The organism is Cupriavidus phytohabitans (genome assembly GCF_000426345.1).
In the GTDB taxonomy this organism is placed as follows: domain Bacteria; phylum Pseudomonadota; class Gammaproteobacteria; order Burkholderiales; family Burkholderiaceae; genus Cupriavidus.
Window position 1 is genome coordinate 1 of the sequence record NZ_AUFE01000009.1, and the last position, 115343, is coordinate 115343.

94 protein-coding genes, 3 tRNA genes, 1 other RNA gene and 1 pseudogene (1 of these 99 running past the window's edge) are annotated in these 115343 nt (G+C 66.5%); 79 read left to right on the top strand and 20 right to left on the bottom strand.

What is annotated here, in order from left to right:
* Window positions 1-10: 10 nt before the first annotated feature.
* Both K309_RS0108970 and K309_RS0108975 read left to right on the top strand, forming a co-directional pair.
* A tRNA-Glu gene (locus K309_RS0108970) sits at window positions 11-86 on the top strand.
* A 68-nt stretch (window positions 87-154) separates the two neighbouring features.
* Window positions 155-231: transfer RNA gene (locus K309_RS0108975), tRNA-Asp, on the top strand.
* A gap of 116 nt (window positions 232-347) precedes the next feature.
* Here the strand turns inward: K309_RS0108975 and K309_RS0108980 are convergent.
* From K309_RS0108980 to trxA, 6 genes are all read right to left on the bottom strand, one after another.
* Complete coding sequence (locus K309_RS0108980; RefSeq protein ID WP_029046114.1) at window positions 348-1700, bottom strand: MATE family efflux transporter; 1353 nt, start codon at window positions 1698-1700, stop codon at window positions 348-350.
* Between the two features lie 116 nt (window positions 1701-1816).
* Complete coding sequence (locus K309_RS0108985; protein ID WP_029046115.1) at window positions 1817-3604, bottom strand: ArnT family glycosyltransferase; 1788 nt, start codon at window positions 3602-3604, stop codon at window positions 1817-1819.
* 270 nt (window positions 3605-3874) lie between these two features.
* Window positions 3875-4135, bottom strand: coding sequence for a type B 50S ribosomal protein L31 (locus K309_RS0108990; protein ID WP_012353195.1), 261 nt, complete (start codon window positions 4133-4135; stop codon window positions 3875-3877).
* Window positions 4136-4340: 205 nt separating this feature from the next.
* Window positions 4341-5192 carry a M90 family metallopeptidase gene (locus tag K309_RS0108995; RefSeq protein WP_029046116.1) on the bottom strand — a complete coding sequence of 284 codons (852 nt, stop codon included), beginning with the start codon at window positions 5190-5192 and terminating at the stop codon, window positions 4341-4343.
* A gap of 91 nt (window positions 5193-5283) precedes the next feature.
* On the bottom strand, window positions 5284-6546 hold the full coding sequence (gene rho / locus K309_RS0109000) for a transcription termination factor Rho (protein WP_029046117.1): 1263 nt from the start codon (window positions 6544-6546) through the stop codon (window positions 5284-5286).
* A 180-nt stretch (window positions 6547-6726) separates the two neighbouring features.
* Entirely contained in the window at window positions 6727-7053 is a 327-nt protein-coding gene (trxA, locus tag K309_RS0109005; RefSeq protein ID WP_029046118.1) for a thioredoxin TrxA, read from the bottom strand.
* Window positions 7054-7504: 451 nt separating this feature from the next.
* On the opposite strand from trxA, the gene K309_RS0109010 reads away from it, so the two are divergent.
* The 3 genes from K309_RS0109010 to K309_RS0109020 all read left to right on the top strand — a co-directional run bounded on the left by K309_RS0109010 (window position 7505) and on the right by K309_RS0109020 (window position 14511).
* A complete protein-coding gene (locus K309_RS0109010) occupies window positions 7505-7777 on the top strand; it encodes a hypothetical protein (RefSeq protein ID WP_029046119.1) in 273 nt (90 codons plus the stop codon).
* Between the two features lie 198 nt (window positions 7778-7975).
* Window positions 7976-10867: a PD-(D/E)XK nuclease family protein gene (locus K309_RS0109015; RefSeq protein ID WP_029046120.1), complete on the top strand. Its 2892-nt coding sequence runs from the start codon at window positions 7976-7978 to the stop codon at window positions 10865-10867.
* Window positions 10864-14511, top strand: a complete 3648-nt coding sequence (locus K309_RS0109020) for a UvrD-helicase domain-containing protein (protein WP_029046121.1) — start codon at window positions 10864-10866, stop codon at window positions 14509-14511. The genes K309_RS0109015 and K309_RS0109020 overlap by 4 nt, the downstream gene beginning before the upstream one ends.
* A gap of 203 nt (window positions 14512-14714) precedes the next feature.
* Here the strand turns inward: K309_RS0109020 and ffs are convergent.
* An RNA gene (gene ffs, locus K309_RS39535) (signal recognition particle sRNA small type) lies at window positions 14715-14813 on the bottom strand.
* Window positions 14814-15032: 219 nt separating this feature from the next.
* On the opposite strand from ffs, the gene K309_RS0109025 reads away from it, so the two are divergent.
* The 11 genes from K309_RS0109025 (at window position 15033) to K309_RS0109075 (ending at window position 28325) form a co-directional block, all read left to right on the top strand.
* Window positions 15033-17516, top strand: a complete 2484-nt coding sequence (locus K309_RS0109025) for an adenosylcobalamin-dependent ribonucleoside-diphosphate reductase (protein WP_029046122.1) — start codon at window positions 15033-15035, stop codon at window positions 17514-17516.
* 119 nt (window positions 17517-17635) lie between these two features.
* Complete coding sequence (locus K309_RS0109030; RefSeq protein ID WP_029046123.1) at window positions 17636-19900, top strand: DNA polymerase III subunit gamma/tau; 2265 nt, start codon at window positions 17636-17638, stop codon at window positions 19898-19900.
* A gap of 72 nt (window positions 19901-19972) precedes the next feature.
* Window positions 19973-20305: a YbaB/EbfC family nucleoid-associated protein gene (locus K309_RS0109035; protein WP_012353187.1), complete on the top strand. Its 333-nt coding sequence runs from the start codon at window positions 19973-19975 to the stop codon at window positions 20303-20305.
* Window positions 20306-20325: 20 nt separating this feature from the next.
* Complete coding sequence (gene recR, locus K309_RS0109040; RefSeq protein WP_029046124.1) at window positions 20326-20940, top strand: recombination mediator RecR; 615 nt, start codon at window positions 20326-20328, stop codon at window positions 20938-20940.
* 56 nt (window positions 20941-20996) lie between these two features.
* Window positions 20997-21902 carry a LysR family transcriptional regulator gene (locus K309_RS0109045; protein WP_029046125.1) on the top strand — a complete coding sequence of 302 codons (906 nt, stop codon included), beginning with the start codon at window positions 20997-20999 and terminating at the stop codon, window positions 21900-21902.
* Window positions 21903-22087: 185 nt separating this feature from the next.
* Window positions 22088-23284 (top strand): CaiB/BaiF CoA transferase family protein, encoded by a 1197-nt coding sequence (locus tag K309_RS0109050; protein WP_029046126.1) that lies wholly within the window; start codon window positions 22088-22090, stop codon window positions 23282-23284.
* On the top strand, window positions 23281-24249 hold the full coding sequence (locus K309_RS0109055) for a hydroxymethylglutaryl-CoA lyase (protein ID WP_029046127.1): 969 nt from the start codon (window positions 23281-23283) through the stop codon (window positions 24247-24249). The genes K309_RS0109050 and K309_RS0109055 overlap by 4 nt, the downstream gene beginning before the upstream one ends.
* Window positions 24250-24299: 50 nt before the next feature.
* Window positions 24300-25328, top strand: a complete 1029-nt coding sequence (locus tag K309_RS0109060; RefSeq protein WP_029046128.1) for a Bug family tripartite tricarboxylate transporter substrate binding protein — start codon at window positions 24300-24302, stop codon at window positions 25326-25328.
* A gap of 191 nt (window positions 25329-25519) precedes the next feature.
* Window positions 25520-26563, top strand: a complete 1044-nt coding sequence (locus K309_RS0109065; protein WP_029046129.1) for an ABC transporter substrate-binding protein — start codon at window positions 25520-25522, stop codon at window positions 26561-26563.
* A gap of 116 nt (window positions 26564-26679) precedes the next feature.
* On the top strand, window positions 26680-27492 hold the full coding sequence (locus K309_RS0109070) for an ABC transporter ATP-binding protein (RefSeq protein WP_029046130.1): 813 nt from the start codon (window positions 26680-26682) through the stop codon (window positions 27490-27492).
* Window positions 27493-27533: 41 nt separating this feature from the next.
* Window positions 27534-28325 (top strand): ABC transporter permease, encoded by a 792-nt coding sequence (locus K309_RS0109075; protein ID WP_029046131.1) that lies wholly within the window; start codon window positions 27534-27536, stop codon window positions 28323-28325.
* Here K309_RS0109075 and K309_RS36205 read toward each other — a convergent pair.
* Together K309_RS36205 and K309_RS0109085 are read right to left on the bottom strand one after the other, a co-directional pair.
* Window positions 28297-29751, bottom strand: coding sequence for a sensor histidine kinase (locus K309_RS36205; RefSeq protein WP_051320392.1), 1455 nt, complete (start codon window positions 29749-29751; stop codon window positions 28297-28299). The two genes, K309_RS0109075 and K309_RS36205, sit on opposite strands and share 29 nt — an antisense overlap.
* Entirely contained in the window at window positions 29748-30440 is a 693-nt protein-coding gene (locus tag K309_RS0109085) for a response regulator (protein WP_029046132.1), read from the bottom strand. The genes K309_RS36205 and K309_RS0109085 overlap by 4 nt, the downstream gene beginning before the upstream one ends.
* A gap of 249 nt (window positions 30441-30689) precedes the next feature.
* Between K309_RS0109085 and K309_RS0109090 the strand changes: the two genes are divergently transcribed.
* Window positions 30690-31748, top strand: coding sequence for a porin (locus tag K309_RS0109090; protein WP_029046133.1), 1059 nt, complete (start codon window positions 30690-30692; stop codon window positions 31746-31748).
* A gap of 197 nt (window positions 31749-31945) precedes the next feature.
* Here the strand turns inward: K309_RS0109090 and K309_RS0109095 are convergent, their stop codons facing one another.
* The gene (locus tag K309_RS0109095; protein WP_029046134.1) at window positions 31946-32926 is read right to left on the bottom strand and encodes an NADPH:quinone oxidoreductase family protein; all 981 of its coding nucleotides are present in this window, start codon (window positions 32924-32926) and stop codon (window positions 31946-31948) included.
* Between the two features lie 231 nt (window positions 32927-33157).
* Between K309_RS0109095 and surE the strand changes: the two genes are divergently transcribed.
* The 5 genes from surE to K309_RS0109120 are packed head-to-tail and all read left to right on the top strand — an operon-like array spanning window position 33158 to window position 37749.
* Complete coding sequence (surE, locus tag K309_RS0109100; protein WP_029046135.1) at window positions 33158-33910, top strand: 5'/3'-nucleotidase SurE; 753 nt, start codon at window positions 33158-33160, stop codon at window positions 33908-33910.
* Between the two features lie 28 nt (window positions 33911-33938).
* Window positions 33939-34856, top strand: a complete 918-nt coding sequence (locus K309_RS0109105) for a protein-L-isoaspartate(D-aspartate) O-methyltransferase (RefSeq protein ID WP_029046136.1) — start codon at window positions 33939-33941, stop codon at window positions 34854-34856.
* An 8-nt stretch (window positions 34857-34864) separates the two neighbouring features.
* Complete coding sequence (locus tag K309_RS0109110) at window positions 34865-35725, top strand: peptidoglycan DD-metalloendopeptidase family protein (protein ID WP_029046137.1); 861 nt, start codon at window positions 34865-34867, stop codon at window positions 35723-35725.
* Between the two features lie 6 nt (window positions 35726-35731).
* Window positions 35732-36913, top strand: a complete 1182-nt coding sequence (rpoS, locus tag K309_RS0109115; protein WP_029046138.1) for an RNA polymerase sigma factor RpoS — start codon at window positions 35732-35734, stop codon at window positions 36911-36913.
* Window positions 36910-37749 carry a 3'-5' exonuclease gene (locus K309_RS0109120; RefSeq protein ID WP_029046139.1) on the top strand — a complete coding sequence of 280 codons (840 nt, stop codon included), beginning with the start codon at window positions 36910-36912 and terminating at the stop codon, window positions 37747-37749. Before rpoS ends, K309_RS0109120 begins: the two co-directional genes overlap by 4 nt.
* A 33-nt stretch (window positions 37750-37782) precedes the next feature.
* Here K309_RS0109120 and K309_RS0109125 read toward each other — a convergent pair whose 3' ends face one another.
* Window positions 37783-38637 carry an endonuclease/exonuclease/phosphatase family protein gene (locus K309_RS0109125; RefSeq protein WP_029046140.1) on the bottom strand — a complete coding sequence of 285 codons (855 nt, stop codon included), beginning with the start codon at window positions 38635-38637 and terminating at the stop codon, window positions 37783-37785.
* 236 nt (window positions 38638-38873) lie between these two features.
* Here K309_RS0109125 and rlmD point away from each other — a divergent pair, with 236 nt between their 5' ends.
* Window positions 38874-40178: a 23S rRNA (uracil(1939)-C(5))-methyltransferase RlmD gene (gene rlmD / locus K309_RS0109130; RefSeq protein WP_232232349.1), complete on the top strand. Its 1305-nt coding sequence runs from the start codon at window positions 38874-38876 to the stop codon at window positions 40176-40178.
* A gap of 67 nt (window positions 40179-40245) precedes the next feature.
* Here the strand turns inward: rlmD and K309_RS0109135 are convergent, their stop codons facing one another.
* Complete coding sequence (locus K309_RS0109135; RefSeq protein WP_029046142.1) at window positions 40246-40950, bottom strand: Bax inhibitor-1/YccA family protein; 705 nt, start codon at window positions 40948-40950, stop codon at window positions 40246-40248.
* 374 nt (window positions 40951-41324) lie between these two features.
* Here K309_RS0109135 and ndk point away from each other — a divergent pair, with 374 nt between their 5' ends.
* The 16 genes from ndk to K309_RS0109215 all read left to right on the top strand — a co-directional run bounded on the left by ndk (window position 41325) and on the right by K309_RS0109215 (window position 58902).
* Window positions 41325-41750, top strand: coding sequence for a nucleoside-diphosphate kinase (gene ndk / locus K309_RS0109140; RefSeq protein WP_012353167.1), 426 nt, complete (start codon window positions 41325-41327; stop codon window positions 41748-41750).
* A 37-nt stretch (window positions 41751-41787) separates the two neighbouring features.
* Entirely contained in the window at window positions 41788-42942 is a 1155-nt protein-coding gene (gene rlmN / locus K309_RS0109145) for a dual-specificity RNA methyltransferase RlmN (protein WP_029046143.1), read from the top strand.
* On the top strand, window positions 42939-43718 hold the full coding sequence (pilW, locus tag K309_RS0109150) for a type IV pilus biogenesis/stability protein PilW (protein WP_029046144.1): 780 nt from the start codon (window positions 42939-42941) through the stop codon (window positions 43716-43718). Before rlmN ends, pilW begins: the two co-directional genes overlap by 4 nt.
* Complete coding sequence (locus tag K309_RS0109155) at window positions 43711-44715, top strand: RodZ domain-containing protein (RefSeq protein WP_029046145.1); 1005 nt, start codon at window positions 43711-43713, stop codon at window positions 44713-44715. Before pilW ends, K309_RS0109155 begins: the two co-directional genes overlap by 8 nt.
* Before the next feature lie 52 nt (window positions 44716-44767).
* Window positions 44768-46060, top strand: a complete 1293-nt coding sequence (gene ispG, locus K309_RS0109160; protein WP_029046146.1) for a flavodoxin-dependent (E)-4-hydroxy-3-methylbut-2-enyl-diphosphate synthase — start codon at window positions 44768-44770, stop codon at window positions 46058-46060.
* A gap of 38 nt (window positions 46061-46098) precedes the next feature.
* Window positions 46099-47493 (top strand): histidine--tRNA ligase, encoded by a 1395-nt coding sequence (gene hisS / locus K309_RS0109165; RefSeq protein ID WP_029046147.1) that lies wholly within the window; start codon window positions 46099-46101, stop codon window positions 47491-47493.
* 86 nt (window positions 47494-47579) lie between these two features.
* Window positions 47580-48212, top strand: a complete 633-nt coding sequence (locus tag K309_RS0109170) for a YfgM family protein (protein WP_029046148.1) — start codon at window positions 47580-47582, stop codon at window positions 48210-48212.
* Window positions 48213-48262: 50 nt separating this feature from the next.
* Window positions 48263-49438, top strand: coding sequence for an outer membrane protein assembly factor BamB (gene bamB / locus K309_RS0109175; protein ID WP_029046149.1), 1176 nt, complete (start codon window positions 48263-48265; stop codon window positions 49436-49438).
* A 225-nt stretch (window positions 49439-49663) separates the two neighbouring features.
* Window positions 49664-51007 carry a ribosome biogenesis GTPase Der gene (gene der / locus K309_RS0109180; protein WP_029046150.1) on the top strand — a complete coding sequence of 448 codons (1344 nt, stop codon included), beginning with the start codon at window positions 49664-49666 and terminating at the stop codon, window positions 51005-51007.
* Window positions 51008-51218: 211 nt separating this feature from the next.
* A complete protein-coding gene (gene hfq / locus K309_RS0109185) occupies window positions 51219-51458 on the top strand; it encodes an RNA chaperone Hfq (protein ID WP_029046151.1) in 240 nt (79 codons plus the stop codon).
* Between the two features lie 277 nt (window positions 51459-51735).
* A complete protein-coding gene (hflX, locus tag K309_RS36210) occupies window positions 51736-52980 on the top strand; it encodes a GTPase HflX (protein WP_035877109.1) in 1245 nt (414 codons plus the stop codon).
* A gap of 161 nt (window positions 52981-53141) precedes the next feature.
* Entirely contained in the window at window positions 53142-54500 is a 1359-nt protein-coding gene (gene hflK, locus K309_RS0109195) for an FtsH protease activity modulator HflK (protein WP_029046152.1), read from the top strand.
* Window positions 54501-54511: 11 nt separating this feature from the next.
* Window positions 54512-55420: a protease modulator HflC gene (hflC, locus tag K309_RS0109200; protein ID WP_029046153.1), complete on the top strand. Its 909-nt coding sequence runs from the start codon at window positions 54512-54514 to the stop codon at window positions 55418-55420.
* 193 nt (window positions 55421-55613) lie between these two features.
* Window positions 55614-56765 (top strand): ATP phosphoribosyltransferase regulatory subunit, encoded by a 1152-nt coding sequence (locus tag K309_RS0109205; protein WP_029046154.1) that lies wholly within the window; start codon window positions 55614-55616, stop codon window positions 56763-56765.
* An 85-nt stretch (window positions 56766-56850) separates the two neighbouring features.
* Window positions 56851-58191 (top strand): adenylosuccinate synthase, encoded by a 1341-nt coding sequence (locus tag K309_RS0109210; RefSeq protein WP_029046155.1) that lies wholly within the window; start codon window positions 56851-56853, stop codon window positions 58189-58191.
* A gap of 141 nt (window positions 58192-58332) precedes the next feature.
* Window positions 58333-58902, top strand: a complete 570-nt coding sequence (locus tag K309_RS0109215) for a phosphoribosyltransferase (protein WP_029046156.1) — start codon at window positions 58333-58335, stop codon at window positions 58900-58902.
* A 59-nt stretch (window positions 58903-58961) separates the two neighbouring features.
* Here the strand turns inward: K309_RS0109215 and K309_RS36215 are convergent.
* Together K309_RS36215 and K309_RS0109230 are read right to left on the bottom strand one after the other, a co-directional pair.
* Window positions 58962-59380 (bottom strand): annotated as a pseudogene (locus K309_RS36215) (NAD(P)-dependent oxidoreductase); the annotation flags it as partial.
* Between the two features lie 281 nt (window positions 59381-59661).
* A tRNA-Leu gene (locus tag K309_RS0109230) sits at window positions 59662-59748 on the bottom strand.
* Window positions 59749-59818: 70 nt separating this feature from the next.
* On the opposite strand from K309_RS0109230, the gene rnr reads away from it, so the two are divergent.
* The 3 genes from rnr to K309_RS0109245 all read left to right on the top strand — a co-directional run bounded on the left by rnr (window position 59819) and on the right by K309_RS0109245 (window position 64018).
* Window positions 59819-62416 (top strand): ribonuclease R, encoded by a 2598-nt coding sequence (gene rnr / locus K309_RS0109235; RefSeq protein ID WP_029046158.1) that lies wholly within the window; start codon window positions 59819-59821, stop codon window positions 62414-62416.
* A gap of 77 nt (window positions 62417-62493) precedes the next feature.
* A complete protein-coding gene (gene rlmB / locus K309_RS0109240) occupies window positions 62494-63237 on the top strand; it encodes a 23S rRNA (guanosine(2251)-2'-O)-methyltransferase RlmB (RefSeq protein ID WP_029046159.1) in 744 nt (247 codons plus the stop codon).
* A 49-nt stretch (window positions 63238-63286) separates the two neighbouring features.
* Entirely contained in the window at window positions 63287-64018 is a 732-nt protein-coding gene (locus K309_RS0109245; protein ID WP_035877139.1) for an SIR2 family NAD-dependent protein deacylase, read from the top strand.
* A 48-nt stretch (window positions 64019-64066) separates the two neighbouring features.
* Here the strand turns inward: K309_RS0109245 and tal are convergent, their stop codons facing one another.
* On the bottom strand, window positions 64067-65023 hold the full coding sequence (gene tal, locus K309_RS0109250) for a transaldolase (RefSeq protein WP_029046161.1): 957 nt from the start codon (window positions 65021-65023) through the stop codon (window positions 64067-64069).
* A 166-nt stretch (window positions 65024-65189) separates the two neighbouring features.
* Here tal and rpiA point away from each other — a divergent pair, with 166 nt between their 5' ends.
* The gene (gene rpiA / locus K309_RS0109255; RefSeq protein WP_029046162.1) at window positions 65190-65876 is read left to right on the top strand and encodes a ribose-5-phosphate isomerase RpiA; all 687 of its coding nucleotides are present in this window, start codon (window positions 65190-65192) and stop codon (window positions 65874-65876) included.
* 112 nt (window positions 65877-65988) lie between these two features.
* Here the strand turns inward: rpiA and K309_RS0109260 are convergent, their stop codons facing one another.
* Complete coding sequence (locus K309_RS0109260; protein ID WP_029046163.1) at window positions 65989-66261, bottom strand: oxidative damage protection protein; 273 nt, start codon at window positions 66259-66261, stop codon at window positions 65989-65991.
* A 104-nt stretch (window positions 66262-66365) separates the two neighbouring features.
* Window positions 66366-67841, bottom strand: a complete 1476-nt coding sequence (gene argA, locus K309_RS0109265; protein WP_029046164.1) for an amino-acid N-acetyltransferase — start codon at window positions 67839-67841, stop codon at window positions 66366-66368.
* Window positions 67842-67864: 23 nt separating this feature from the next.
* On the opposite strand from argA, the gene hrpA reads away from it, so the two are divergent.
* From hrpA to K309_RS0109295, 6 genes are all read left to right on the top strand, one after another.
* Window positions 67865-71965, top strand: a complete 4101-nt coding sequence (hrpA, locus tag K309_RS0109270; RefSeq protein ID WP_029046165.1) for an ATP-dependent RNA helicase HrpA — start codon at window positions 67865-67867, stop codon at window positions 71963-71965.
* 142 nt (window positions 71966-72107) lie between these two features.
* Complete coding sequence (locus K309_RS0109275; RefSeq protein ID WP_029046166.1) at window positions 72108-73094, top strand: YVTN family beta-propeller repeat protein; 987 nt, start codon at window positions 72108-72110, stop codon at window positions 73092-73094.
* A gap of 19 nt (window positions 73095-73113) precedes the next feature.
* Window positions 73114-73980, top strand: a complete 867-nt coding sequence (locus tag K309_RS0109280) for a polysaccharide deacetylase family protein (protein WP_029046167.1) — start codon at window positions 73114-73116, stop codon at window positions 73978-73980.
* Window positions 73980-74954, top strand: coding sequence for a sterol desaturase family protein (locus K309_RS0109285; protein WP_029046168.1), 975 nt, complete (start codon window positions 73980-73982; stop codon window positions 74952-74954). The genes K309_RS0109280 and K309_RS0109285 overlap by 1 nt, the downstream gene beginning before the upstream one ends.
* 156 nt (window positions 74955-75110) lie before the next feature.
* The gene (locus tag K309_RS0109290; RefSeq protein WP_029046169.1) at window positions 75111-76001 is read left to right on the top strand and encodes an EI24 domain-containing protein; all 891 of its coding nucleotides are present in this window, start codon (window positions 75111-75113) and stop codon (window positions 75999-76001) included.
* 12 nt (window positions 76002-76013) lie between these two features.
* A complete protein-coding gene (locus K309_RS0109295) occupies window positions 76014-76838 on the top strand; it encodes a competence/damage-inducible protein A (protein ID WP_029046170.1) in 825 nt (274 codons plus the stop codon).
* Window positions 76839-76917: 79 nt separating this feature from the next.
* Here the strand turns inward: K309_RS0109295 and K309_RS0109300 are convergent, their stop codons facing one another.
* Window positions 76918-77382, bottom strand: coding sequence for a rhodanese-like domain-containing protein (locus K309_RS0109300; RefSeq protein WP_029046171.1), 465 nt, complete (start codon window positions 77380-77382; stop codon window positions 76918-76920).
* 500 nt (window positions 77383-77882) lie between these two features.
* On the opposite strand from K309_RS0109300, the gene K309_RS0109305 reads away from it, so the two are divergent.
* The 4 genes from K309_RS0109305 (at window position 77883) to ntrC (ending at window position 82811) form a co-directional block, all read left to right on the top strand.
* Window positions 77883-79298: a 3-hydroxylaminophenol mutase gene (locus tag K309_RS0109305; RefSeq protein WP_029046172.1), complete on the top strand. Its 1416-nt coding sequence runs from the start codon at window positions 77883-77885 to the stop codon at window positions 79296-79298.
* Window positions 79299-79450: 152 nt separating this feature from the next.
* Window positions 79451-80008 carry a hypothetical protein gene (locus K309_RS0109310; protein WP_029046173.1) on the top strand — a complete coding sequence of 186 codons (558 nt, stop codon included), beginning with the start codon at window positions 79451-79453 and terminating at the stop codon, window positions 80006-80008.
* A 5-nt stretch (window positions 80009-80013) separates the two neighbouring features.
* Window positions 80014-81192 (top strand): nitrogen regulation protein NR(II), encoded by a 1179-nt coding sequence (gene glnL, locus K309_RS0109315; RefSeq protein ID WP_029046174.1) that lies wholly within the window; start codon window positions 80014-80016, stop codon window positions 81190-81192.
* Between the two features lie 74 nt (window positions 81193-81266).
* Entirely contained in the window at window positions 81267-82811 is a 1545-nt protein-coding gene (gene ntrC, locus K309_RS0109320; protein ID WP_029046175.1) for a nitrogen regulation protein NR(I), read from the top strand.
* An 86-nt stretch (window positions 82812-82897) separates the two neighbouring features.
* Here the strand turns inward: ntrC and K309_RS0109325 are convergent, their stop codons facing one another.
* The gene (locus K309_RS0109325; RefSeq protein WP_029046176.1) at window positions 82898-83689 is read right to left on the bottom strand and encodes an HAD-IIB family hydrolase; all 792 of its coding nucleotides are present in this window, start codon (window positions 83687-83689) and stop codon (window positions 82898-82900) included.
* A 196-nt stretch (window positions 83690-83885) separates the two neighbouring features.
* On the opposite strand from K309_RS0109325, the gene ugpB reads away from it, so the two are divergent.
* From ugpB to K309_RS0109415, 18 genes are all read left to right on the top strand, one after another.
* On the top strand, window positions 83886-85202 hold the full coding sequence (ugpB, locus tag K309_RS0109330) for a sn-glycerol-3-phosphate ABC transporter substrate-binding protein UgpB (protein WP_029046177.1): 1317 nt from the start codon (window positions 83886-83888) through the stop codon (window positions 85200-85202).
* Window positions 85203-85346: 144 nt separating this feature from the next.
* Entirely contained in the window at window positions 85347-86228 is an 882-nt protein-coding gene (gene ugpA / locus K309_RS0109335; RefSeq protein WP_029046178.1) for a sn-glycerol-3-phosphate ABC transporter permease UgpA, read from the top strand.
* 11 nt (window positions 86229-86239) lie between these two features.
* Window positions 86240-87088, top strand: a complete 849-nt coding sequence (gene ugpE / locus K309_RS0109340; protein WP_029046179.1) for a sn-glycerol-3-phosphate ABC transporter permease UgpE — start codon at window positions 86240-86242, stop codon at window positions 87086-87088.
* A gap of 50 nt (window positions 87089-87138) precedes the next feature.
* Window positions 87139-88242, top strand: coding sequence for a sn-glycerol-3-phosphate import ATP-binding protein UgpC (locus K309_RS0109345; protein ID WP_029046180.1), 1104 nt, complete (start codon window positions 87139-87141; stop codon window positions 88240-88242).
* 1 nt (window position 88243) lies between these two features.
* Window positions 88244-88999 carry a glycerophosphodiester phosphodiesterase gene (ugpQ, locus tag K309_RS0109350; RefSeq protein WP_029046181.1) on the top strand — a complete coding sequence of 252 codons (756 nt, stop codon included), beginning with the start codon at window positions 88244-88246 and terminating at the stop codon, window positions 88997-88999.
* 321 nt (window positions 89000-89320) lie between these two features.
* Window positions 89321-92173, top strand: a complete 2853-nt coding sequence (locus K309_RS0109355) for a 2-oxoglutarate dehydrogenase E1 component (protein ID WP_029046182.1) — start codon at window positions 89321-89323, stop codon at window positions 92171-92173.
* Window positions 92174-92258: 85 nt separating this feature from the next.
* Complete coding sequence (gene odhB / locus K309_RS0109360; protein WP_029046183.1) at window positions 92259-93506, top strand: 2-oxoglutarate dehydrogenase complex dihydrolipoyllysine-residue succinyltransferase; 1248 nt, start codon at window positions 92259-92261, stop codon at window positions 93504-93506.
* A gap of 104 nt (window positions 93507-93610) precedes the next feature.
* A complete protein-coding gene (gene lpdA / locus K309_RS0109365; protein WP_029046184.1) occupies window positions 93611-95035 on the top strand; it encodes a dihydrolipoyl dehydrogenase in 1425 nt (474 codons plus the stop codon).
* 90 nt (window positions 95036-95125) lie between these two features.
* Window positions 95126-96223 (top strand): cell division protein ZapE, encoded by a 1098-nt coding sequence (zapE, locus tag K309_RS0109370; RefSeq protein ID WP_029046185.1) that lies wholly within the window; start codon window positions 95126-95128, stop codon window positions 96221-96223.
* 115 nt (window positions 96224-96338) lie between these two features.
* Window positions 96339-98894 carry a heavy metal translocating P-type ATPase gene (locus K309_RS0109375; protein WP_029046186.1) on the top strand — a complete coding sequence of 852 codons (2556 nt, stop codon included), beginning with the start codon at window positions 96339-96341 and terminating at the stop codon, window positions 98892-98894.
* 7 nt (window positions 98895-98901) lie between these two features.
* A complete protein-coding gene (gene ccoS, locus K309_RS0109380) occupies window positions 98902-99048 on the top strand; it encodes a cbb3-type cytochrome oxidase assembly protein CcoS (protein WP_029046187.1) in 147 nt (48 codons plus the stop codon).
* 164 nt (window positions 99049-99212) lie between these two features.
* Window positions 99213-100661: a cytochrome-c oxidase, cbb3-type subunit I gene (gene ccoN, locus K309_RS0109385; RefSeq protein ID WP_029046188.1), complete on the top strand. Its 1449-nt coding sequence runs from the start codon at window positions 99213-99215 to the stop codon at window positions 100659-100661.
* 18 nt (window positions 100662-100679) lie between these two features.
* On the top strand, window positions 100680-101375 hold the full coding sequence (gene ccoO / locus K309_RS0109390; RefSeq protein ID WP_029046189.1) for a cytochrome-c oxidase, cbb3-type subunit II: 696 nt from the start codon (window positions 100680-100682) through the stop codon (window positions 101373-101375).
* A 3-nt stretch (window positions 101376-101378) separates the two neighbouring features.
* On the top strand, window positions 101379-101543 hold the full coding sequence (locus tag K309_RS0109395) for a cbb3-type cytochrome oxidase subunit 3 (protein ID WP_010809472.1): 165 nt from the start codon (window positions 101379-101381) through the stop codon (window positions 101541-101543).
* 2 nt (window positions 101544-101545) lie between these two features.
* A complete protein-coding gene (ccoP, locus tag K309_RS0109400; protein ID WP_029046190.1) occupies window positions 101546-102463 on the top strand; it encodes a cytochrome-c oxidase, cbb3-type subunit III in 918 nt (305 codons plus the stop codon).
* 49 nt (window positions 102464-102512) lie between these two features.
* A complete protein-coding gene (ccoG, locus tag K309_RS0109405; RefSeq protein ID WP_029046191.1) occupies window positions 102513-103985 on the top strand; it encodes a cytochrome c oxidase accessory protein CcoG in 1473 nt (490 codons plus the stop codon).
* Between the two features lie 35 nt (window positions 103986-104020).
* Window positions 104021-104230: a FixH family protein gene (locus tag K309_RS0109410; protein WP_029046192.1), complete on the top strand. Its 210-nt coding sequence runs from the start codon at window positions 104021-104023 to the stop codon at window positions 104228-104230.
* The gene (locus tag K309_RS0109415) at window positions 104227-104472 is read left to right on the top strand and encodes a hypothetical protein (RefSeq protein ID WP_029046193.1); all 246 of its coding nucleotides are present in this window, start codon (window positions 104227-104229) and stop codon (window positions 104470-104472) included. The genes K309_RS0109410 and K309_RS0109415 overlap by 4 nt, the downstream gene beginning before the upstream one ends.
* 61 nt (window positions 104473-104533) lie before the next feature.
* On the opposite strand, the gene fnr is transcribed toward K309_RS0109415, so the two are convergent.
* Window positions 104534-105259 carry a fumarate/nitrate reduction transcriptional regulator Fnr gene (gene fnr, locus K309_RS0109420; RefSeq protein WP_029046194.1) on the bottom strand — a complete coding sequence of 242 codons (726 nt, stop codon included), beginning with the start codon at window positions 105257-105259 and terminating at the stop codon, window positions 104534-104536.
* 76 nt (window positions 105260-105335) lie between these two features.
* On the opposite strand from fnr, the gene K309_RS0109425 reads away from it, so the two are divergent.
* The 8 genes from K309_RS0109425 to truB all read left to right on the top strand — a co-directional run.
* A complete protein-coding gene (locus K309_RS0109425; RefSeq protein ID WP_029046195.1) occupies window positions 105336-106094 on the top strand; it encodes a sulfite exporter TauE/SafE family protein in 759 nt (252 codons plus the stop codon).
* Window positions 106095-106651: 557 nt separating this feature from the next.
* Window positions 106652-107518: an SMC-Scp complex subunit ScpB gene (gene scpB, locus K309_RS0109430; protein ID WP_029046196.1), complete on the top strand. Its 867-nt coding sequence runs from the start codon at window positions 106652-106654 to the stop codon at window positions 107516-107518.
* 5 nt (window positions 107519-107523) lie between these two features.
* The gene (rluB, locus tag K309_RS0109435) at window positions 107524-109407 is read left to right on the top strand and encodes a 23S rRNA pseudouridine(2605) synthase RluB (RefSeq protein WP_029046197.1); all 1884 of its coding nucleotides are present in this window, start codon (window positions 107524-107526) and stop codon (window positions 109405-109407) included.
* A gap of 301 nt (window positions 109408-109708) precedes the next feature.
* Window positions 109709-110197 (top strand): ribosome maturation factor RimP, encoded by a 489-nt coding sequence (gene rimP, locus K309_RS0109440; RefSeq protein ID WP_029046198.1) that lies wholly within the window; start codon window positions 109709-109711, stop codon window positions 110195-110197.
* Entirely contained in the window at window positions 110194-111669 is a 1476-nt protein-coding gene (gene nusA / locus K309_RS0109445; protein ID WP_029046199.1) for a transcription termination factor NusA, read from the top strand. The genes rimP and nusA overlap by 4 nt, the downstream gene beginning before the upstream one ends.
* A gap of 90 nt (window positions 111670-111759) precedes the next feature.
* A complete protein-coding gene (gene infB, locus K309_RS0109450) occupies window positions 111760-114651 on the top strand; it encodes a translation initiation factor IF-2 (protein WP_029046200.1) in 2892 nt (963 codons plus the stop codon).
* A 59-nt stretch (window positions 114652-114710) separates the two neighbouring features.
* Complete coding sequence (gene rbfA / locus K309_RS0109455) at window positions 114711-115079, top strand: 30S ribosome-binding factor RbfA (RefSeq protein ID WP_029046201.1); 369 nt, start codon at window positions 114711-114713, stop codon at window positions 115077-115079.
* 85 nt (window positions 115080-115164) lie between these two features.
* Window positions 115165-115343 carry the 5' end (the start) of a tRNA pseudouridine(55) synthase TruB gene (truB, locus tag K309_RS0109460; protein ID WP_029046202.1) on the top strand. 778 nt of this gene lie beyond the right edge of the window, so only the first 179 of its 957 coding nucleotides appear in the window; its start codon is at window positions 115165-115167; the stop codon falls past the right edge of the window.

The window sequence follows — 115343 nt, forward strand, 5'->3', positions numbered from 1 at the left end:
ACAAGTTTCTGTCCCCTTCGTCTAGAGGCCTAGGACATCACCCTTTCACGGTGAGTACAGGGGTTCGAATCCCCTAGGGGACGCCAAAACAGCCGGGCGTAATCAGACGTCCAGCAGTCGTCTCAAGCCAAATGCTTGAAACGACGCCGACTAAGGAGTGGTAGTTCAGTCGGTTAGAATACCGGCCTGTCACGCCGGGGGTCGCGGGTTCGAGTCCCGTCCACTCCGCCAAAATTAAACGCCCGCGCAAGCGGGCGTTTTTCTTTTCTGCTCCGGCTATTTCTTACGCATCGGTATAGAGGCACGCCCGCGGCAAGCGCAGGCGCGTGATCGAAGCTGCGATCGGCTCAGTCCTCCACCTCGGCGCTTACCCGCGCGAAATACCGCACCAGCAATCCGCCGGCAATGGCAAGGCTTACGCTGTTGGCCAGCCAGAACCCACTGGCCCCCTGGGTGAACGCCGGCAGGCCTTCGATCAGGCCGAACCCCAGCACATAGCCGCCGCCCAGCCCGATGCCCCACAACGACCCGGCGTAGATCAGCGTCGGAATCACCGCGATCTTGTAGGCGCGCAGGATAAACGCCGTCATCACCTGCACGGCATCGAACGCCTGGTAGAAGGCCACGAACAGCACCAGCGGCAGCGCGGCCGCCACCACGGCGGGATCGCTCGCATAGGCGTGCAGGATGGGTTCGCGCAGCAGCCACAGCAGCAACCCGGTCAGCATGGCCAGTGCCACGGCCGCACGGATGCCGCGCCAGGCAATGCGGCTTGCACCGGCGAGATCGCGTGCGCCGACATGCTGCGCGACCAGCGTCGAGGTGGCGATGCCCAGCGACAGCGGCAGCATGTAGGCAACGGCGCCCAGATTGGCGATGATCTGGTGCCCCGCCAGGGTGACCGTGCCCAGCCGCGTGATAAAGATCGACATCAGCGTGAACGAGGTGATCTCGATCAGGTACGTCAGCCCCATTGGCACGCCCAGGCGCAGCAGCGCGCGCAGCGGCGCGGCTGCCGGCCAGCTCCAGGTGGCGAAGATCCGCAGCGGCCGGTAGGCGGCGCTGTGGCGCAGGATCAGCAGCCCGGCGATGCACCACGTCCAGCTGATCAGCGTCGAGGCCAGCCCGCAGCCGGGACCGCCCATGGCGGGCACACCCAGGCCGCCGTGGATAAACCAGGCATTGAGCGGAATCTTCAGCGCCAGCCCGCCGACCTGCAGCACCGTGACCATGATCGGGCGCGACATCGCATTGTTGAGCGCCGAATAGATGCGGAAGGCGAGCGCCGCGGGCAACCCGAAGGCGCCGAAATGCAGGTAGGCGGTGGCCTTGTCGACCAGCTCGGGCGGCGCCTTGGCGAAGGTCAGCAATGGTGCCGGGAAGGCCAGCAGCAGCACCCCGGGGATCGCCAGCGCGGCGCCAAGCCACGCGGCCTGCCGCACCTCGGCGCCGATCGCCTCGACGCGGCCGGCGCCATAGAGCTGGCCGGCGACAGGCGCCAGCGCCTGCAGCACGCCCATCAGGCTGATATAGATCGTGACGTAGATCGAACCGCCAAGGCCGACGGCCGCAAGATCGGTGGCGGAGGCGCGGCCTGCCATCACGGTGTCGATGACGCCGAAGGCGATCACGGCCAGCTGGCCGGCCAGTACCGGCGCGGCCAGGCTGAAGATGCGGCGAAGGTCTTGGAACAGGGTCATTCAGGCCTCAGGGGCGATGTCAGGGGCGTAGACCGGGCACGATGCCCGCAGCCGCCTGCGGCCGGAATGGTTCGATGGCCCTGCGGGAGCTTAGCGGGGCTCGTACCGGTGCTGGATCAGGGCTGCCGCGGCAGGCGGCGGCGCGGCAGGTCGGGACGCGGGTGCACGGCGCGCGCGGTATCGACCAGCCGGTACATGCGGAAGCGCTCGTCGCGGTCCGCGGGGCGGCGGCCTTCCCAGATCAGCCGCCATTCGAAATGCGAGATATTGCCGGGCTCGCCATAGTCCACCGCATCGTGGCGCAGCAGTACGTCGCAGCCGTCGCCGGGTCCGCCAAAGCGGATATGGCCGAAGTAGGCGAACGACGCCAGCTGCGCATCGCCCATGCGGATCGGCTGCACGCACTGGTATGCGGGCGGCAGCGCCATCGCCGCGGCCTGGGCCACGTCACGGTAGGTCTTGCCGTAGTTGATCGATGGCAACCACAGCGTCATCGCCATCACCCACATCAGCGTGGTGCCGGCGGCCGAGATTACCACCGGCCGCCAGATCTGCTTGGGCGCGCGCGACAGGCGCCAGCGCACGATCAGCACCCAGGCAATGGTCGCCGCCAGCGCGATCAGCACCGCGGTGATCGTGAACTCATGCTGGTAGCCCGGCAACTGGCGAAACACGTTGCGCGCGACGCGCGGCGGCCAGCCGGTGGTCTTGGCGATCCACATGAACCAGACCGTGCCGCCGAAGATGGTGAAGAACAGCAGCGCGAACCAGTCGATCGCGTTGATCACGCCGCGCGCCAGCGTCGGCAGCGCGAAGGCTGCCAGCACCGCCATCGGCGGCAGCAGCAGGATGAACTGCACGTCGCCGCCGCTGCGTTGCAGGAACAGCAGCACCACGACAGGCAGCAGCACCGCCAGCGGCATGGCCACGTGGGCGGCACGGCGCATGCCGGCCCAGGCAACCCATGCCCACGCCGCGATCGGCCACACCGGCCACGTGTACAGGAACAGGTTGCGCATGTTGAAGCCGAACGTCTGCATGTTCGGCGAACCATAGTTGCGCCGGTCATAGCGCGCCCATTCGCGGATAAAGGTCACGGCTTCGGTACGGTCCATCGCGCCGAAATACGCCGCGGCCAGCCAGGCCGCGACGATTAGCAGCGCCAGCGGGATGCCGATGGCGGCAAGCCGACGCCACGGCAGCGGCTTGCACGCCAGCGCGCAGACCGCGGTGCCGAACAGCAGCGCCAGCGGCAGGATGGGGCCGCTGGCCAGCGCCAGGCCGCCGAGCGCGGCGCCATAGACCAGGCTGCCCATCAGCGGCTTGTCGAGGCTACGCACCAGCGCATACAGCGCCAGCGCGATGAAGGCTACCTGGCCAACCTGCGGCGTGGTCTCGTGCCCGCGCATGGCCAGGCCGACGCAGGCGAGGAAGATCAGCAGCGCGCCGTCGGCCAGCGTGCGGCCATAGTCGCGCGCATTGGGCTGGCCGCCGAACGCATAGGCGAACGGCTGGACCTCGTCGCGCCGGCCCAGCAGGTAGGTGCTGTACCAGATGCAGGCGCAGGTCGAGAAGAAGAACAGGGCTGTGGCCAGGCGCGCGGCGTCGGTGGGTCCCAGCCAGCTGCCGAAGCCGCGGATCATCAGGGCGCCGATCCAGAACACCAGCGGGCCGTCTTCCGTGAAGGGCCGGCCGACGATGTTCGGCATCAGCCAGTCATGCAGGCCGCCGGTAGCCAGTTGCCACATCACTCCGAAGCCGGCGGCGTCCTCGTTCTTCCACGGATCGCGGCCGAACAGGCCAACCAGGCCGTAGATGATGCAGATCGCCAGCAGCAGCGCGCGCGGCAGGGCGCCGGTCGCGGCAGCGGTCAACTGGACGGGTGAAGTATTGGCTTGACGCATCGATGCTCGGGTCGGGCCGTGGCGCAATGGCGCGAAGGCCACAGTATCGCGCATGCGGCGGCCGCGAGGGCCGTGACATGCCGTAGAAGCCTCACGCGGGTGAGGGATTCCGGTGGATACAACAGTGAACAGTGCCGGCGCCGGTCGGCCGGTGGCACGCAACTGGCGGGCACAAAAGAAAAGAGGCAGCCGATGCTGCCTCTTTGCTGGTTCGCGCCGGCCCGGAGCATCTGTCCGCGGGCCGCGCGAAGCGGGGTTCGCCGAAAGCGATTACTTCGCAGCCTTGCCCAGCTTGTTGCCGAACTTCTGGCGGAACTTCTCGACGCGGCCAGCCGTGTCCATGATCTTCTGGGTGCCGGTGTAGAACGGGTGCGATTCCGACGAGACTTCGATCTTGGCCAGCGGGTATTCCTTGCCGTCCTTCACGATCGTGTCCTTGGTCTGGATGGTCGAGCGGGTGATGAAGCTGAAGTCGCTGGACATGTCCTGGAACACGACTTCGCGGTAATTCGGGTGAATGCCTTCTTTCATGATGAGTCCTTTCTGGTTGGGTAGCCAGTCCGTTGCGATCCGCGCTTTACTGCTGAATTCACCGCTGAAAACACGACGCGTCGACGAACGAACCACTTGCCGGTAACGGGCAAACCGGAATTATGGCAGAAAAACAATGACTTGGGGAAGAGTAAGAGGCATATCACGCGCTGGCCGGGCTGGAAGGCTGGATATGACTTTTTACTCACATCGCTGCGGGATCCTGGCGATAAAAAGAGGCTAGCGACTCGTAGACAACCGGCCAATGCCGGGACAGGCCGCCCGGCTCGACAAAAAATGCTTCCGACGTCACCGCAAAGAATTCGCCGGGTGTCTCGCTACCGTATGGGTCGATGATGCGCAGCGCCGGCGGCAGCCGTTCGGGATGCTCCCAATCCGACTCCTTGCGCGCCTCCCACGCCTCGGCAAAGCGGTCGTACTCGGTGAGGAAGGTTTCCGCCCACGCTTCAGCATCGATATCCGGATGCAGCACGCGCGAGAAGGGCGGTACGCCGTCCGGCTCGCCGTCGAGCATGTCCAGCTTGTGGGCAAACTCATGGATGACCACGTTGTAGGTGTCGGCCGGCAACTCGTGTTCGCTGTCGATGCCGGCGCCCGGCGTGTGCACGTCCGGCCAGGACAGGATCACGGGGCCATGTTCCCAGGCTTCGCCGCTGGCTTCCTCCACCACGCCGTGCACGAGGCCGATCTCGTCCTGCACGGTACGGCGGATAATGAATTCGCCGGGGTACAGCACGATGCCGTGCCAGCCACGGTACCACGCCAGCCCAAGCTTCAGGATCGGCACGCACGCCTGCACGGCGACGCTGACGACCATGTCGTCGGCCAGCGGCAGTTCGTGCGCGGTGGAGTATTCCTTCTCCGCAATGAACAGCGTGGCCAGCTCGCGCAGGGCGGCCAGGTCTTCGCTGCCATAGCGCTGCACGAACGGCAGCGTGGCGATGGTGCTCTCCCACAGGTCGTCGGGGATCGCATAGTGCTCCAGCTTGCGGGCCCTGGAGCGGGTGCGCAGGAAGGCAGTCAGTTTGCCGAGCATAGGAAACCCATCGGACAACAAAAAAGCGTGCCGTGGCACGCCTTTTTGTTCGTCTTACGGCGCGTCTCTGAGCGGTATGCCGCAGCGAGGCTTAGCCGCCTCTGCGCATCATATCGAAAAACTCCGCGTTGTTCTTCGTGGCCTTCATCTTGTCCATGATGAACTCCATGGCCTGCACTTCGTCCATGTCGGAGATGAACTTGCGCAGCACCCAGATCTTCTGCAGGATGTCCGGCTTGATCAGCAGTTCTTCGCGGCGCGTGCCCGACTTGTTCAGGTTGATCGACGGGTAGACGCGCTTCTCGGCCAGGCGGCGTTCCAGGTGCACTTCCATGTTGCCGGTGCCCTTGAACTCTTCATAGATCACGTCGTCCATGCGGCTGCCGGTTTCGATCAGCGCAGTGGCGATGATGGTCAGCGAACCACCTTCTTCCAGGTTGCGCGCGGCGCCGAAGAAGCGCTTCGGACGCTGCAGCGCGTTGGCGTCGACACCGCCGGTCAGCACCTTGCCCGAGGCCGGCACCACCGTGTTGTAGGCACGCGCCAGGCGCGTGATCGAGTCCAGCAGGATCACCACGTCGCGCTTCAGCTCGACCAGGCGCTTGGCCTTCTCGATCACCATTTCGGCAACCTGCACGTGGCGGATGGCCGGTTCGTCGAAGGTGGACGCCACCACTTCGCCGCGCACCGAACGCTGCATCTCGGTCACTTCTTCCGGACGCTCATCGATCAGCAGCACGAACAGGTCGGCTTCCGGATGATTGTTCGCGATCGCGTGTGCAATGTGCTGCAGCATCACGGTCTTGCCGGACTTGGGCGAGGCCACCAGCAGGGCGCGCTGGCCGCGGCCGATCGGCGCGATCATGTCGATGATGCGGCCGGTGATGTTCTCTTCAGCCTTGATGTCGCGTTCGAGCGTGAGCGGCCGGTTCGGGTGCAGCGGCGTCAGGTTCTCGAACATGATGCGGTTCTTGACCGCTTCGGGAGGCTGCCCGTTGACCTTGTCCACCTTCACCAGCGCAAAGTAGCGCTCGCCATCCTTGGGCGTGCGCACCTCGCCTTCGATCGAGTCGCCGGTATGCAGGTTGAAGCGGCGGATCTGCGACGGGCTGATGTAGATATCGTCCGTGCTGGCCAGGTACGAAGTCTCCGGCGAGCGCAGGAAGCCGAAGCCGTCCGGCAGAACTTCCAGCGTGCCGTCTCCGAAGATGGTTTCGCCCATCTTGGCGCGCTTCTTCAGGATCGCAAACATCAGTTCCTGTTTGCGCATCCGCTGTGCGTTGTCGATCTCGAGCGTTGCCGCCATTTCGAGAAGCGCAGACACGTGAAGCGATTTGAGTTCTGTCAGGTGCATAGACGAGGGGTACAGATTTGCCCGGACGGGCGAGACTGAAAGAGAAGGGGGAAAAATGAGCGAACGCTCGGGGAGTTGTTGGTGGCATCTTAGCACAATCCAACCGGTGCGCCAGGGTGTGGCGCACGCACGTCGGATCGTGACAAAACCGGAGCGGTTGGTTTCGCTCCGGCGCGCAGCTTACAGGTTGCCGTCGAGGAACGCGGTCAGTTGCGACTTGGACAGCGCGCCGACCTTCTGGGCCGCGACCGCGCCGTTCTTGAACAGGATCAGCGTCGGGATGCCGCGGATGCCGAACTTGGCCGGGACCTGCTGGTTTTCATCGACGTTGATCTTGGCGACCTGCAGCTTGTCGCCATAGTCCTTGGCGACTTCGTCCAGGATCGGGGCGATCATCTTGCAGGGGCCGCACCATTCCGCCCAGAAGTCGAGCAGGACGGGCTTGTCGGACTGGAGGACGTCGGCGTCGAAGGAGGCGTCGCTCACATACTTGATTTGTTCGCTCATGGCGGAAAACCTCTGGTTTCGCTCTGTTTATGTTGAAGGCCGGGAAGCTGGATAGGGCAGAACCGTAACCTTACACGAGATTGCTCGGACCCGCCGAAGACGCCTTTGCCGCCTGCCGGCTGGCTCTGGCGGCCGCAGCCGCGCCCGTTGCTGGCAATATGTTACCAGTTTGCCGATTTTCAAGACTGGCACTGGTACGGGGCTGAAAAACGTCGCCGGCAACGCTAATGATTCTGCTGCAATCGGGTGATTAGTAGAAATGCTTATTTTCAATGGCGCCAAGAGATTCAGGCAATCGGCGTGGGTGCCATGGCGTGCACATGCGGGCTCGGCGCGGTGCCGGATCCGCGTTGCGTGCGCGTAGAATAGAAAGCGGTCCGCGGGCCGCGCACCGGCCGGCTGACCTCACGAACCCTGCTCTCCCGAGAAGGCCATCGACAAGGTCATCGATATGAACACCGATCCCCGCAAGCCTACCCAGCCCGAATCCGGCCAGACGCCGGACGTGGACCATCTGAGCGATGCGCTGGACCATATCAGCAGCGCGGTCGAGACCAACAGCATTGCCAGCGGCGCCGCCAAGGGCCTGGTCTACAGCATCATCGAAACGCTGGGTACCCTGGTGGGCGACCCGGACCTCCCCGAGCATGCGCGCTCCGGCTACGAGGGCCTGCTCGAAACCGCGCGCGAGATCCGTGCCCGGCTGGAGGGCGGCACGCACTGAGCGGCCCGCCCGAGCGCAAACGGCTCCGCGCACCGCGCACCGGGGCCCTTCCATGAATCGCCGCCCGCCGTGCTGGCCGGCGGCGTCCGGTATTCCCTTTGCCTTGTTCCCTGACGCCTCTGACGCCCCTGACGCCCTTGACGTCTTCCCCGACCGACGCAGTTACCGCAGCCATGCCGCGCTGCGGCCCACGAGCCCATGACGTCGCTAAGTTTTCGCCCTGGCCCTGATTTCCTCGGGCAGGCGGCCACCGCTGCCTGGTTTTTCCTGGACCGCTGCGGCGCGCCCGAAGCCGGCGCGCACGTGGTGGTGCCGACCGCGGCGCAGATCCCGGGCGTGCGCGAGGCGCTCGACGCCGCCGCGCGCGCGGCCGGGCGGCCGCGCCTGTTGCCGCGCGTGCTGACGCTGGGCCACTGGCTGCTCGACCTGCCGCCTGACGGCACGCCGGTGCGCAGCCACGCGGCGCGACTGCTGGCGGTGCAGCAGGCCGTGCGCGGGCAAGAGTGGCTGCGCCGCGCCTTCGGCGCGCAGAACGAGACCGCGGCGTGGGGCCTGTCGCAGACGCTGCTTGCGATTTGCGACGAGCTGAATGGGCGTTGGCTCGAGGACGCCGCCATCCGCGATGACGACGACATCGACGGCGACGACCGTGCCGCGCTGCTGCAGGGCGCGCTGGAACGCACCTATTCGCGCTTGTCCGAACGTTTCCTCGGCGAAGAGGCGCGCATCGTGCTGGCATTCTGGCAAGCGCTGTCCGGGCCGGACGATCCGCTGCCGGCGCGGCGCCGCGTGCTGCGCGAACTGTCGCAGCAACTGCGCGGCCCGGTGGTGTGGATCGCGCCGACACCCCCTACGCCGCTCGAAGCCGCGTTCCTGCGCGATGCCGCCGAACTGGTGCCGGTGCTGCAAGTTGGCTATGACTGGGCGGGGCAGGGCGAAGCGGACGCCGATACCAATACCGACTGGTACCGGACGCTGCTGTCGCTATGGCCCGAAGCACGGATAGCCGGGGATGGGGAGGTCATCGCGCCGCCGCCTGCCACGCCGGCACTGCCCGGGCAACGCCCGGCCCTCCGCGTGATTGGCAGCGCGCGCTTCGAGGACGAAGCCGCGGCCGCAGCGGCGCAGCTTGTGCAATGGCTCAACGAAGGACGCCGCCAGGTCGCGCTGGTGGCCCACGACCGCGTGGTGGCGCGGCGCGCGCGCGCGCTGCTGGCACGTGCCGGCGCCCCGGTGCGCGACGAGACCGGCTGGAAGCTGTCGACCACGCGCGCGGCCGCTGCGCTGATGCGCTGGTTCGACCTGCTGGTGCGCGACGGCGATACCGCGGCACTGCTCGACCTGTTGAAAAGCCCGTTCTGCCTGCCCGATTTCGCCGAGCGTGGCGCGGCCATCGCGCTGCTGGAGCGCCAGGTGCGGCGCGAGGGCATTACCGGCGGCTGGCCGCGCCTGCGGCAATTGTTCGGCAGCGCACCGACGAGGGGGCCCGAGCCTGGCAGCGACGAGGGTGAGGCAGCCGAGGCGCCGCGTCGCGCCGCACGGGCGCTGGTCGTGCTGCTGGCCGACGAGGCGGCACGCTGGCCGCGCGGCCTGGCGCAGCATCCGCTGGCGACGTGGCTGGAGCGGCTCGACGGCATGCTCGATGGCCTCGGCATGCGCGCCGCGCTGGCGGCCGACGACGCGGGCAGCCAGTTGCTCGATGCACTGGCGCGGCTGCAAGAGTTGCCGCAGGACGAAACCGGTGGCCATGCCACGCTGTCGCAGGGCGAATTCCGCGCCATGCTGTCGGCGCTGCTCGAATCGGTCGCATACAAGGAGCCTTCGGCAAGCGGCCCGGCACGCATCACCATCCTGCCGCTGAACGGCGCGCGCATGCGCCGTTTCGAGGGCGTGGTGATCGTGGGTTGCGACGATGCGCAGTTGCCTTCGAGCGCGGCCGAGCTGATGTTCTTCTCCAACCAGATGCGGCGCGAGCTCGACCTGGAGGACCGCGAGGCGCGCTTCGCCCAGCAGGCGCGCGACCTGGCAGAAGTGCTGCTGAACAACGACGAGGTGGTAATGACCTGGCAGCGGTTCGGCGGCCGCGGCGAACCGCATCACGTGTCGGGCTGGATCGAGCGGCTGGCGGCATGCTGCGCGCGCAGCGGCGTCGTCATCGACGGCAACGCGGTGCCGCAGGCCTATCAAACCTTCGCCGAACCGCAAGGCATGCCCGCGCCGTGTGCGTTGCCGGAGCTGGTGCCGCAGCGCTGGAGCGCGCAGGCCTACAACATGCTGCGCCGCTGCCCATACCAGTTCTTCGCCGGCCGCATGCTCGGCCTGGCCGGGCTGGAGATAGTCAGCGACGAACTGGAAAAGCGCGAGATCGGCGAGCACCTGCACCGCGTGCTGCTGCGCTACCACAAGGATCTGCACGCACGGCGCGAGCGCGGCGAGCCGCTGCCGCAAGACCAGCGCCCGGCGCGGCTGCGCGAGATCTCCGACGATGTGTTCGGCGCGCTGATGGCCGAAGACGGCAATGCCATCGCCTATTACCGGCGCTGGTGCGAGGTGCTGCCCTCGTATGTCGCGTGGCAGGCGGCGCGCGAGGCCGAGGGCTGGTTCTGGCGTGGCGGCGAGCTCGATGCCGGCATCGACCTGCCCATGCCCGACGGCCAGCCGCTGCGGCTGACCGGACGCATCGACCGCCTCGACCAGGGGCCGGACGGCGCGCATGCGGTGCTCGACTACAAGACGCAGAGCGCCACGCGGCTCAAGCGCAAGCTGGCCGAGGTCGAGGAAGATTGCCAGTTGCCGTTCTACGGGCTGTTGCGCGCCGACGCGGTGGACGGCAGCTGGGTGTCGCTCGAAGGCGCTAAGGAAAGCGCGCGCGACACCTCGGCAGCGGCGCAGCGCGAGGTCGGGCTGCCCGACTTCCAGGCCGCCGTCACCTGGCTCGAGCGGCAGATGCGCCATGATGTGATGCGGCTGCGCCAGGGAGCCAGGCTGCCGGCATTTGGCGATGCCTCGGCCTGTGTGTATTGCACCGCCCGCGGCCTGTGCCGCAAGGGCTTCTGGGAATCCACCGCCGTGCCGGTGCTGAAGACATGATGGTCCACGATCCGCTCAATACCCAGGTCCAGCCCTACCAGCGCGATGGCCATCCCGTGGCTGAGGCCGAGTTCACCCGCGCCGCCTGCGATCCCGTGCGCTCGGTCGTGGTCGAGGCCTGCGCCGGCAGCGGCAAGACCTGGCTGCTGGTGGCCCGCCTGGTGCGCCTGCTGCTGGCCGGGGCCGCGCCGCACGAGATCCTCGCGATCACCTTCACGCGCAAGGCCGCCGAAGAAATGCGCGACCGCCTGCTGGAAGTGCTGGCGCAACTGTCGCGCGATCCCGACGACGTCGTTGTCGCCGCGCTGGTGCAGCGCGGCCTGAGCCCGGAAGCCGCGCGCGAGGCGCTGCCGCGCGCGCGCCGCCTGCATGCGCAGGTGCTGGCCGCGCCCGGGCGCATGGCGATCGATACCTTCCACGGCTGGTTCGGCACGCTGCTGCGCGGCGCGCCGCTGGCATCGGGCATCGTGCCCGGCGCGTCGCTGCGCGAGGATGCCTTGCGCATGAAGCGTGAAGCGTGGGCGCCGGTCTGGCGCGCGCTGGCCACGCCGCAATACGCCGACCTGCGTGCCGCATGGGAAACGCTGGTCGACACCGTGGGCGACTTCCAGGCGCGCGCGCTGCTTGACGCCATGTTCCATGCCCGCAGCGAATGGTGGGCGATGCAGGAAGGCGGCGATCCGCGGCAGGCATTGTGCGACTGCCTTGGCGAAGACGCGCAGGGCGATGTCCTGCTGCAGGCGCTGGCCGACGAAGGCTGGCGCGATGCCTGCGAGGCGCTGGCGCTGCGCCTGGGCGCCGGTGGCAAGACCGAGCAGACCCATGCCACGCGCATCACCGACGCGCTGATGGCCATCACCGCCTGGCGCGAAGCCGGCGCACCACCGGGCAAGGCAGCGGGCAAGGCCGCGGAACGCGTGTTCGCGCAACTGCGCGCGGCGTTCTTCACTACCACGGGCGAGCCACGCTCGCTGCGCCGGACCAACGCGCTCATCAAGGCAGCGGGGGGCGAGGGCATGGTCGACACGCTGCTCGACCAGCACGCGTCCATCTGCGCGATGCTCGACGAGATCAGCGCCCGCTGCTGCGAGGCCGCGGTGCTCGCCATCAACCAGGCGCTGTTCTGCATCGGCGACGCATTGCTGACGCGCTACCAGGAGCACAAGCAGGAACAGCGCGCGATGGATTTTGCCGACCTGGAATGGCAGGCCGCGCAATTGATGTCCGACGAAGAGGCCGCGACTTACCTGCAGGTGCGCCTGGACGCGCGCTACCGCCACCTTCTGCTCGACGAGTTCCAGGATACCAACCCGCTGCAGTGGCGCATCCTGCAGGGCTGGCTGGCCGGATACGCGGGCCTGGGCGAGCGGCCGACCGTATTCCTGGTGGGCGATCCCAAGCAGTCGATCTACCGCTTCCGCCGCGCCGACGCGCGCCTGTTCGGCGCTGCCGGCGAGATGCTGCGCGACGCATTCGGGGCGACGGTGCTGCGCACCAACCGCACGCGGCGCAACCGTGCCGAGGTGCTGGACTGGGTCAATGCCGTGTTCGACGCGGCGCGCGCCGAAGGGCGCTACCCGCTGTACGAGACGCAGACCTCGGCGCTGGCCGAAGGCGGCGGTCCGGTGTGGCTGCTGCCGCTGGTAGAGGCCGAAGAGAGGTCCGAAGACAAGTCCGAAGGCAAGGCAGGCGACAGCGAAGCGAACGAGCCAGGAGCACAGGCTGGCGACGACGCCATGCACCGCGATACGCTGCTGCAGCCGCGCCGGCAGTCCGGCGATTCGCTGCGCCTGGAGGAGGGGCGGCGCGTGGCCGCGTGGCTGCGCCATGTGCGCGACACCGTGCCGGTGCACGAGAACGGCGCCACGCGCCCCGCGCGCTGGAGCGACATGCACCTGCTAGTGCGCCGCAAGACCCACCTCGCCGACTACGAGCGTGCCCTGCGCGAGGCCGGCATTCCATGCCTGAGCCCGCGTCGCGGCGGCCTGCTGGCCACGCTGGAGGCGTTGGACCTGTCGGCATTGCTGGCCTTCCTGATGACGCCGGAGTCCGACCTCGATCTCGCCCATGTGCTGAAGAGCCCGCTGGTCGGAGCGACCGACGATGACCTGCTGGCCCTGGCGCAGCTGGAAGGCGAGGGCGGCTGGTGGGCGCGCATCGAAGCCAACGACCTGCCCGGGCACGTCTCGGACGCGCTGCGCGAAGGCGTGCCGCGGCTGCGCCAGTGGCTGCGGATCGCGCCGCACATGCCGGTGCACGACCTGATCGACCAGATCTTCCACGGCGGCGAAGTCCGGCGCCGCTATGCCGAGGCCGCGCCGCCGGATATCCGCGAGCAGGTGCTGGCCAATCTCGATGCCTTCCTGAAGCTGTCGCTCGACCTCGACGGTGGCCGCTATCCGAGCCTGCCAAAGTTCATCGACGAGCTGCAGGAAATCCGCCGTGGCGACGAGGGCGAGAGCCCTGACGAAGGCGGCATGGGCGACAACGCAGAAGACATCGAGCCGGCCGAGGACGATGCCGCCTTCGCCGGCCTCGATGCGGTTCACATCCTGACCGTGCATGCGGCCAAGGGCCTGGAGGCGCCGTTCGTGGTGCTGCTCGATGCCAACCACAGCGATCCCGCCGCGGACAAGGGCGGGATCCTGGTCGACTGGCCGCCGTCGTCGCCGGTGCCGCTGCATTTCTCGGCGTACGGCAAGCGCAGCGAACGCGGACTGGCGCGCGCGCCGATGTTCGAGGCCGAGTTGGCGCTGGGCGAGCGGGAGAACTGGAACCTGCTGTATGTCGCCATGACGCGGGCGCAACAAGGCCTGCTGGTCAGCGGCGTGAAGGGCCGCACCAGCCGCGCCGGCGCCGGCGAGAACAACGCGGAGATCGCCGGCAGCTGGTACGTGCGGCTGCAGGGTGCCGGCGTGGGCGAGATGTTGCCCGCATACCCAGAACACCTGGCGCAAGCGGCCGACAGCGAGGCGGCCATACCGGCGCGCCTGAGCGAGCCGGTGCGCTTCACCGACTTCCGCATGCGCTACCGGGACGCCGGCGCGCTGCCATCGTTCGAGGACGACGCGCAGGCCGATGAAGAACCGTCGGAAGGCGACGGCATCGTCTTCAACGCCGCGGCGGCCCGCCATGGCGAACTGGTGCATGCCCTGCTGGAGCGGCTCACGCGCTATCCGGAAGCCTTTGCCGGCATTCCGGACATCGCCACGGTGCTGCGCTGGTTCCCGCTGACCGGCGCGCATTCGCCCGAGGCGCGGCAGGTGTGGCGCGATCAGGTCGATGAAGCGCTCGCGGCGGTGCGCGCGATGCTGGGCGCGCCGGCGCTGGCGCCGCTGCTGTCGGCGGACGAGGCCGGCAGCGCGCGCAATGAAGTCGAGCTGTATGACGCGCGTGGCCGGCTGCTGCGTATCGACCGGTTGGTGGAATTCGACGACCGCGTCGTCATCGTCGACTACAAGCTGCGATTGCTGCCGCAGGAGCACGCGGCCTATCGCGCGCAGCTGGGGCGCTACGTGGCGGCGGTCGCGCCGCTGTTCCCGGGCAAGCGCATCGAGGCCGGCGTGGCAACCGCGGACGGAGAGTGGATTCCCGCCGAGCGGCTGGCACCGCCGATGCTGACACAGCAGGGTTCGCTGTTCTGAGCGGAGCGCCGGACAGCGTCGGTAAATCGGCGCAGAATGGGCCCTGGGTGCGCCGTGTCCGGCGCACGCCGGCCGGCATGCTGTACTAAAGTGACAAGGACGGCGCCGCAAGCGGCGTGGGCATGCCGATGCGAAAAGCTGTTCGCGGGAGCGTGGTGAAGCGTTGGAAGGGTGAAGCTGGAGGGGCGAGGTGGGGCGTAGAGGTGGACGAGCCTGACCCTCGGCACTGGTGGAAAACGGCTGTGGCTGCTTCGTTCCCGACCTGACCAGGTTGACCGCGCCACCATGCGAGGAGGCCCGTCCGAGCGGCATTGTAACCTAGTCCGGGGCGTTGCGTCGAATTGCCTTGTCCGCCGCGGGTCATTGCATGCGGCAAAGCGCCGGCTTGATCTGGCGCAGGCAGTGCAGGCCGCGCTGGCCCGACCATGACAGGCCGCCGCACTATCAGCGGCGCGGCGCGCCGGCGATGCGCGTCCCGGATCCACTGATTCACCCAACCACGGAGCGTGGTGAGCCCAGACATGAACGCAAACGACCAGATCATTCACGGTGCCATGGCGCCGCAGGAAATCTCCACCGAAGTCCTGATCGAAAAATACGCCAAGGGCGAAGAAGGCAGCATTGCCGAGGTCAGGCAGCGCGTGGCGCGCGCGCTGGCACAGGCCGAGCCCGAAGGCGAACGCGAGGCGTGGAGCGCGCGCTTCCTGTGGGCACAGGAACACGGCTTCGTGCCGGCCGGGCGCATCAATTCGGCCGCCGGCACCGGCATCCAGGCTACGCTGATCAACTGCTTCGTGCAGCCGGTGGGCGACTCGGTGTCGGAAGCGCGTGATGGGCGACCCAGCATCTACACCGCGGTGGCGCAGGCGGCAGAGACCATGCGTCGTGGCGGTGGCGTCGGCTATGACTTCTCGGCGATCCGGCCGGCGGGCGCGCTGGTGCGCGCGACGCATTCGCGCGCGTCGGGGCCGGTGTCCTTCATGAAGGTATTCGATGCCTCGTGCGCGACGGTGGAATCCGCCGGCGCGCGCCGCGGCGCGCAGATGGGCGTGCTGCGCTGCGACCATCCGGATATCGAGAGCTTTATCCACGCCAAGGACAAGGGCGACCTGACCAACTTCAATATCTCGATCGGCGTCACCGACGAATTCATGCGCGCGGTGCAGGACGATGGCGAGGTCGAGCTGATCCATGAAGCCGAGCCCGGCGCCGACATGATCGCCGCCGGCGCCTACCGCCGCGACGACGGCCAATGGGTGTACCGCCGCCTGCCGGCGCGGCAACTGTGGGACCAGGTCATGCAGGCCACCTACGACCACGCCGAGCCCGGCATCCTGTTCCTGTCGCGCATCAATGCCGACAACAATCTCTATTACTGCGAGCGCATCGAGGCCACCAATCCCTGCGCCGAGCAGCCGCTGCCGCCGTATGGCTGCTGCTGCCTGGGCTCGATCAACCTGACGCGTTTCGTTCGCCAGCCGTTCTCGCCGCAGGCTGAATTCGACTTCGATGCCTTTGCCGAAGTGGTGCGCGTGGCCACGCGCATGCTCGACAACGTGCTCGACGTGACCTTCTGGCCGTTGCCCGAGCAGCAGGCCCAGGCCCACGCCAAGCGCCGCGTCGGCCTGGGTTTCCTGGGGCTGGGCAGCGCGCTGGTGATGCTGGGCCTGCGCTACGACACCGAGCCGGCGCGGCAACTGGCGGCGCGCATTGCCGAACGCATGCGCGACGAGGCCTATCTGGCCTCGACAGAACTGGCGGCGCAGAAGGGCGCCTTTCCGCTGCTGGACGTCGACGCCTACCTGCAGAGCGGCTTCGCCAGCCGGCTGCCGCAGGCCGTGCGCGATGCCATTGCGCGCAATGGCCTGCGCAATTCGCACCTGTTGTCGATCGCGCCGACCGGCACGATCACGCTGGCCTTTGCCGACAATGCCTCCAACGGCATCGAGCCGGCCTTCTCCTGGACTTACAACCGCCGCAAGCGGATGCCTGACAACAGCTACCGCTCGTTCGAGGTGGCGGACCACGCCTGGCGCCTCTACCGTCACATGGGCGCCGACATGGCGCAGTTGCCGGACAGCTTTGTCACGGCGCTGCAGATGTCGGCGCTGGACCATATGCGCATGCTGGAAGCGGTGCAGCCATATATCGACACCAGCATCAGCAAGACCGTCAACGTGCCGGAGGACTATCCTTACGAGGCCTTCCGCCACCTGTACCTGGAGGCCTGGCAGGCGGGACTGAAGGGTCTGGCGACCTATCGCCCCAATTCGGTGCTTGGCGCGGTGCTGTCCGTCCACGCGCCAGCGGCAGCGCCTGCGGCGGTGGCCGATGACAACCCGCTGGTGCGCCCGTTCAACAGCCGGCCTGTCGGCGACCTGGAGGGCGTGACCTCCAAGGTCGAATACCTGACCTACGAAGGCCACAAGACTGTCTACCTGACCGTCAACTTCATGCGCGTGGCGGGTGTCGTCGACGGCAAGCCAGTGGCGATCGAGCGGCCGGTGGAGTTCTTCATGCCGGCGGGGCAGCGCAGCGAGGGCCAGCAGTGGATCACCTCGACCATGCGGCTGCTGTCGATGGTGGCGCGCTCGGGCGGCTCGGTCGCCAAGGCGCTGGCCGACATGCGTAACGTGGTGTGGGACAAAGGCACCGTGCGCTACGGCTCGCTGGTGCGGCAGGACGGCACCGAGGTGCCGCGCTTCCATGATTCGGAGGTGGCGGCGCTCGGCTACGCGCTGCAGCGCATCCTGATCAAGCGCGGCTTCCTCGATGCGGAAGGCGCTCAGGTGCCGGTGACGGCGCTGGCGGCCCGGCTGGCGCAGCGCGACGGCGGCGGAGCGGCTGCCGCCGAGGCCGGGATCACGGTCCAGGCCAGCGCAGGCGTGGTCACCCCCGGCGTGGGCACCGGCAAGCCTTGCCCGGAGTGTGGCGCGCACGCCCTGCACAAGGTCGACGGCTGTGCGAAATGCGCCAATTGCGGCTACGTGGGCGAATGCGGCTGACCCCGTCCCGCGCCTGAAACCCGCCAGCGGCGCGGCGCCGCTGGCAGGCCTGGGCTCCAGGCCGCAAACTCCGGCCGCACGGCGGGCTGGGGCGGTCGCCATTTGCTACAATCGCCGCCATGAGTTATCAAGTTCTAGCGCGCAAATGGCGCCCCAGGGATTTCACCACGCTGGTCGGCCAGGAGCACGTGGTCCGCGCGCTCACGCACGCGCTGGAACAGCAGCGGCTGCACCACGCCTACCTGTTCACCGGTACGCGCGGGGTCGGCAAGACCACGCTGTCGCGGATCCTGGCCAAGGCCCTGAACTGCACCGGCGCTGACGGCAATGGCGGCATCACCGCCCAGCCATGCGGAGTGTGCAAGGCCTGCACCGAGATCGACAGCGGCCGTTTCGTCGACTACATCGAGATGGACGCCGCCTCCAACCGCGGCGTCGACGAGATGGCGCAACTGCTCGACAAGGCGGTGTACGCCCCCGGCACCGGGCGCTTCAAGGTCTACATGATCGACGAAGTGCACATGCTCACCAACCACGCCTTCAACGCCATGCTGAAGACGCTGGAAGAACCGCCCGGGCACGTCAAGTTCATCCTCGCCACCACCGACCCGCAGAAGATCCCGGTCACGGTGCTGTCGCGCTGCCTGCAGTTCAACCTCAAGCAGATGCCGCCGGGGCATATCGTCTCGCACCTGGACCATATCCTGGCGCAGGAAGGCATCGGCCACGACGGCAATGCGCTGCGGCTGCTGGCGCAGGCCGCGCACGGCTCGATGCGCGACGCGCTGTCGCTGACCGACCAGGCCATCGCCTACAGCGCGGGACAGGTCTCCGAGGAAGCGGTGCGCGGCATGCTGGGCGCGATCGACCAGGGCTACCTGGTGCAGTTGCTCGATGCGCTCGCCGCCGAGGAAGGCGCCGCCATGCTGGCCATCGCCGATGCCATGGCCGACCGCAGCCTGTCGTTCGCCGGCGCGCTGCAGGACCTGGGTTCGCTTCTGCACAAGGTGGCGCTGGCGCAGGCCGTGCCGGCTTCGGTGCAGGACGAATGGCCGGAGGCGGACGATGTGCGCCGCCTCGCCGGCGTGTTCGACGCGCAGGAAGTGCAGCTGTTCTACCAGATCGCCAACCTCGGACGCAATGAACTGGCGCTGGCACCGGATGAGTACGCCGGCTTCACCATGACGCTGCTGCGCATGCTGGCGTTCCGGCCGTCGGCGTCGCCTGAGCCGGCGCCTCCGACCGTGGCGCAAGGGCAGGGCGGCGGCGCCGCGCCGTCGCGCCCGCGCAGTGCGGCGCTGGCGGCCGATCCGGCCACGCCCCGGCATGCCGCCGTGGCGGCTGGGCCCGCACCGGCTGCTGTCACGGCGCCGGTGCCGACGGCGGCAAAGCCCGCCGCCCCGGCACCCGTCTTCGATCCAGTGGCCGAGCCCGCAGCACCAGTTGCGCCAGCCGCACCGGCCCGGCCCGCGCACGACGCCGCCATGTCGCCAGCCCGTGCCGCGCTGGCGGCCGCACGTGCCGCCTCCGCGCGCGGTGGCGCGCGCAATGCCCCGCCGCCGCCTGCCGCGCCCGCCGCTGCAGCGGCTCCCGCGCAGCGCCCGCCGGCACAGCCTTTGCGCGCGCCGGGTGCCGCAGCCGTGAGCCGTCCCGCCGCGCCCCCGGCCGCGCGCCGGCCTGAACCGGAATCGGTGCCGCCGTGGGAAATTGCCGGCGGCAGCGATGTGCCGCCATGGGAAGACCTGCCGCCGGACCTGCCTGTCATCGGTCCCTATGACAGCGACCCGGGCTACCGCGCCGACGAGCGTGACAATGGCTTCGGCGACAACGGTTTCAGCGAGCCGCCGGTCCGTGCCAATCCACGCAACGGCGCGACCAGGCCCGCCAGCGCGCCCGTGCGCGAAGCCGAAGCTGTGCGTGAGGCCGCCGCGCCGGCTGCACCCGCTGAGGGCGCCAAGCTAGTCGCCCCACGCCCGCCCGCAGCCGGCGAAGACGGCTCGCCGCCGGTCTTCACCGGCGACTGGCCGGCGCTGGCTGCCGGCCTGCCGCTCAAGGGCCTGGCGCAACAGCTGGCATACCAGAGCGAACTGACTCAGGTGGTCGGCAATACTTTCAACCTGCGCATCCCGGTGGCCGCCCTCGGCGAGAACGGCGTCGCCGAACGCCTGCAGCAGGTGCTGCGCGACCACTTCGGCCAGCCGGTGCGCGTGCTGTGCGAAGTCGGCGCGGTCGCGGTCACCGCCGCGGCGGCCGACGCCCAGGCACGTGCCGAGCGCCAGCGCGAAGCCGAGGCCGCGATCGAGGCCGACCCCTTTGTGCAAGGACTGCTGCGCGACTTCGGCGGCCAGATCGTGCCGGGCTCGATCCAGCCGCGCGCGGCCTGACGGCCCGGATCTGCCACCATCCGCCACGAATTTCCACCACAGATTTCCTACCGAATCCAGGAGCGTTCCATCATGATGAAAGGTCAACTCGCCGGGCTGATGAAGCAAGCCCAGCAGATGCAGGAAAACATGAAGAAGATGCAGGAGCAGCTGGCCCAGATCGAGGTCGAGGGCCAGTCCGGCGCCGGTCTCGTCAAGGTGGTCATGACCTGCAAGAACGACGTCAAGCGCGTCACCATCGACCCCAGCCTGCTGGCCGAAGGCGAGGACAAGGACCTGCTGGAAGACCTGGTTGCCGCCGCCTTCAACGACGCTGTGCGCAAGGCCGAGGCCACCACGCAGGAAAAGATGGGCTCGATGACCTCGGGCCTGCCGCTGCCCCCTGGCTTCAAGCTGCCGTTCTGAAGGCAGGGGTGAAAGCGGGTGTGAAGGGTTCCGCGCCGACTTCGCTGCAGGCGCTGGTCGAGGCGCTGCGGGTGCTGCCGGGCGTCGGGCCCAAGTCCGCCCAGCGCATGGCCTACCACCTGCTGCAGCACGACCGCGAGGGCGCGCGCAAGCTGGGCGACGCGCTGCGCGGCGCGGCGGACCATATCCGCCACTGCCAGCGCTGCAATACCTTCACCGAGCAGGAGATCTGCGAAACCTGCCTGGACGACCGCCGCGACGCCGCGCTGCTGTGCGTGGTGGAAACCCCGGCCGACCAGGTCATGATCGAGCAGACGCTGACTTACCGCGGCAAGTACTTCGTGCTGATGGGCCGGCTCTCGCCGCTGGACGGCATCGGCCCGCGCGAGATCCACCTGGACCGGCTGCTGGCGCGCGCCACCGAGCCTGAGCTGGGCGGCCCGGTCGGCGAAGTCATCGTCGCCACCAACTTCACCAGCGAAGGCGAGGCCACCGCCCACTACATCGGCGAAATGCTCAAGGCGCGCGGCCTCAAGGTGTCGCGCCTGGCGCGCGGCGTGCCGGTCGGCGGCGAGCTGGAATACGTCGACGCCGGCACCATTGCGCGCGCGGTGATGGACCGCCGCACTCTCTGATCCCAGCGGCGCGGGGCGGCATGCCCGCGCCGGACTTTTCCGCGTCTGCCTGCCCCATGAACCTGGCCCGCTTCGATCTCGTCACGCTTGGCTTGTTCGTCGCCGTGGCGCGCCAAGGCAGCATCTCGGCCGGCGCGCGCCAGTCGCACCTGGCCGTGGCCGCCGCCAGCAAGCGCATTTCGGACCTGGAGAACGCGGTGGGCGCGCCGCTGTTTTTCCGCCATGCCGCCGGCGTCCAACTGACTGAAGCCGGGCAGGCCTGCTTCCACCATGCGCTGACCATCCTGCAGGATGTCGAGCGCATGGCCGGCGTGATGTCCGACTATGCGTCCGGCGTGCGCGGACAGGTGCGCGTCTGCGCCAACACATCGGCGATCACGCAGTTCCTGCCGGACGACCTGGCGTCGTTCATGCAGCGCCATCCCACCATCCGCATCGAACTGGAAGAGCAGAACAGCCGCGACATCGTTGCCGCGCTGGTGGAGAACCGCGCCGATGTCGGCATCTTTGCCGACCGCACCCCGGCGGCGGGGCTGATGACGGTTGAGTACCGCCAGGATGAGCTGGTCATCATCACGCCGCCCAACCATCCGCTGGCTGCGCGCGGCCCGGTGCGCTACGCCGATACGCTCGAATTCGACTTCGTCAGCCTGCCGCAGGAAACCTCGCTGGCGGCGCGGCTGCTCGAGGAAAGCAGCCGGCTCGACCGACCCTTCCGGCTGCGCATCCAGGTGCGCAGCTTCGACGCCATGTGCCGCATGGTGATGGCCGGACTCGGCGTGGGTGTGCTGCCGCGCATCGCCGCCGAGCCGCACGTCAAGTCGATGGGTTTGTCGCTGGTGTCGTTGCAGGATGCCTGGGCGCGCCGCTCGCTGCTGATCGGCCTGCGCGACCCGGCCGGGCTGACGGTGTCGGCGCGGCTGCTGATCACCCATCTGTGCGGGGATAAGGCGCCGTTCTGACGCCCTGGGCGCCAGGCGCCCCCGGAGCCTTTCGCGTTCCGAGAAAACCCGCTTCTCCGATTGCCGATTCCTGGCTCGCCCCTGGCTGGGGCACACTCCGTGCCAATGACAGACGCGGCGGTATCGATCCCACGGATCGAATTTTCGCGGCGCAACAAATCCCCCGCATTGCACGGAGACACGCCATGGCGCAACAGATCCTCGAGGGCATCCGCGTCCTCGAACTCGGACAACTTATCGCCGGCCCCTTTGCCGCGAAGACCCTGGCCGATTTCGGCGCTCACATCATCAAGGTAGAGCCGCCCGGGCAGGGCGATCCGCTGCGCAAATGGCGCATGCTGCACGAAGGCACGTCGGTGTGGTGGGAAGCCCAATCGCGCAACAAGGAATCGATCTGCATCGACCTGCGCCAGCCGGAAGGGCAGGCACTGGTGCGCAAGCTGGCCGCCGAGGCCGACGTGCTGATCGAGAACTTCCGCCCTGGCACCATGGAGAAGTGGGGCCTGGGCTGGGACGTGCTGCATGCCGACAACCCGCGCCTGATCATGCTGCGCGTGTCGGGCTACGGCCAGACCGGCCCGAAGAAGGACGAGCCGGGTTTTGCCGCTGTGGCCGAGGCCATGGCGGGACTGCGCCACCTGACCGGAGAGCCGGGCCGCGCGCCGGTGCGCGCCGGGTTGTCGCTGGGCGACACCATCGCCGGGCTGCACGGCGCCATGGGCGTTCTGCTGGCGCTGTACCAGCGCGATGCGCGTGGCGGCGAAGGCCAGGTGATCGACGTGGCCCTCTATGAATCGCTGTTCAACCTGAGCGAAAGCCTGCTGCCGGAATACTCCGCCTTCGGCGCGGTGCGCCAGCCCGCCGGCGGGGCGCTGCCCGGCATCGCCCCGTCCAACGCCTACCCCTGCAGCAGCGGCGAATACGTGCTGGTGGCGGCCAATGGCGATGCCATCTTCAAGCGCATGATGCAGGCCATCGGCCGGCCTGACCTGGCCGATGACCCGGCGCTGGCCCAGAACGACGGCCGCGTGAAACGCGTCGACGAGATCGATGCCGCCATTGCCGACTGGACCCGCACGCAGACGGTGGAATCGGTGCTGGCCGTGCTGCGCGAGGCGCAGGTGCCGTCGGGCCGCATCTATACCGTCAAGGACATTGCCGAAGACCCGCACTACCGCGCCCGCGGCGTGATCGAGTCGGTGACCTCGGCCGGCGGCCTGACCGTGGAAGTGCCGGGCGTGGTGCCCAGGCTGTCGGCGAGCCCGGGCGGCATCCATGACCGCGCGCCCACGCTGGGCGAGCATACCGATGCAGTGCTGAAGCAGGCGGGCTTCGATGACGCCGCCATTGCCGACCTGCGCGCCCGCAAGGTGATCGCATGAGCGCCGCCGCCCAGCTGCGCGGCCCGGCCCGCGTCGAGATCAATGAAGTCGCGCCGCGCGACGGCCTGCAGATCGAGCCGGTGGTGGTGCCTACCGACGGCAAGGTCGCCTTCGTCGACGCGCTGTCGGCGTGCGGCTTCGCCCGCATCGAAGCCACCTCGTTCACGTCGGCACGGGCCATCCCCGCGCTGGCAGATGCCGAAGCGGTGATGCACCAGATCCAGCGCTTCACCGGCGTGCGCTACACGGTGCTGGTGCCCAACCTGCGCGGCCTGGAACGCGCGCTGTCGTGCCGGCCGGACGAGGTCAACCTGGTGATGTCGGCCAGCGAGATGCACAACCGCGCCAACCTGCGCATGACGCGCGAGCAATCGCAGGCGCAGTTGCTGGCGATGATCGAAGCCGCCAGCACGGCCGGCGTGCCGGTCAATATCTCGCTGTCGACGGTGTTCGGCTGCCCCTTCGAGGGCGAGGTCGAGGCCGGCGCAGTGATGGCGCTGGCCACGCGCTTCGCCGAAGCCGGCGCGGCGGGCATCACGCTGTGCGACACCACCGGCATGGCCTATCCCACGCAAGTGGCCGCGCTGTGCGAGCGGTTCCAGGGGGCGCTGCCCGGCACCGGCCTCACCATCCACCTGCACAACACGCGCGGCATGGGCCTGGCCAATGCGCTGGCGGCATGGGAGACCGGCGTGGCCCGCTTCGACGCGGCCGCTGGCGGCCTCGGCGGCTGCCCGTACGCGCCCGGTGCCAGCGGCAACGTCAGCACCGAGGACCTGGTCCACATGTTCGACTGCATGGGCGTGCAGACCGGCGTCAACCTCGGTGCGCTGCTCGATGCGGTAGCCGGCCTGCCCGCGCTGGTCGGCCGCGACATCCACAGCCAGTTGCTCATCGCCGGCCCGCGCCTGCGCACGCACCAGCCGCCGGCATGGATGGCGGAGCATTTCGCGGCGCAAGCCTAGTGCCGCACCCGGACAACAACAAGACATTGGCAATACAAATGGAGACCCTCATGAAGCAAGCCCTTCAACGCATCGCCGCCAAGCCCACCACCACCTTCGCCAACCGGCGCAAGGCCGTCGCCGCCACGCTGGCGGCTCTCGGTGCCGCGTGGCTGGCGCCTTCCGCGCTGGCGCAGGACGCCTATCCCAGCCGCCCGGTCACGCTGGTGGTATCCGCCGCGGCAGGCGGCACCACCGACATCGCGGCACGGATGATTTCGGAGCCGCTGTCCAAGGCGCTGGGCCAGCCGGTCGTGGTCGACAACAAGCCCGGCGGCAACGGCGGCATCGCCGCGCAGCTGGTGGCGCGCGCCAAGCCGGACGGCTACACGCTGATGCTGCAGTACTCGGGCTTCCACGTGATCACGCCGCTGCTGATGAAGAACCTGTCGTGGGATCCGGTCAAGGACTTCGCGCCGGTGGCCAATATCCTGTCGGCGCCGCAGGTGCTGGTGGTGCGCCAGAACCTGCCGGTCAAGTCGCTGAAGGAACTGGTGGCATATGCCAAGGCCAACCCGGACAAGCTCAACTACGCGTCGTCGGGTAACGGTTCGCTGCAGCACGTCTCGACCGAGTTGCTGAACCAGATGGCCGGCACCAGGATCGCCCACGTCCCGTACAAGGGCACCGGTCCGGCCATCACCGACCTGCTGGGCGGCACGGTCGACCTGACCATGACCACGCCGCCCCCGCTGATGGGCCATATCGCCGCGGGCAAGCTGCGCCCGCTGGTGGTGACCAGCAAGACGCGCCTGCCCAGCCTGAAGGACGTGCCGTCGGCACCCGAGGCCGGCTCTCCCGACCTCGACGTGTCGTCGTGGTTCGCGATGTACGCGCCGGCCGGCACGCCCAAGGCCGTGGTCGACAAGCTCGCCGGCGAGATCGAGAAGATCATGCGCACCGAAGCCTTCCGCAAGAAGGCCGAGGAACTGGGCGCCGAGGCGAAGTACATGAACCCGCAGCAGCTGGCGCAGTACCAGAAGGCGGAACTGGCGCGCTGGGGCAAGGTGATCAAGTCCGCCGATATCCACGCCGAGTAAGGAGGACGAATCTTGTCTCCCCTCTCCCGCACGCGGGAGAGGGGAGCACACCGGCAGCTCGCCTAGGTATAGATACCGATGCGGGCGTGCTACCCACCCAGTAGCATCGCAACTTGCCGCACGGCGGCACGCCGTGTTTTCGTGCACCGCCGTCCGGATCCAAACGGACAGGAAACGGGTAGGAGACAAGCATGTATAACAAGAAATTCTGGAAGCAGTTCCTGATCGCGCTGGCGCTGTTCCTGGCCGGCTGGTTCACCTTCGGCCATGCGCAGGCGCAGGGCAAGCCGGAGAAAACCAAGGTCACCATCGCGGTCGGCGGCAAGAACCTGTTCTACTACCTGCCGCTGACCATCGCCGAACGCCAGGGCTACTTCAAGGACGAAGGCCTGGATGTCGAGATCGTCGACTTCGCCGGCGGCGCCAAGGCGCTGCAGGCCGTGGTGGGCGGCAGCGCCGACGTGGTCTCGGGCGCCTACGAGCACACCATCAACCTGCAGGCCAAGGGCCAGCGCTACCAGGAATTCGTGCTGCAGGGCCGGGCGCCGCAGATCGTGCTGGTGGTGTCGAACAAGACCATGCCCGACTTCAAGTCGATCGCCGACCTGAAGGGCAAGAAGATCGGCGTGACCGCGCCCGGGTCGTCGACCAACATGATGGCCAATTTCGTGCTGGCCAAGCATGGCCTGAAGCCGTCTGACGTGTCCTTCATCGGCGTGGGCGCCAGCGCCGGCGCCGTGGCTGCCATGCGTTCGGGCCAGATCGATGCGATGGCCAACCTCGACCCGGTGATCTCGATGCTGACGCAGAAGAACGAGGTGCGCGTCGCTTCGGACACGCGTACGCTCAAGGACACGCAGGCAGTGTTCGGCGGCAGCATGCCGTCGGGCTGCCTGTACGCCTCGCAGGCCTTTATCCAGCAGAACCCCAACACCACGCAGGCGCTGACCAATGCCATGGTGCGCGCGCTCAAATGGCTGCAGAAGGCGGGTCCGTCCGACATCGTCAAGACCGTGCCGGAAAGCTACCTGCTGGGCGACCGCGCGCTGTACCTGGCCGCCTGGGACAAGGTCAGGGAAGCGATTTCGCCGGACGGCACCATGCCGGCCGATGGCCCGCGCACCGCGCTGAATACGCTGCAGCAGTTCGACGCCCAACTGAAGGGCAAGCCGATCAAGCTGGAAGAGACCTACACCAACGCCTTTGTGCAGAAGGCCAACGCCAAGTACAAGTAAGACCGTATCGCGCACGGCACCGGCCCGCTGTTCACAGCGGGCCTTTGCTTTGCGGCAGCGGCGGCCACTCCATCATCACTCGCCAGCGGCACGGCCGGCGAAAAACACGGTGCACCATGAGCATTCCCGCACTCTCCCTCGACAAGGTCACCTGCACCTTTGTTTCGCGCGATGACCGCAGCCAGCGCTATACCGCGGTCAAGGACGTCACGCTGTCGATCCAGCCGGGCGAGTTCGTCTCGGTGGTCGGCCCGACCGGCTGCGGCAAGTCCACGCTGCTGAACGTCGGCGCCGGCCTGCTTGAGCCTTCCACCGGCGAGGTACGCGTGTTCGGCGAGCCGCTGCGCGGCATCAACCGGCGCGCCGGCTATATGTTCCAGACCGAGGCGCTGATGCCATGGCGCAGCGCGCTCGACAACGTCGTTGCCGGCCTCGAGTTCCGCGGCGTGGCGCGCGCCGAGGCCGTGCGGCAGGGCGAGGACTGGCTGCGCCGCGTGGGCCTGGGCGGCTTCGGCGACCGCTATCCGCACCAGCTTTCCGGCGGCATGCGCAAGCGCGTGGCGCTGGCGCAGACGCTGGTGCTGGACCCGGACATCATCCTGATGGACGAACCGTTCTCCGCGCTCGATATCCAGACGCGGCAGCTGATGGAGAACGAAGTGCTGGACCTGTGGGCCGCAAAACGCAAGGCCGTGCTGTTCATCACCCACGACCTCGACGAGGCCATTGCCATGAGCGACCGCGTGGTGGTGCTGTCGGCAGGGCCGGCCACGCATCCCATCGGCGAGTTCGCCATCGACCTGCCGCGCCCCCGTGACGTGGCCGAGATCCGCAACCATCCGCGCTTTGTCGAACTGCACGCCGCGATCTGGGACGTGCTGCGCGAGGAAGTGCTCAAGGGTTACGCGCAGCAGCGCAAGGTGGCCTGAGCCCGCCCATTGCAACGTCATCACAACGACAACCAATCCCGATGGCATTCCGTAACGACTCCAAAGGCATGCTGCGCGTCTGGCAGCTGCTGGTGCTGGTGGTGATCCTGGGCGTCTGGCACATCGCCACGCGCTCGCAGCAGGTCGCCTTCTTCTTCGGCGAACCGCTGATGGTCGCGCAGCGGATCTGGAGCTGGTTCTTTATCGAGCGCGATATCTACCTGCACCTGGGCGTGACGCTGCTCGAGACCGTGCTGGCCTTCGGCATCGGCACGCTGGCGGGCCTCGGCGTGGGCTTGTGGCTGGCGCTGAGCCCGATGACCTCGGCGATCCTGGATCCCTATGTCAAGGCGATGAACTCGATGCCGCGCGTGATCCTGGCGCCGATCTTTGCGGTGTGGTTCGGCCTGGGAATCTGGTCGAAGGTGGCGCTGGCGGTGACGCTGGTGTTCTTCATCGTCTTCTTCAACGTCTACCAGGGCGTCAAGGAAGTGAGTCCGGTGGTGCTCGCCAATGCGCGCATGCTGGGCGCCAGCCAGCAGCAGCTGCTGCGCCATGTGTACCTGCCGAGTGCCACCAGCTGGGTGTTTTCGTCGCTGCATACTTCGGTGGGCCTGGCCTTTGTCGGTGCGGTGGTGGGCGAGTACCTGGGCTCGGCGCGCGGCGTGGGCTACCTGATCCTGCAGGCCGAGGGCACCTTCGACATCAACACCGTGTTCGCCGGCATCGTGGTGCTGACCGCGTTTGCGCTGATGCTGGACTGGATGGTCGGCGTCGGCGAGAAGCGGCTGATGAAGTGGCAGCCTAGGAGCGGGGAGACGGAGAAGCTGTAGGCTCGGCCGCATCCTCGGCCGCATCCTCGGCTTCCGCCATGCCGAAACGGACCGAGGCGGTCAGTCCGCCACCGGGCGTCCCTGACAGCACCACGCTGGCGCCGTGCAGCCGCGCGATCTCGCGCACGATCGACAGGCCCAGCCCGGTGCCTTCCGCGCACTGTCCGCTCTCGCCGCGATAGAAGCGGCGGAACACCGCCTCGCGTTCGGCAGGCGCAATGCCTGGCCCGTTGTCCACCACCTGCAGCACCGGCATGCCGCCCGACAGTGCAACCCGGACGGTGACCACCGCGCCTCGGCCCGCATAGCGGATCGCATTGTCGATCAGGTTGCCCGTCATCTCCTGCAGCAGCTCTGGCTGTCCGTCGAGCGGCACCGGACCCTCCTGCTCGAATCCCAGGTCGACCTGGCTGCCCCGCGCCACCGGTGCCCATTCCAGCGCCACGCCCTGCGCCAGCGTATCGAGCCGCAGTGGCCGCAGCGTCGGCGCGTAGCCCGCGTCCGGCTCCAGTCGCGACAGCGACAACAGCTGCTGCACGCCCTTGGACGCATGCCGCACGGTGCCGTGCAGCAGCCGCATATGCTCGCGCACGCGTTCGCCATCGCGTTCTCTCAATGCCAGTTCGGACTGCGCCTGGATGATCGCCAGCGGTGTCTTGAGCTGGTGCGCGGCATCGGCAAAGAAGCGCTTGCGCGCCTGCACCATGCGATACAGCCGCGCCATGTACTGGTTCAGCGCCTGCACCAGCGGCTTCATCTCCGCAGGCAGGTCCTTCTGCTCGATCGGGTCCAGCTGGGTGCCGCGGTGCGCGACGATGTCGGAAAGCCGGTGCAGCGGCCGCAGTCCGCGGCGCACGCCGAACCAGACGATGCCCAGCGCCAGCGTCACCAGCACCAGCTCCTGCAGCAGCGATCCGACCAGGATGTCGCGCGCCAGCAGCTGGCGCGGCTCGATGGACTCGCCGACCAGCACCCACACCAGCCGCGTGCGGGCCGAGCCGACGTCGTGGACCGGCAGCGGCTGCGCCGCCATGCGCAGCGGCTGTTCGCGGAACTCGGTGTCGTAGAACACGGTACGGTAGAGCTGCAGCGGTGCTTCGGCGGGCATCGGCAGGTCGTCGTAGCCGGTCACGGTGGCGCCAGCTTCGTCGCGGATGCGGTAGTAGATGTGCGGACCGGCCTGGTCGTCGAACAGCTCCAGTGCAAGATTGGGCAGGTCCACGTCAAGTCGCCCCTCGCGCAGCCGGATGCCTTCGCGCATGGCGCGCAGCGACGCTTCCAGGGTGCGGTCGAACGCGGTATGCGCGGCCGACATGGCGCGCTGGTATGTGAGCCAGGCATCGAAGGCGAGCAGGCCCATCAGCGGCACCAGCAACCACAGCGACAGCTGCAGCCGCAGGCTGGGCGGCCGGCGCGCAATCTTCATTGCGGACGCGCACAGGCCGACGCCGGCCGCGACTCGAGCAGGTACCCGAGGCCACGCAGCGTGACGATGGCCACGCCGCTGCCATCGAGCTTCTTGCGCAGGCGGTGCACGTAGATCTCGATTGCGTCCGGGTTCACCGATTCATCGATGCCGAAGATCTTCTCCGACAGGGCTGCCTTGTTGACCGCGCGGCCGTCGCGCAACAGCAGGACTTCCAGCACGGCGCGCTCGCGGCCGGTCAGCGCCAGCAACTCGCCGTGCAGCATGAACGCGCGGCTGATGCTGTCGTAGTGGAGCGGGCCGAACGCCAGTTGCGTGTTGTCATGGCCGTGGCTGCGGCGGATCAGCGCGCGGGCGCGCGCCTCCAGTTCGGACAGGTCGAACGGCTTGGCCAGGTAGTCGTCGGCGCCAAGGTCGAGGCCGCGCACGCGGTCTTCCACCGAGCCGTGCGCGGTCAGGATCAGCACCGGCAGCGGATTGCGCCGCTGGCGCAGGCGGCGCAGCACCTCCAGCCCGTCGAGTCCCGGCAGGCCGAGGTCCAGGATCAGCAGGGCGTAGTCCTGGGTGCACAGCAGGCTGTCGGCGCTGCGGCCGTCGTGCATGCAATCGACCGTGAAGCCGGCCTGGCCCAAGGCCTGGCTCAGGGAGTTGGCAAGCATCACATTGTCTTCGGCAAGCAGGATACGCATGGAACAGGGGCAGGGCAGGAAGATCGGCAAAACGGCATGGCATCCCGCAGGCGTGCTGCAGGAACGGCTGAGGCCAGACTGATACAGCGATCTGCTGCGCCTTAGAAGCTAGGGAAACCCCCAACCCCGGGTTGCGCCGGCATGCGTGAATTGACCCGATTCCGAAAGCGAACTGAAAGTGCGCGTCGCCTACCATCCGCCCCGTTCCAGCATCAACACCACAACAACCACACAAACCAAGGAGACATCATGAAGCGCATGGCCATGGCAATCGCGACGTTGGGGCTGGCTGCAGCCGGTTCGGCATCCGCCCAGTCGAGCGTGACCCTGTACGGGCTGGTGGACGCCGGTATCGAATACGTCAGCCATGCCGGCCCGGACGGGTCGGCGGTGAAGCTGACCTCGGGAGGCAAGAACACGTCGCGCTGGGGCATCCGCGGCAGCGAAGACCTGGGCGGCGGGCTCAAGGCCATCTTCAACCTCGAAAGCGGCATCGCCATCGATACCGGCCGGCTGGACACCGACAACACGCTGTTCGATCGCCGCGCCACCGTGGGGCTGTCGAGCCGGTATGGCCAGGTGGTGCTTGGCCGCACCTTCACCACCACCTACGACTTCATGCTGCCGTTCGACCCGATGGGCTATGCGCCGGCCTATTCATGGGCCACGTCGTCAACCGCCACCGGCGGCCGCAAGGACGGGCTGTTCTCGCGTGCGTCCAACGCGATCCGCTATGACGGCAGCTTCGGCGGCCTGAAGCTGGGCGCGACCATGGCGCTGGGCGAAGTGGCGGGTGATTTCAAGAGCTCGTCCAAGTACGCGCTCGGCGTCGGCTACAACGCCGGCAAGTTCGCCGCGGCGGCGACGTGGGACCGCCAGAACGGTGCCGGCGCCAGCACCACGCCGGCCGACAGCACCGACTACATCCAGGGCATCCACGCCGGCGCCAGCTACGACTTCGGCGGCCTGAAGCTGTTCGCCGGCTACCGCAACTACAAGCGCACCTTTACCACCGGCGCGCCGGACGACCGCAGCGACATGTACTGGGGCGGCGCCAGCTACGGCTTCACCCCGGCATTCACGCTGTACGGCGCGGTCTACAAGCAGAACATCAAGGGCGGCAACAATGCCGACCCGATCCTGTTCTCGCTGCGCGGCCAGTACGCGCTGTCCAAGCGCACGCTGGCCTACCTGTCGGTCGGTTATGCGGAGGCGCGCAACGGGCAGAACGTCAGCGTGTCGCGCGACCTGGTCGGCTATGCCAGCAACCAGACCGGCGTGATGGCCGGCCTGCAGCACCGCTTCTGACGGGAGCCGACTGGCGATTGACGATTGGGAACTGCCTGCCGCCCTGGCGTAGGGGTGTACGCCGACAAGGACGGCAGGCAGCTTGAGGCGCGTTGCCTCAGCGGGCGCAGGGCGTTGCCGCACGTCCTGCGCCCTTCTTTTATCGGCGGCGGGGCAGGGTGCCCGCCGCCCGGCGCGTGCCCAGGATCACGCTCAGGTCACGCTCCCGGCACGATCACGATCTTGCCGGTCACCTTGCGCGCCTCCATGTCCTTGAGCGCTTGCGGTGCCTGTTCCAGCGGATAGCGCGCCGAGATATGCGGGCGGATCTTGCCTTCCTTCATCCAGCCCAGCATCTGCGCCATGTTGGCCTGGTTGGCCTTGGGCTCGCGGCGCACGAAGTCGCCCCAGAACACGCCCACCAGCGACGCCCCTTTCAGCAGCGCCAGGTTCAGCGGCAGCTTCGGGATCTCGCCGTTGGCAAATCCCACCACCAGGTAGCGGCCGCGCCAGCCGATCGAGCGGAACGCCGGCTCGGCATAGATGCCGCCCACCGGGTCGTAGACGACATCCGGGCCCTTGCCGTCGGTCAGCGCCTTGACGCGCTCGCGCAGGTCTTCGGTGCTGTAGTTGATCAACGCATCGGCACCGTGCTCCTTGCACACCGCCAGCTTCTCGTCGGTCGAGGCGGCGGCGATCACGCGCGCGCCGATGGCCTTGCCGATCTCGATTGCCGCGATGCCCACGCCGCCGGCCGCGCCCAGCACCAGCATGGTCTGGCCCGCCTTCAGCTCGCCGCGGTCGATCACCGCATGGTGCGAGGTGCCGTAGGTCAGCGTGAAGGCCGCGGCGGTCTCGAAGTCGATCCCCGGCGGCATCGGCACCACCGAGGCGGCGGGCGCCTTGGCCTGCGTGGCAAACGCGCCGTTGCCCAGGTAGGCGATGACCTTGTCGCCCGGCTTGACGTGGGTGACGCCTTCGCCCACCGCCTTGACCACGCCGGCCAGTTCGGAGCCGGGGCTGAACGGCAGGGCAGGCTTGGCCTGGTATTTGTTCTGGATGATGAGCACATCCGGGAAGTTGACCGCTGCCGCCTTCACGTCGATGACCACTTCGCCCGCGCCCGGCACCAGATCGGGCAGGGTTTCCACGGTCAGCGAATCAGGGGGGCCCCAGGCTTTGCACAGTACGGCTTTCATCTTGTCTCCGGTCGATGTTTATGGCATTCGTGTGGCATTCCGCGCCAGTCAAGCTTATGCGGGCGGGCAGGGCAAGTGTAGCGTACAAATAGCACGGTCGTTCTGTTCCATGCCGAAGCCGCTGGAGCGGTTATTTGCGCCCTGCATAGCGTTTCGCGGAGTGCCCCGGAACATGGTGCCGGCGCGGCTCAGGGGGCGCTTGTACGGCGCGCGCTCAGGTACAATCGCGCCATGCATATCCTCCTTGCCAACGATGACGGTTATCTCGCGCCGGGACTGGCCGTTCTGCATGCTGCGCTCGCCCCGCTGGGCCGGATCACGGTCATCGCGCCCGAGCAGAACCACAGCGGCGCTTCCAACTCCCTGACGCTGCAGCGCCCGCTGTCGATCTACGAAGCGCGCGAAGGCGTGCAGAAGGGATTCCGCTTCGTCAACGGTACGCCGACCGACTGCGTGCACATCGCGCTGACCGGGCTGCTGGACGAGAAGCCAGACCTGGTGGTGTCCGGCATCAACCAGGGACAGAACATGGGCGAAGACGTGCTGTATTCCGGCACCGTCGCCGCCGCCATCGAAGGCTACCTGCTCGGCATCCCGTCGGTCGCCTTCTCGCAGGTCGACAAGGGCTGGGAGCATCTCGACGCAGCCGCGCGCGTCGCGCGCACCGTGGTCGAGCGCATCATCGGCCAGCCGCCCGCCGAACCCTTCCTGCTCAACGTCAATATCCCCAGCCTGCCGTTCGAGCACATCAAGGGCTATCGCGCCACGCGCCTGGGCAAGCGCCATCCTTCGCAGCCGGTGATCACGCAGGTGAATCCGCGCGGCGACACCAACTACTGGATCGGCCCGGCCGGCGATGCGCGCGATGCCAGTGAAGGCACGGACTTCCATGCCACCGCCGCCGGTTACGTCTCGCTGACGCCGTTGCAGCTCGACCTGACCCATCGCGGGCAGCTCGATGCGCTCGACCAGTGGCTGAAATAGGCAGCCGCTTCGCAGTGTCGCGCCCCCGATGAGTTCCACGCCCCGACGCAACAAGTTCCCCTTGCCGCTGGACGCGGTCGTCGAACGCAAGCCCGCACCGGCACGCACCGCCGGCATGCCTGCCGTCGACGCGCGGCGCACGGGCACGTCCGCACCGCCACCGAAACCGGCCAAGCCAAGGCTGCCGCGCACCGCGGCACCGGCGCCGGCGCCCGCACCCGCGAGCGCGGTGGAGCAGCGCGCCTCGGCGGCCACGGCCGGCGGCGGCGGCATGGCGTCCGCGCGCGCGCGCGCCGCGCTGGCGGCGCGGCTGCGCGCCGGCGGCATCCGCGACGAGCGCGTGTTGTCGGCCATCGCTGCGGTGCCGCGTCACCTGTTCGTCGAGCCGGGGCTGGCGTCGCAGGCGTATGAAGACGCCGCGCTGCCGATCGGCCACCAGCAGACCATTTCCAAGCCATCGGTGGTGGCGCGCATGATCGAGCTGCTGCGCGACGGCCTGGCCGCCGACACGCCGCTGGAGCGCGTGCTGGAGATCGGCACCGGCTGCGGCTACCAGGCCGCGGTGCTGAGCCAGGTGGCGCGCGAAGTCTTCTCGATCGAGCGCATCCGGCCGCTGCACGAGCAGGCCAAGGCGAACCTGCGCCCGCTGCGCGTGCCCAACCTGCGCCTGCACTATGGCGACGGCATGCTCGGCCTGCCGCAGGCGGCACCGTTCTCGGCCATCATCCTGGCCGCCGCCGGCATGGAAGTGCCACAGGCGCTGCTGGAACAACTGGAGGTAGGCGGGCGGCTGATCGCCCCGGTGGCCGTGGTGCCGCCGGCGGGCGTGCCCGGCCAGACCGTGACGCAGCAGTTGCTGCTGATCGAGCGGCGCAACCGACATCGCTTTCACAGAACCGCGCTTGAAGCCGTTTTCTTTGTGCCCTTAAAATCGGGCACCATCTGAGTCGAACTATGCACAACATCGTGAAATCGCAATATTTCGCACGCGCCGGTCAACTTTTTACGGCTTCTGCGCTGACGGCCCTGCTGGCCGCCTGCGCTAATTCGCCGATGCCGGCCCCTGTCGTTGACCGCACCTCCACCTCGGGCGCTGCCGCCGCCTCGATGGAGCCGGCCCCACCGGGATACTATCGGGTCAAGCGAGGCGATACGCTTTATCGAATCGCCCTGGAAAACGGCCAGTCGTACCGTGATGTCGCGACCTGGAACAACCTGTCCAATGTGAACCAGATCGAAGTTGGCCAGTTGTTGCGCATCGTGCCTCCGGGTGCCGACGTCAACGCTGCGCCCGGGGTTTCCACCACGCCGATCGCCCCGGCCACGGTGCAGGCCCAGCCGATCGACCAGGCGCGCCCGGTGGGCACGCCGGCAGTGGCAACCCCGGCCCCGTCAGCGCCCGCGGCGCCTGCCGCGGCGGCCGCCACGCCGTCCGCGCCGGTCGCCGATGGCGCGATGAAGCTGGCCTGGCCGGCAACCGGCCAGATGGTCGGTAAATTCGATGACAAGGGTAATAAGGGCATCGATATTGCGGGCAAGAAGGGCGATGCGGTGCTGGCTGCCGACGATGGCCGAGTGATTCACGTTGGCCCCTTGCGCGGCTACGGGAATCTTGTCATCATCAAACACAACGAGACATTTCTTACTGCGTACGGGCATAACGAGAAGGTGCTCGTGGCAGAGCAATCCGCGGTCCGCAAGGGCCAGAAGATTGCGGAGATGGGCAACAGTGATACCGACCGGGTGAAGCTTCACTTCGAAGTTCGCAAGAACGGAAAACCGGTTGATCCGATGCGGTACCTGCCGCCACAGTGAGGGTTCATGCCACGCCAGAAAACCGTCTCCTCCGGAACAACTGTCAGTAGGGCTCGCCGTCCAAAGCAGCCGGAAGTGAAGGCTGGTGTGGCACATCCCGACGAGCACGCCGACGCGCAAGCGTTCGAGCCAGATCTTGCTGCCGACCTGATTCCCGTGACCGACGAGCCGATCGCCACCTCCACTTCGGTGGGCCTGCGCGAATCGGACCTGCTCGCCGACGACAATGACCGCCATCTGCGCGATGACGACGATGACGAGTCTGAAGACGAGGAAGAAAGCGAAGGCGAGAATGGCAGCGATGGCGCAGCGGCCGAGCACGATGATTTCCGCACGGTGCTGCATACCGAGCTGGCCGCCGACACCGTCCAGCATTACCTGAACCGCATCAGCATCAAGCCGCTGCTGTCCGCGCCGGAGGAATTGCATTTCTCCACGCTGGCCAAGGACGGCGACTTTGCGGCGCGCCAGGTCATGATCGAGCGCAACCTGCGGCTGGTGGTCAGCATCGCCAAGGGATACCTCAATCGGGGGGTGCCGCTGCTGGACCTGATCGAGGAAGGTAATCTCGGCCTGATGCATGCGATCGAGAAATTCGATCCGTCGCGCGGGTTCCGCTTCTCGACCTATGCGACCTGGTGGATCCGCCAGAGCATCGAGCGCGCCATCATGAACCAGGCCCGCACCGTTCGCCTGCCGGTGCACGTGATCCGCGAACTGAACCAGGTGCTGCGCGCCAAGCGCCATCTGGAGAAGGGCGGTACCGACGGGCGCGACGCCAGCCTGGAAGACATCGCCCACCTGCTGGGCAAGACGCCGGACGAAGTGCAGGACGTCCTGGCACTCAACGAACACACCACCTCGCTCGATACGCCGTTCGACCTCGATCCCGGCTCGAGCCTCCTGGATTTCCTCTCTGACGAGCACAACGCCGCCCCCGATCAGGAGGTGGCGCACCGCGAACTGGAAGGGCTGATGAAGCTCTGGCTCGCGCGCCTGTCGGAAAAGCATCGCTATGTGGTGGAGCGCCGCTTCGGCCTCAACCATATCGAACCAGCCACGCTGGAAGAGCTCGCCGAGGAGATGGGCCTGACGCGCGAGCGCGTACGCCAGATCCAGCAGGAGGCGCTGGTCAAGCTCAAGCGGCATTTCGCTTCGCAAGGTGTCAGGAAGGACGCCGTTTTATGACCCCTGTGCTGGTATTCGACATCGAGACCATTCCCGATGTCGCCGGCCTGCGCCGTTTGCATGACCACCCCGACGCGATGAGCGACGGCGAAGTCGCCGAACACGCCTTTGCCGCCCGCCGCGAGAAGACCGGCAGCGATTTCCTGCCGCACTACCTGCAGCGCGTCGCCGCGATTTCCTGCGTGCTGCGGCGCACGCACCGCGATGGTTCGGCCGTGTTCCATGTGGGCTCGCTCGGCACCACCGAGGACAACGAGGCCACGCTGATCCAGAAGTTCTACGAACTGATCGCCCGCTACAGCCCGCAACTGGTTTCATGGAACGGCGGCGGATTCGATCTCCCCGTGCTGCATTACCGCGGCCTCGTCAACGGCGTCACGGCGCCGCGCTACTGGGAGATGGGCGAGGGCCGCGACGAAGACAGCCGCGACTTCAAGTGGAACAACTACATCAGCCGCTATCACATGCGGCACCTGGATCTCATGGACCTGCTGGCGATGTACCAGCCGCGCGCCAGCGCACCACTGGATGACCTGGCCAAGCTGTGCGGTTTCCCGGGCAAGATGGGGATGGATGGCAGCAAGGTCTGGCACGCATACCAGGCTGGCCAGCTCGACGAGATCCGCGCCTATTGCGAGACCGACGTTGTCAACACCTACCTGATGTACTGCCGTTTCCAGCTGATGCGCGGCGGCATGTCGCCGCGCGAGTTCGACACGGAGATGGACCTTGTCCAGGAATCGCTGGCGGAGCTGCCCGGCGAGCAGTGGATGGAATACCTGCAGGCCTTCCGCCTGCAGCGCCTCACGCCCGAAGTCGACGACTTCGAGGATTGATCGCGCCGGCGCCCGCCGGCGTGCGCCACGGCCTTAGAGGTCCAGCGACAGCAGGATCGGCTGGTGGTCCGAGTCGGCGGTATCCGCGTTGATCTCGCAACGCCGGATCCGCGCGGCCAGGTTATCCGTCACGAACATGAAGTCGCAGGCGAACGGTGGCTCGGGCCATTGCTCCTTGTCATGGATGGCGCAGGTCGGCGCGTGCGGCTGGCCGGGATGCGTGAGCAGCCAGGCGTCGCGCCATGGCGTGGTGGCGTCGTCGAACGGCTCCAGCATGCGGCGATAGGCAATGTCGTCGGGTTTGCTGTTGAAATCGCCGCACAGGATGGCTTCGGCGGGGCGCGGTTCCGGCGTGAACGGCCCGGGCCACTTCTCGCTGCGGCCCGGGCGCCGCGCGTGGTCGCAGGCCTGGACATGCCAGTCGCGCAGGGCTTCGGCCTGCGCCGCGCGCTGGAGCGCCGAGTAATATTCAAGGTGCGTGCAGATCACGCGCAGTGGCAGTGTGCCGGCTTCGACGGTGACTTCCAGCGCAACGCGCGGCATCGACGCCACTTGCGGGTCTGCAGGCCACGGCAATGCGTGCCGGAATACCTCGCGTACTGATAGCCGCGTGGCGATCAGGTTGCCGAATTGCTTGCGTGTGCCGTTGCGGTCGCGCCGGTCCACGCCTGACGCAAAGAGCAGGTGATAGCCTGGCAGCAGGGCGCTCAGTTCTGCCACCTGGTCGATGCCCGGCTCGCCACGCAGTTCCCCGAAGCCGCGCGTGACTTCTTGCAGGCAGATCACATCGGCATCGGCCATCGCGCGCAGCGTGTCCACCTGCCGCGCAAGGTCCACACGTCCGTCCGCGCCGCGGCCCCACTGGACATTCCACGAAATCAGTTCCATACAACGCCTCCGTCGTTGACCCGGCCGGTCTGGCATACAATCGCCCTTTCGTAAAACAATACGTCAGGTTTTATCTGGTGTCCCAAGCCGTGTCCTCCCCACAAGAAACGTCCGCCGCCGTGCCCGAATCAGCCGCACCGGGTGCCGCTCCCGCCGCAAAAGAGTCCCGTGGCCGTGGCAATGCCAGTGGCAATGCTCCGGGCGCCGATCCGGTGGTGTCGATCGATAGCCTTGACATGGAGGCGCGCGGCGTCGGCCGCCTGGTCAACGAGGACGGCACGCCTGGCAAGGTGATCTTTGTCGAAGGCGCATTGCCCGGCGAGACGGTCAGCTATCGCAGCTATCGCCGTAAGCCCAGCTTCGAGCAGGCGCACCTCGGCGAAGTCCTGCAGGAATCGGTGATGCGCGTGAAGCCGGGCTGCCAGCATTTCGGCGTCTGCGGCGGGTGCTCGATGCAACACCTGGATTCGCGTGCGCAGCTGGCGATCAAGCAGCGCGTGCTTGAAGACAATTTGTGGCACCTGTCCAAGGTGAAGCCCGACGTGGTGTTCCGCCCGATCGCCGGGCCAGACTGGGGCTACCGCTACCGCGCGCGCTTGACCGTGCGCCATGTGGTGAAGAAGGGCGGCGTGCTGGTGGGCTTCCATGAGCGCAAGAGCAGCTACGTCGCCGACATGACGCGTTGTGAAATCCTGCCGCCGCATGTGTCGGCGATGCTGGTGCCGCTGCGCGAACTGGTGGCGGGACTGTCGATCCGCGACCGCATGCCGCAGATCGAACTGGCCGTCGGGCACGAAGTGACGGCGCTGGTGCTGCGTATCCTCGAGCCGCTGACCGACGCCGACAAGGACCTGCTGCGCGTCTTCGCCGACGCGTACAAGGTGCAGTTCTGGCTGCAGCCGAAGGGGCCGGACACGGTCTACCCGTTCTACCCGGCTGACGTCGAGCTGGCCTATACGCTGCCGGAATTCGGCATCCGCATGCCGTTCAAGCCGACCGACTTCACGCAGGTGAACCACCAGATCAACCGCGTGCTGATCGGCCGCGCGCTGCGCCTGCTCGATGCGCAGCCGGGCGACCGCCTGCTCGACCTGTTCTGCGGCATCGGCAACTTCACGCTGCCGCTGGCCACGCAGGGCAAGTCGGTGATGGGTATCGAAGGCAGCGAGGCGCTGACCACGCGCGCGCTGGCCAATGCGGATTACAACGGGCTGGCCGAGAAGACCGAATTCGCATGCCGCAACCTGTTCGAAGTCACGGCTGACGACATCGCCGCGCTGGGCCGCTTCGACCGCTGGCTGGTCGACCCGCCGCGCGAAGGCGCGCTCGCGGTGAGCAAGGCGCTCGGCGAGCTGGCACAGCAGGGCAGCGACGTGCTGCCGCAGCGCATCGTCTATGTGTCGTGCAGCCCGGCCACGCTGGCGCGCGATGCCGGCCTGCTGGTGCACGAGGCGGGCTACCGGCTGAGCGGCGCCGGCGTGGTCAACATGTTCCCGCACACCTCGCACGTGGAGTCGATCGCGGTGTTCGACCGCGGCTGATCGCTGCGTGCGTCCAAAAGAAAAGCCGGCCAACAGGCCGGCTTATTTCATGCCGCGGCGTTTGCCGTCATTCCCGGCTGCCGCCGAAGATGCCCAGCAGCGCCAGCAGGTTGACGAAGACGTTGTATACGTCGAGGTAGATCGCCAGCGTGGCGGTAATGTAGTTGGTTTCGCCGCCGTTCACCACGCGCTGTACATCGAACAGGATGTACGCCGAGAAAATACCGATCGCGATCACCGACACCGTGATCATCAACGACGGCAGCTGCAGCCAGATATTGGCAACGCTGGCCAGGATCAGCAGGATCACGCCGACGAACAGGAACTTGCCCAGGCCGGAGAAATCGCGCTTGCTGACGGTGGCGATGGTCGCCATCGCGCCGAACACTGCTGCCGTGCCGCCAAAAGCGTACATGATCAGCGCCGGTCCGTTGGAGAACGCCAGCGTCACGCTGATCAGCCGGGACAGCATCAGTCCCATGAAGAACGTGAACGCCAGCAACAGCACCACGCCCATGCTGCTGTTCTTGGTCTTCTCGATGGCGAAGAAGAACCCGAATGCAATGGCCAGGAAAAGGATCAGCGACAGGCCGGGGCTGCCCGCCATGAAGCTGAAGCCGGTGGCCACGCCGATCCACGCACCGAGCACGGTAGGGATCATCGAGAGGGCCAGCAGCCAGTAAGTGTTGCGCAAGACCCGGTTGCGAACGACGACGTCAGTGACGGTCGACGCACTATTGCCGAAACCGTAGGTATTCAGCTTGTTATCCATGGTGACTCCTGTCTCAAAACGGTGAGGCTGCCGGGCCTGTCCGAAAGAAAGAGAATATTCGAATGGACCGCGGACGGAACCATCGTCAATGTGGCATCTGGCCGGCCGAATTGCAAGGGCGGGGTAACCCAGCAGGCACCCGCATTCGCTGTTACAGCCGGTTTGGCGCCGCCTTCGTTTGACGGAGGGCGGGGCGTCGTGTTCCTGACATGACAAGGATGTAATGTGCCGCCAATGCGACTTGCGGCCGAAATGGGTCGCAGGACCCGTAGCACCAACGCCGGAGCGGTCCAGACCCTCGAAAGGGTCATCATCTTCGTGCTAGAATCGCACGTTTAATCCATTTGTAACCCCTTCATTTTTCGGAGTTTTTCATGGCGATCGAACGCACCCTGTCGATTATCAAGCCGGATGCCGTGGCCAAGAACGTCATCGGCCAGATCTACGCCCGTTTCGAGGCCGCCGGCCTGAAGATCGTTGCTGCCAAGATGGTGCACCTGTCGCGCGGCGAAGCCGAGCAGTTCTATGCTGTGCACAAGGAGCGTCCGTTCTTCAAGGACCTGGTCGACTTCATGGTTTCCGGCCCGGTCATGATCCAGGCCCTGGAAGGCGAGAACGCTATCGCCAAGAACCGTGACCTGATGGGCGCCACCGACCCGAAGAAGGCCGAGAAGGGCACCATCCGCGCCGACTTCGCCGACAGCATCGACGCCAACGCCGTGCACGGCTCGGACGCCGCCGAAACCGCTGCCGTGGAAGTTGCCTTCTTCTTCCCGGGCATGAACGTCTACAGCCGCTGATCGGCTGCTGACTGACACTGAAGCTGAGTTTGCCGTCATGAACCATCTCGTCAACCTGCTCGACTACGACGCGGACGCGCTCACCGCCTATTGCGGCGAGCTCGGCGAGAAGCCGTTCCGTGCGCGGCAACTGCAACGCTGGATCCACCACTATGGTGCCAGCAGCTTCGACGCCATGTCGGATCTCGCCAAGTCGCTGCGCGAAAAGCTCTCGACCCGGGCCGAGATCCGCGCGCCTGCCGCCATTACCGACAACCTGTCGGCCGACGGCACGCGCAAGTGGCTGCTCGACGTCGGCCAGGGCAACGCAGTGGAAACGGTGTACATCCCCGAGGAAACGCGCGGCACGCTGTGCGTCTCCTCGCAGGCGGGCTGCGCGGTCAACTGCCGCTTCTGCTCGACCGGCAAGCAGGGCTTTTCGCGCAACCTGACCACGGGCGAGATCATTGGCCAGCTGTGGATGGCGGAGTTCGCCATGCGCGAGCAGCTGGGTCGTGGCCCCAGGGACGACCGCGTCATCTCCAACGTGGTGATGATGGGCATGGGCGAGCCGCTGCTGAACTACGATGCCGTGGTGCCGGCCATGCGGCTGATGCTGGACGACAATGCCTACGGCCTGTCGCGCCGCCGCGTGACACTGTCCACCTCGGGCGTGGTGCCGATGATGGACCGGCTGTCGAAGGACCTGCCGGTGGCCCTTGCCGTGTCGCTGCACGCGTCCAACGACGCCTTGCGCGACGTGCTGGTGCCGCTGAACAAGAAGTACCCGCTGGCCGAGCTGATGGCGGCATGCCGCCGCTACCTGGAATTCGCGCCGCGCGATTTCATTACTTTCGAATACTGCATGCTGGACGGTGTCAATGATGGCGTCGAGCATGCGCGGGAACTGCTGAAGCTTGTCGCCGACGTGCCGTGCAAGTTCAACCTGATCCCGTTCAACCCGTTCCCCGAGTCGGGCCTGAAGCGTTCCAACAACGAGCAGATCCGGCGCTTCGCGCAGGTGCTGATGGACGCCGGCATCGTGACCACCATCCGCAAGACGCGCGGCGACGACATCGACGCCGCTTGCGGCCAGTTGGCCGGGGAAGTGAAGGATCGTACCCGTCTGGCCGAGCGCGGCAAGTTCGGCAAGATCACGCCACTGGTGCCGGTCAACGGCGCCGGCCAGCCTCGGGAGGCTCGCCCTGCATGATCCGTCTGATCGCTGCAGCCCTGTTCGGGCTGTTGATGTTGTCCGGCTGCCAGCTGCCGCACACGCCGGCGCAGGATCTCCAGACCGCTTCCGACCAGACCGATGCAAGGCGCCGTGCCAGCATCCGGCTGCAGCTGGCCACCAACTATCTCGAGGCCGGCCAGAATGCGGTCGCGCTTGACGAGATCAAGCAGGCGATCGCCATCGATCCATCGCTCGCGGATGCCTACCATGTGCGCGCGCTGATCTATATGAACATGAACGAGCAGCCGCTGGCCGACGACAGCTTCCGCACCGCGGTGTCGATGCGCGGCAACGATGGTGATCTGCTCAACAACTATGGCTGGTTCCTGTGCCAGTCGGGCCGCTATGGCGAAGCCGTGCCGATGCTGCAGCGCGCCGTGTCGGCACCGTCGGCGGGCGGCCCGGTGAAGCCGCTGATCAGCCTGGGGGCGTGCGAGCTGCGCCGCGGCAACAGCGCCGAGGCGGAAAAGAATCTGAAGGCCGCGCTCGGCTACGACCGCAACAACCCGGTGGCTAACACCAATCTGGCGTTGGTCTACTACCGGCGCGGCGATTTCGCGCAGGCCCGGCAGTATGCCCAGCGCGTCAACAGCAGCCAATTTGCCAGTGCGCAATCCCTCTGGCTGGGAGCGCGCATTGCACACCGCCAGGGCGATGGCCGCACGCAGGATGCGCTGGTCGCGCAGCTGCGCAGCCGCTTCCCCGATTCGCGTGAGTTGACCGCCTACGAACAAGGAGCATGGGATGAGTGAGCACGACCGCGCCGCAGGCCAGGCCGTACCGACGCAATACGTCGGCGGTGGCGCGCACGAAGGAGACCGCGAAGCCGCAGCGCGCGAGATTGGCGCGGCACTGGCGCGCGAGCGCGAGGCGCAGCGGATGTCGGTGGAAGACGTCAGCGCGCGCCTGAAGGTGGCGGCTCCGAAGCTGCGCGCGATCGAAGCCGGCGACCTGCAGGCGCTGCCCGATGTCACTTTCGCCAAGGGCGTGATGCGGGCCTACGCGCGCATGCTGCATGTCGATATCGACGCGCTGCTGGCGCGCTTCCAGCCTCCGGTGGCACCGGTCACCGAAATTGCACGCCAGCGCGAGGGCAGCCTCAATGCCACGTTCGACGACCGCAATCGCTTCCGCACCGGCGGAGCCGGTGGGCGCTGGATCTGGCTGGCCCTGGTGGCGGTAGTGCTGGCCGCCGGTGGCTGGTTCGGCCTGGACCATATCCGCCAGTGGATCGATACCCGCGGCAGCGCGGCCGAGACTGCCACGACGGAGGAACATGCCGCTGCGCAATCGACAGAGCCCGGCACGGTGACCGCAGCGCTGCCGCCGGTAATGGCCGCCGCCGACTCGCCGGCGCCCTCGGCCGAAACCACACCGGCCACCGCCGTGGCCGTGGCCGCGGCTGCCGCGCCGGCATCAGTAGCGGTGGCCGTGCCTGCTGTTGCGCCGGTTGCAGCAACGCCTGCGCCGGCGCCCGCAGCGACGGCAGCGCTGGCAGCGGCGGCCGGTGAGGGTGAGCTGCAGATCCGCTTCGCCAGCGACACCTGGTATGAAATCCGCGACAGCAGCGGCAAGATCGTGCTGGGCGGCACGGCCAAGGCCGGCCAGGCGGTGTCCGGTGGCGGCAAGGCTCCGTACAAGGTGGTGATCGGCAACGTCAAGGGGATCGAGTCGATGACGCGCAACGGCACGCCGGTCGACCTGAAGGCAGCCAACCGCAACAACGTGGCGCGCCTGACGCTGCCCTGATCCGGGCCGGCGAGAGGTGCGGCGCAGTGCGTCTTTGCAAGGTGGTAATGCTATGAACCAACAGCTCTGTCTCCCGGTCCTGCCCGGCTCGCTGCCGCGCCGCCAGACGCGCCAGGCGCGCGTCGTGTGGGGCGATAACGTCGTGACCATCGGCGGCGATGCGCCGGTGCGCGTGCAGTCGATGACCAATACGGACACGGTCGACGCCATCGGCACGGCGATCCAGGTCAAGGACCTGGCGCGCGCGGGTTCGGAAATCGTGCGCATCACGGTGAACACGCCTGAGGCCGCCGCGGCGGTGCCGTCGATCCGCGAGCAGCTCGACCGCATGGGCGTCGACGTGCCGCTGGTGGGCGACTTCCACTACAACGGCCACAAGTTGCTGCAGGACTATCCGGCCTGTGCCGAGGCACTGTCCAAGTACCGCATCAACCCCGGCAACGTGGGGCAGGGCGCCAAGCGCGATACGCAGTTCGCGCAGATGATCGAGATGGCGTGCCGCTACAACAAGCCGGTGCGCATCGGCGTGAACTGGGGCAGCCTGGACCAGGACCTGCTGGCGCGCATCATGGACGAGAACGCGTTGCGCGCCGAGCCCTGGCCCGCGCAGAGCGTGATGATCGAGGCGCTGATCACGTCGGCGATCGATTCGGCGAAAAAGGCCGAAGAGATCGGCCTGGCGGGCAGCCAGATCATCCTGTCGTGCAAGGTATCGCAGGTGCAGGAGCTGATCGCGGTCTACCGCGAGCTGGCGCGCCGTTGCGACTATGCGTTGCACCTGGGCCTGACCGAGGCCGGCATGGGGAGCAAGGGCATCGTCGCCTCCACTGCGGCGCTGTCGGTGCTGCTGCAGGAAGGCATCGGCGACACGATCCGCATCTCGCTGACGCCGGAACCCGGCGCGCCGCGCGAGAAGGAAGTGTATGTGGGGCAGGAAATCCTGCAGACCATGGGCCTGCGCAACTTCACCCCGATGGTGATTGCATGCCCGGGATGTGGCCGCACCACCAGCACGGTGTTCCAGGAGCTTGCGGCCAGCATCCAGGCGTACCTGCGCGAGCAGATGCCGCATTGGAAAACCGCCTATCCGGGCGTCGAGGAAATGGATGTGGCCGTGATGGGCTGCATCGTCAACGGCCCGGGCGAGAGCAAGCACGCCAATATCGGCATTTCGCTGCCGGGCTCGGGCGAGTCGCCCGCCGCGCCGGTGTTCGTCGACGGCGTCAAGGTGAAGACGCTGCGCGGCGAGCGTATTGCCGAGGAATTCCAGGCGATCGTGGACGAGTACGTTCGCACGCATTACGGCCCGGGCGCTGCACGGGCCAATAGAGAAGTGGCAGCCTGAGCCGCACCGGCCAGGCCCGAGAAGCTGACAAGAACAGAATGACGCAATCCGATAACGCAGCCGCCGCCGGCGCTGCCAAGACTGAACCGAAGGCCGAACTGAAGGCCGAGCAGAAGGTGAAGCCCGCCAAGGCCCTGCAGGGCGTGAAGGGCATGAATGACATGCTGCCGGCCGACGCACCGCTGTGGGAGCATTTCGAGAATGCCGCGCGCGCCATGCTGCGCGCCTACGGCTACCAGCAGCTGCGCACGCCGATCGTCGAGCACACGCAGCTGTTCGTGCGTGGCATTGGCGAGGTGACCGACATCGTTGAGAAGGAGATGTACTCCTTCACCGATGCGCTCAACGGCGAGCAACTGACGCTGCGTCCCGAAGGCACCGCCGCCGCCGTGCGCGCGACCATCGAGCACAACCTGCTGTACGACGGCCCCAAGCGCCTGTGGTACACCGGCCCGATGTTCCGCCACGAGCGCCCGCAGCGCGGCCGCTATCGCCAGTTTCACCAGCTGGGCGCCGAGGCGCTCGGCTTCGCCGGTCCGGACGTCGACGCCGAGATCATCCTGATGTGCCAGCGCCTGTGGGACGACCTGGGCCTGACCGGCGTGCGACTGGAAATCAACTCGCTGGGGCAGGCCAATGAGCGTGCCGCCCACCGCGAAGAGCTGATCAAGTACCTGGAGGGCTTCCAGGACATCCTGGACGAGGACAGCAAGCGCCGCCTGTACACCAACCCGCTGCGCGTGCTGGACACCAAGAACCCGGCGCTGCAGGAAATGGCCGCCAACGCGCCCAAGCTGATCGACTTCCTGGGCGAAGAGTCGCTGGCCCACTTCGAGGGCGTGCAGCGCCTGCTCAAGGCCAACAACATTCCGTTCAAGATCAATCCGCGCCTGGTGCGCGGGCTGGACTACTACAACCTGACGGTGTTCGAGTGGATCACCGACAAGCTCGGCGCGCAGGGCACCATCGCCGGCGGTGGCCGCTATGACCCGCTGATCGCGCAGATGGGCGGCAAGCCGGCACCGGCTTGCGGCTGGGCCATGGGCGTCGAGCGCATCATCGAGCTGATCCGCGAAGAGGGCGTGGTGCCCGACGCCGTGGGTTGCGATGTCTACCTTGTGCATCAGGGCGAAGCCGCCGCGCAGCAGGCCATGATTGCGGCCGAGCGGCTGCGCGATGCCGGCCTGGACGTGGTGCTGCACGCCAGCGCCGACGGCAAGGGCGGCAGCTTCAAGTCGCAGATGAAACGCGCCGACACAAGCGGCGCAGCCTATGCCGTTATCATTGGCGACGACGAAGTGGCCGCTGGCGTGGTCCAGGTCAAGGAACTTCGCCAGCGCGATCAGGCCGAAGGCGGTGGGCAACAGGCCACGGTGCAGGCCGAGGGACTGGTCGACTACCTGATCGACGCCATGGTCGGCGCCAGCGAGTAAGCGCGGAATAGCGCGGAATATGCGCGCATCGGCCCCACCGTCATCCAAGACGCCCGTATCCAACCAACGCAGGTGATTGCCTCGACATGGCTTACGATCTAGAAGAACAGGAACAGCTTGAAAATCTGAAGGCCTGGTGGCGCCAGTACGGCAATGCGCTGACCTGGGTGCTCATCGCCGCGCTGCTGGCGTTTGCCGGCTGGAACGGCTGGAAGTACTGGGAGCGCAAGCAGGCCGGCGAGGCCGCGGTGCTGTACGAGCAGGTGCTCAAGGCCGCCGAGGCGCGTGACGTCGAACGCGTCAAGCGCGCCGCGACCGACCTGGAAAACAAGTTCGGGCGTACCGCCTATGGCCAGATGAGCGCGCTGGTCGCCGGCCGCGTGCTGTACGACGCGGGCGACCTGGCCGCGGCCAAGACTCAGCTGCAGTGGGCCGTCGACCACGGCGACGAAGAATACGCGCATCTGGCGCGGGTGCGCCTGGCCGGCGTGCTGCTCGACGAAAAGGCCTATGACCAGGGCCTGGCGCTGCTGAAGGACGAACCGCCGGCAGCGTTCGCGTCGCTGTATGCCGACCGCCGCGGCGACCTGCTCGCCGCGCAGGACAAGCGCGACGACGCGCGCGCGGCTTATCGCAAGGCGCTGGACAAGCTGGGCGGGACCGAGCCGGCCACGCGCCAGATCATCCAGTTCAAGCTCGATGCGCTAGGCGCGGCCTGATGCGGCCGCACGCGCTTTGTGGCATCACGCAAAACCAGGATCGTAACCTTATGACGTCAGTGCTTTCCCGTGCCATACATCGCCAGCCCGCCCGCACCGTGACCCGTGCGCTGGTGGCGGCTGCCTGCCTGGCCGCGCTGGGCGGCTGCTCGCTGTTCAGCAAGGAAAACAAGCACCCGCCCGCCGAACTCAAGCCGGTTTCGGCCACGTTGACGGTGCGCCAGGCGTGGAAGGCCGATGTGGGCAAGAGCGGCCCGTATTCGATGCAGCCCGCCGCGGCGGGCAACAATGTCTTCGTGTCGTCCAACAACGGCAACGTGATGGCGCTGGAAGGCGCCTCCGGGCGCGTGCTGTGGAAGGCCAAGACCGACCTGGACCTGACCTCCGGCCCGGGCAGCGATGGCTCGGTGACCGCGGTCGCCGGCGAGAAGGGCGCGATCTACGCCTTTGACGCCAGCGGCAAGCAGATCTGGAAGAAGCAGGTCAACGGCGAGGTGCTGTCCGCGCCGCTGGTCGGCAACGGCCTGGTGGTGGTGCGCACCACTGACACGCGCGTGTTCGGCCTCGACGCCGGAACCGGCGAGCGCCGCTGGATCTACCAGCGCTCGCAGACGCCGCTCAACCTGCGTGCCGCGATGGGCATGGTGTTCGCCGGTGACGGCATCGTGATGGGTTTCCCCGGCGGCAAGCTGGGCGTGCTGACGCCGGGCAACGGCGTGCTGCGTTGGGAAAGCACGATCTCCTATCCCAAGGGCGTGTCCGAGATCGAGCGCCTGAACGATGTCACCGGCCAGCCGATGATCAGCGGCCGCCAGGTCTGCGCCACCACCTTCCAGGGGCGCGTGGCCTGCCTCGAGCTGGCCACCGGCCAGCCGCAGTGGGGCAAGGATTTCTCCTCGCCGAGCGGTCCCGCGCAGGATGACAATGCGATCTATGCCAGCGACGAGCAGTCGGTCGTGCATGCCTTTGACCGCCAGAACGGCGCCGAGCGCTGGAAGAACGACCAGATGCGCAACCGCCGCCTGGGTGCGCCGCTGGCACTGGGTCGCTCGGTGGTGATGGGCGACTTCGAAGGCTATGTCCACTTCCTGTCGCGCGAGGACGGCCAGGTCGTCGCCCGCATGAAGACCGATGGCAGCGCCATCACCGCCGCGCCGGTGGTGGCGGGGCAGACGCTGGTGATACAGACCCGCGACGGCGACGTCTTCGGGTTCCAGCCGGGCTGACCAGCAAGCAGTGCGCGCTGCCGTACACCTGTCGGTACGGTGCGCGCCGAATCCGGTAGCATGATCCCTGGTCGTGCGGCAAATTGCGCAGCGGGTTGCTGACCGGCGCCGCGCCCCGACAGGACAAGCGGCATGGCGCACCCAGCGGGTGCGCGTGCTGTCGGATCCATTGACTCCGGAGTAACCGGGGGACGGCAGGTGCCGGCCCCCGTTTCCGTTTATTGCATGAAACCAGTTATCGCACTTGTCGGCCGTCCCAATGTGGGGAAGTCGACGCTATTCAACCGCATGACCCGGTCGCGCGACGCGCTCGTCGCCGACCTGCCGGGCCTGACGCGCGACCGCCACTATGGCGAGGGCCGCGTCGGCGAGCGTCCGTTCATTGCCATCGATACCGGCGGCTTCGAGCCGGTGGTCAAGGAAGGCATCGTCGCCGAAATGGCCAAGCAGACCAAGCAGGCGGTGGTCGAGGCCGACGTGGTGATCTTCATCGTCGACGGCCGCCTGGGCCTGGCGCCGCAAGACCGCGCGATTGCCGACTACCTGCGCAAGACCGGCCGGCGCATCATGCTGGCGGTCAACAAGGCCGAGGGCATGAAGTACACCTCGGTCGCCGCGGATTTCTACGAACTCGGCATGGGCGATCCGTACGCGATCTCCGCTGCCCACGGCGATGGCGTGCGCGAACTGGTCGACGAGGCGATCGAGCTGGCCGTGCAGGAGCGCCCGGAACTGGCCGCGGAAGAGCCCGCTGACGGCAGGGGTGTCAAGATCGCCATCGTCGGGCGCCCCAATGTGGGGAAATCCACGCTGGTCAACACGCTGATCGGTGAAGAGCGTGTGATCGCGTTCGACATGCCGGGCACGACCCGCGACGCCATCTACGTGGAATTCGAACGCGGCGGCAAGCCTTATACGCTCATCGACACGGCGGGCCTGCGCCGGCGCGGCAAGGTGTTCGAGGCGATTGAAAAATTTTCAGTGGTCAAGACGCTGCAATCGATCGCCGATGCCAACGTCGTGATTCTGCTGCTGGATGCGCAACAGGACATTTCCGACCAGGACGCGCATATCGCCGGCTTTATCGTTGAATCCGGACGCGCGCTGGTGGTCGGCGTCAATAAATGGGACGGGCTGGATGGCCATACCCGCGACCGCATCAAGCACGACCTCGAGCGCAAGCTGCAATTCCTGAGTTTCGCGAATTTCCACTTTGTGTCGGCGCGCGAGCGCACCGGCATCGGCGCGCTGATGCGTTCCGTCGATGACGCCTATGCCGCGGCCATGGTCAAGCTGCCGACGCCGCAGCTGACGCGCGTGCTGCAGGAAGCCGTGGAATTCCAGCAGCCCAAGCGCGTCGGCGCGTCGCGTCCCAAGCTGCGCTATGCGCACCAGGGTGGCTCGAATCCGCCGATCATCGTGATCCATGGCAACGCGCTGTCGGGGGTCGCGGAGACCTATCGGCGCTATCTGGAAAACCGTTTCCGTGCGGCATTCAAGCTCAAGGGCACCCCTCTGCGCATCGAATTCCGTACGAACAAAAACCCGTACGCGGACTCGAAGGATTGAGTCCGGAATCGGATCCTTGGCGGGCCAGTTTTCGTTTGCGTTCGTTTGGAACTGCGGCTAAATTCACGGTAGCAGGGGGGTTCCCTGTGCATTGACGCCGACTTGGTACCGTTTTTGATCTTTTTTCTGGCGCGTTTTTGCGCCGATTGACTTGAACCGGGGAGTTCCATCCCCATCATTCACCACTAAACCTATAAATTTGGAGTGTGCCATGAGCAACAAAGGGCAACTGCTACAAGACCCGTTCCTGAACGCGCTGCGCAAAGAGCACGTGCCGGTGTCCATCTACCTCGTCAATGGCATCAAGCTGCAAGGCAATATCGAATCGTTCGATCAGTACGTCGTGCTGCTGCGTAACACCGTGACGCAGATGGTCTACAAGCATGCGATTTCCACCGTCGTTCCGGCGCGCGCGGTCAACTTCCGCGTGGATGATTCCTCCGAGAACTGATCTGCCTCGCGGCCGCGCAAAGCTGCGGCCGCCGACCCAAGGCATCGGCCTGGCAGCCCGCAGGGTTGCACCGATGCCCGGTACCGGTGCGCCAGCGCGGCCGGTGCCTGCCGGATTGGCGGCGCACCTCGCCGCCGCGGCCTTCCGCCCGGTGCGGGTAGCCATTCCGGCTGGGGCCAGGGCAGGACGGGACTTCCGTCGGTCATCCCCTGAAACCATCGGAAAGCGTTCCACTATTCCTCGCTATTCCTAATTCCCAGCGCATTCGCGCCATCCCTTGGATCCCAGAGCTACTTCCAATACTGCCCCGTCGCGCGCCATTCTCGTCGGCGTCGATTTCGGCAAGCACGACTTCGAGGAAAGCCTCAGCGAACTTGCCTTGCTGACCTCCACTGCCGGCTCGCTGCCGGTGCATACGCTGACGGGCCGCCGCTCGCGGCCGGACCCGGCGCTGTTTATTGGCTCAGGCAAGGCCGAGGAGCTGAAGGAAGCCGCCGACGCGCTCGACGCCGACGTGGTCGTGTTCAACCACGCGCTCAGCCCGGCGCAGCAGCGTAACCTCGAGCGCTTCCTGAACCGCCACGTGATCGACCGCACCGGCCTGATCCTGGACATCTTCGGTCAGCGTGCGCAGAGCCACGTCGGCAAGGTGCAGGTCGAGCTGGCGCAGGTGACGTACCGCGCCTCGCGGCTGGTGCGCGCGTGGAGCCACCTGGAGCGTCAGAAGGGCGGTATTGGCATGCGTGGCGGCCCCGGCGAGCGCCAGCTCGAGCTGGACCGGCGCATGCTGGACGACCGTGCCAAGCGGCTCAGGGCGGACCTGTCGCGGCTGCAGCGCCAGCACAGCACGCAGCGGCGCGCACGCGCGCGCAACGATACGCTCAGCATTTCGCTGGTGGGCTATACCAACGCGGGCAAGTCGACGCTGTTCAATGCGCTGACCAAGGCGCGCGCTTACGCGGCCGACCAGCTCTTCGCCACGCTCGATACCACCTCGCGCCGGCTGTTCCTGGACGGGCTGGGCAACGTGGTGCTGTCGGACACGGTCGGATTCATCCGCGACCTGCCCACGCAGCTGGTGGCGGCGTTCCGTGCCACACTCGAGGAAACGGTCCATGCCGACCTGCTGCTCCATGTGGTCGATGCCTCCAGCCCGGTGCGCCATGAGCAGATCGAACAGGTCAACCGCGTGCTGGCCGAGATCGACGCGTCCGACATCCCGCAGATCGTGGTGATGAACAAGATCGATGCGGCGCCCGAACTGCTGGAGCAGGGCCCGCGCATCGAGCGCGATGAAGATGGCATTCCCACGCGGGTGTTCCTGAGCGCCCGCGAAGGCATCGGCCTGGATGCGCTGCGCGAATCGGTGGTCGAGGTGGCCCAGTGGCTGGCCAGCCGCCCGCCGGAGCCTGCGCCCTATGATCAGCGGCTGGGTGACGCCCATCTGTATGAGGACGGTAGCGACAGCGACGATCTGGCAGGCGATGGCGCCGATGGCGCCCAGTCGGGGGTAAGGTCCTGAGCCGGGCCAGCGCGGCTTTTCGCGCGGCCTGGATGCCGCAGCGGTGCTTCGGCGGCCCGGTTTGGCGTGCCTTTCCACGGATTGGTCGCGATTTGGGCAAATGTGGCGCAGATGACTGCTAGAATCCCCCTGTTACAAACTTCCCCGGACCCGTGCACTTCATGCCCCAGTTTCCCCGGAATGCTGATTCGAGCCTGATACCAGGCAGCCGTTTCGCGCCACGCGCGGGCTGGCAGCGCCTGCGCGCCATCTTCTCGCTGAACGATCCGCGCTGGGGTCGCAATGGTGACGACGACGAGAAGAAGGACGGCCGCGACGACAACCGCCAGCAGAACCAGCGCCCGCAGCAGGATGGCGGCCCGCCGGACCTGGACGAACTGTGGCGCGACTTCAACCGCCGCCTGAATGGCCTGCTCGGCCGCAAGGAAAACGGCGGTGGCGGCAACCAGGGCTTCGGCGGCCCGCGCACCCCGGGCAAGAGCTCGGGCGTGGGCGTCGGTGTGATCGTGGCCGCGGTGGTCGGCATCTGGCTGGCCAGCGGCTTCTTCATGGTGCAGGAAGGCCAGACCGCCGTGATCCTGCAATTCGGCAAGTTCAAGTATTCGGCCGGTCCCGGCATCAACTGGCGGCTGCCCTGGCCGGTCCAGTCGGCCGAGGTTGTCAATCTGTCGGCGGTGCGCTCGGTCGAAGTGGGCCGCTCCACGTCGATCAAGGACAGCAACCTGAAAGACTCGTCGATGCTGACGCAGGACGAGAACATCATCGACGTGCGCTTCACCGTGCAGTACGTCATCCAGGACGCTACCGAGTTCCTGTTCTTCAACAAGACCGACCGCGGCGGCGACGAGGAACTGGTGACCCAGGCCGCCGAGACCTCGGTGCGCGAGATCGTCGGCCGCAACAAGATGGATGCGGTGCTGTACGAGAACCGCGAGCAGATCGCGCAGAGCCTGGCCAAGTCGATCCAGGCCATCCTGTCGGCCTACAAGACCGGCATCCGCGTGCTGTCGGTCAACGTGCAGAGCGTGCAGCCGCCCGAGCAGGTGCAGGCGGCATTCGATGACGTCAACAAGGCCAGCCAGGACCGCGAGCGCGCGATCAGCGAAGGCCAGGCCTATGCCAATGACATCATCCCCCGCGCCAAGGGTACCGCGGCGCGCCTGAAGGAGGAGGCCGAGGCCTACCGCTCCCGCGTGGTGGCGCAGGCCGAGGGCGATGCCTCGCGCTTCCGCTCGGTCCAGGCGGAGTATGCCAAGGCGCCGCAGGTGACGCGCGACCGGATCTATCTCGAAACCATGCAGCAGATCTACAGCAATTCGACCAAGGTGCTGGTGGACGCGCGCCAGGGCAACAACCTTCTCTACCTGCCGCTGGACAAGCTGATGGCGCAAGGCGGCGATGGCCGTGCGGCCACCCCGGGTCAGCCGGGTGCCGGCGGCACGCCGGCACCGGCTCCCGAGACTTCGCCGGATACCCGGTCGCGCGAATCGCTGCGCAACCGTGACCGCGACTCGCGCTGAGGAGACGCGTCATGAACCGACTGATTTCCTTCTCGATTGGCTTTTTCATCCTGCTGGCCGTGGTGTCGTCGATGCTGTTCGTGGTCGACCAGCGCCAGTACGCGGTGGTGTTCGCCTTCGGCGAGATCAAGCAGGTGGTGCGTGAGCCCGGCCTGCATTTCAAGCTGCCGCCGCCGTTCCAGAATGTGGTCTTCATGGACCGCCGCCTGCAGACCATCGACGTGGCCGCCAACGAGCGCTTCCTGACCGCCGAGAAAAAGAGCATGGTGGTGGACTGGTTCGTCAAATGGCGCATTACTGATCCGCGCAAGTTCTTCGTCGCCTTTGGCGGCAACATGCGTGGCGCCCAGGACCGCATGACCCAGCGTATCGACGCCGTGGCGCGCGAGGAGTTCGGCAGGCGCACCGTGGCCGACGTGGTCGCGGGCGAGCGCGAACAGGTGATGCAGGCTATCCGCAACGGCATGGTCGAATACGCCAAGTCGGTGGGCGTCGAGATCCTGGACGTGCGCCTGAAGCGCGTCGACCTGCTGCCCGCGATCAGCGAATCGGTGTACCGGCGCATGGAGGCCGAGCGCAAGCGCGTGGCCAACGAGCTGCGCTCCACCGGTGCCGCCGAGGGCGAAAAGATCCGCGCCGACGCCGACCGCCAGCGCGAAGTGGTGCTGGCCGAGGCCTATCGCGATGCCCAGGTGATCAAGGGCAATGGCGATGCCAAGGCGTCGCAGATCTACGGCGATGCCTTTGGCCGCGACCCGCAGTTCGCGCAGTTCTGGCGCAGCATGGAAGCGTATCGCAACACCTTCCGCGACAAGCGCGACGTGCTGGTGCTGGAGCCAAATTCCGACTTCTTCCGCTACATGCGTTCCAGCGGCGGTGCCGCGGCGGCCGCGTCCGGCGGATCCGGAGGCAAGCGCTAGAACGTCCGCTTGTCCGTGCGGCGAATTGACGAAACCCCGGCTTGCCGGGGTTTTGTCCGGCTGGAGCCATCATTGCCGAGTGATGGACCGGGCGCGCCGGGAGGCAAGACCGCGGCAACAATGTGCCGGGCGCGGCCCGGCACCGCGGGCGCCGAGCCCGCGGGGTAACCGAATGACCGAAAAGAGATTCACCATGTCCAACCATTGGCTGCTGCCAGAAAACATTGCCGACGTGCTGCCGTCGGAAGCGCGCAAGATCGAAGAACTGCGCCGCCGCATGCTGGACCTGTTCCGCACCTACGGCTACGAGCTGGTGATGCCGCCGATGCTGGAGTACCTGGAGTCGCTGCTGACCGGTACCGGTCATGACCTGGACCTGCGCACGCTCAAGCTGGTGGACCAGCTGTCGGGCCGCACCATGGGCCTGCGTGCCGATATCACGCCGCAGGTGGCGCGCATCGACGCCCACCTGCTGAACAGGCCCGGCGTGACGCGCCTGTGCTATGCCGGCAACGTGCTGCACGCGCGCCCGGCGGGCTTCCATGCCACGCGCGAGCCGATCCAGATCGGCGCCGAGATCTACGGCCACGCCGGCCTCGAAGCCGACGTCGAGATCCAGGAGCTGATGCTGGCCGCGCTGCAGGCGGCGGGCCTGTCGGAGATCCGCATCGACCTGTGCCACGCCGGCATCCTGGAGGCGCTGCTGGCCGGATTGCCGTCGATCCGCAAGACCGAGGACGCGCTCTTTGCCGCGCTCGAGACCAAGGACGTGCCCGCGCTGCGCGAGCTGACCGCGGGCATGCCGCAGACCGAACGCGATGCGCTGCTGGCGCTGCCAACGCTGTACGGCGGCGTGGAAGTGCTGGACCGCGCCCGCGCCACGCTGCCGGCGAGCCCGGCGATCGGCCGCGCGCTGGACGAACTCGCAGCGCTGGCGGTGCAGGTGCGTGGCGCCAGCGTCAATATCGACCTGTCGGACCTGCGCGGTTACCACTATCACAGCGGTGTGATGTTCGCGGCCTACGTGGCGGGCCTGCCCAACTACGTGGCCCGTGGCGGGCGCTATGACAAGGTGGGCGAAGCCTTCGGCCGCGCCCGCCCGGCGACGGGTTTCTCCCTCGACCTGCGCGAAGTGGCGTCGCTGTCACCGGTGGAAGTGCGCGCCCAGGCGATATTCGCACCCTGGGATGCGGACCCGGCACTGCGGGCGGCGATTTCCGCGCTGCGTGCCGCCGGCGAGATCGTGATCCAGTCGTTGCCCGGCCATACCCACGAGCTCGACGAATTCAACTGCGATCGCCAGCTGGTGCGCCAGGATTCCAGCTGGGCCGTGGTGCCGCGCTGACGCAGGGCGAGCAATCCCGGCCAAAAATCGGGAATCGCCCTGCAACAAGAGTAGAATACGTTTTTAACCTATTGACCAAAGCAATATGTCCGCATCCGCAGTAGGCCAGGGACGCAATGTCGTCGTGATCGGCACCCAGTGGGGTGACGAAGGCAAAGGAAAAATCGTCGATTGGCTTACCGACCATGCAAAGGGCGTGGTGCGGTTCCAGGGAGGCCACAACGCCGGCCACACCCTGATCATCGGCGGCAAGAAGACCATTCTCCGCCTGATCCCGTCGGGCATCATGCGCGAAGGCACGATCTGCTACATCGGCAACGGTGTAGTGCTGTCGCCCGAGGCGCTGTTCCGTGAAATCGAAGAACTCGAAGCCGCCGGCCTGCAGGTGCAGAGCCGCCTGCGCATCTCCGAAGCGGCAACGCTGATCCTGCCGTACCACGTCGCGATCGACAAGGCGCGCGAAGCCCGTCGCGGCGCGGCCAAGATCGGTACCACCGGCCGCGGCATTGGCCCGGCGTATGAAGACAAGGTTGCCCGCCGCGCGCTGCGCGTGCAGGACCTGTTCGATCCCGAGCAGTTCGCCGAGCGCCTGCGCGAGAACCTGGACTACCACAACTTCATGCTGACCCAGTACTTGGGCGCCGAAGCCGTGGACTTCCAGCAGACGCTGGACGACGCGCTGGCCTTCGCGCCGCGCCTGGCCCCGATGGTGGCCGACGTTTCGGCCGAGCTGTACGCGGTCAATGCCGCCGGTGGCAACCTGATGTTCGAAGGCGCGCAAGGCACGCTGCTCGACGTCGACCACGGCACCTATCCGTTCGTGACCTCGAGCAACTGCGTGGCCGGTGCGGCCGCCGCGGGCGCCGGCGTCGGCCCGGGCCGCCTGAACTATATCCTGGGCATCACTAAGGCCTACTGCACGCGCGTGGGCTCGGGCCCGTTCCCGAGCGAGCTGTACGACAACGACAACCCGCAGCGCCAGGACCAGGTCGGCGTGCGCCTGGCCAACGTCGGCAAGGAATTCGGTTCCGTCACCGGCCGTCCGCGCCGCACCGGCTGGCTGGATGCCGCCGCGCTCAAGCGCTCGGTGCAGATCAACGGCGTGTCGGGCCTGTGCCTGACCAAGCTGGACGTGCTCGATGGCCTGGACAGCATCAAGCTGTGCGTCGGCTACATGCTCGACGGCCAGACCGTCGACATCCTGCCGCGCGGCTCTGACGCCGTGGCGCGCTGCGAGCCGGTCTATGAAGAGTTCCCGGGCTGGAACGAGTCGACCTTCGGTGTGAAGTCGTGGGACGCGCTGCCCGAGGCGGCCCGCGTCTACCTGAAGCGCGTGGAAGAAGTGGTCGGTATCCCGATCGACATGATCTCGACCGGTCCGGACCGCGACGAGACCATCCTGCTGCGTCACCCGTACAAGGCCTGACCTGGCAACCACCGGAAGCACGACGTAGTGCCGCGGCGCCACGAACGCCGCGGCCTGCAACAGATCATCGGCCCGCGCAAGCGGGCCGAGCCTTATTGGCGATCCGGGCCAACCGGCCACGAAGATATCTAGAGCAAAACGATGAACCTGCCAACCAACGATGAAGAGAACCTGTGGGTCTCGTGGGACGAATACCACCGCCTGATCGCACGCCTGTCGCTGAACGTGCATGAGTCGGGCTGGAAGTTCGACAAGATCCTGTGCCTGGCGCGCGGCGGCCTGCGCGTGGGCGACCAGATGTCGCGCATCTTCGACGTGCCCCTGGCGATCCTGGCCACCAGCAGCTATCGCGAAGCCGCCGGCACGCAGCAGGGCGACCTGGACATCGCGCAGTACATCACCATGACGCGCGGCGAGCTGTCGGGCAAGATCCTGCTGGTCGACGACCTGGTCGATTCGGGCATCACGCTGGAACGCGTGGGCCGCCACCTGAAGGAACGCTATCCGGCGGTGACCGAGGTGCGCTCGGCGGTGCTGTGGTACAAGGCCTGCTCGAAGATCGAGCCGGATTATCACGTGACTTTCCTGCCGTCGAACCCCTGGATCCACCAGCCGTTCGAAGAGTACGACACGCTGCGCCCGCACAACCTGGGCGCGTGGCTCAAGCGCGGCAAGCGCGCCAGCCTGCTCGACGACGACGCGAGCGCCTGAGCGCGGCTCGCCGCACCTGTGCCGGCGTCGCCCGCCGCGCGGCACGGGCACGGATGGCGTCAATAGCCGACCGTGTAACGCTGGCGCGAATGCGCCGGCTTTTCGATCTCGTCGAGCATCGCAATCGCGTAGTCCTCCATCGCCAGTTCTTGCCCGCGGCATCGCTCAGCAGGGCTTCCTCGCCGATACGGAAGTTGCCGGTGCGCTCGCCCGGCTCGAACAGCGCCGACGGCGACAGGAAGGTCCAGTCGATCTGTTGCTCGCCATGCAGCGCATTGAGGAAATCGCGGCCCGCCAGGGCTTCGGTCTGGTACGCCTGGGGAAAGGTCGGCGTATCCACCAGTTGCACATCCGGTGCGACATGGAGGCTGCCCGCGCCGCCCACCACCAACAGGCGAGGCACGCCGGCCTGGCGCACCGCCGAGGTGACCTGATGCGCGTTCAGTTGCGCGAAGCGTGCCATGCTGATGACGACGTCACGATGGCAGGGACGGGGACGCGATATGGTGGTCGTCGGAATGCCGGAATCGCCACTGAAGCTGTTACACTCCTCGACATTGCCGGGCCGATGTGGTTTGGTTGCCGCGCAAGGCATTGCGCGCGGTTTCAGGGACGGGAAAAACCCCGTACGCTCACGTATGACACCGCGGCGGATTGCCGCCAAGCAAGGAGTGGAAGTTGCCGGATCTGGTACGCCAACAATGCGCCGAAAACAAAAAACCCGCAGGGCTCGAAAGCGCTGCGGGTTTCCCGGTGATCTGGTGCCCAGGAGAGGACTCGAACCTCCACAGTGTTGCCACCGCTAGGACCTGAACCTAGTGCGTCTACCAATTCCGCCACCTGGGCAGGTGTCGAAACAACCGAAGCGCTCATTATAGAGAGCGCGAGAATTTTGTCAAATAGTTTCCAGAAAAAATTGAATCAGAACAACTATCCGATCCCCAGCCGGGAAGAAATCCTGGGCGTGCTGAGAACGTCGGGATCTCCGCAGTCGGCAGGCGATATCGCCAAGGCCCTGTCGGTCACGCGCAAGGAGCATGACGGCTTCCAGAAGCGCCTGGCAGCGATGGAACGCGACGGCCAGATCGAACTGAACCGCAAGGGCCGCTATGAACTGGCCCACCAGCCCAACTTCGTCACCGGCCGCGTGCAGGGCCATCGCGACGGCTTCGGCTTCCTGATCCGCGACGATGGCGAAGACGATATCTTCCTGCCCGAGCGCGAGCTGCAGAAGGCCATGCACAACGACCGCGCGCAAGTGCGCGTGGTGGGCTACGACCGCCGCGGCCGGCCCGAGGGCCAGATCGTCGAGATCATCGAGCGCGCCAACCGCTACGTGATCGGACGGCTGCTGAGCGAGGGCGGCGTGCTGGTGGTCGCGCCGGAGGACAAGCGCATCAGCCAGGACATCCTGATTCCGCCCAAGGCGCAGGGCAAGGCGCGCGTGGGGCAGGTGGTCAGCGTCGAGCTGATCGAATATCCCGACCGCTATGTGCAGCCGGTGGGCCGCGTGGTGGAAATCCTCGGCGAGATCGACGATCCCGGCATGGAGATCGAGATCGCGGTGCGCAAGTATGGCGTGCCGCACGCCTTCTCCCCGGCGGCGGCCAAGGAAGCCGCCGCATTGCCGGACGAGGTGCGCCAGGCCGACCTGGACCACCGCATCGACCTGCGTGACATCCCGTTGGTGACCATCGACGGCGAAGACGCGCGCGACTTCGACGACGCGGTCTATTGCGAGCCGGTCAAGATCGGCCGTGCGAAAGGCTGGCGCCTGATCGTGGCGATCGCCGATGTGTCGCATTACGTGCGCCCCGGCGCGTCGCTGGATGCCGATGCGCTGGACCGCGCCACTTCTGTCTACTTCCCCCGCCGCGTGATTCCGATGCTGCCGGAGAAGCTGTCCAACGGACTGTGCTCGCTCAATCCCAACGTCGACCGGCTGTGCATGGTCTGCGATGCGGTGCTCACCGCCAAGGGCGAACTCAAGGGCTACCAGTTCTATCCCGCGGTGATGCACTCGACCGCGCGCCTGACCTACAACGAGGTCTGGTCGGTCCTGTCCAACACCAAGGGTCCCGAGGCACACAAGCGTGCCGAGCTGGTGCCGCACCTGCAGAACCTGTACGAGCTGTTCCAGGTCCTGCTCAAGGCGCGGCGCGAGCGTGGCGCGATCGACTTCGACACCACCGAGACCTATATCGTCTGCAATGCGCAGGGCAAGATCGAGCAGATCCTGCCGCGCACCCGCAACGATGCGCACCGGCTGATCGAGGAATGCATGCTGACCGCCAACGTGTGCGCGGCGGATTTCCTCGAGCGCTTCAAGCACCCGGCGCTGTACCGCATCCACGCCGGCCCCAGCGAAGAGAAGCTGAAGAACCTGCGCGAGTTCCTGAAGACCGCCGGCCTGTCGCTGGGCGGCGGCGACAAGCCGCAGGCGTCCGACTATGCCGAGGTGATGGACAAGATCAAGTCCCGCCCCGATGCGCCGATGCTGCAGACGATGCTGCTGCGCTCGATGCAGCAGGCCGTCTACAGCCCCGACAACATCGGCCACTTCGGCCTGGCGTACGGGGCCTATGCGCACTTCACCAGCCCGATCCGCCGCTATCCCGACCTGCTGGTGCACCGCGCGATCAAGGCCGTGCTTGCGCACACCAAGTACCAGCCGGCCTTTGCGCACGGTACCGAGCTGAACACCGCGATCTCGCCCAAGGCGCGCCGCCTGCAGGCCAAGGACGCCGAGCAGAAGGCGGAACTGGCCGCCGCGCGCGCCAGGCGCAACGAGGCGATCTGGGACGAGCTTGGCCTGCATTGCTCGGCCAACGAGCGCCGCGCCGACGAAGCGTCGCGCGATGTCGAGGCCTGGCTCAAGTGCTACTTCATGCGCGACAAGCTGGGCAGCGATTTTGCCGGCACCGTCAGCGCCGTGACGTCGTTTGGCATCTTCGTGCAGCTCGACGAACTATATGTCGAGGGGCTGGTGCACGTGACCGAACTGGGCAGCGATTACTTCCAGTACGACGAGGCCCGCAATGAACTGCGTGGCGAGCGCACCGGCATCCGTTATCGCCTGACCGACCGCGTGCGCGTGCAGGTCTCGCGTGTGGACCTCGATGCACGCAAGATCGATTTCCGCCTCGTGCAGGAGCCATCGGCCAAGACATTGCGCGCGCGCGCAACGGGCACCGACACCCAGCCGCGCGTTCCGGCCGCCCATGCGGTGCCGGCGCGCAAGAAGGGCCGCCAGCTGGCGGCGCTGCTGGGCGGATCGTCCAAGCCGGAGGAGTCGTTCGACGAGACGCTCGACCGCGTGATCGAGGAGCAGCCGGTGTTCGAAGCGGTGATCACGCCGCTCAAGCCACACATCGGTACTGGCGGCAAGCCGGCCAAGCGCGCGGCCAAGCCCAAGCCCGCGCACCTGGAGAAGCCGCGCAAGCCGGCTTCGAAGTCACGTCCTGCCAAAACGGCCGGCAAGTCCGCCGCCAAGCGCACGCCGCGCAAGCGTTAAGGCACGTCAGGCCTGGTTAAGGCTAACCGCTGTCCCCGCTGCGCGGGGACAGCGCCCGGGCGAGTACAATCGCGCCCATGGCTAAACAAAAACTCCTGATCGGCTTCCACGCCGTGACCGCGCGCCTGCGGCAAGATCCCAAGGGCGTGTCGGATATCTACATCGAATCCGCCCGCCGCGACCGGCGCATGCAAGACTTCGTGCGCCTGGCCGAAAGCCTGGGCGTGCGCCTGCATCCGGTCGACGCCGAGCGCCTGCGCGGCATGGCGGGCACCGACCGGCACCAGGGCGTGGTCGCGCGGGCCGAAGACGTTGCCCTCGCGCTGAACCTGGACGAACTGCTGGATGGCATCGAAGGCACGCCGCTGCTGCTGGTGCTCGACGGCGTCACCGATCCCCACAACCTGGGTGCCTGCCTGCGCGTGGCCGATGGCGCCGGCGCGCACGCGGTGATCGCGCCCAAGGACCGCAGCGTCGGCCTCAATGCAACCGTGGCCAAGGTGGCCAGCGGCGCGGCCGAGACCGTGCCGTATATCACCGTGACCAACCTGGCGCGCACGCTGCGCGAGCTGCAGGAACGCGGCATCTGGGTGATCGGAACCGCCGACGGTACCGAGAAATCCCTCTACGACATCGACTTCAAGGGCCCGACCGCGATCGTGATGGGCGCCGAAGGGGAGGGCATGCGCCGCCTGACGCGCGAGACCTGCGACGAACTGGTCGGCATCCCGATGGCCGGCGGTGTCGAGAGCCTCAACGTCTCGGTGGCCAGCGGCGTCTGCCTGTACGAGGCGGTGCGCCAGCGGCGCGTGCCGCGCTGACGCCATGGTGGCCGATCCGCTGCGCCCCACCTCTGAGCCCTGGCCCGGGATGGAAGAGGCGAGTCGGCTGATAGCGCAGGCGCGCAGCATCTTCGTGCTGACCGGCGCCGGTATTTCGGCCGAGTCGGGCGTGCCGACCTTCCGCGATGCGATGACTGGCCTGTGGGAACGGTTCAATCCGGAGGAACTGGCCAGCGAAGAGGCCTACCGGCGCCAGCCCGAACTGGTGTGGGAGTGGTATCTGCACCGGCGCGCGCTGGTCGCGGGCGCGCATCCCAATCCGGCGCACCACGCGCTGGTGGCGCTGGCCGTGCAAAAGCGTGTCACGCTGGTGACGCAGAATGTCGACGGCCTGCACCAGCGTGCCGGCAGCCAGCATGTGATCGAGCTGCATGGCAACCTGTTCGCCAACAAATGGCTGGAGGGGTGCGGACGCTGCGACGAAGCCAGCGCGTTGCCCGGCATGCCGCCGCGCTGCCACTTGTGCGGGGCGCTGATGCGCCCGGGGGTGGTGTGGTTCGGCGAAGACCTGCCGCGCGTGGCGCGCTTTCGTGCCGAGCATGCGGCGCAGACCTCGGACCTGTGCCTGGTAGTGGGAACGTCGGGACTGGTCTATCCCGCTGCCGCGCTGCCGGCGCTGGCGAAGGAGCACGGCGCGCCCGTCATCGTGATCAACCCGCTGCCGTCCGCGCTGGACCAGACCGCGGACCTCGTGGTGCAGGCAGCGGCAGGCGCCTGCCTGCCGCTGCTGTGGCCGCAGCCGGGCGTGGAGCCCGACTGAGCGCGACTGAGCCGGCCCTGCCGGCTTATCTGCCGACTTAACTGGCGCTTATTTGGCAATCTCGCCGATCAGCTTTTCCAGCTTGACCGCATCCGCCGCGAACAGCCGGATGCCTTCGGCCAGCTTCTCGGTGGCCATCGCGTCTTCATTCAGCTGCCAGCGGAACGATGCCTCGTCCGCCGCGATGCGGGCGATATTGGCGGCCTGGGCCTGGTCGACCGACAGCTTGCGCTCGGACGCACCCTGGCCGGCGGCCAGTTGCTCCAGCAGTTCCGGGCTGATGGTCAGCAGGTCGCAGCCGGCCAGCGACAGGATCTGCGCGGTGCTGCGGAAGCTGGCGCCCATCACCTCGGTCGGATAGCCGAACTTCTTGTAGTAGTCATAGATCTGGCGCACCGAGCGCACGCCGGGATCGTTGTCGCCGCCGTTGGCGACCGGGTCCCACTGCTCGCCGGCCTGCTTCTTGTACCAGTCGAAGATGCGCCCGACGAAGGGCGAGATCAGCTGCGCGCCGGCCTCGGCGCAGGCCACGGCTTGCACGAGCGAGAACAGCAGCGTCATGTTGCAGCGGATGCCGTCGCGCTGCAGGATCTCGGCCGCGCGGATGCCTTCCCAGGTCGACGCGATCTTGATCAGCACGCGCTCGCGCGCGATGCCGCGCTGCTCGTACAGCTGGATCAGGTGGCGGGCCTTGTTGACGGTGGCGGTCGTGTCGAACGACAGGCGCGCGTCGACTTCGGTCGAGACGCGGCCCGGCACGATCGCCAGGATCTCGCAGCCGAAGGCGATCAGCACCTCGTCCATCACCGCATCGACGCCGCCGTTGCCGTGGTGGTCTTGCACCGCCTTCTCCAGCAGGTGCCGGTATTCGGGCTTCTGCACGGCCTTCAGGATCAGCGAGGGGTTGGTGGTCGCGTCCTGCGGGGTGTATTGCTTCATCAGCTGGAAGTCGCCGGTGTCGGCCACTACCGTGGTGAACTGCCTGAGTTGTTCGAGCTGGTTCATGTCGCTTAGTCGTTGGTGCTGAATTGGCGCTGAATCGTTGGCGATTCGGTTTGCGGTGGCGGGGCGGCAAGCGCTTGCCCCGGCTGATCCATTGTACCGCCGGTGGCGGGGTATGCCGCTCAATCCGCTACACTATGCGTTTCCCCAACGCAATCTGGCTGTTGTCATGACTCAGGACGAACTCAAGGCGCTGGTGGCGCAGGCCGCCGCCGACTATGTGAAGCAGGAAGTTCCCGAAGGCGCCGTGCTGGGCGTGGGCACCGGCTCCACCGCCAACCTCTTCATTGACGCCGTGGCGGCGTTCAAGGAGCGCTTCGCGGGTGCCGTGTCGAGCTCAGAGGCTTCCACGCGCCGCCTGCAGCAGCACGGGTTCAAGGTGCTGGACCTGAACGAAGTCGACGAGATTCCGGTGTACGTCGACGGCGCCGACGAGATCGATGCCAGCGGCGCCATGATCAAGGGCGGTGGCGGCGCGCTGACGCGCGAGAAGATTGTTGCCTCGGTGGCGAAGCGTTTTGTCTGCATCGCCGACGGCAGCAAGCTGGTTGGTACCATGGGCGCCTTCCCGCTGCCAGTCGAGGTGATCCCGATGGCACGTGCGGCGGTCGCGCGCAAGCTGCAGGCGCTGGGCGGCCAGCCGAAGCTGCGCATGACCAAGGAAGGCGGCATCTACAAGACCGACAACGGCAATGTGATCCTGGACGTCGCCGGCCTGAAGATCGACGATCCGCGCGGGCTCGAGCAAACCGTCAATCAGGTGCCGGGCGTGGTGACGGTGGGCCTGTTCGCGCTGCGTGGCGCGGACGTGCTGCTGCTTGGCACCGGCGACGGTGTGCAGCGCACGGACTACTGATCCGATGCATAGGTCAGTCGGCCGTTAAGCGGTAGTCGATCGGCCAGCAGTCGATCGGCCAGCAAAAAGGGGTGCCTCGGGCACCCCTTCGTCGTTTGACGCGGTCCGGGAATCAGGACTGCGGCGGCACGTAGCCCTGCGCCTGATCGGCGCCTTCGCCGAAGAAGTACTTTTCGGTCTGCTTGATCAGGTACTGGCGTGCGCGCGTGTCGGCCATATTCAGGCGGTTCTCGTTGATCAGCATGGTCTGGTGCTTGAGCCAGCCGGCCCATGCTTCCTTCGACACGCTCTGCCAGATCTTCTTGCCCAGTTCGCCGGGCAGCGGCGGGAAGTCGAGGCCTTCGGCTTCCTTGTTCAGCTTGATGCAATGGACCATGCGGGCCATGGGGGACTCCTTGTTCGTTCGTTAGACTGGGCTAGAGGGCGCTGGCGCTATTGTAGCCAAGCAGGGCGGCTGGCCGCGGCGCGGCGGCCATTGACCCTACGCCGTCACAGTTTTTTCATCAGCACCATCGACTTGCGCTGCCAGTTATAGAGCTTGCGCTTGTCTTCGGGCAGGTCGTCCACCGTGGCGTGGACGAAGCCGCGCTTGAGGAACCAGTGCTCGGTGCGCGTGGTGAGCACGAACAGCTTGTCCAGGCCCAGCGTGCGCGCGCGACGCTCGATGCGCTTGAGCAGGCGCTCGCCATCACCGGTGCCCTGGGCCTCGGCGGAGACCGTCAGGCAGGCCATTTCCCCCATGTTCTCGCGCGGGTAGTCATAGAGCGCGGCACAGCCGAACAGCACGCCATCGTGCTCGATCACCGAGAAGTTGGCGATATCGCGCTCGATCAGGTGGCGTCCGCGCGGCACCAGCGTGCCGTCCGCTTCCAGCGGCGCGATCAGCTGCAGGATGCCGCCAACGTCGTCCAGCGTGGCTTCGCGCAGGCTTTCGAGGTCGGTATCGGAAAGCATGGTGCCGACACCGTCGTGCAGGAACAGTTCCAACAGCACCGAGCCGTCCAGCGCATAGGGAATCAGGTGCGCGCGCGGCACGCCGCCCTTGAGCGCCTTGACCAGGTGGCGCAGGTAGTCGGCCACGTCGGGCGGCAGGTGGTTGTTCTGCAGGCGCTCCACGGCCGTGCGCAGCGACATTTCCGGCATCAGCTTGCCGACCGGGTCGGGCACGCCCGGCACCTCGGTGATGAAGATCAGCTTGTCGGCCTTGAGCGCGGTGGCGGTGGCGCTGGCCACGTCCTCCATCGACAGGTTGAAGGCCTGGCCGGTCGGAGAGAAGCCCAGCGGCGACAGCAGTACCACCTTGCCATGCGACAGCGACATGCGCACCGACTCGGCATCGATCTTGCGCACCAGCCCGGTGTGCTGGTAGTCGGTGCCGTTGACGATGCCGACCGGGCGCGCCGTGACGAAGTTGCCGGAAATCACGGACAGCTGCGCGCCGGCCATCGGCGTATTGGGCAAGCCCTGGCTGAATGCGGCCTCGATATCGAGCCGCAGCTCGCCGGCGGCTTCCTTGGCACATTCGAGCGCGGCGTTGTCGGTGATGCGCACGCCGTCGACGAATTGCGACTCGACATGGCGCAGCGCCAGTTGCTCTTCCACCTGCGGGCGCGAGCCATGCACCAGCACGATCTGCATGCCCATCGCATGCAGCAGCGCCACGTCGTTGACCAGCGCATTGAGCACGCCCGACTTGACCAGTTCGCCCGCGAAGGCGATCACGAAGGTCTTGCCGCGGAAGGCATGGATATATGGCGCCACCATGCGCAGCCAGTCGACGAACTGCTGGTGGTCGGGGCCGCCGCGTTCGATGGTGTCGGCGGCCACCGGCACCGGCGCGGTGGCGGGCGCGGTGGAAATCGGGGCGGGCGGTGGGAGTTCGGCCGTGGCGGGCGGCTCCGCCGCCGTGGCGGCTGCCGTGTCGGTAGAGGTCGCCGGCTGCGGCGTATCGGTTCTGGCGTTCATCCCGCGGATTATAATCCCGGCCAATGTCAGAACAACGCCCCTTCAAGGCTGCAAAGCCCGTCAGGCCAGGTCAACCCGCCGCCCCGCAGACGCCGGCCGGTGCCGGCCAGTCCACGCCATCCCATCCGTCCCGCCCGCCCAAAGGGCAGACCCCAGGCCAGGCCCCGGGGCAGCCCCGAGGACAGGCCCAGCGCCCGGCCAGGCCGCCCGCCGGACGCCCGGAGCCCGCTGCCGCCCGCCCGGCCGGCGAACCCGGCCAGCGCCAGCCGCGCGGCCCGCGCCAGGAGCGCCCGCCGCGCCCGCCACGGGTGGTCAATCCGCTGCCCTCGATCACGTTCCCCGAGGCCCTGCCGGTCTCGGCCCGCCGCGACGAGATCGCCGCCGCGCTGCTGGCCAGCCAGGTCGTGATCGTGTCGGGCGAGACCGGCTCGGGCAAGACCACGCAGCTGCCGAAGATCTGCCTGTCGATCGGGCGCGGTCCGGGGCGCGAGGGTGGGGGGCTGATCGGCCACACCCAGCCGCGCCGCATCGCCGCGACCTCCACCGCCAAGCGCATCGCGCAGGAGCTGGGGTCGCCGGTGGGCGAGCATGTCGGCTACCAGGTGCGCTTCAACGACACCATGTCGGCGGGCGCGTCGGTCAAGCTGATGACCGACGGCATCCTGCTGGCCGAGACACAGAACGACCCGCTGCTGCGCGCTTACGACACCCTCATCATCGACGAGGCGCACGAGCGCAGCCTGAACATCGACTTCCTGATCGGCTACCTGCGCCAGATCCTGCCGAAGCGGCCCGACCTGAAGGTGATCATCACCTCGGCCACCATCGATGCGCAGCGCTTTGCCGAGCATTTCACGCTCAACGGCAAGCCAGCGCCGGTGATCGAGGTCAGCGGCCGGCTGTATCCGGTGGAAGTGCGCTACCGCCCGATCACCGACGACGCGCCGCCGGGCGCCGCGCCGCGCAGCGCGCAGGCGCGCGAGCGCGACCTCTACGACGGCATTGTCGATGCCGTTGACGAGCTGTGCCGCGTCGGCCAGGGCGACGTGCTGGTGTTCCTGCCGGGCGAACGCGAGATCCGCGAGGCTGCCGAGGCACTGCGCAAGCACCATCCGCCGCATACCGAGATCCTGCCGCTGTTCGCGCGGCTGTCGGTGCAGGAGCAGGAGCGGGTATTCAAGCCGTCCAACGCGCGCCGCATCGTGCTGGCGACCAACGTCGCCGAGACCTCGCTGACGGTGCCGGGCATCCGCTACGTGGTCGATACCGGGATGGCCCGCGTCAAGCGATACTCCTATCGCAACAAGGTCGAGCAGCTGCAGGTCGAGTCGATCTCGCAGGCAGCCGCCAACCAGCGCGCCGGCCGTTGCGGCCGCGTGGCCAACGGCGTGTGCATCCGGCTATACGAAGAGTCGGATTTCACCGGTCGGCCGCGCTTCACCGACCCCGAGATCCTGCGTTCGTCGCTGGCGGCGGTGATCCTGCGCATGAAGGCGCTGCGGCTGACCGACATCGAATCGTTCCCGTTTATCGAACCGCCGCTGGGCCGCGCCGTCGCCGACGGCTACCAGCTGCTGCAGGAACTGGGCGCGGTCGATGACGCCAACCAGCTCACGCCGACGGGGCGGCAGCTGGCCAAGCTGCCGCTCGATCCACGCGTGGGCCGCATGATCCTGGCCGCGCGCCAGCACCAGTGCCTGCGCGAGGTGCTGGTCATCGCCAGCGCGCTGTCGGTGCAGGACCCGCGTGACCGCCCGCAGGAGGCGCAGGAAGCCGCAGACCAGGCGCATCGCAAGTTCATGGACGAGAGGTCCGAGTTCCTGGGCTGGGTCAAGCTGTGGAAGTGGTTCGAGGACGCGGTAACGCACAAGAAGTCGAACCGCCAGTTGCAGGACCAGTGCCGCGCCAGCTTCCTGTCGCACCTGCGCCTGCGCGAATGGCGCGACGTCCATTCGCAGCTGCTGACCACGGTGGCCGAGCAGGGCTGGCGCCTGAACGAGAGCGAGCCGACCTACGAGCAGGTGCACAAGGCGCTGCTTACCGGCCTGCTCGGCAACGTCGGCGTGCGCATCGAGGATGGCGACGGCAAGGGCCGCGAGTACCTGGGCGCGCGCGGCATCAAGTTCCACCTGTGGCCGGGTTCGCTGATCGCGCGCAAGGTCGGCCGCTGGATCGTGGCGGCCGAGCTGGTCGAGACCAGCCGCCTGTTCGCGCGCACGCTGGCGCGCATTGAGCCGGAGTGGCTGGAGCAGATCGGCGGGCACCTGCTCAAGGTGAGCTGGAGCGATCCGCACTGGGAAAAGAAGGCCGGCCAGGTGCTGGCGCTCGAACGGGCCACGCTGTACGGCCTGGTGGTCTACCAGCACCGCCGTGTCCACTACGGTCCGATGAACCCGCAGGAAGCGCGCGAGCTCTTTATCCGCCGCGCGCTGGTCGAGGGCGAATTCGATACGCGCCTGCCATTCTTCGCGCACAACCAGCGCCTGGTGCGGGAGATCGAAAACCTGGAGCACAAGTCGCGCCGGCAGGACGTGCTGGTCGACGACGAGCTGATCTACGCCTTCTATGATCGCGCCATCCCGGCCGAGATCAACCAGCAAACAACCTTCGAGCAGTGGTACCAGGCCGAAAGCGCCAAGGACCGCAAGCTGCTCTACCTGAACCGCGACGAGCTGATGCGGCATGAGGCGGCCGGCATCACCACCGACCTGTTCCCCAAGACCATGAACGTGGCCGGGGTGGACATGGGGCTGACCTACCACTTCGAGCCGGGCAGCCACCGCGACGGTGTGACGCTGACCGTGCCGCTGTACGCGCTCAACCAGGTGCGGCAGGAGCGCGCCGACTGGCTGGTGCCGGGCATGATCAAGGAGAAGGTCCACCTGCTGCTGAAGTCATTGCCGCAGAAGCTGCGCCGCCATTGCGTGCCGTTGCCGGACTTTGCGGCCGGCTTTGTCTCGCGCCAGCCGTTCGGCGAGGGCGAGCTGCTGGACGTGCTGATCGCTGATATCCGCGAGCAGACCGGCACCATGGTCAAGCGCGCCGACTTCAAGCTGGAAACGCTGCCGGCGCACCACGCGATGAACTTCAAGGTCATCGACGAGCACGGCCGCCAGCTCGACATGGGCCGCAACCTGGCGCAACTGCGCGCCGAGCTGGGCGGCCAGGCTCAGCAGTCGTTCCAGCGCGTTGCGGCGCAGGCGGCCGCGCAAGCCGGCTCGCCCGACCAGGCCGCGCAGCTGCCGGCCGCAGAGCCTGGCCAGTATGAGAACCTGACCGGCTGGACCTTCGGCGAACTGCCGGAGCTGCTTGAGATCCGCAAGGGCAGCCAGACGCTGTTCGGCTACCCGGCGCTGGTCGACCGCGGCACGCACTGCGACGTCGAGGTCTTCGACGATCCGCAGGAAGCCGCGCGCATCCACCACCTGGGGCTGCGCCGGCTGTTCGCGCTGCAGCTGCGCGAACAGGTCAAGTTCATCGAAAAGAACATACCCGGGCTGCAGCAGATGGCGATGCAGTACATGACGCTGGGTACGCAGGAAATGCTGCGCGACCAGATCGTGATGCTGGCGCTGGAACGCGCCTGCATGCAGGCGCCGCTGCCGCGCAATGAGGCCGAGTTCAACGCCCGCAAGGACGAAGGCCGCACGCGGCTGTCGCTGCTGGCGCAGGAGATTGCACGGCTGGCCGGCGCGATCCTTGCCGAATACGCCGGGCTGTCGCGCAAGCTGCTGCAGGCCAAGCCGTTCGCGGCAGCCTACGCCGACATGGAAGGCCAGCTTGGCCGGGTGATGAGCAAGCGCTTTATCGACGAGACCCCGTACACGCAGCTGGTCCACTTCCCGCGTTACCTGAAGGGCATCGCCATGCGCATCGACAAGCTCAAGGGCGATCCGGCGCGCGATACCCAGCGCATCCAGGAGATGGCGCCGCTGTTGCAGCAATGGCAGCGCGCCGAAAAGCAGCTGCGCACGCAAGGGCGGGGCGGGGAGGACGCGCGGCTGGAAGAATTCCGCTGGATGCTGGAGGAACTCCGCATCGCCCTGTTCGCGCAGGAGCTGCGCACCCCCGTGCCGATGTCGGTGAAGCGGCTGCAGAAGGTGTGGGAATCGATGCAGCGCTGAGGCGCGAGCGCCCGTACGGCCCGAATGGTCGTGCCGGCGCAACAATCTGCCAAATTCTTCTCCGCCGTCAGCCGAGACGTCATCGGAATTAGCCGCCCAAACGTTAGAATCGCCGATTCAGTTCTTTCTTGTAGCGGGTCTTATGTTCGCATTGCGTCGGTGGGTGGCTGGTGGGATCACGGTGGGCGCGCTCGCGCTGGGCCTGATGGCCGCGCCGGCATCGGCGGAAGTGGTGGTGATCCTTAATTCGGGTGATGCAACCGTCACGCTGATCGACAAGGACACGCAGAAGGTGCTGGAGACCTTCCCGATTGGCAAGGAGCCGCACCACCTGATCGCGACGCCCGACGACAAGTCGCTGATCATCGCCAACGCGGTCGGCAACGACCTGGTGTTCCTGGACCCGGTAACCGGCAAGGTGCAGCAGCGCATGCCCAATATCGACGACCCCTACCAGATCGGCTTCTCGCCCGACCAGAAGTGGTTCGTCGCCACCGGCAACCGGCTCGACCGCGTCGATGTCTACCGCTGGGACGGCAAGGCGCTGAAGCTGGCCAAGCAATACCCGCTGGCCAAGACCCCCAGCCATATCGCGTTCACCGCCGACAGCCGCATCGCCTTTATCACGCTGCAGGACTCCAACGAGGTCGCCGCGATCGACCTGATCACGCAGAACGTGTTGTGGCGCATGGAGACTGGCTCCGCGCCGGCCGGCATCTGGGTCACGCCGGACCAGAAATACCTGCTGGTCGGCATGACGGGCGCGGACTACGTTGCCGTGATCGACTGGCGCACCCGCGCGGTGGTCAAGCAGATCCAGACGGGCAAGGGCGCGCACAACTTCCGCGCGGTGGGAGACAGGCGCCACCTGTTCCTGAGCAACCGCGTGACCGGCAGCATCAGCATCATCGACCAGCAGACGCTGGCCAAGATCGGCGACATCACGGGCCTGCCGCCGGGCCCTGACGACATGGAACTGACCTCCGACGGCAAGACGCTGTGGGTGACGTTCCGCTGGGCGCGCGCGGTCGGGCTGGTCGACGTGCCGAGCCGCAAGCTGGTCAAGACCGTGCGCGTTGGCCGCTCGCCGCACGGCATCTATTTCCGCACGCGCGCGCCGCTGTACTGAACCGGGCGGGGCAGGACCAATGCGCGATACCAGGGCTTCGCGATTCCGAGGATTCGTACGATTCGGCAGGATGCTGGCTGGGCTCGCGCTTGCCTGCGCCTTGCCCTCCGCGCTGCATGCGGCGGATGCCACCGGGGCGGCTGCGAAAGCCTGCCCGGCCGGCACGCTCTACCTGACCTTCGATACCGGCAGCATGAGCCAGGCGCAGCTGATCGCCGACACGCTGCGCCGGCACAAGATCCGTGCGACCTTCTTCCTGGCCAATGAACCGACGGTGCGGCAGGACAGTTCGCTCGACCGCTCCTGGGCGCCATACTGGAAGGCGCTGGCCGGGGACGGCCATGCCTTTGGCACGCATACTTTCGACCATGTCTACCTGCGCGGCGTGCGTGCCGGGCAGGTGACCATGCGGCCGCAGTTCGGTGCGCAGGCGGGCAAGGACACCGTGATGGATGCTGCCGGTTTCTGCAGCGAACTGCGTCGCAGCGCCGACGCTCTCCGCGACATGACCGGTGCCGAGATGATGCCGCTCTGGCGCGCCCCGGGCGGCCGCACCGCGCCACAGACGCTGCAATGGGCCGAGCAGTGCGGCTTCCGCCACGTCGGCTGGGCGCCGGCCGGTTTCCTGGGCGATGAGCTGGCGTCGGATCGCTACCCGAATGCAATGCTGCTCGAGCGAGCGCTCGGCAAGCTGCGCGATGGCGACATCACCATGGCGCACCTGGGCATCTGGTCGCGCAAGGATCCGTGGGCGCCGGGCGTGCTGGAGCCGCTGCTGTCCGGGCTGGAGCGCAAGGGCTTCTGCTTCGCGACGCTGCGCGAGCATCCGGCCTACCGCGACTGGATCGCCCGGCATGCCAGCGGACAACAGGAGGGCAGGCGGTAATGTGGGAGTCGCTCAACGGCTGGATCGGGCAGGTCGAAGGCACGCTGTTCCAGGACGTGGTGCTGCCTGTGGTCTATGACCTGGGCTTCGGCCGCTATGCCGAAGAGGCCTTCACCGGCACCGAATGGCTGCTGGTGGGGCTGGTGCAGATCGCCGTGATGTTCCTGATCCTGGGTCCGCTGGAAAAATGGCGTCCGGTCGAGCCGGTGGCGGACCGCGCCGCGATCCGCACCGACATGGTCTACACGGCGATCCACCGCCTCGGGCTGTTCCGGCTCGCCATGTTCTTCCTGCTGGCGCCGCTGACCGACTCGCTCGAAGGGCACCTGCGGCTGATGGGCTGGCACCGCATCAACGTCGAGGACTGGTGGCCGGGCGTGACTTCGGTGCCGCTGGTCAGCTTCTTCGTCTACCTGCTGCTGTTCGACCTGCTCGATTACTGGTATCACCGCCTGTCGCATACGTTCCGCTGGTGGTGGCACCTGCACGCGGTGCACCACAGCCAGCGCCAGATGACACTCTGGAGCGACAACCGCAACCACCTGCTGGACGACATGCTGCGCGACCTGGTGTTCGCGCTGGTGGCGCTGGGCGTCGGCGTCGAGCCCTCGCAATATGTGCTGCTGGTGGCGCTGTCGCAGTTGCTGCAGAGCCTGCAGCATGCCAACCTGCGGCTGCATTTCGGCAACATCGGCGAACGCCTGCTGATCTCGCCGCGTTTTCATCGCACCCATCATGCCGTTGGCATCGGCCATGAGGCCGACGGTGCCCCGGCGCGGCTGGGCGGCTGCAATTACGGGGTGATCTTCCCATGGTGGGACATGCTGTTCGGCACCGCGGTCTTTGCCGAAAGCTACCACCCCACCGGTATCCGCGACCAGCTGCCGCCGCCGCTGGGCAAGGGCCACGACTACGGCACGGGCTTTCTCGCCCACCAGTGGTACGGCATCAAGCGCCTGCTGCGGCTGCGCTGAAGCGATCCTCTACCGCCCCCGCCGCAGTCCGCGCGGCGGGGGCAAGTGGCGTATGCTAGTGTTCCGGTTTGCCGCCGGCACCGGCGCCGGCTCCAACGCCGGCTGTATTCGCCTTCCACCGCATAAACGCCGAGTCCACGCTCGGACCCACGCTGCATGAACGATATCTTCCGCTCGTTTGGCCGCGCGCTTGTCAGCCAGCTGCATCCGCGCATGCTGCTGCTGACCGTGCTGCCTTTCGTCCTGTCCACGCTCTTCTGGGGCGGGCTGCTCTGGTGGGGCTGGGATCCCATCATGACCGCCACGCGCGGTTTCCTCGAAGCCTCGGTGCTGACCAGCTGGATCTACAGCGCACTGGACTGGCTCAGCCTGCAATCGATGCGCGCGGTGGTGGCGCCGCTGTTCGTTGCCGCGCTGGCGGTCCCGCTGGTGATCGCATCGATGCTGATGTTTATCGGCGTGTTCTCGGTGCCGGCGGTGGTGCGCCACCTGGAGCGCAGCTACCCGGACCTGGCCAAGTCTCACGGCGGTAGCTTGCTCGGCAGCGTGTTCCAGTCGCTCGCCAGCACCGTCGTGTTCCTGTTGCTGGTGCTGGTGACGCTGCCGCTGTGGCTGGTGCCACCGTTCTTCGCGCTGATCCCGCCGGTGCTCTGGGGCTGGCTGACCTACCGGGTGATGACCTATGACGCGCTGTCCGACCATGCCAGCGCGGAAGAACGCAAGACGCTGATGCGGCGTCACCGCACGCCGCTGCTGGTGATCGGCGTGGCCGTGGGTCTGCTGGGCTCGGCGCCCACGCTGCTGTGGGTGTCGTCCGCGGCGGTGATCTTCCTGTTCCCGTTCGTGCTGGCCGGCATGCTATGGCTGTACGTGCTGATTTTTATCTTTTCGGCACTGTGGTTCGGCCATTTCTGCCTGCGCGCGCTGGCGCAGCTGCGCGCTGAACGCGCCGCACCGCCGCCGGCACAGCAACCCTCCGGTCCATCCGCGGGCGGCGACATCATCGACCTGGCGCCCTCCGACGTGCGGCGCATCGAACATTCCTGAAGCGAGGGCAACATGGGTTTCGGCCTGATCATCATCGGCGACGAGATTCTGTCGGGGCGACGCGAAGACAAGCATCTGCGCCGCACCATTGAACTGCTGGGCACGCGCGGCCTGGCGCTGGACTGGGCGCAGTATGTCGGCGACGACCGCGACCGCATCACCGCCACGCTCAGGCGCACCTTTGCCGGAACTGACGTGGTGTTCTGCACCGGCGGCATCGGCGCGACGCCCGACGACCATACGCGCCAGTGCGCGGCCGCGGCGCTCGGCGTGCCGCTGCAGCTGCATCCCGAGGCGCGCGAGCAGATCGCACTGCGCATCGCGGAGACCGCCGGCGGCGATCCCGTCAAGGCCGACCTGAACCAGCCGGAAAACCAGCACCGGTTCAAGATGGGCGAATTCCCCGAAGGCGCGCGCATCATCCCCAACAGCTACAACCGCATCCCGGGCTTTTCCGTGGGACATCACCACTTCATGCCCGGCTTCCCGGTGATGGCATGGCCGATGATGGAATGGGTGCTCGACCATGCGTATGCGCACCTGTTCCACCAGGTCCAGCGCCAGGAGCGCGCCTTCTATGTGTTCGAGGCGCCCGAGTCCACGCTGACTCCGCTGATGGAGAAAGTCGAAGCCGCCTTTGCCGGCATCCGCGTGTTCAGCCTGCCTTCGGTCGGCGACGTGCAGCGCGGCGACCGCTTCGCGCGCCGGCATATCGATCTGGGGGTCAAGGGGCCAGCCGACCTGGTGGCGCCCGCCTATGCCATGCTGCTCGACGGGGTGCGCGCGATGGGGTTTGAAGTCGTCGAGCAGCCGGCGAGGGAATCCGCGCAGGCCTGAGCGTCCGCGGCGGCGGTACAAACAAGAAGGGGCAGCCAGGCTGCCCCTTTCGTCATGCTGGCGTGGTAGCGCAGGTAGCTCAGGCCCCGTGCCACGGCAGGCCGCGCACGCACCAGCCTTCGACCGTCTTGCGGTGGTGGTGCTCGTCGCGATTGCCCTCGAACCCTTCCAGCACGTCCATGGCAAAGTGGTATCCGGCTTCGGTCGCCACGCGCGCGGCGTGCTTGGAGCGGGCCGCGCTGCGGCACAGGAACAGCACCGGCACGTCGGCCGGGACGCGCGCCTTCAGTTCCTCGACGAAGCGGGAGTTCTGCGCGCCGCCCGGGTAGGACATCCATTCGACATGGGCGAACTGCGCGTCGGGCACATCGACGCCGCCAACCCAGTCCAGTTCGGCCTGCGTGCGCACGTCGACCAGCACCGCGGCAGGGTCGTTCTGCAGCAGGGCATAGGCTTCCTGCGGCGACAGCGCACCGAAGTACGGAAGCTGGTTCTGTTGCTGGCGCTGCTGGGCGGCCTGGAGGAGATCGTCTCGGGTGGTCATCTGCGTGACAAAAGAAATGGATGGAATAGTGGCGCGAAGGCCGTAACCCGGTATTCTATAGCGCCGCGACAGCGCGGCGGCCGGAACGCGCGCTAGCGCTTGCGGGATGGCGCCACGAGCGGGCAGGAAATGACCGTTTTTGGTGCCACTGCACTATATCGGTGCTATTGCGGTGCGATAACTTGCCCATTGCACTATTCTGGTGTTTTATGGGTGGGCGGCCCGCGGATGTGCATGTCGATGGTGCGCCACCCGGCCGCAGCGTGGCGCGACGATACGGTCGGTGCCTACCCGCGACGGTGCGCGGTTCGCCGGAGTTGCACAATTTTCGGGCCGGGGAGGATAGTGGGGAGCTTGCTTGGCACGCTTTCTGCTAACATTCCTCGTCCTTTCGTGGCAAGGTCGGCAAGCGCGGCAACATGTAGCGGCGGCGCCGGCGACAGGCCCAAGAATTGGCTTTCTCAGACCTCAGACATTTGCCGAATACCCAGGAGATTGGCATGGCCCACAGCGTTGCAGACGTGATGAAGCTGGTGAAGGAAAACGACGTCAAGTTCGTCGACTTCCGTTTCACCGATACCAAAGGCAAGGAGCAACACGTGTCCGTGCCCGTGTCGCACTTCGATGAAGACAAGTTTGAGAGCGGCCACGCTTTCGACGGCTCGTCGATCGCCGGCTGGAAGGGTATCGAAGCTTCGGACATGCTGCTGATGCCGGATTCGAACACTGCCCACATCGACCCGTTCTATGAAGAGCCGACGCTGGTGCTGTCGTGCGACGTGATCGAGCCGTCGGATGGCAAGGGCTATGACCGCGACCCGCGTTCGATCGCCAAGCGCGCCGAAGCCTACCTGAAGAGCACCGGCCTGGGCGACACCGCCTTCTTCGGTCCGGAACCCGAGTTCTTCATCTTCGACGGCGTGACCTGGAACGTCGACATGCAAGGCTGCTTCGTGAAGATCCATTCGGAAGAAGCCCCGTGGTCGTCGGCCAAGGAATTCGAGCACGGCAACGCCGGCCACCGTCCGGGCAAGAAGGGCGGCTATTTCCCGGTTGCCCCGATCGACACCTTCCAGGACATGCGTTCGGAAATGTGCCTGATCCTCGAATCGCTGGGCATTCCCGTTGAAGTCCACCACCACGAAGTGGCTGGCCAGGGCCAGAACGAAATCGGCACCAAGTTCAGCACGCTGGTGCAGCGCGCCGACTGGACCCAGCTGCAGAAGTATGTGATCCAGAACGTCGCCCACACCTACGGCAAGACCGCTACGTTCATGCCGAAGCCGGTCGTTGGCGACAACGGCTCGGGCATGCACGTGCACCAGTCCGTGTGGAAGGACGGCCAGAACCTGTTCGCGGGCAACGGCTACGCCGGCCTGTCGGAATTCGCGCTGTACTACATCGGCGGCATCATCAAGCACGCCCGCGCGCTGAACGCCATCACCAACCCGGGCACGAACTCGTACAAGCGCCTGGTGCCCGGTTTCGAGGCTCCGGTCAAGCTGGCCTACTCGGCCCGCAACCGTTCGGCTTCGATCCGTATCCCGTATGTGGCCAACCCGAAGGGCCGCCGCATCGAGACCCGCTTCCCGGATCCGCTGATGAACCCGTACCTGGGCTTCTCGGCGCTGCTGATGGCCGGCCTGGACGGCGTGATGAACAAGATCCACCCGGGCGAAGCCGCCGACAAGAACCTGTACGACCTGCCGCCGGAAGAGGATGCAAAGATCCCGACCGTCTGCTCGAGCCTCGACCAGTCGCTGGAGTACCTGGACAACGACCGCGAGTTCCTGACCCGCGGCGGCGTGTTCTCGAACTCGATGATCGATGCGTACATCGAACTGAAGATGGAAGAAGTCACGCGTTTCCGCATGACCACGCACCCGGTCGAGTTCGAAATGTACTACTCGCTGTAAGCGGCCCTTGCCCGGGAATGACGCAGGTTGTGACCGGGCAACAGTTGCACCAGAAAGGGGCGGCTTCGGCTGTCCCTTTTTGCTTTGCTCGCTAGAATGGGGAATCCGATCCCATCCCGATCCATCCCCTGTTCACACCTGACGCCATGTCCATGGACGCTTCTTCGCGCAATGCCGGCCGATCCGCATCGCCGCACCAATTTCGTGTTCGATTCCCTGTTCTGGTGAGTGCCGTGGCATTGACGCTGGGTGGCTGGGCCGGGCTGTCGCAGGCGCAGTCGTCTTCCGACGTCTACGTTTGCACCGGGCCCAACGGCGTCCCCGAATATCGCAATGGCAACGCCGGCAAGGGGTGCAAGAAGCTGAACCTGCCCGACGTGGTGATCGTGCCTGGCGGGCGCGTCGCGCCGGCTCTGGCCAAGGGCAGTGCGCCCGCGGCCAGCAACACCAGCTTCCCGCGCGTGGACAGTGCTACGCAGCGCAGCCGCGACAGCGAGCGCCGCACCGTACTCACGCAAGAGCTGCAGGCCGAAGAGGCCAAGCTGCAGGCGCTGCGTGTCGAATACAACAACGGCCAGCCCGAGCGCCAGGGCAACGAACGCAATTACCAGAAATACCTGGATCGCACCGCGGCGCTGCGCGACGACATCGCGCGCAGCGAGGCCAATGCGGCATCGCTGCGGCGCGAGCTTGGCAACCTGAAGGACTAAGTCTTATGCGTCGCCTGATTCGCGGTGTGTCGCGCAAGGCCGGTGATTCCGACAGCGCCCGTGGCGAGATCTCCGCGCCGGACTTCGCGCAATCGGGCGGCAGCGCCCAGGTGTTGCCCATGGGCGTGGCGGCCTTCCATGCCGGCCTCGACGTGGTGGCCAACCCGGTGCTGCTGGTGCGGCAGCCCGGCCTGCGCGTGGTCTACGCCAACCCTGCCGCCGAGGCGACCTTCGGCGTGTCGCGCCGGGGCATGGTGGAGCTGTCGCTGCCCGACCTGTTTGGCCGCTCGGATGAGTTGCACAACATGCTCGACACCGTGGTCGCGCCCCAGTTCGACGTGCGCCGCCAGGACCTTGTGCTACACCCGCCGCTGCAGGAGCCCATCCATGCGCACGTGGTGATCGCGGCGTTGGAAGCGGCGGGCGACACCGTGGTGGTGGAAATCCTCCCCAACGAACAGAAGGTGCGCAGCGATCGCGAGGAGCGCATCCTCGACCTGACCTCGGCCAACAAGGAACTGATCCGCAACCTGGCGCACGAGATCAAGAACCCGCTCGGCGGCATCCGCGGCGCCGCGCAACTGCTGGAGTTCGAACTGCCGGAGCGCTCGCTGCGCGAATACACGCAGGTCATCATCAAGGAGTCGGACCGGCTGCAGACGCTGGTGGACCGCCTGCTGGAGCCGCACCGCCATCCGCATATCGTGTCGAGCCTGAATATCCACGAGGTGCTGGAGCGGGTGCGCTCGGTGGTGCTGGCCGAGTTTCCAAACGGGCTCGAGATCGTGCGCGACTACGACGCCAGCCTGCCCGAGCTGCAGGGCGACATGGAGCAGCTGATCCAGGCGGTGCTCAACATCGTGCACAACGCCGCGCAGGCGCTGGCCGATCGCATTGCGCGCGGCGATGCGCAGATCGTGCTGCGCACGCGCGTGGCGCGCCAGGTCACCATCGCCAAGCGGCTGTTCAAGCTGGCATTGGACTTGCATGTGATCGACAACGGCCCGGGAATCCCCGAAGACATTCGCGAGCGCATTTTCTATCCACTGGTATCGGGTAGGGATGGCGGCAGCGGTCTCGGTCTCACACTCGCTCAAACCTTCGTGCAGCAGCACGAGGGCTTGATCGAATGCGAGAGCCGGCCGGGCTGTACCGACTTCCGCATCCTGCTGCCGTTGCACTAGCTGTCCGCGAGCGATCGCGCTGCAGTGCCGGGCATGCGGAAGACCAAATGACACCGAGCAGACAAGCGACGCACATGAAGCCGATCTGGATAGTCGACGACGATCAATCAATCCGCTGGGTCCTGGAAAAGGCCCTTGCCCGTGAAAGCCTGCTCTCGCGCAGCTTCACCAATGTGCGAGACGTGCTGGCCGCGCTGGAAGAAGACCAGCCGCAGGTGCTCATTTCCGATATCCGCATGCCCGGCGGCTCCGGGCTGGACCTGCTGCAGGCCATCAAGGCACGGCATCCGGGGCTGCCGGTCATCGTGATGACCGCCTACTCGGACCTGGACAGCGCCGTGGCGGCGTTCCAGGGCGGCGCCTTCGAATACCTGGCCAAGCCGTTCGATGTCGACAAGGCGGTCGAGCTGATCCGCCGCGCACTCGAAGAAAGCCTGCGCGAAGAGGAGATGGATGACCGGCTGGTCGACGCGCCCGAGATCCTGGGCCAGGCGCCTGCGATGCAGGACGTGTTCCGCGCCATCGGCCGGCTGTCGCAATCGAACGTCACGGTGATGATCACCGGCGAGTCGGGTACCGGCAAGGAGCTGGTTGCGCGCGCGCTGCACAAGCACAGCCCGCGTGCCAATGGCCCGTTCATCGCGCTCAATACCGCAGCCATTCCCAAGGACCTGCTTGAATCCGAACTGTTCGGCCACGAGCGCGGTGCCTTCACCGGCGCGCAGACCATGCGGCGCGGCCGCTTCGAGCAGGCCGAGGGCGGCACGCTGTTCCTCGATGAAATCGGCGACATGCCGTTCGACCTGCAGACCCGCCTGCTGCGCGTGCTGTCCGATGGCAATTTCTATCGCGTGGGCGGCCACAACCCTTTGCGCGCCAACGTGCGGGTCATTGCCGCCACGCACCAGAACCTGGAGCTGCGCGTCAAGGAAGGCCTGTTCCGCGAGGACTTGTTCCACCGCCTGAACGTGATCCGGCTGCGCTTGCCGCCGCTGCGCGAGCGGCCCGAGGACATCACGCTGCTGGCCCGCCATTTCCTGCAGAAGAGCGCCAAGGAACTGGGTGTCGAGCCCAAGCGCATGTCGGACGAGGCGCTGGCCTATGTCAGCACGCTGCCATTCCCCGGCAACGTGCGCCAGCTGGAGAACCTGTGCAACTGGCTGACGGTGATGGCACCGGCCCAGACCATCGAGGTCAAGGACCTGCCACGCGAGATGCTGGAGGCGGGCACCAGCGAGCCGATCAATGCGCCGCGGCCCGAGCGCATGGTCGAGGCGCGTGCGGCTGAGTACGAAACCGCTCACGAACTGGCTGACTACGGCGGGTTTGCCATGCCGGTGGCGGAGGCGGATACGGCTACCGTGGTGCGGCCGGCGCCGGCCGTCAGCGCCGCTCCGGTCGGCGCCGCCGGCTGGGAACACCTGCTGGCCGGCGAAGCGCGCGCCATGCTCGAGGCCGGGCAGCCGGAGGTCATGGATGTGCTGACACGCCGGTTCGAGAAGGCGGTGCTGGAGGCCGCGCTCGGTGTCACGCGCGGGCGCCGGGTCGAGGCCGCGACGCGGCTGGGTATCGGGCGGAACACCATTACGCGCAAGCTGCAGGAATTGGGATTCGACTGAGCGGCTGAGAGGCAACAACCAGACGGCCGGGCAATGCCCGGCCGTTTTGCATTCTTGCGCTTTTTGCGTTCTGCCTTGGGTGGTGCTCAGCCGCGCGCCTGCACCAGCCGCTGCGCCATTTCCGCGAACCCTTCGCCGCCCGCCGCCGCGGTGATATAAGCCGGCGGCACAGGCAGCTGCGGCAGGATATCCCGCACATTGGCCACCCCCACCGACAGCGGAAAATGCGCGAACATGCTGGCATCGTTGGCTGAATCACCGATAAACAGCCATTCATCCCGGCGTGCATCCAGGTCTTCCCCCAGCAGTTCCGCCACGCACAGCTTGCTCATCGACAGCTTGTCATGCTGTCCGAACCAGCCGTTGACATGGATGGAACTGACCGTGGCGGTCATGCCTGCCTCGCGCATCAAAGCGGCGATACGGGCCACCGCTTCCTGCGGTAATGGTGGCACGTCTTCGGCATGGTCGATCGCCAGGTCGGCGGCGTGCCAGGCTTGGTCCGACGCCAGCGCGCTGCCCGGCACCTCGAGCAGGATGCGCTGGCCAAGCGCATGGATGCCCTCGAGGTTGCGCGCCCGGGTGGGCGCATCATCCAGGAAGCGGGTATGCAGCCGGCCATTGCGCAGGTGCGAATAGAAGGCACCGTTCTCGCCGATGATCGCGTCCACCGGCCACAGGCGGGTCAGGATCTCGGCCCACGCAATGCAGCGCCCCGTCACCGGGATAACGTGCAGTCCAGCCTGGCGCAGCCCGTCGAGCGCCAGATAGGTGGAGGCGGGCAGCCTCCCATCCGTAGTCAGCGTGCCGTCGATATCGGTCAGCACGCCGCGCACGCGCTGCAGCGCGGAATTAGAGAGCTTGTTCAGGGATTGCATGGCGGGCCATTGTAATCGGCATCCTGCCGCCTTCGTCGCTTATATCGCTTATTGCGCTGCAAAACGGCCGGGATCCGTGAAGTTGCTGATTTGCTTGCCCGGGTGCGACCGGCGTAACATGCCGCTGTCACAAAAAAATCACATGCTGTCGGATTTTCCCTACCGCACAGAAACAGACAGACCAAGGAGAGCATCGATGTCCGTATCCCGTACCGCGCTCAAACTTGCCGTGCTGGCCGCCCTGACCGGGGCCGGCAGCGCGCAGGCTGCCGTTGAAATCCAGTGGTGGCACGCCATGCAAGGCGCCCTGAACGACAAGGTGAACGAGATCGCCAACAAGTTCAACGCGAGCCAGACCGAATACAAGGTGGTGCCGGTCAACAAGGGCAACTACGACGAAACCATGGCGGCCGGCATCGCCGCCTTCCGTGCCGGCGGCGCGCCGGCCATCCTGCAGGTATTCGAAGTCGGCACCGCCACCATGATGAGCGCGAAGGGCGCGATCAAGCCGGTGTCGACGGTAATGAAGGATGCCGGCGAGAAATTTGACCAAAAAGCCTACATCCCGGCCGTGGCGGGCTACTACACCTCGTCCAAGGGCGAGATGCTGTCGTTCCCGTTCAACAGCTCGACCACGGTCTTTTACTACAACAAGGACGCCTTCAAGAAGGCCGGCCTGGACCCGGAGAAGCCGCCCAAGACCTGGCCGGAGGTGATGCAGTACTCGGCCAAGCTGAAGGCATCGGGCACCAACTGCGCGTACACCACCGACTGGCAGGGCTGGGTCCACCTGGAAAGCTTCTCGGCCTGGCACAACACGCTCTATGCCACCAAGAACAACGGCTTCGGCGGCACCGACACGCGCCTGGTCTTCAACAGCCCGCTGCACGTCAAGCACATCACCAACCTGCAAGACATGGTGAAGAAGGGCTACTTCAGCTATGGCGGCCGCAAGGCGGAATCGCAGGCCAAGTTCTATAACGGCGAGTGCGCGATGTTCACCGGCTCGTCGGCCTCGCTGGCCAATATTCGCAAGAACGCCAAGTTCGCGTTCGCGGTGGCCCAGCTGCCGTACTATTCGGACGTGCAGGGCGCGCCGCAGAACACCATCATCGGCGGCGCCTCGCTGTGGGTGATGGGCGGCAAGAAGCCGGACGAGTACAAGGGCGTGGCCAAGTTCTTCAACTTCCTGTCGCGCCCAGAAATCCAGTCCGACTGGCACCAGGCTACCGGCTACCTGCCGGTGACGATGGCCGCCTACGAGATGACCAAGAAGTCCGGCTACTACGACAAGAACCCGGGTGCCGATGTGTCGGTGCAGCAGATGGTGGTCAAGACCACCGACAAGTCGCGCGGCGTGCGGCTCGGCAACATGGTGCAGATCCGTACCGTGGTGGACGAGGAACTGGAAGCCGTCTGGGCTGGCAAGAAGGAGCCCAAGGCGGCGCTGGACTCGGCCGTGGCCCGTGGCAACGACCTGCTGGAGCGCTTCCAGAAGACCGCGCGCGAATAAGCGCGGCCTGAAAGCAAGCTGACAAGAAAGGGCGGGCGGCGGCGAAACCTCCGCCCGCTTGCATTGTGGCCGGCCACACCGGGCCAGCCGCAGCGCCGTACCTAGAACGATGCCGCAACCCGCGGCATCCGCCGGAATCCGTTCATGGAAAAACGCGTCGTTTTCCGCTCGCCATGGCTGCCGTATCTGCTGGTCTTGCCGCAGATCGCGATCACGCTGATCTTCTTTTTCCTGCCCGCGGGGCAGGCGCTGTACCAGTCGATGCTGCAGCAGGATGCCTTCGGCATTAACCTGGAGTTCGTCGGCCTCGACAACTTCCGCATGCTGTGGAACGACCCGCTGTATGTGGAGTCGTTCCAGACCACCGCGATCTTCGCCATCGGCGTCACCGTGGTGGGCCTGACCACCGCGCTCGCGCTGGCCTATTTTGCCGACCGCGTGATCCGCGCCGCGGTCGGCTACAAGACCTTGCTGATCTGGCCGTACGCGGTCGCGCCGGCGGTGGCGGGCGTGCTGTGGATGTTCATGTTCAACCCGACGCTGGGCGTGGTCTCTTACGCGCTGCGCAAGATGGGCGTGGAATGGAACTTCCTGCTCAACGGCAACCAGGCGCTGCTGCTGGTGGTGCTGGCCGCGGCATGGAAGCAGATCAGCTACAACTTCCTGTTCTTCCTGGCCGGGCTGCAAAGCATCCCGCGCTCGCTGATCGAAGCCGCGGCCATCGACGGCGCCGGGCCGTGGCGCCGCTTCTGGTCGATCATCTTCCCGCTGCTGTCGCCGACCACCTTCTTCCTGATGGTGATCAACGTGGTCTATGCGTTCTTCGATACCTTCGCGATCATCGACGCAGTCACGCACGGCGGCCCGTTCAACTCGACCAACACGCTGGTGTACAAGGTCTTCCATGACGGCTTCCGCGGCATGGATATCGGTGGTTCGGCCGCGCAGTCGGTGGTGCTGATGGTGATCGTGATCGCGCTGACCGTGGTGCAGTTCCGCTACGTGGAACGCAAGGTCCAGTACTGACGGAGGCAGCCATGGTAGAACGACGTCCTTTCCTTGATTTCCTGATCCACGCGGTGCTGGTCCTCGGCATCGTGGTGGTGGTGTTCCCGGTGTACCTGACCTTCGTCGCGTCGACGCTGACCGCGGAAGAAGTGCTGGACGCACCGATGACGCTGATCCCAGGCAGCCACCTGATCGAGAACTATCGCACCGTGCTGTTTCAGGGTGTGGGCGAGGCGGCTTCGCCGGTCTCGACCATGATGAAGAACAGCCTGATCATGGCGCTGGGCATCGCGCTGGGCAAGATCGCGATCTCGATCATATCGGCCTTTGCCATCGTCTATTTCAAGTTCCCGCTGCGCAAGACCTTCTTCTGGCTGATCTTCATCACGCTGATGCTGCCGGTCGAGGTGCGGATCCTGCCGACCTACAAGGTCGTGTCGGATCTCGGTCTGCTTGACAGCTACTTCGGCCTGACCATTCCGATCATCGCGTCGGCGACGGCGACCTTCCTGTTCCGCCAGTTCTTCTTGACCATTCCCGATGAGCTGGCGGAAGCCGCGCGCATCGATGGCGCCGGGCCGCTGCGCTTTTTCTGGGACGTGGTGCTGCCGCTGTCGCGTACCAGCATCGCCGCGCTGTTCGTGATCCAGTTCATCTATGGCTGGAACCAGTACCTGTGGCCGCTGCTGATCACCACGCAGAAGTCGATGACGCCGGTGGTGGTGGGCGTCACGCAGATGATCTCGCGCTCGGGCGATGCCGCCACCGACTGGAACCTGGTGATGGCCACGGTGATGCTGGCCATGATCCCGCCGGCGGTGGTGGTGGTGCTGATGCAGAAGTGGTTCGTCAAGGGCCTGGTCGAAACCGAAAAATAAGCGGAACAACAAGCGTGGCGCGCCACCCGCGCGCGCGCAGGACAACAGCAATGGCAAAACTGTCGCTTCGCAACGTTCAGAAAACCTACGCCGGCGGTACCCAGGTGGTGCACGGCATCGACATGGAAATCGCCGACGGCGAGTTCATCGTCATCGTCGGCCCGTCGGGCTGCGGCAAGTCAACGCTGCTGCGCATGGTGGCGGGGCTGGAAACCGTCACCGGCGGCGAGATCCATATCGGCGACAAGGTCGTCAACAACCTGGAGCCGGCCGAGCGCGACATCGCCATGGTGTTCCAGAACTACGCGCTCTACCCGCACATGAGCGTGTACGACAACATGGCCTACGGCCTGAAGATCCGCGGCATGGCCAAGGCCGAGATCCGGCAGCGCGTGGAGCATGCCGCCGGCATCCTGGAGCTGTCGCCGCTGCTGGACCGCAAGCCGCGCCAGCTGTCGGGCGGACAGCGCCAGCGCGTGGCCATGGGCCGTGCCATCGTGCGCGAGCCGGCGGTGTTCCTGTTCGACGAGCCGCTGTCCAACCTCGACGCCAAGCTGCGCGTGCAGATGCGGCTGGAACTGAAGGAGCTGCATCGCCGCCTCGGCACCACCAGCCTGTATGTGACACATGACCAGGTCGAGGCGATGACGCTGGCGGACCGCATGATGGTGCTCAACGCCGGCCGGGTGGAGCAGATCGGCACGCCGCTGCAAGTCTATTCAAAACCGGCCAGCACCTTCGTGGCGGGCTTTATCGGTTCGCCGCCGATGAACCTGATCCCGGTGGTGCGCAACGGCGCCGGCAATGGTGGCGCGCAGATGCGGGTGGTGGCGAAGGAGGGCGGCGACAGCGCCAGCGCCACGCTCGGCCACCTGCCGATGGGGCTGCACTTGCCCGAACAGGCGTTGCTTGGGCTGCGGCCGGAACATATCGAGCCGTGCGCCGCGCACGAGGCCATCGCCGAAGTCGATGTGCGCGTGGTGGAGGCGCTCGGCGCCGACTCGTTCGCGTACGGCTCGCTCGGTGGCCAGCCGGTGGTGGTGCGGCTGGAGAGCCATGCCAGGGTGAGCGCCGGCGACCGCTTGCCGGTGACCTCGTCGCCCGACCACTTGCATTTCTTCGCGCCGGACACCGGCAAGCGCATCGAGGCCTGACATGGCAGCCATTGCAGACACCCAGGCATGGCCGTACCCACGCCATATCGCGCACCGCGGCGCGGGCAAGCTGGCGCCCGAGAACACGCTCGCCGCCTTCCGCCACGGTGCCGGCTTCGGGTACCGGATGTTCGAGTTCGACGTCAAGCTGTCCGCCGACGGCAAGCCGGTGCTGATGCACGACGCGACGCTCGACCGCACCACCAGCGGCAAGGGCAGGGTCGATGCGCTGACGCTGGGCGAGCTGGCGCTGCTCGATGCCGGCAGCTGGCACAGCCCGGCCTGGGCCGGCGAGCCGGTGCCGACGCTGGCAGCCATCGCCCGCTATACGCAAGCCAACGGCTTCCTGGTCAATATCGAGATCAAGCCGGTGCCTGGCACCGAAGCGCGCACCGGGGCGGCGGTCGCGCTCGATGCCGCGGCGCTGTGGGCCGGCGCCGCGGCGGGGCCGCTGCTGTCGTCGTTCTCGGAAGAGGCGCTGGCCGCGGCAGCACGCGTGGCGCCCGACCTGCCGCGGGCGCTCCTGCTCGACAAGCTGCCGGGGGACTGGCTCGAGCGGCTGCGCCGGCTCGGATGCGTGGCACTCGATGCGAATTACCGCGAGCTGGACGAGGGCGTCATTGCGGCCGCGCATGCGGCCGGGTACCGCGTCCTCAGCTATACCGTGAACGACCCCGCAAAGGCCGCGCAATTGCTGGACTGGGGGCTGGATGGGCTGATCACCGACGCCGTGGACAAGATAGCGCCGGGCTCTTGATTGTTGTGTGGCTGTTGCTAAAACATCCACGGCGATGCGAATTGTCGTGCGAACAGGTTTCGCATCGCGAAAAGTACACATTGCTTAAAAGCAAACGTGCTATGCTTACCGCCGTGAAGACTTAGGTCCTTCCCCGCACAACTTGCCCTTTCGGGCCTTGTGAGGAAGTCGGCACATGCGGCACCCCAGTGGTGCCGTTTGCGTAGGCGCCTCAGTTGGGCTCCCAAGAGTTGTTTGCAATCCGCTAACCGGTCAAGCCGTGTCGCGGAAGGTTGAATAACCCGCTGAACTCCGGCATTCCCGGAGAATAGTGAGCGTCCCATGATGCAGCAGTACCAGAGCAATTCGTACCTCTTCGGCGGTAACGCCCCGTATGTCGAAGAACTGTACGAAGCCTACCTCCAGAATCCCGCCTCGGTTCCCGACAACTGGCGTTCGTACTTCGACGCCATGCAGAACGTTCCCGCCGTTGACGGCTCGAACGGCCGGGATGTCGCCCACGCTCCCATCGTTGCCTCGTTCGCCGAGCGCGCCAAGCAAGGCCCCATCAGGACCATCGTTGCCTCGGCCGATTCCGACATGGGCCGCAAGCGCGTCGCTGCCACCCAGCTGATCGCCGCCTACCGCAACATTGGCTCGCACTGGGCCGACCTGGACCCGCTCAAGCGCCAGGAGCGCCCGCCCCTGCCGGATCTGGACCCCGCGTTCTACGGTTTTTCCGAAGCTGACCTCGACATCGTCTTCAATGCCAGCAATACGTACTTTGGCAAGGAGTCGATGAGCCTGCGCGAGCTGCTGAACAACCTGCGCGAAACCTACTGCGGCACCATTGGCGCCGAATTCATGTATGTGAGCGACCAGGCGCAGAAGCGCTGGTGGCAGGAGCGCCTGGAAACCACGCGCTCCAAGCCGGTCTTCACGCTGGAGAAGAAGAAGCACATCCTCGACCGCCTGACCGCGGCCGAAGGCCTGGAGCGCTTCCTCCACACCAAGTACGTCGGCCAGAAGCGCTTCTCGCTGGAAGGAGGCGAGAGCTTTATCGCCGCGATGGACGAACTGATCCAGCACGCCGGCACCAAGGGTGTGCAGGAAATCGTGATCGGCATGGCCCACCGCGGCCGCCTGAACGTGCTGGTCAACACCCTGGGCAAGATGCCCGCCGACCTGTTCGCCGAATTCGAAGGCAAGCACGTCGACGACCTGCCGGCCGGTGACGTCAAGTACCACAAGGGCTTCTCGAGCGATGTCTCGACCGAGGGCGGCCCGGTCCACCTGTCGCTGGCGTTCAACCCGTCGCACCTGGAAATCGTCAACCCGGTGGTCGAAGGCTCGGCCAAGGCCCGCCAGGAACGCCGCGGCGAAGTCGGCCACAAGGAAGTGCTGCCGGTGCAGGTGCATGGCGACGCCGCCTTTGCCGGCCAGGGCGTGGTCATGGAGACGCTGAACCTCGCGCAGACCCGCGGCTACGGCACGGGCGGCACGATGCACATCGTCATCAACAACCAGATCGGCTTCACCACCTCCGACCCGCGCGACGCCCGCTCGACGCTGTACTGCACGGACGTGGTCAAGATGATCGAGGCCCCGGTGCTGCACGTGAACGGCGACGATCCCGAAGCCGTGGTGTACGCCATGCAGCTGGCCGTTGATTTCCGCATGGAATTCAACAAGGACGTCGTGGTCGACATCATCTGCTTCCGCAAGCTGGGCCACAACGAGCAGGACACCCCGGCGGTCACGCAGCCGCTGATGTACAAGAAGATCAGCCAGCACCCGGGCACGCGCAAGGTGTACGCCGAAAAGCTGGCCGCGCAGAAGCTGGTCCCGGCCGAGTTCGGCGACGAGAAGGTCAAGGAATACCGCGCCGCGATGGACGCCGGCAAGCACACCGCCGACCCGGTCCTGTCGAACTTCAAGAACAAGTTCGCCGTGGACTGGATGCCGTTCCTGAACCGCAAGTGGACCGATGCCGCCGACACCGCGGTGCCGGTGACCGAACTGAAGCGCCTGGCTGAACGCATCACCACCACGCCTGAAACGCTGAAGCTGCACCCGCTGGTCGAGAAGGTTGTCAAGGACCGCGCCAACATGGGCCGTGGCGACCAGCCGCTGGACTGGGGCATGGGCGAGCACCTGGCCTTCGCCTCGCTGGTGTCGTCGGGCTACCCCGTGCGCATCACCGGCCAGGACGCCGGCCGCGGCACCTTCACCCACCGCCACGCCGTGCTGCACGACCAGGCGCGCGAGCGCTGGGATGCCGGCTCGTATGTGCCGCTGCAGAACGTGTCGGAAAACCAGGCACCGTTCACGGTGATCGACTCGGTGCTGTCCGAGGAAGCCGTGCTCGGCTTCGAATACGGCTACTCGGCCGCCGAACCGAACGCGCTGGTGATCTGGGAAGCCCAGTTCGGCGACTTCGTCAACGGCGCCCAGGTGGTGATCGACCAGTTCATCTCGTCGGGTGAAGTCAAGTGGGGCCGCGCCTCCGGCCTGACCCTGATGCTGCCGCACGGCTACGAAGGCCAGGGTCCGGAGCACAGCTCGGCCCGTATCGAGCGTTTCCTGCAGCTCTGCGCGGACCACAACATGCAGGTCTGCCAGCCGACCACGCCGGCCCAGATCTTCCACCTGCTGCGCCGCCAGATGATCCGCCTGTTCCGCAAGCCGCTGGTGATCATGACGCCGAAGTCGCTGCTGCGTAACAAGGACGCCGTGTCGCCGCTGTCGGACCTGGCCAAGGGCCACTTCGAGACCGTGATCGGCGAGCAGGAAGAACTGAACGCCGGCAAGGTGAAGCGCGTCATCATGTGCTCGGGCAAGGTCTACTACGACCTGGTCAATACGCGCAAGGAACGCGAGGCCAACGACACCGCGGTCATCCGCCTGGAGCAGCTGTACCCGTTCCCGCACAAGGCCATCGCAGCGGAGCTGAAGAAGTATCCGAACGCCACCGAGATCGTGTGGTGCCAGGACGAACCGCAGAACCAGGGCGCCTGGTTCTTCGTGCAGCACTACATCATGGAAAACATGACGGATGGCCAGAAGCTCGGTTATGCCGGTCGTCCCGCCTCGGCTTCGCCGGCGGTGGGCTACTACGCAAAGCACAACGAGCAACAGAAGGCGCTGCTGGAGGCTGCCTTCGCCAAGCTCAAGGGCTTTGTTCTGACCAAGTAATCAGTGGCAGCCACGGCGACGCGCGCAGGTGCGCCGTGGCTTGCCAATATAAAGACAACACGCATAACACGAGGAATTCACAACCATGGCTATTGTTGACGTCAAGGTTCCGCAGCTGTCCGAATCGGTCGCCGAAGCGACCATGCTCAACTGGAAGAAGAAGCCGGGCGAAGCCGTTGCCCAGGACGAGATCCTGATCGAGATCGAAACCGACAAGGTGGTGCTGGAAGTGCCGGCCCCGTCGGCTGGCGTGCTGTCGATCATCGTCAAGAACGACGGCGACACCGTCGTCGCCGATGAAATCATCGCCAAGATCGACACCGAAGCCACCGCTGGCGCCGCTGCCCCCGCAGCCGCTGCCCCGGCTCCGGCTGCCGCCGTTCCGGCACCGGCCGCTGCCGCCGCTCCGGCCGCCGCCGGCGCCGTGGCGATGCCGTCGGCTGCCAAGCTGATGGCTGAAGCCGGCCTGTCGGCTGGCCAGGTTGCCGGCACCGGCAAGGACGGCCGCATCACCAAGGGCGACGCGATTGCCGCCGCCGCTGCTCCGGCCGCCAAGGCCGCCCCGGCCCCGGCCGCGGCCAAGCCGGCGCTGCAGCAGGTTTCCGCACCGGTCGACTTCGCCGCGCTGGGTGACCGTCCGGAAGAGCGCGTGCCGATGAGCCGCCTGCGCGCCCGTATCGCCGAGCGCCTGCTGCAATCGCAACAGACCAACGCCATCCTCACCACCTTCAATGAAGTCAACATGAAGCCGGTGATGGACCTGCGCAACAAGTACAAGGACCGCTTCGAGAAGGAACACGGCGTGAAGCTGGGCTTCATGTCGTTCTTCGTCAAGGCCGCGGTCCACGCACTGAAGAAGTTCCCGCTGATCAACGCCTCGATCGACGGCAACGACATCGTCTACCACGGCTACTTCGACATCGGTATCGCGGTGGGCTCGCCGCGCGGCCTGGTGGTGCCCATCCTGCGCAATGCCGACCAGATGAGCCTGGCCGACATCGAGAAGAAGATCGCCGAGTTCGGCGTCAAGGCCCGTGACGGCAAGCTGTCGCTGGACGAGCTGAGCGGCGGTACCTTCTCGATCTCCAACGGTGGCGTGTTCGGCTCGATGCTGTCGACCCCGATCATCAACCCGCCGCAATCGGCCATCCTGGGCGTGCACGCCACCAAGGATCGCCCGGTGGTGGAAGACGGCCAGATCGTGATCCGCCCGATGAACTACCTGGCCATGTCCTACGACCACCGCATCATCGACGGCCGTGAAGCCGTGCTGGGCCTGGTCGCCATGAAGGACGCGCTGGAAGATCCGGCCCGCCTGCTGCTGGACCTGTAATCGACGGTCCCCCGCGCGCGTTGGTTGGTGCCGACGCGCGCGGCGCGCATCTCCAGATTTGACCGCGCGCCGGCACACGCTGCCGGTGCCACAAAGGAATTCCCATGAGCAAACAATTCGACGTGCTGGTGATCGGCGCCGGCCCGGGTGGCTATATCGCCGCGATCCGCGCCGGCCAGCTCGGCCTGAACGTGGCCTGCTGCGAAGGCAACGCCTACGACGATCCCAAGAACGAACCGCGCCTGGGCGGCACCTGCCTGAACGTGGGCTGCATCCCGTCCAAGGCACTGCTGGCTTCCTCGGAAGAGTTCGAGAACGCCCAGCACCACCTGGCCGACCACGGTATCACCGTGGGCGACGTCAAGGTCGACGTGTCCAAGATGCTCAAGCGCAAGGACGATATCGTCGGCAAGATGACCAAGGGCATCGAGTTCCTGTTCCGCAAGAACAAGGTGACGCTGCTCAAGGGCTACGGCAAGTTCGTCGGCAAGACCGCCGAGGGCTTCCAGGTCGAGATCGCCGGTGAAGTCGTGACCGCCAAGCAGGTCATCATCGCCACCGGTTCGAAGGCTCGCCACCTGCCGGGCATCGCCGTCGACAACGACCTGGTCAGCGATAACGAGGGCGCGCTCAAGTTCCCCGCAGTGCCGAAGAAGCTGGGCGTGATCGGCGCCGGCGTGATCGGCCTGGAACTGGGCTCGGTGTGGCGCCGCCTGGGTGCCGACGTGACCGTGCTGGAAGCGCTGCCTGCTTTCCTGGGCGCTGCCGACGAAGGCGTGGCCAAGGAAGCCCAGAAGCAGCTGACCAAGCAGGGCCTGAAGTTCAGCCTCGGCGTGAACGTGAACGAAGTGACGACCGGCAAGAACGGCGTTACCGTCAAGTACACGGACAAGGACGGCGCCGCCCAGACCCTGGAAGTCGATCGCCTGATCGTGTCGGTCGGCCGCGTGCCCAACACCGACAACCTGGGCCTGGATGCTGTCGGCCTGGCCGTCGACCAGCGCGGTTTCATCGAGGTGGACGACCACTGCGCCACCAAGGTGCCGGGCCTGTGGGCCATCGGCGACGTGGTGCGCGGCCCGATGCTGGCGCACAAGGCCGAGGACGAAGGCGTGGCCGTGGCCGAGCGCATCGCCGGCCAGAAGCCGCACATCGACTACAACTGCGTGCCGTGGGTGATCTACACCTTCCCGGAAATCGCATGGGTCGGCAAGACCGAAGCCCAGCTCAAGGCCGAAGGCCGCGAGTTCAAGGCTGGCCAGTTCCCGTTCATGGCCAACGGCCGTGCGCTGGGCATGGGCCATCCGGACGGCTTCGTCAAGATGCTGGCCGATGCCAAGACCGACGAGATCCTGGGCGTGCATATCGTTGCCGCCAACGCGTCGGACCTGATCGCGGAAGCCGTGGTGGCGATGGAGTTCAAGGCCGCCAGCGAAGATATCGGGCGCGTCTGCCACCCGCACCCGTCGATGTCGGAAGTCATGCGCGAAGCCGCGCTGGCTGTCGACAAGCGTCAGCTCAATATGTAAGGCGCATGCCTCGCATTGTTTGAGTACCGGCGCGCCGCACCAGCGGCGCGCCGTTTTCACTTGCGGCGCGCGCCGCGTGAGCCCCCAAGCATGAACGTCACTGAGTACTACGAGAAGGAACTGAAGGAGCGCGGCTACACGTCCGACGAGGCGCAATTGCGTGCCGTGGCGCGGCTGCAGCAGTGCTACGACGAATGGGTGGCCTACAAGAGCCGCCGCAACAACGCACTGAAGAAGCTGCTGGTCCGGCCCGACGTGCCCAAGGGCGTCTACATGTGGGGTGGAGTGGGGCGCGGCAAGTCCTTCCTGATGGACAGCTTCTATACCTGCGTGCCGGTGGTGCGCAAGACGCGGCTGCACTTCCATGAATTCATGCGCGAGGTCCACCGCCAGCTGGAAGAGCTGCGCGGCCGCCCCGATCCGCTGGACGAGCTCGCCAGGCGCATTGCGCGCCGGTTCCGGCTGATCTGCTTCGACGAGTTCCACGTCAGCGACGTCGCCGACGCGATGATCCTGCATCGCCTGCTGCAGCAGTTGTTCGACAACGGTGTGCAGTTCGTGATGACTTCGAATTACCGGCCCGACCTGCTTTACACGGACGGCCTGCACCGCGACCGTGTGCTGCCCGCCATCGCGCTGATCCAGCAGAAGATGGACGTGCTCAACGTCGATGCCGGCATCGATTACCGCAAGCGCGCGCTGGAACAGGTGCAGGCTTACCACACGCCGCTCGACGCCAGGGCGAACTCGGCGCTGCGCGATGCCTTCACGTCGATTGCCGGCGTGGCCGACGAATCGCCGCTGCTGCATATCGAGCACCGCGAACTGCGCGCGCTGCGCAAGGCCAATGGCGTGGTGTGGTTCGACTTCGCCACGCTGTGCGGCGGGCCGCGCTCGCAGAACGACTACCTGGAACTGGCTTCGCAATTCCATACCGTGATCCTGTCCGACGTGCCGCGCATGACGCCGCGCATGTCGTCGGAAGCACGGCGCTTTACCTGGCTGATCGACGTCTTCTACGACCACAAGGTCAAGTTGCTGATGTCGGCAGAAGTGCCGGCGGACGAACTTTACACAGAAGGCCAGATGGCCAACGAGTTCCACCGGACCGTGTCTCGCATTATCGAGATGCAGTCGCGCGAGTACCTGGAATCCGAGCGCCGCACCATGGATACGTCGCTCACCTGAGGGTTGCCGAGTGTTGTATTTTGGCCCGGCGCGACGATAGCCGGGCCGCATTGACCTAAATCAAGGTCGATGCCGTGACCGCCCTATACCCTGCAGGGGGTAGAAAAAGGTCCCCATGTCGTCCCCAGCCACCATCCCTTCCGCCAGCGTGCTGGCCTTGCATGCAGCGTCCGCGGCGCCTGCCGTCAACGCTGGCGCAGCCACTGCCGGGGCGCAACTCGCATGCTTCCACTGCGGCCTGCCGGTCGCGCAGGCGGAACCACTTGCAGCCGAACTGGACGGCGCACGCAGGGTCTTCTGCTGTGGCGGCTGCCAGGCGCTGGCGCAGACGCTCCATGCGGCTGGCTTTGCCCATCTCTATGGGGATGAAGCCCGCTTTGCCCGCCCGATCGACGATGCGGCGCGGCGCGAAGCCGAACCAATCTGGGCCGCCTACGACACCCCTGAATTACGCAACCAGTTCGTGCGTCCGCTCGACAATGGCCGCGCCGAGATCACGCTGGCGCCGGAGAACATCCGTTGCGCCGCGTGCGCCTGGCTGATCGAGCAGCACCTGACGCGCCAGCCCGGCGTGGAGTCCGCGGTTGCCAATGTCGCCACTCGGCGCGTGGTGGTGCGCTGGCGCGAGGGCACGCAGTCCGTGGCCGGATTGCTGGCCGCGCTCGCCGGCATTGGCTACATGGCGTGGCCGTTCGAGGTCTCGCGCACCGACCAGCAGGACCGCCGCGCGCGCCGCGGCCTGCTGATGCGGATGGCCGTGGCCATGCTCGGCATGATGCAGGTGATGATGTATGCATGGCCGATCTATACCCACGAGGCCACCATCGACCCCGGCCAGCTGCAGCTGATGCGCTGGGCCAGCTTTGCGCTGACGTTGCCGGTGGTCTTCTATTCCGCATCGCCGATCTTTGCCGGCGCCTGGCGCAGCCTGCGTCAGCGCCATCTGGGCATGGACGTGCCGGTTGCCATCGGCGTCGGCGCGGGGTTTATCGCCAGCGCGCTGGCCACTGTGCGCGGCATCGGCGAGGTCTATTTCGATTCGGTGACGATGTTTGTTGCCTTCCTGCTGCTGGCGCGCTACCTGGAACTGCGCGTGCGCCAGGCATCGCGCAGCGGCGCCGAGATGCTGGCGCGCCAGCTGCCCGCCACCTGCGAGCGGCTTGCCGGAATAGGGGCCACGGGTGAACGCATCCCGGTGGCACGTTTGCGCCAGGGCGACCTGATCCGCGTGAAGGCGGGCGAGATCGTACCCGCCGACGGCACCGTCGTCGCCGGCGCCAGCGAACTGGATGAGTCCATGCTGACGGGCGAAAGCCGGCCGGTGCGCCGCAGTGCCGGTGAAACGGTGCTCGCCGGCTGCTTCAACACCGCCAGCCCGCTGGAGCTGCGTGTGTTGTGCGTGGGCGCCGGCACGCGCCTGGCTGAGATCGTGGCGGTGCTCGACCGCGCGCTGGCGGAAAAGCCCCGCCTGGCCACGCTGGCCGACCGTGTCGCCGGCTGGTTCGTGACGACGCTACTGGTGCTTGCGGCGCTGACCGGGCTGGTATGGGGGCTGTGGATCGATCCATCACGCGCTCTGCTGGTGACGATCGCGGTGCTGGTGGTCAGCTGCCCCTGCGCGCTGTCGCTGGCCACGCCGGCCGCGCTGGCCGCCGCGGGCGCCGCATTGTCGCGGCGCGGCGTGCTGCTGACGCGCGGCCATGCGCTGGAGACGCTGGCGCGCGTGACCGATGTGGTGCTGGACAAGACCGGCACGCTGACCGAAGGACGCTTTGCCGTGGCCGCGGTGCAGCCGCTGGCCGATCTTGGCGAGGCGCAATGCCTTGCACTAGCCGCGGCGATGGAGCGCGGCGGCGAGCACCCCATCGCGCGCGCGCTGCTCGCGGCAGTGCCTGATGGTGGTGGCCATGCCAGCACGGTCACCGGCATCCGCAACGTGCCCGGACAGGGCCTGGAAGCCACGGTCGACGGGCGCCGCCTGCGGCTCGGTCAGCTAGATTTTGTACGTGGCCTCGTTACCGGTGGCACTCCCATGCCAGATCCGGCGGTAGCGGACCCGGCCCATCCCGGCGCCACGGTCGTGTGGCTGGCGGCGCAGGGCGGCGTGCTCGCCAGCTTCGTGCTGGCCGATGTCGAGCGCGCGCAGACGTCGGCGCTGCTGGCGCGGCTCGGTGAGCTGGGCGTGAGCTGCCACCTCGTCTCGGGCGATAACTCCGCGGCCGTGCACTGGTGGGCAAAGCGCTTCGGCATCGGCCATGTCGCCGGCGCAGTGACGCCCGAGGGCAAGCGCGACTACGTCGCGCGGCTGCAGCACGGCGGGGCGGTGGTGCTGGCCGTGGGCGACGGCATCAACGACGCGCCGGTGCTGGCGCAGGCGCAAGTTTCGATCGCGATCGGCAGCGGCGCGCCGCTGGCGCAGGCCGGCGCCGACGCCGTGCTCACGCACGGCGGCATCGACGAGATTGCGACAGCGCTGGCGGTGTCGCGCAAGGCGCGGCGCGTGGTGAGGCAGAACCTGGGCTGGTCATTCTTCTACAACGTGGTGGCGATCCCGCTTGCGGCGACCGGGCTGGTGACGGCATGGATGGCCGGTATCGGCATGTCGCTGTCGTCGCTGCTGGTGGTGGCCAACGCCTGGCGCTTGCTGCGCGCCGGCCGCAAGAGAGTCTAGGAGCCGCATGGAAACGCTTTACCTGCTCGTGCCGATGAGCCTGGTGCTGGTCGTCGTGATCGCCGCCGCGTTGTGGTGGGCATTGCATGCGGGCCAGTACGATGACCTCGACCGGCCCGGGGAATCGATCCTGCTGGACAACGACAAGCCCTGATGCGCCCAGGTCTTGGCATGCCGTCGGCCTCGGACCGGGGCCTCGCCGCGAGGTTCATTACCCGTCCTCGGCGACTTGATAAAGATCAACACACCGGTGGCGGGGTTTTTCTAAAGTCACAACGTCAGTAGGTTTTTTCTTTTTTCTAAGCTTTGGGGGTCTGAATGGATGTCACTGCCGCGTCTTCACGCGTCGACACCTTCAATTACGGCGTCGTAAGACAGTTCGCTGTCATGACGGTAGTCTGGGGGATCGTCGGCATGGCCGTCGGCGTGCTGCTGGCAGCACAGCTGATCTGGCCTGAACTCAACTTCAACACGCCCTGGCTGTCGTTCGGCCGCCTGCGGCCGCTGCATACCAATGCGGTGATCTTTGCGTTCGGCGGCAGCGCGCTTTTCGCGACTTCGTACTACGTGGTCCAGCGCACCTGCCAGGCCCGCCTGTTCTGCGGCCCGCTCGCGGCGTTCACGTTCTGGGGCTGGCAACTGGTCATCATTGCCGCGGCAATCACGCTGCCGCTGGGCATCACCTCCTCGAAGGAATACGCCGAGCTGGAATGGCCGATCGACCTGCTGATCACGGCGGTCTGGGTGGCTTATGCGATCGTGTTCTTCGGCACCATCGTCAAGCGCAAGACGCGGCATATCTACGTCGCCAACTGGTTCTTCGGTGCCTACATCCTGACCATCGCGCTGCTGCACATCGTCAACAACATCGAGATGCCGGTGTCGCTGTGGAAGTCCTACTCGGCCTATGCCGGCGTGCAGGACGCGATGATTCAGTGGTGGTATGGCCATAACGCGGTTGGCTTCTTCCTGACCACCAGCTTCCTCGGGATGATGTACTACTTCATTCCCAAGCAGGCCGAGCGCCCGATCTTTTCCTACCGCCTGTCCATCGTCCATTTCTGGGCGTTGAACTTCACCTACATGTGGGCCGGCCCGCACCACCTGCAGTACACAGCGCTGCCGGACTGGGCGCAGTCGCTGGGCATGGTGTTCTCGCTGATCCTGCTGGCGCCTTCCTGGGGCGGCATGATCAACGGCATCATGACCCTGTCGGGCGCCTGGCACAAGCTGCGCACCGACCCGATCCTGAAGTTCCTGGTAGTGGCGCTGTCGTTCTACGGTATGTCCACGTTCGAAGGCTCGATGATGTCGATCAAGACCGTCAACGCGCTGTCGCACTACACGGACTGGACCATCGGCCACGTACACTCCGGCGCTCTGGGCTGGGTCGCAATGATCTCGATCGGGTCGCTGTACTACCTGATCCCGCGGCTGTTCGGCGAAAAACAGATGTACAGCGTGCGCCTGATCGAATGGCATTTCTGGATCGCGACCATCGGCGTGGTGCTGTATATCGCCTCGATGTGGATTGCCGGCGTGATGGAAGGTCTGATGTGGCGCGCCACGCAACCTGATGGCACGCTGACCTATGCCTTCGTCGAAGCGGTCAAGGCCAAGTACCCCTTCTACCTGATCCGTCTGCTGGGTGGCATCTGCTTCCTGTCCGGCATGCTGCTGATGGCCTACAACGTCGCCAAGACCATCGTCGGCAAGCGTGCCGTGGATGCGCCGATCCCGGCCAGCATCCCCGCCTCCGCACACTGATCATTCCAGGATAGAAAGATGTCGGAAAAACAAAGATTCTTTTCCCACGAAACGCTGGAGAAGAACATCGGCTGGCTGATCATCTGCACGATCCTCGTGGTCAGCATCGCGGGTCTGGTGCAGATCGTGCCGCTGTTCTTCCAGCATTCCACGACCAAGCCGGATCCGGGCATCACGCCGTATTCGCCGCTGCGGCTGATGGGCCGGGATGTCTACATCCGCGAAGGCTGCGTCGGCTGCCACTCGCAGCAGGTGCGTACGCTGCAGGCCGAAACCGAGCGTTACGGCCACTTCTCGACCGCGGGCGAGTCCGTCTACGACCACCCGTTCCTGTGGGGCTCGAAGCGTACCGGTCCCGACCTGGCACGCGTTGGCGGACGTTACTCGGACGACTGGCAGCGCATCCACCTGCGCAATCCGCGCGATGTGGTGCCCGAGTCGGTCATGCCTTCCTACCCATGGCTGGAGAAGGCAACGCTGCCGACCGACGATATCCAGGCCCGCATGCGGGCGCTGGTGAAGCTGGGCGTGCCGTACACCGAGGTCGATATCGCCAAGGCGCCGGAGGAGCTCAAGGGCAAGACCGAGGAAGACGCGCTGGTGGCCTACCTGCAGGGCCTGGGCACCAACCGCCGCAATGTCCGCGTGGATACCGCTGCAGCGGCTACGCCGGCGGCGCCCGCAGCGGAAGCGGCTGCACCGGCGAAGGAGTAAGCCATGGCCATGATCACCGCCATTGCGACCGTCGTGTCGATGGTCGTCTTCCTTGGCATCTGCTGGTGGGCCTGGTCGGCCGGCCGGCAGGCCGCCAACCGTGAATCCGCCATGCTGCCGTTCGCGCTGCCTGACGAAACCACGACAACATCGAGCCGGAACACCTAGCCATGAGCGATTTCTTTTCCGATTTCTGGGGTTACTACATTGCCGCGATCGCGCTCGTCGGCATCGTCTGGTGCGTATGGCTGCTGTTCTCGCAACGCAAGATCACCAAGACCGCCAGCGCGGGCGACGACACCGGCCATGTCTGGGACGACGACCTGCGCGAACTGAACAATCCGCTGCCACGCTGGTGGATGTGGATGTTCCTGCTGGCCTGCATCTTCGGCCTGGTCTACCTGGTGTTGTATCCGGGCCTGGGCAAGTACGCAGGCGTGCTGAAGTTCTCCACGCAGGGCGAACTTGCGGCGCATCGTGCCGCGCAGGAGAAGATGCAGAACGAGATCTATGCCAAGTACCTGAAGATGGATGTCAAGCAGGTGGCCGGGGATCCGCAGGCCCGCGAAATTGGCCAGCGGCTGTTCCTGAACTACTGCGCGCAATGCCATGGTTCTGACGCACGCGGCAGCCGCGGCTTCCCCAACCTGACCGACGGCGACTGGCTGTATGGCGGCGAACCCGAAACCATCCGGCAGACCATTACCAAGGGCCGCAATGGCGTGATGCCGCCGTTTGCATCCACCGTTGACGGCAAGCTGGCAGGCGATGTGGCGCAGTATGTCCGTTCGCTGTCGGGATTGTCTTCGGATCCCATCCGCGCCTCGCGTGGCGAAAGCACCTTCAAGTCGACCTGCGCGGCTTGCCACGGTGCCGGCGGCAAGGGCAACCAGGCACTGGGCGCTCCGAACCTCTCCGATAACGTGTGGCTGTATGGCAGTTCGGAAGGCAGCATTGTCGACGCCATCCTGAAGGGGCATAACAACCATATGCCGGCACATGAAGAGATCCTGACGCCAGAGCGGATCCGCATGCTGACGGCCTATGTCTGGGGTCTGTCCAATACCGGCGGGGGTGCCGGCCAATGACAGGCGACTCATCTGAGCGGGCGCGGGCCGCCCGCGGGAGAAACCATCCATGAACGCACCCGGGACCGAAGAAGTGGCCCGGGCGGCCGACCGTCAGCCGTCGGCCGCTGCGCCTGCCGAGACCTCGGATGAAACGCTGTACGAGGTCCGGCGCAAGATCTATCCGCGCTCGGTCACGGGCGCTTTTTCCAGCTGGCGCGTCTGGCTGGTCCTCTTCACGCAGCTGATTTACTACGGCACGCCCTGGCTCCAGTGGAACGGACGCCAGGCCGTGCTGTTCGACCTTGGCGAGCGCAAGTTCTATATCTTCGGGCTGGTGCTGTGGCCGCAGGACGTCATCTATCTCGCCGTCCTGCTGGTCATCTCGGCGTTGGCGCTGTTCCTGTTCACGGCGATCGCCGGTCGGCTGTTCTGCGGCTATGCCTGTCCTCAGACGGTCTACACCGAGATCTTCATGTGGATCGAGCGGCGGATCGAAGGCGACCGCATCGCGCGCATCCGGCTGGACGGCGATCCCTGGAGCCTGCGCAAGCTGCGCATCAAGGCCACGAAGCATTTCCTGTGGATAGTGATCGCGTTGTGGACAGGCTTCACCTTCATCGGCTACTTCGCGCCGATCCGTGAGCTGGGCGGCGAGCTGGCGAGCCTGTCGCTGGGCCCGTGGCAGACCTTCTGGATGCTGTTCTATGCGTTTGCCACCTGGGGCAACGCGGGTTTCATGCGCGAGCAGGTATGCAAATACATGTGCCCGTATGCGCGTTTCCAGAGCGTGATGGTCGACCGCGACACTTACGTCGTGACCTACGACATCGGCCGGGGCGAGCCGCGCGGCAGCCGTTCGCGCAAGACCGACCATCACCAGGCGGGCCTGGGCGATTGCGTCAACTGCAGCATCTGCGTGCAGGTATGCCCGACCGGCATCGACATCCGCGATGGCCTGCAGTATGAATGCATAGGCTGCGGCGCGTGCATCGACGCCTGCAACCAGGTGATGGACAAGATGTCCTATCCGCGCGGCCTGATCCGGTACACATCGGAGAATGCCATGCGCAAGGCGCTGTCGGCGGCTGCGTCGCGCAAGCGCTTGCTGCGTCCGCGTGTCATCATCTATTCCGTGATCTGGGTCGCGCTGCTTGCAGGCTTCGTGGCTTCGATCGCGCTGCGCACGCCGCTGAAGGTGGACATCATCCGCGACCGTGGCGCACTGGGCCGGGAGGTCGAAGGCCGCTGGATCGAGAACGTCTATCGCCTGCAACTGATCAACACGACCGAAGGGCCGATGCACATCAGTGTGCGAGCCGACAGTGACGAGCTGAAGAACCTGACGGTCGAATACGACAAGCAGGCCGAATCGCTGGCGCCGACGTCGAACCGGCTGTTGCCGATCCGCATACGCGTGCCGATCGATGACGCGGCGCAAGGCACGCACAAGATCAGCGTGACGGTGACCAGTGAAGGAACTGAGCGGGGCAACGCCGAAATCCGGCAAAGCACCAGCTTTATCGTGCCGCGCGGCCTGTGACGGCAGGCGCTAGGTGCAGAATTCAAGGGGGCATGATGAATCAGCAAGGCAATCCGTGGTGGAAGGAGCCGTGGCCGTGGCTGTTGATGAGCGGCCCGCTGGTCGCGATGGTGGCGTGCGGCGTCACTATCTGGCTGGCGTCGTCGCACCCTGACGTGCCGGTGCAAGGTGCAACGCGCCATGGACTGGTGGTCGAGAAGGCCGAGGCGGCTCGGCCTCAGTCGAGCGCAGCGAGGCAGCCATGAGGTTGCGCTGGCTGATGTGGGTCTTGTGGCCGGGGTTCCTGATGGCGGGCTTCGCCACCGCGACTGTGTTCTCCGTCGTGGATCCTGGTGACCTGAAGTTCTTCGGGCATCCGATCGAGGCGTCGCGCGAATCGATCTATACGATGAGCTTCCTGCTGGCGTGGATCTTCTGCGCGCTGTCCAGCGGGTTGACGCTGTACACGATGCCGACCCGGCTGAGCGATACCGACGAGTTGGAGTGATGGTCGATGCTTGCGCCGCCGCGCGCGGCGCAAGCGCAACGCGGCGAAGCGGAGGGAAGGGTCAGCAGCTGCGGCTGTAGAGCTGCTTGATGCCGGCGAGATCCACCAGCTTGACGTGGCGCTGGCGAATCTGGATCAGGCCGGCTTCGGCGAAACGCGAGAACAGGCGGCTGACGGTTTCGAGTTTCAGGCCCAGGTAGCTGCCGATCTCCTCGCGGCTCATGCGCATCACGAATTCGGTCGACGAGTAGCCGCGCTCAGACAGGCGCTCCGACAGGTTGATCAGGAACGCGGCCAGGCGTTCTTCGGCGCGCATCGAGCCGAGGGTCACCAGCATCAGCTGGTCATGCGTGATTTCCTTGCCCATCAGCCGCAGGAACTGATGCTGCAGCGAAGGTAGGTCTGCAGACAGCGTCTGCAGGTCGCCAAGGCGGACTACGCAGACTTCGGTATCTTCCAGCGCGGTCGCGTCCGAGGCATGCTGCATCTCGCCGAGGCCGTCGAGGCCGACGATTTCGCCAGGCAGGTGGAAGCCGGTAATCTGTGAACGGCCGTCTTCGGTCGTGACATGCGTTTTCAGCGTGCCGAAGCGAATGGCATAAACCGCGGTGAGGGGGTCGCCCATGCGATACAAGGTCTCACCCTTATGGACCCGGATGCGTTCCTGCACCAGCTTGTCCATCTTGGTGAGGTCCTGCTGGGACATGCCAACCGGAAGGCACAGTTGCCCCATCGCGCATGTAGAGCAACGGGGCGACATCTCGGTGATTGGAATGGAGGTGAGCAATTGGAACCTGCAAGAGTGGATGCGGGGGCGCGATACGACATTTTACCGTGCGATGTGATGAGGCAGGGAGTCAGATTTGCCATTGGGTGTGCTAATTAGCGTTTTTATGCTGGCATTGCTGGGCGGCGTGCATTGCGCGGCAATGTGTGGCGGCATCGCGCTGGCCGTCGAGCAGCCGCGTGGCGGCGCCGTGACCATGACCTTCGTGCGCAGCCGCGCTGCCTGGGCCGGCGAGTTGCTGGCAATGCACCTGGGCAGGATTTCGACCTATATGCTGCTCGGCGCGCTGCTGGGCGCGGTCGGCGCTGGCGCGTGGAGGCAGGATTACCTGCCGGTGCAGCGCTGGCTGTTCGGCGCCGGCAGTGCCATGCTGCTGTGGTCGGGCTGGCGCTTGCTGCGCGGCAATGCCTTTACCGTGGCCTGGCTGGAGCGGCTGGCGATGCGGGCGGGCAGCGGCGTGGCGCGGGTGCTCGGCCGGCTGGGGGGCGGCATGCCCAGGTTCGTGCGTGCGCATGGGGGGCTGGCCAGGCGCTACGGTGTTGGCCTGGCCTGGGGGCTGGTTCCGTGCGGCATGGTCTATGGGGCGCTGACGCTGGCGCTGCTGGCCGGCAATGCCGGTTCCGGTGCGCTCGTGATGGGCGTGTTTGGCGTGGGCACGCTGCCCAACCTGCTGGTGTTGTCGGGGTTGTCCGGCTACCTGCGCAGCCTGTCCCGGCGGCGCGGGGTCCGCGTGGGCGCGGGCGTGGCGGTCATGGCGTTCGGGGCCCTTGGCCTGGCGCGCGCCGTGTTGCTGCCACATTCGCTGGCAGAGCAGGGTTTCTGTCTGGTCTTTTGAGACGCATGGGGCGCGCAACGCGGCGAATGGTGGTTGCGGGCGAGGGTGGGAATGCCATACAATCGCCAGCATTGCGGTATCGCGCGGTGTTTTGTAAGCAGCGGCGAGCAGCGCCAGCGGCCTTCCTGCCAGAAGGTGCGCCCACGGCGGCGGGAAGCGTTGGTAGTTCGATGCCCGGCCCGTCCCGCGGTCCATCCGGTTCAAAAGATCTGGTTCAAAAGCCCGGCTGGCACTGAGGTGTTGGAGATGCCGGCCTTGCTCCCGATATCCGTTTTTCTTGCGTCCGAGGCGTTCAGTTCGCCGACAGCGCCGTCCGTTGTACGGACGCGACACGCAAGAGGTTCGCTGACCGGCCCATGGCGGCATGCGAACGATCTCCTGCCGGAGTGACCCGGCAACTCGATGCAAAGAAAGGGAAGTGCACGGCTTGGATGCGGCGAGTATCCGGGTGAGCTGCGCGATGAGATGGCGATGGCATTGGCATCGCTGTATCCAAAATCTCCGGTGCCCCGGATCCGTCCGGGAGCAGGTGCAAAGACAGGCTGCACACCATCAACATGAATACCCAAGAGGCGAAAATCGTCCTCGAGACGGCGCTGATCTGCGCGCAGGAGCCTTTGCGCGTCAATGATCTGCGGCGGCTGTTCGCCGACGACGTCGGCGCGGACACCGTCCGCGTGCTGCTGGAGGAACTGCGCCAGGACTGGCGCCCGCGCGGCGTGGAACTGGTGTCGCTGGCCAGCGGCTGGCGCTTCCAGAGCCGCCCCGAGATGCGCGAATACCTCGACCGCCTGAATCCGGAAAAGCCGCCGAAGTACTCGCGTGCCGTGATGGAGACGCTGGCGATCATCGCTTATCGCCAGCCGGTGACGCGCGGCGATATCGAGGAAATCCGCGGAGTGACAGTCAGCACGGAAGTCATCAAGAAGCTGGAAGACCGCAGCTGGATCGAAGTGATTGGCCACCGCGACGTGCCGGGCCGGCCGGCCCTGTATGCCACCACCAAGGCCTTCCTGGATGATCTCGGGCTGCGCACGCTGGACGAGCTGCCTCCGCTGGAGGATGCCCAGGCGCAGGCGCAGGCAACGCTGCTGGACCAGCAGGCCATCGATTTCGAGGCGCTGGCGGCAGGCAAGCCCGGTAGTGCCGATGAAGAAGCGTTTGCCCAGCCGGCACAGGCCGAGGCATTCGCCGACGGCGAGCCAGACGCCGCGGATGCCAGCCAGGCATCCACGGACGGCGACATTGCCAACGGATTCGACCTGCAGCCGCGCCAGCATGGGGCGGAGGAGCCGGGCGCAGAAGGCGAACCAACCGAACCGGCCAATCCTGCCGATTCCGATCCGGAGGGGGTGCGGGGTGAACTGCCGGACGACGGCGCCACGCCGCACCCGAGCGAGCACGACGAGCGCGTGCCGAACTGAACAACATGCAACATCCGATAGTGAATACCTTGTCTGATTCCGTTGAGCAAGACGCCCGCCACGCGGGCGCACCCGCCGACCCCGGCGCCGCAGAACCCGGATCGGGCAGCGAAGCCGCGCCCCGCCGCAAGGGGCTGCGCCGAGGGCTCAGGAACCTGGTGGCGTCGCGCCGCCAGGCGACGCAAGATCGCGATGCCGGTCTCGCCGAAGGCGCCGAGGCTGGCGTGCCCGGCGAAGCCGCAGAAGCGGCTGCGGCGGCCGGCGGGCGCGGTGCCCAGCGTGGCCGCGGCAAGCGCAAGCCGGCTCAGGGCGAGGGCGGCCAGGCGCCGCAGGCGCCGGCCGACAAGGCGCCCAGGGCTGAAAGGGCTGATCGGGGCGAGAAGGCCGAAAGATCCGAGAAGGCAGACAAGGGTGAGCAGGCGGCCCGCAAGCGCAAGCCGAACCCGCGTGGCGGCAAGTCAGCCGCGCCGGCCGAGGGGCAGGGCGCTGCCGGCCGTCAGCCGCAGGGCCGCCGCAGGGAGGGTGCCAAGCCGCAGGGCCAGCGCAAGGGCCAGGGCGGCGCCGACAAGGCCGCGGCCAGCAGCGACGACCTGTTCCGCTTTGTGATTTCCGAGCAGTACGACAAGGAAGACACGGTCATCCCGCGCACCAAGGCGAAGCCGGTGCGCGAGCTGTCGGCCGAGGACGACGCCCCGAAGTTGCACAAGGTGCTGGCCGAAGGCGGCCTGGGCTCGCGCCGCGAAATGGAAGAGCTGATCCTGCAGGGGCGGGTCTCGGTCAACGGCCTGCCGGCGCATATCGGCCAGCGGATCCTGCCGGCCGACCAGGTGCGCGTCAACGGCAAGCTGATCCACCGCAAGGTGTCGAGCAAGCCGCCGCGCGTGCTGCTGTACCACAAGCCGGCCGGCGAAATCGTCAGCCAGTCGGATCCTGAAGGCCGTCCGACCGTGTTCGACAGCCTGCCGCGCATCAAGACCGGCAAGTGGGTCGCCGTTGGCCGGCTGGACTTCAATACGGAAGGCCTGCTGATCTTCACCACCTCGGGCGATATCGCCAACCGCTTCATGCACCCGCGTTACGGCGTCGAGCGTGAATACGCGGTGCGCACGCTGGGCGAGCTGGCCGAAGCCGATCGCCAGCGCCTGCTGCACGGTATCAAGCTGGACGACGGCGAGGCCAACTTCCTGCGCATCGCGGATGGCGGCGGCGAGGGCGTTAACCAGTGGTACCACGTGGCGCTGACCGAAGGTCGTAACCGCGAAGTGCGGCGCATGTTCGAGGCGGTCGGCCTGACCGTGTCGCGCCTGATCCGCACGCGCTACGGCCAGTTCCTGCTGCCGCGCGGCCTCAAGCGCGGCCGCTGGCAGGAGGTCGAGCCCAATGAGGTCAAGGCGCTGATGACCTCGGTCGGCCTGAAGGTGCCGGGCAAGGGAGAGCAGTCCGGCAAGGGCGCGACCAAGGTCGGCGGGCGCAAGCAGCGCACCGAAGCGGCGATTGCCGGCATGCCGATGCACACCGGCATGGACGGCCTGCCGCGCTACGAGCAAGGCGGTGCACGGGGCGGCAGCCGCGGCGGCCAGCCGGATCCGATGAAGACGTCGATGGGCTACATCAGTCATGGCCCCACGCTATTGACCTCGCACGCGGCCAACCTTGGCGGCGGTCGCGGCACCGGCACGCGCCAGGCGCGTGGCGGCGGTGGCGCCGGCCTTGGCGGGCAAGGCAAGCCGCAGCGTCGTGGCGGTGGCGAGCCGAACGGAAATGTCATGCCGAAGGCGAAGCAGGGCGGAAACCGTACCCAGCGTGGCGGCGGCGGTGGCGGCGGTGGCGGCGGTGGTGGCGGCAACCGCGGTGGAAACCGTGGGGGCAGCCGGGGCGGCAACCGCTGAGTGGCAGATGCTGCGCACGGCGGTCGGAGAGCCCGCCGGCGCGGCAAGTAACGTGCGAGTATGTCTGGCTTTTGCCTTTTCGACATAATCTGCGTATAATTCAAGTCTATTCAAAAAGCCATCCTCGCCGAGGGTGGGCGAATGATGGGCATTGCGCCCATTTTTTTTTGGTTCGCCCGAATTCGGTCCCGCGCCCCGGCGCGTGGGGGATGGCGGACAGGCAGCACTGCAGCAGGGTCGTCCCGGACGGCCGCGGCGGGTTTGCCTGCCACGGTGTTGATGGCCATTACTCGGGATAACAGTGCATCTGGCAGATTTGATCGAAACCACCCTTAACGGCATGGGATATGAGCTGGTTGAGCTCGAGCGTGCCCCGGCCGGATTGTTGCGTGTCTATATCGATCAGCCTGAAACCGGCATTGCCATCGAGGATTGTGAAAAGGTGAGCCGCCAGCTCACCCACGTGTTCACGGTCGAGAACGTCGACTACGAACGCCTCGAGGTCTCGTCGCCCGGACTGGACCGGCCGCTGAAGAAGCTGGCTGACTACGTCCGCTTTGCCGGCGCCGAGGCGCGCGTGACGCTGCGCCTGCCGGTCAACGGGCAGAAGAACTTCACGGGCATCCTGCGCGAGCCGGCCGGCGAGGCCGGCGCGGAAAAGGTCGGCCTGGAGTTCGAGGGCAAGGATGGCCCGGCACTGCTGGAATTTGCCGTATCCGATGTCGACAAGGCACGCCTGGTGCCGGTATTCGACTTCAAAGGAAATCAAAGAAAAGGGAACAAGCAATGAGCCGCGAAGTTCTGTTGCTCGTCGATGCGCTTGCGCGTGAGAAGAACGTCGACAAGGATGTGGTATTCGGTGCCCTGGAGGCGGCGCTCGCCTCGGCCACCAAGAAGCGTTTCGAAGAAGACGTGGATATCCGGGTCGCGATCGATCGCGAGTCGGGCGAGCATGAAACCTTCCGCCGCTGGCTGGTCGTTCCCGACGAACAGGGCCTGCAGGAGCCGGACAAGCAGATCCTGCTGTTCGAAGCCCGCGATGAGAATCCCAGCCTTGAGCTTGGCGACTACATCGAGCAGCAGATCGAGTCGGTCGAGTTCGGCCGTATCGGCGCGCAGGCGGCCAAGCAGGTGATCCTGCAGCGCATCCGCGACGCCGAGCGCGAGCAGATCCTGAACGACTACCTCGATCGCGGCGAGAAGATCATGACCGGCACGGTCAAGCGCGCCGACAAGAAGGGCCTGATCGTGGAATCCGGCCGCGTGGAAGCGCTGCTGGCCCGCGACCAGATCATCCCGAAGGAAAACCTGCGCACCGGCGACCGTGTGCGTGCGTATATCCTGAATGTGGACCGCGCCGCGCGCGGCCCGCAGATCGAGCTGTCGCGCACTGCCCCTGAGTTCCTGATCAAGCTCTTCGAAAACGAAGTGCCGGAAATGGAACAGGGCCTGCTGGAAATCAAGGCCGCCGCCCGTGATCCGGGCGTGCGTGCCAAGATCGCGGTGGTTGCGCATGACAAGCGCATCGACCCGATCGGCACCTGCGTTGGCGTGCGCGGTACGCGCGTGACCGCGGTGCGCAACGAGATCGGCGGCGAGGCCGTGGATATCGTGCTGTGGTCGGAAGACCCGGCGCAGTTTGTGATCGGCGCGCTGGCACCTGCGCAAGTGCAGTCGATCGTTGTCGATGAAGAGAAGCACAGCATGGACGTGGTGGTCGACGAGGAAAACCTCGCCGTCGCCATCGGCCGCAGTGGCCAGAACGTACGCCTGGCGTCCGAACTGACCGGCTGGCAGATCAACATCATGACGCAGGAAGAATCGGCGCAGAAGCAGGCCGAAGAGAGCGATGTCGTGCGCAAGCTGTTCATGTCCAAGCTGGACGTGGATGAGGAAGTGGCGGACATCCTGATCGAGGAAGGCTTCTCCACGCTGGAAGAAGTGGCCTATGTCCCCATCAGTGAAATGATGGAGATCGAGGCCTTTGACGAAGACACCGTCAACGAGCTGCGCAACCGCGCGCGTGATGCGCTCCTGACGATGGAACTGGCCCGGGAAGAAAAGGTGGAAGAGGTGTCGCAGGATCTGCGATCGCTCGACGGCCTGAACCCGGAACTGATCGGCAAATTGGCCGAAGGTGACATCCACACGCGTGACGACCTGGCTGAACTGGCCGTCGACGAACTGGTCGAGATGACGGGCGTCACCGAGGAAGAAGCCAAGGCGCTGATCATGAAAGCACGGGAACATTGGTTCAACTGAGGGACACGGCCGGGCTGCCGACACCAGCCCGGGCGCGCTTTCCGCATACGATTTGTCCCGACGAAGACACCAAGCATTGAAAGGGTTTGAATGGCAAGCACAACAGTTGCCCAACTGGCCGCAGAACTGAGTCGCAGCGCAGCTGCCCTGCTGGAACAATTGCAGGCGGCTGGGGTGGGCAAAGCTGCGCCAGAAGACATCATCACGGAATCGGATAAGACCAGGCTGCTGGACTATCTGAAGCGCTCGCACGGCCAGGCCGACGACAGCGCCCGCAAGAAGATTACGCTGACCAAGCGCGAGACCTCGGAGATCCGCCAGTCGGATGGCACCGGCAAGACTCGCACCGTCCAGGTTGAGGTGCGCAAGAAGCGCGTGCTGATCAAGCGCGACGAAGCCCAGCCTGAAGTCCAGGCGGATGCCGCCGAAGGGCATGCAGCGGCCGCGGCCGAGGCTGCCGAACAGGCACGCCGCGACGAGGAAGAACGCCGTCAGGCCGAACTGCTGGCGCGCCAGGAAGCCGAAGCAAAGGCCGCCCGCGAGGCAGCCGAGCGTGAGGAAGCCGAGCGCCGCGCCCAGCAGGAAGCCCTGGAAGCGGAACAGCGCCGCCAGGCGGAACTCGCCGCCAAGAAGGTGGAGGAAGAGGCTGCCGCGTCGCGCGCCGTGACCGAGGCCGCGGAAGACTCCTCGCGCAAGAAGGCCGAGGACGAGAAGGCCCGCGTCGCCGCTGAACGCGCCGAGGCGCAGAAGGCTGCGGACGAGGCCAAGGCCGCTGCCGACAAGGCCCGCGCCGAGCAGGAAGTCGCTGCGCGCAAGCGCCGCGAGGCTGCCGAAGCCGAGGCTCGTGCGATCCAGCAGATGCTGAACGCACCTCCGCGCGTGCTGAAGGCGCCGTCCGAGCGCAAGGCTGAAGAAAAGAAGGCCGAGCAGACCGGTACGCTGCACAAACCGGTGAAGCCGGCCGGTGCGACCACGGAAGCGAAGAAAGACGACAAGAAGCCGGCCACCACGACCACGACCACGGCAACCGCCGACAAGAAGGGCAAGGTCGTGAAGGCAGGCTGGCAGGACGACAGCAGCCGCAAGAAGGGCAGCGGCCTGAAGACGCGCGGCGATTCGTCGGGCGGCGTGGGCGGCTGGCGCGGTGGCCCGCGTGGCCGTGGCGGCAGGCAGCAGCAGCACGACGACAGCCGCAGCAGCTTCCAGGCGCCGACCGAACCGGTGGTGCGTGAAGTGCACGTGCCCGAGACCGTCTCCGTGGCCGACCTGGCCCACAAGATGGCCGTCAAGGCGTCCGAGGTCATCAAACAGATGATGAAGCTCGGCCAGATGGTGACCATCAACCAGGTGCTGGACCAGGAAACCGCCATGATCGTGGTGGAAGAAATGGGCCACAAGGCGTTCGCCGCCAAGCTGGACGATCCGGAAGCGCTGCTGGTGGTGGACGGTGAAGAACACACCGACGCCGAACTGCTGCCGCGCCCGCCGGTGGTGACCGTGATGGGTCACGTCGACCACGGCAAGACCTCGCTGCTGGACTACATCCGCCGCACCAAGGTTGCCGCGGGCGAAGCCGGCGGCATTACGCAGCACATCGGTGCCTACCACGTGGAAACCGACCGTGGCGTGATCACCTTCCTGGACACCCCTGGTCACGAGGCCTTTACGGCCATGCGTGCCCGCGGTGCCAAGGCGACCGACATCGTGATCCTGGTGGTCGCGGCCGACGACGGCGTGATGCCGCAGACCAAGGAAGCGATCGCGCACGCCAAGGCTGCCGGCGTGCCCATCGTGGTGGCAATCAACAAGATTGACAAGCCCGACGCCAACCCGGACCGCGTGAAGCAGGAGCTGGTGGCCGAGCAGGTGGTGCCGGAAGAATACGGTGGCGATTCGCCGTTCGTGCCGGTGTCCGCCAAGATGGGTACAGGTGTGGAAGACTTGCTCGAGCAAGTGCTCCTGCAAGCCGAAGTGCTGGAGCTGAAGGCTCCGGTGGAAGCCCCGGCCAAGGGCCTGGTGGTGGAGGCCCAGCTCGACAAGGGCAAGGGCCCGATCGCTACCATCCTGGTCAGCAGCGGCACGCTCAAGCGTGGCGACGTGGTCCTGGCTGGCAGCGCCTACGGCCGCGTGCGTGCCATGCTGGACGAGAACGGCAAGCCGACCAAGGAAGCTGGTCCGTCGATCCCGGTGGAAATCCAGGGTCTGTCGGAAGTGCCTGCCGCCGGTGAGGAAGTGCTGGTGCTGCCGGACGAGCGCAAGGCGCGCGAAATCGCGCTGTTCCGCCAGGGCAAGTTCCGCGACGTGAAGCTGGCCAAGCAACAGGCCGCCAAGCTCGAGAACATGCTGGAGCAGATGACGGAAGGCGAAGTGCAGACGCTGCCGCTGATCGTCAAGGCCGACGTGCAGGGTTCGCAGGAAGCGCTGGTGCAATCGCTGCAGAAGCTGTCGACCGCCGAAGTGCGCGTGCAGATTGTGCACGGCGGCGTGGGTGGCATCTCCGAGTCCGACGTCAACCTGGCAACGGCGTCGAAGGCGGTCATCATCGGCTTCAACGTGCGTGCCGACGCCGGCGCGCGCAAGCTGGCCGAGCACAACGGCATCGATATCCGCTACTACAACATCATTTACGATGCGGTAGACGAGATCAAGGCGGCGATGTCCGGCATGCTGGCGCCGGAGAAGCGCGAGACCACGACCGGCACGGTCGAGGTGCGCCAGGTGTTCCGCGTGCCGAAGGTCGGCGCGGTGGCGGGTTGTATGGTCACCGATGGCGTGGTCAAGCGCTCCTCGCTGGTGCGCGTGCTGCGCAACAACGTGGTCATCTTCAGCGGCGAGCTCGATTCGCTGAAGCGCTTCAAGGACGACGTCAAGGAAGTGAAGCAAGGCTTCGAGTGCGGTCTGTCGATCAAGAACTTCAACGATGTTCAGGAAGGCGACCAGCTCGAGGTGTACGAAATCACCGAGGTGGCGCGTACGCTGTAAGCGTCGCAAGCAACGGCAGGCCTCGGCCTGCCGTTGTCATCTCAGCAGAACAGTATTGAATGGCCAAGAAAGGCAATATCTCCTCCCGCAACCTCCGCATCTCCGACCAGATCCAGAAGGACCTGGCCGAGATGATCCAGCGCGAGCTGCGCGACCCGCGCCTGGGCCTGGTCACGCTGCAGTCGGTCACGCTGACGCCGGACTATGCCCACGCCAAGGTGCACTTCACAGTGCTGGGTGCCGAGCCGGCAACGGCCGAAGCCATTCTCAACGAGAAGGCCGGCTTCCTGCACTCGCTGCTGTACAAGCGCCTGCACATCCACACCGTGCCGACGCTGCGTTTCCTGCACGATACCTCGGTCGAACACGCGATCGAGATGTCCAAGCTGATCAACGAAGCGAACGCCACGCGTTCGAAAGACGACTGAGCCGGTGCCCGTGCCGCCAGGCATGGGCAACGCGACCCGCAGGGCCGCAAGCCGCGCCGCATCAGCGTCGCTCCTGTTTCCTCCGATGACCGAATCCAACGCCGCTCGTCCGCCGCGCCTGCCGCGCCGCGACGTCCATGGTGTGCTGCTGCTCGACAAGCCGCTGGGCCTGTCGTCCAACGATGCGCTGGTGCGCGCCAAGCGCCTGCTGCGCGCCAACAAGGCCGGGCATACCGGCACGCTCGACCCGCTGGCCACAGGCTT

Coding starts and splice junctions, on each gene's coding strand:
- K309_RS0108990 (WP_012353195.1), bottom strand. CDS start 4,135: ATGAAAGAAGGCATTCACCCGAATTACCGCGAAGTCGTGTTCCAGGAC.
- K309_RS0109110 (WP_029046137.1), top strand. CDS start 34,865: ATGCACAACATCGTGAAATCGCAATATTTCGCACGCGCCGGTCAACTT.
- K309_RS0109300 (WP_029046171.1), bottom strand. CDS start 77,382: ATGACCACCCGAGACGATCTCCTCCAGGCCGCCCAGCAGCGCCAGCAA.
- hflK (WP_029046152.1), top strand. CDS start 53,142: ATGCCCCAGTTTCCCCGGAATGCTGATTCGAGCCTGATACCAGGCAGC.
- K309_RS36205 (WP_051320392.1), bottom strand. CDS start 29,751: ATGAAGATTGCGCGCCGGCCGCCCAGCCTGCGGCTGCAGCTGTCGCTG.
- pilW (WP_029046144.1), top strand. CDS start 42,939: ATGATCCGTCTGATCGCTGCAGCCCTGTTCGGGCTGTTGATGTTGTCC.
- ugpA (WP_029046178.1), top strand. CDS start 85,347: ATGGAAAAACGCGTCGTTTTCCGCTCGCCATGGCTGCCGTATCTGCTG.
- K309_RS0109260 (WP_029046163.1), bottom strand. CDS start 66,261: ATGGCCCGCATGGTCCATTGCATCAAGCTGAACAAGGAAGCCGAAGGC.
- K309_RS0109050 (WP_029046126.1), top strand. CDS start 22,088: ATGGCGCAACAGATCCTCGAGGGCATCCGCGTCCTCGAACTCGGACAA.
- rlmN (WP_029046143.1), top strand. CDS start 41,788: ATGAACCATCTCGTCAACCTGCTCGACTACGACGCGGACGCGCTCACC.
- scpB (WP_029046196.1), top strand. CDS start 106,652: ATGAATACCCAAGAGGCGAAAATCGTCCTCGAGACGGCGCTGATCTGC.
- K309_RS0109295 (WP_029046170.1), top strand. CDS start 76,014: ATGGGTTTCGGCCTGATCATCATCGGCGACGAGATTCTGTCGGGGCGA.
- rluB (WP_029046197.1), top strand. CDS start 107,524: ATGCAACATCCGATAGTGAATACCTTGTCTGATTCCGTTGAGCAAGAC.
- K309_RS0109085 (WP_029046132.1), bottom strand. CDS start 30,440: ATGCGTATCCTGCTTGCCGAAGACAATGTGATGCTTGCCAACTCCCTG.
- ispG (WP_029046146.1), top strand. CDS start 44,768: ATGAACCAACAGCTCTGTCTCCCGGTCCTGCCCGGCTCGCTGCCGCGC.
- rlmB (WP_029046159.1), top strand. CDS start 62,494: ATGGCTAAACAAAAACTCCTGATCGGCTTCCACGCCGTGACCGCGCGC.
- hrpA (WP_029046165.1), top strand. CDS start 67,865: ATGTCAGAACAACGCCCCTTCAAGGCTGCAAAGCCCGTCAGGCCAGGT.
- K309_RS0109090 (WP_029046133.1), top strand. CDS start 30,690: ATGAAGCGCATGGCCATGGCAATCGCGACGTTGGGGCTGGCTGCAGCC.
- ndk (WP_012353167.1), top strand. CDS start 41,325: ATGGCGATCGAACGCACCCTGTCGATTATCAAGCCGGATGCCGTGGCC.
- K309_RS0109345 (WP_029046180.1), top strand. CDS start 87,139: ATGGCAAAACTGTCGCTTCGCAACGTTCAGAAAACCTACGCCGGCGGT.
- K309_RS0109415 (WP_029046193.1), top strand. CDS start 104,227: ATGAGGTTGCGCTGGCTGATGTGGGTCTTGTGGCCGGGGTTCCTGATG.
- ccoN (WP_029046188.1), top strand. CDS start 99,213: ATGGATGTCACTGCCGCGTCTTCACGCGTCGACACCTTCAATTACGGC.
- K309_RS0109010 (WP_029046119.1), top strand. CDS start 7,505: ATGAACACCGATCCCCGCAAGCCTACCCAGCCCGAATCCGGCCAGACG.
- bamB (WP_029046149.1), top strand. CDS start 48,263: ATGACGTCAGTGCTTTCCCGTGCCATACATCGCCAGCCCGCCCGCACC.
- K309_RS0108995 (WP_029046116.1), bottom strand. CDS start 5,192: ATGCTCGGCAAACTGACTGCCTTCCTGCGCACCCGCTCCAGGGCCCGC.
- K309_RS0108985 (WP_029046115.1), bottom strand. CDS start 3,604: ATGCGTCAAGCCAATACTTCACCCGTCCAGTTGACCGCTGCCGCGACC.
- K309_RS0109355 (WP_029046182.1), top strand. CDS start 89,321: ATGATGCAGCAGTACCAGAGCAATTCGTACCTCTTCGGCGGTAACGCC.
- K309_RS0109155 (WP_029046145.1), top strand. CDS start 43,711: ATGAGTGAGCACGACCGCGCCGCAGGCCAGGCCGTACCGACGCAATAC.
- K309_RS0108980 (WP_029046114.1), bottom strand. CDS start 1,700: ATGACCCTGTTCCAAGACCTTCGCCGCATCTTCAGCCTGGCCGCGCCG.
- K309_RS0109015 (WP_029046120.1), top strand. CDS start 7,976: ATGACGTCGCTAAGTTTTCGCCCTGGCCCTGATTTCCTCGGGCAGGCG.
- K309_RS0109065 (WP_029046129.1), top strand. CDS start 25,520: ATGTATAACAAGAAATTCTGGAAGCAGTTCCTGATCGCGCTGGCGCTG.
- argA (WP_029046164.1), bottom strand. CDS start 67,841: ATGAACGCCAGAACCGATACGCCGCAGCCGGCGACCTCTACCGACACG.
- K309_RS0109395 (WP_010809472.1), top strand. CDS start 101,379: ATGGCCATGATCACCGCCATTGCGACCGTCGTGTCGATGGTCGTCTTC.
- lpdA (WP_029046184.1), top strand. CDS start 93,611: ATGAGCAAACAATTCGACGTGCTGGTGATCGGCGCCGGCCCGGGTGGC.
- K309_RS0109325 (WP_029046176.1), bottom strand. CDS start 83,689: ATGCAATCCCTGAACAAGCTCTCTAATTCCGCGCTGCAGCGCGTGCGC.
- rpoS (WP_029046138.1), top strand. CDS start 35,732: ATGCCACGCCAGAAAACCGTCTCCTCCGGAACAACTGTCAGTAGGGCT.
- ccoG (WP_029046191.1), top strand. CDS start 102,513: ATGAACGCACCCGGGACCGAAGAAGTGGCCCGGGCGGCCGACCGTCAG.
- K309_RS0109290 (WP_029046169.1), top strand. CDS start 75,111: ATGAACGATATCTTCCGCTCGTTTGGCCGCGCGCTTGTCAGCCAGCTG.
- hfq (WP_029046151.1), top strand. CDS start 51,219: ATGAGCAACAAAGGGCAACTGCTACAAGACCCGTTCCTGAACGCGCTG.
- K309_RS0109375 (WP_029046186.1), top strand. CDS start 96,339: ATGTCGTCCCCAGCCACCATCCCTTCCGCCAGCGTGCTGGCCTTGCAT.
- ntrC (WP_029046175.1), top strand. CDS start 81,267: ATGAAGCCGATCTGGATAGTCGACGACGATCAATCAATCCGCTGGGTC.
- K309_RS0109170 (WP_029046148.1), top strand. CDS start 47,580: ATGGCTTACGATCTAGAAGAACAGGAACAGCTTGAAAATCTGAAGGCC.
- K309_RS0109215 (WP_029046156.1), top strand. CDS start 58,333: ATGAACCTGCCAACCAACGATGAAGAGAACCTGTGGGTCTCGTGGGAC.
- K309_RS0109210 (WP_029046155.1), top strand. CDS start 56,851: ATGTCCGCATCCGCAGTAGGCCAGGGACGCAATGTCGTCGTGATCGGC.
- K309_RS0109205 (WP_029046154.1), top strand. CDS start 55,614: ATGTCCAACCATTGGCTGCTGCCAGAAAACATTGCCGACGTGCTGCCG.
- K309_RS0109305 (WP_029046172.1), top strand. CDS start 77,883: ATGGCCCACAGCGTTGCAGACGTGATGAAGCTGGTGAAGGAAAACGAC.
- K309_RS0109125 (WP_029046140.1), bottom strand. CDS start 38,637: ATGGAACTGATTTCGTGGAATGTCCAGTGGGGCCGCGGCGCGGACGGA.
- ugpE (WP_029046179.1), top strand. CDS start 86,240: ATGGTAGAACGACGTCCTTTCCTTGATTTCCTGATCCACGCGGTGCTG.
- K309_RS0109135 (WP_029046142.1), bottom strand. CDS start 40,950: ATGGATAACAAGCTGAATACCTACGGTTTCGGCAATAGTGCGTCGACC.
- infB (WP_029046200.1), top strand. CDS start 111,760: ATGGCAAGCACAACAGTTGCCCAACTGGCCGCAGAACTGAGTCGCAGC.
- K309_RS0109410 (WP_029046192.1), top strand. CDS start 104,021: ATGAATCAGCAAGGCAATCCGTGGTGGAAGGAGCCGTGGCCGTGGCTG.
- ugpB (WP_029046177.1), top strand. CDS start 83,886: ATGTCCGTATCCCGTACCGCGCTCAAACTTGCCGTGCTGGCCGCCCTG.
- der (WP_029046150.1), top strand. CDS start 49,664: ATGAAACCAGTTATCGCACTTGTCGGCCGTCCCAATGTGGGGAAGTCG.
- K309_RS0109120 (WP_029046139.1), top strand. CDS start 36,910: ATGACCCCTGTGCTGGTATTCGACATCGAGACCATTCCCGATGTCGCC.
- K309_RS0109055 (WP_029046127.1), top strand. CDS start 23,281: ATGAGCGCCGCCGCCCAGCTGCGCGGCCCGGCCCGCGTCGAGATCAAT.
- K309_RS0109280 (WP_029046167.1), top strand. CDS start 73,114: ATGCGCGATACCAGGGCTTCGCGATTCCGAGGATTCGTACGATTCGGC.
- K309_RS0109105 (WP_029046136.1), top strand. CDS start 33,939: ATGAGTTCCACGCCCCGACGCAACAAGTTCCCCTTGCCGCTGGACGCG.
- hisS (WP_029046147.1), top strand. CDS start 46,099: ATGACGCAATCCGATAACGCAGCCGCCGCCGGCGCTGCCAAGACTGAA.
- ccoO (WP_029046189.1), top strand. CDS start 100,680: ATGTCGGAAAAACAAAGATTCTTTTCCCACGAAACGCTGGAGAAGAAC.
- rbfA (WP_029046201.1), top strand. CDS start 114,711: ATGGCCAAGAAAGGCAATATCTCCTCCCGCAACCTCCGCATCTCCGAC.
- K309_RS0109245 (WP_035877139.1), top strand. CDS start 63,287: ATGGAAGAGGCGAGTCGGCTGATAGCGCAGGCGCGCAGCATCTTCGTG.
- K309_RS0109020 (WP_029046121.1), top strand. CDS start 10,864: ATGATGGTCCACGATCCGCTCAATACCCAGGTCCAGCCCTACCAGCGC.
- K309_RS0109035 (WP_012353187.1), top strand. CDS start 19,973: ATGATGAAAGGTCAACTCGCCGGGCTGATGAAGCAAGCCCAGCAGATG.
- odhB (WP_029046183.1), top strand. CDS start 92,259: ATGGCTATTGTTGACGTCAAGGTTCCGCAGCTGTCCGAATCGGTCGCC.
- nusA (WP_029046199.1), top strand. CDS start 110,194: ATGAGCCGCGAAGTTCTGTTGCTCGTCGATGCGCTTGCGCGTGAGAAG.
- rho (WP_029046117.1), bottom strand. CDS start 6,546: ATGCACCTGACAGAACTCAAATCGCTTCACGTGTCTGCGCTTCTCGAA.
- trxA (WP_029046118.1), bottom strand. CDS start 7,053: ATGAGCGAACAAATCAAGTATGTGAGCGACGCCTCCTTCGACGCCGAC.
- K309_RS0109275 (WP_029046166.1), top strand. CDS start 72,108: ATGTTCGCATTGCGTCGGTGGGTGGCTGGTGGGATCACGGTGGGCGCG.
- tal (WP_029046161.1), bottom strand. CDS start 65,023: ATGAACCAGCTCGAACAACTCAGGCAGTTCACCACGGTAGTGGCCGAC.
- zapE (WP_029046185.1), top strand. CDS start 95,126: ATGAACGTCACTGAGTACTACGAGAAGGAACTGAAGGAGCGCGGCTAC.
- ugpQ (WP_029046181.1), top strand. CDS start 88,244: ATGGCAGCCATTGCAGACACCCAGGCATGGCCGTACCCACGCCATATC.
- K309_RS0109025 (WP_029046122.1), top strand. CDS start 15,033: ATGAACGCAAACGACCAGATCATTCACGGTGCCATGGCGCCGCAGGAA.
- rpiA (WP_029046162.1), top strand. CDS start 65,190: ATGACTCAGGACGAACTCAAGGCGCTGGTGGCGCAGGCCGCCGCCGAC.
- ccoP (WP_029046190.1), top strand. CDS start 101,546: ATGAGCGATTTCTTTTCCGATTTCTGGGGTTACTACATTGCCGCGATC.
- K309_RS0109095 (WP_029046134.1), bottom strand. CDS start 32,926: ATGAAAGCCGTACTGTGCAAAGCCTGGGGCCCCCCTGATTCGCTGACC.
- surE (WP_029046135.1), top strand. CDS start 33,158: ATGCATATCCTCCTTGCCAACGATGACGGTTATCTCGCGCCGGGACTG.
- K309_RS0109310 (WP_029046173.1), top strand. CDS start 79,451: ATGGACGCTTCTTCGCGCAATGCCGGCCGATCCGCATCGCCGCACCAA.
- ccoS (WP_029046187.1), top strand. CDS start 98,902: ATGGAAACGCTTTACCTGCTCGTGCCGATGAGCCTGGTGCTGGTCGTC.
- K309_RS0109030 (WP_029046123.1), top strand. CDS start 17,636: ATGAGTTATCAAGTTCTAGCGCGCAAATGGCGCCCCAGGGATTTCACC.
- K309_RS0109060 (WP_029046128.1), top strand. CDS start 24,300: ATGAAGCAAGCCCTTCAACGCATCGCCGCCAAGCCCACCACCACCTTC.
- K309_RS0109045 (WP_029046125.1), top strand. CDS start 20,997: ATGAACCTGGCCCGCTTCGATCTCGTCACGCTTGGCTTGTTCGTCGCC.
- K309_RS0109070 (WP_029046130.1), top strand. CDS start 26,680: ATGAGCATTCCCGCACTCTCCCTCGACAAGGTCACCTGCACCTTTGTT.
- rlmD (WP_232232349.1), top strand. CDS start 38,874: ATGGAGGCGCGCGGCGTCGGCCGCCTGGTCAACGAGGACGGCACGCCT.
- hflC (WP_029046153.1), top strand. CDS start 54,512: ATGAACCGACTGATTTCCTTCTCGATTGGCTTTTTCATCCTGCTGGCC.
- glnL (WP_029046174.1), top strand. CDS start 80,014: ATGCGTCGCCTGATTCGCGGTGTGTCGCGCAAGGCCGGTGATTCCGAC.
- K309_RS0109285 (WP_029046168.1), top strand. CDS start 73,980: ATGTGGGAGTCGCTCAACGGCTGGATCGGGCAGGTCGAAGGCACGCTG.
- K309_RS0109075 (WP_029046131.1), top strand. CDS start 27,534: ATGGCATTCCGTAACGACTCCAAAGGCATGCTGCGCGTCTGGCAGCTG.